103 protein-coding genes, 1 tRNA gene and 4 pseudogenes (2 of these 108 only partly in view) are annotated in these 114,674 nt (G+C 71.8%); 60 read left to right on the forward strand and 48 right to left on the reverse strand.

Annotation, left to right across the window (positions count from 1 at the left end; genetic code table 11):
* The 5 genes from ACN28C_RS10405 to ACN28C_RS10425 all read left to right on the forward strand — a co-directional run.
* On the forward strand, positions 1-507 hold the 3' portion of the coding sequence (locus ACN28C_RS10405) for a hypothetical protein (protein ID WP_422773289.1). 81 nt of this gene lie to the left of the window's left edge; the window shows 507 of its 588 coding nt (coding positions 82-588); its start codon lies off the left edge, out of view; it ends in the stop codon at positions 505-507.
* Entirely contained in the window at positions 504-1,517 is a 1,014-nt protein-coding gene (locus ACN28C_RS10410) for an AAA family ATPase (RefSeq protein WP_422773290.1), read from the forward strand. Before ACN28C_RS10405 ends, ACN28C_RS10410 begins: the two co-directional genes overlap by 4 nt.
* Positions 1,514-3,001, forward strand: a complete 1,488-nt coding sequence (locus ACN28C_RS10415) for a DUF58 domain-containing protein (RefSeq protein ID WP_422773291.1) — start codon at positions 1,514-1,516, stop codon at positions 2,999-3,001. Before ACN28C_RS10410 ends, ACN28C_RS10415 begins: the two co-directional genes overlap by 4 nt.
* Before the next feature lie 28 nt (positions 3,002-3,029).
* Positions 3,030-3,581 (forward strand): hypothetical protein, encoded by a 552-nt coding sequence (locus ACN28C_RS10420; RefSeq protein WP_422773292.1) that lies wholly within the window; start codon positions 3,030-3,032, stop codon positions 3,579-3,581.
* Positions 3,582-3,714: 133 nt separating this feature from the next.
* Entirely contained in the window at positions 3,715-5,061 is a 1,347-nt protein-coding gene (locus ACN28C_RS10425; protein ID WP_422773293.1) for an NAD(P)/FAD-dependent oxidoreductase, read from the forward strand.
* A 52-nt stretch (positions 5,062-5,113) separates the two neighbouring features.
* Here ACN28C_RS10425 and ACN28C_RS10430 read toward each other — a convergent pair whose 3' ends face one another.
* On the reverse strand, positions 5,114-6,955 hold the full coding sequence (locus ACN28C_RS10430; protein ID WP_422773294.1) for a hypothetical protein: 1,842 nt from the start codon (positions 6,953-6,955) through the stop codon (positions 5,114-5,116).
* Between the two features lie 98 nt (positions 6,956-7,053).
* Here ACN28C_RS10430 and ACN28C_RS10435 point away from each other — a divergent pair.
* From ACN28C_RS10435 to ACN28C_RS10445, 3 genes are all read left to right on the forward strand, one after another.
* Positions 7,054-7,134, forward strand: a tRNA-Leu gene (locus ACN28C_RS10435).
* A gap of 109 nt (positions 7,135-7,243) precedes the next feature.
* On the forward strand, positions 7,244-8,065 hold the full coding sequence (locus ACN28C_RS10440; RefSeq protein ID WP_422773295.1) for a Bax inhibitor-1/YccA family protein: 822 nt from the start codon (positions 7,244-7,246) through the stop codon (positions 8,063-8,065).
* 207 nt (positions 8,066-8,272) lie between these two features.
* Entirely contained in the window at positions 8,273-8,614 is a 342-nt protein-coding gene (locus ACN28C_RS10445; protein WP_422773296.1) for a hypothetical protein, read from the forward strand.
* Between the two features lie 89 nt (positions 8,615-8,703).
* Here the strand turns inward: ACN28C_RS10445 and ACN28C_RS10450 are convergent, their stop codons facing one another.
* The 3 genes from ACN28C_RS10450 to ACN28C_RS10460 all read right to left on the reverse strand — a co-directional run bounded on the left by ACN28C_RS10450 (position 8,704) and on the right by ACN28C_RS10460 (position 12,012).
* Positions 8,704-9,966 (reverse strand): acetyl-CoA C-acetyltransferase, encoded by a 1,263-nt coding sequence (locus ACN28C_RS10450; protein WP_422773297.1) that lies wholly within the window; start codon positions 9,964-9,966, stop codon positions 8,704-8,706.
* A gap of 100 nt (positions 9,967-10,066) precedes the next feature.
* The gene (locus ACN28C_RS10455; RefSeq protein WP_422773298.1) at positions 10,067-10,900 is read right to left on the reverse strand and encodes an SGNH/GDSL hydrolase family protein; all 834 of its coding nucleotides are present in this window, start codon (positions 10,898-10,900) and stop codon (positions 10,067-10,069) included.
* The gene (locus tag ACN28C_RS10460) at positions 10,897-12,012 is read right to left on the reverse strand and encodes an SGNH/GDSL hydrolase family protein (protein WP_422773299.1); all 1,116 of its coding nucleotides are present in this window, start codon (positions 12,010-12,012) and stop codon (positions 10,897-10,899) included. The genes ACN28C_RS10455 and ACN28C_RS10460 overlap by 4 nt, the downstream gene beginning before the upstream one ends.
* A gap of 136 nt (positions 12,013-12,148) precedes the next feature.
* On the opposite strand from ACN28C_RS10460, the gene ACN28C_RS10465 reads away from it, so the two are divergent.
* Entirely contained in the window at positions 12,149-12,532 is a 384-nt protein-coding gene (locus tag ACN28C_RS10465) for a YkvA family protein (RefSeq protein WP_422773300.1), read from the forward strand.
* A gap of 213 nt (positions 12,533-12,745) precedes the next feature.
* Positions 12,746-14,122 carry a cystathionine beta-synthase gene (locus tag ACN28C_RS10470; protein ID WP_422773301.1) on the forward strand — a complete coding sequence of 459 codons (1,377 nt, stop codon included), beginning with the start codon at positions 12,746-12,748 and terminating at the stop codon, positions 14,120-14,122.
* A gap of 60 nt (positions 14,123-14,182) precedes the next feature.
* Here ACN28C_RS10470 and ACN28C_RS10475 read toward each other — a convergent pair whose 3' ends face one another.
* From ACN28C_RS10475 to ACN28C_RS10495, 5 genes are all read right to left on the reverse strand, one after another.
* Complete coding sequence (locus ACN28C_RS10475) at positions 14,183-15,166, reverse strand: S1C family serine protease (protein WP_422773302.1); 984 nt, start codon at positions 15,164-15,166, stop codon at positions 14,183-14,185.
* Positions 15,167-15,278: 112 nt separating this feature from the next.
* Positions 15,279-15,806 carry a GNAT family N-acetyltransferase gene (locus ACN28C_RS10480; RefSeq protein ID WP_422773303.1) on the reverse strand — a complete coding sequence of 176 codons (528 nt, stop codon included), beginning with the start codon at positions 15,804-15,806 and terminating at the stop codon, positions 15,279-15,281.
* A gap of 36 nt (positions 15,807-15,842) precedes the next feature.
* Positions 15,843-16,820, reverse strand: coding sequence for a ribonuclease Z (locus tag ACN28C_RS10485; RefSeq protein ID WP_422773304.1), 978 nt, complete (start codon positions 16,818-16,820; stop codon positions 15,843-15,845).
* 379 nt (positions 16,821-17,199) lie between these two features.
* Positions 17,200-17,862, reverse strand: a complete 663-nt coding sequence (gene msrA / locus ACN28C_RS10490; protein WP_422773305.1) for a peptide-methionine (S)-S-oxide reductase MsrA — start codon at positions 17,860-17,862, stop codon at positions 17,200-17,202.
* 67 nt (positions 17,863-17,929) lie between these two features.
* The gene (locus ACN28C_RS10495; protein WP_422773306.1) at positions 17,930-18,343 is read right to left on the reverse strand and encodes an HIT family protein; all 414 of its coding nucleotides are present in this window, start codon (positions 18,341-18,343) and stop codon (positions 17,930-17,932) included.
* 23 nt (positions 18,344-18,366) lie between these two features.
* Here ACN28C_RS10495 and ACN28C_RS10500 point away from each other — a divergent pair, with 23 nt between their 5' ends.
* Both ACN28C_RS10500 and ACN28C_RS10505 read left to right on the forward strand, forming a co-directional pair.
* Positions 18,367-19,509, forward strand: coding sequence for a cystathionine gamma-synthase (locus tag ACN28C_RS10500; RefSeq protein ID WP_422773307.1), 1,143 nt, complete (start codon positions 18,367-18,369; stop codon positions 19,507-19,509).
* A gap of 56 nt (positions 19,510-19,565) precedes the next feature.
* A complete protein-coding gene (locus ACN28C_RS10505; RefSeq protein ID WP_422773308.1) occupies positions 19,566-20,966 on the forward strand; it encodes an amidase in 1,401 nt (466 codons plus the stop codon).
* Positions 20,967-21,238: 272 nt separating this feature from the next.
* On the opposite strand, the gene ACN28C_RS10510 is transcribed toward ACN28C_RS10505, so the two are convergent.
* Complete coding sequence (locus ACN28C_RS10510; protein ID WP_422773309.1) at positions 21,239-22,381, reverse strand: hypothetical protein; 1,143 nt, start codon at positions 22,379-22,381, stop codon at positions 21,239-21,241.
* A 214-nt stretch (positions 22,382-22,595) separates the two neighbouring features.
* On the opposite strand from ACN28C_RS10510, the gene ilvA reads away from it, so the two are divergent.
* Positions 22,596-23,816, forward strand: coding sequence for a threonine ammonia-lyase (gene ilvA, locus ACN28C_RS10515; RefSeq protein WP_422773310.1), 1,221 nt, complete (start codon positions 22,596-22,598; stop codon positions 23,814-23,816).
* Positions 23,817-23,900: 84 nt separating this feature from the next.
* On the opposite strand, the gene greA is transcribed toward ilvA, so the two are convergent.
* Both greA and ACN28C_RS10525 read right to left on the reverse strand, forming a co-directional pair.
* On the reverse strand, positions 23,901-24,398 hold the full coding sequence (greA, locus tag ACN28C_RS10520; RefSeq protein WP_422773311.1) for a transcription elongation factor GreA: 498 nt from the start codon (positions 24,396-24,398) through the stop codon (positions 23,901-23,903).
* Between the two features lie 116 nt (positions 24,399-24,514).
* Positions 24,515-24,949 (reverse strand): DUF4307 domain-containing protein, encoded by a 435-nt coding sequence (locus ACN28C_RS10525; protein WP_422773312.1) that lies wholly within the window; start codon positions 24,947-24,949, stop codon positions 24,515-24,517.
* 164 nt (positions 24,950-25,113) lie between these two features.
* On the opposite strand from ACN28C_RS10525, the gene mca reads away from it, so the two are divergent.
* The 7 genes and pseudogenes from mca (at position 25,114) to purE (ending at position 34,766) form a co-directional block, all read left to right on the forward strand.
* Positions 25,114-25,995 carry a mycothiol conjugate amidase Mca gene (mca, locus tag ACN28C_RS10530; protein WP_422773313.1) on the forward strand — a complete coding sequence of 294 codons (882 nt, stop codon included), beginning with the start codon at positions 25,114-25,116 and terminating at the stop codon, positions 25,993-25,995.
* 55 nt (positions 25,996-26,050) lie between these two features.
* Positions 26,051-26,353 (forward strand): hypothetical protein, encoded by a 303-nt coding sequence (locus ACN28C_RS10535; RefSeq protein ID WP_421495118.1) that lies wholly within the window; start codon positions 26,051-26,053, stop codon positions 26,351-26,353.
* 980 nt (positions 26,354-27,333) lie between these two features.
* Positions 27,334-29,361: pseudogene (locus ACN28C_RS10540) on the forward strand (EAL domain-containing protein); the annotation flags it as partial.
* A gap of 108 nt (positions 29,362-29,469) precedes the next feature.
* Positions 29,470-30,876: a hypothetical protein gene (locus ACN28C_RS10545; RefSeq protein WP_422773314.1), complete on the forward strand. Its 1,407-nt coding sequence runs from the start codon at positions 29,470-29,472 to the stop codon at positions 30,874-30,876.
* Positions 30,877-31,028: 152 nt separating this feature from the next.
* The gene (locus ACN28C_RS10550) at positions 31,029-33,029 is read left to right on the forward strand and encodes a thioredoxin domain-containing protein (RefSeq protein WP_422773315.1); all 2,001 of its coding nucleotides are present in this window, start codon (positions 31,029-31,031) and stop codon (positions 33,027-33,029) included.
* A 13-nt stretch (positions 33,030-33,042) separates the two neighbouring features.
* Positions 33,043-34,254: a 5-(carboxyamino)imidazole ribonucleotide synthase gene (locus ACN28C_RS10555; RefSeq protein WP_422773316.1), complete on the forward strand. Its 1,212-nt coding sequence runs from the start codon at positions 33,043-33,045 to the stop codon at positions 34,252-34,254.
* A gap of 29 nt (positions 34,255-34,283) precedes the next feature.
* Positions 34,284-34,766: a 5-(carboxyamino)imidazole ribonucleotide mutase gene (purE, locus tag ACN28C_RS10560; RefSeq protein WP_422774611.1), complete on the forward strand. Its 483-nt coding sequence runs from the start codon at positions 34,284-34,286 to the stop codon at positions 34,764-34,766.
* Positions 34,767-34,843: 77 nt separating this feature from the next.
* On the opposite strand, the gene ACN28C_RS10565 is transcribed toward purE, so the two are convergent.
* On the reverse strand, positions 34,844-39,985 hold the full coding sequence (locus tag ACN28C_RS10565; protein WP_422773317.1) for an SCO7613 C-terminal domain-containing membrane protein: 5,142 nt from the start codon (positions 39,983-39,985) through the stop codon (positions 34,844-34,846).
* Between the two features lie 228 nt (positions 39,986-40,213).
* Positions 40,214-41,641 (reverse strand): UDP-glucose dehydrogenase family protein, encoded by a 1,428-nt coding sequence (locus tag ACN28C_RS10570; protein ID WP_422773318.1) that lies wholly within the window; start codon positions 41,639-41,641, stop codon positions 40,214-40,216.
* A gap of 432 nt (positions 41,642-42,073) precedes the next feature.
* On the opposite strand from ACN28C_RS10570, the gene ACN28C_RS10575 reads away from it, so the two are divergent.
* The 3 genes from ACN28C_RS10575 to ACN28C_RS10585 all read left to right on the forward strand — a co-directional run bounded on the left by ACN28C_RS10575 (position 42,074) and on the right by ACN28C_RS10585 (position 46,934).
* A complete protein-coding gene (locus ACN28C_RS10575; RefSeq protein ID WP_422773319.1) occupies positions 42,074-44,938 on the forward strand; it encodes a M14 family zinc carboxypeptidase in 2,865 nt (954 codons plus the stop codon).
* A 175-nt stretch (positions 44,939-45,113) separates the two neighbouring features.
* The gene (locus ACN28C_RS10580; RefSeq protein ID WP_422773320.1) at positions 45,114-45,590 is read left to right on the forward strand and encodes a peptidase inhibitor family I36 protein; all 477 of its coding nucleotides are present in this window, start codon (positions 45,114-45,116) and stop codon (positions 45,588-45,590) included.
* 174 nt (positions 45,591-45,764) lie between these two features.
* Positions 45,765-46,934 (forward strand): acyl-CoA dehydrogenase family protein, encoded by a 1,170-nt coding sequence (locus tag ACN28C_RS10585; RefSeq protein ID WP_422773321.1) that lies wholly within the window; start codon positions 45,765-45,767, stop codon positions 46,932-46,934.
* Positions 46,935-46,963: 29 nt separating this feature from the next.
* Here the strand turns inward: ACN28C_RS10585 and ACN28C_RS10590 are convergent, their stop codons facing one another.
* From ACN28C_RS10590 to ACN28C_RS10615, 6 genes are all read right to left on the reverse strand, one after another.
* Entirely contained in the window at positions 46,964-47,479 is a 516-nt protein-coding gene (locus ACN28C_RS10590; RefSeq protein WP_422773322.1) for a hypothetical protein, read from the reverse strand.
* Positions 47,476-48,105, reverse strand: a complete 630-nt coding sequence (locus ACN28C_RS10595) for a hypothetical protein (protein ID WP_422773323.1) — start codon at positions 48,103-48,105, stop codon at positions 47,476-47,478. Before ACN28C_RS10595 ends, ACN28C_RS10590 begins: the two co-directional genes overlap by 4 nt.
* Positions 48,105-48,911, reverse strand: a complete 807-nt coding sequence (locus ACN28C_RS10600) for a hypothetical protein (protein WP_422773324.1) — start codon at positions 48,909-48,911, stop codon at positions 48,105-48,107. Before ACN28C_RS10600 ends, ACN28C_RS10595 begins: the two co-directional genes overlap by 1 nt.
* Positions 48,912-48,970: 59 nt before the next feature.
* Entirely contained in the window at positions 48,971-50,422 is a 1,452-nt protein-coding gene (locus ACN28C_RS10605; protein ID WP_422773325.1) for a putative T7SS-secreted protein, read from the reverse strand.
* Positions 50,423-50,527: 105 nt separating this feature from the next.
* Positions 50,528-51,385: a hypothetical protein gene (locus tag ACN28C_RS10610; RefSeq protein ID WP_422773326.1), complete on the reverse strand. Its 858-nt coding sequence runs from the start codon at positions 51,383-51,385 to the stop codon at positions 50,528-50,530.
* A 153-nt stretch (positions 51,386-51,538) separates the two neighbouring features.
* Positions 51,539-52,201: a hypothetical protein gene (locus tag ACN28C_RS10615; RefSeq protein WP_422773327.1), complete on the reverse strand. Its 663-nt coding sequence runs from the start codon at positions 52,199-52,201 to the stop codon at positions 51,539-51,541.
* A gap of 147 nt (positions 52,202-52,348) precedes the next feature.
* Here ACN28C_RS10615 and ACN28C_RS10620 point away from each other — a divergent pair, with 147 nt between their 5' ends.
* A complete protein-coding gene (locus tag ACN28C_RS10620; protein WP_422773328.1) occupies positions 52,349-52,870 on the forward strand; it encodes an acyl-CoA thioesterase in 522 nt (173 codons plus the stop codon).
* Positions 52,871-53,028: 158 nt separating this feature from the next.
* Entirely contained in the window at positions 53,029-55,110 is a 2,082-nt protein-coding gene (locus tag ACN28C_RS10625) for an acetoacetate--CoA ligase (protein WP_422773329.1), read from the forward strand.
* A gap of 25 nt (positions 55,111-55,135) precedes the next feature.
* On the opposite strand, the gene ACN28C_RS10630 is transcribed toward ACN28C_RS10625, so the two are convergent.
* On the reverse strand, positions 55,136-55,843 hold the full coding sequence (locus ACN28C_RS10630; protein ID WP_422773330.1) for a TIGR03089 family protein: 708 nt from the start codon (positions 55,841-55,843) through the stop codon (positions 55,136-55,138).
* Between the two features lie 235 nt (positions 55,844-56,078).
* On the opposite strand from ACN28C_RS10630, the gene ACN28C_RS10635 reads away from it, so the two are divergent.
* Both ACN28C_RS10635 and ACN28C_RS10640 read left to right on the forward strand, forming a co-directional pair.
* Positions 56,079-57,227 carry a glycosyltransferase family 4 protein gene (locus tag ACN28C_RS10635; protein ID WP_422773331.1) on the forward strand — a complete coding sequence of 383 codons (1,149 nt, stop codon included), beginning with the start codon at positions 56,079-56,081 and terminating at the stop codon, positions 57,225-57,227.
* A 74-nt stretch (positions 57,228-57,301) separates the two neighbouring features.
* Positions 57,302-58,408 carry a mannose-1-phosphate guanylyltransferase gene (locus ACN28C_RS10640; protein WP_422773332.1) on the forward strand — a complete coding sequence of 369 codons (1,107 nt, stop codon included), beginning with the start codon at positions 57,302-57,304 and terminating at the stop codon, positions 58,406-58,408.
* Here the strand turns inward: ACN28C_RS10640 and ACN28C_RS10645 are convergent.
* Complete coding sequence (locus ACN28C_RS10645; RefSeq protein WP_422773333.1) at positions 58,399-58,974, reverse strand: NUDIX hydrolase; 576 nt, start codon at positions 58,972-58,974, stop codon at positions 58,399-58,401. The genes ACN28C_RS10640 and ACN28C_RS10645 overlap by 10 nt on opposite strands.
* 214 nt (positions 58,975-59,188) lie before the next feature.
* On the opposite strand from ACN28C_RS10645, the gene ACN28C_RS10650 reads away from it, so the two are divergent.
* A complete protein-coding gene (locus ACN28C_RS10650; RefSeq protein WP_422773334.1) occupies positions 59,189-60,247 on the forward strand; it encodes a hypothetical protein in 1,059 nt (352 codons plus the stop codon).
* 383 nt (positions 60,248-60,630) lie between these two features.
* Positions 60,631-61,650, forward strand: a complete 1,020-nt coding sequence (locus tag ACN28C_RS10655; protein ID WP_422773335.1) for an ArsR/SmtB family transcription factor — start codon at positions 60,631-60,633, stop codon at positions 61,648-61,650.
* A gap of 121 nt (positions 61,651-61,771) precedes the next feature.
* Here the strand turns inward: ACN28C_RS10655 and ACN28C_RS10660 are convergent, their stop codons facing one another.
* Positions 61,772-62,959, reverse strand: a complete 1,188-nt coding sequence (locus tag ACN28C_RS10660; RefSeq protein WP_422773336.1) for a coenzyme F420-0:L-glutamate ligase — start codon at positions 62,957-62,959, stop codon at positions 61,772-61,774.
* The gene (cofD, locus tag ACN28C_RS10665; RefSeq protein ID WP_422773337.1) at positions 62,956-63,918 is read right to left on the reverse strand and encodes a 2-phospho-L-lactate transferase; all 963 of its coding nucleotides are present in this window, start codon (positions 63,916-63,918) and stop codon (positions 62,956-62,958) included. Before cofD ends, ACN28C_RS10660 begins: the two co-directional genes overlap by 4 nt.
* A 99-nt stretch (positions 63,919-64,017) precedes the next feature.
* On the opposite strand from cofD, the gene ACN28C_RS10670 reads away from it, so the two are divergent.
* The 3 genes from ACN28C_RS10670 (at position 64,018) to ACN28C_RS10680 (ending at position 68,384) form a co-directional block, all read left to right on the forward strand.
* Positions 64,018-65,154 carry a hypothetical protein gene (locus ACN28C_RS10670; protein WP_422773338.1) on the forward strand — a complete coding sequence of 379 codons (1,137 nt, stop codon included), beginning with the start codon at positions 64,018-64,020 and terminating at the stop codon, positions 65,152-65,154.
* A gap of 106 nt (positions 65,155-65,260) precedes the next feature.
* Positions 65,261-67,801 (forward strand): bifunctional FO biosynthesis protein CofGH, encoded by a 2,541-nt coding sequence (locus ACN28C_RS10675; RefSeq protein ID WP_422773339.1) that lies wholly within the window; start codon positions 65,261-65,263, stop codon positions 67,799-67,801.
* Between the two features lie 325 nt (positions 67,802-68,126).
* Entirely contained in the window at positions 68,127-68,384 is a 258-nt protein-coding gene (locus ACN28C_RS10680) for a WhiB family transcriptional regulator (protein WP_421495091.1), read from the forward strand.
* Positions 68,385-68,473: 89 nt separating this feature from the next.
* Here ACN28C_RS10680 and ACN28C_RS10685 read toward each other — a convergent pair whose 3' ends face one another.
* The gene (locus ACN28C_RS10685) at positions 68,474-68,923 is read right to left on the reverse strand and encodes a metallopeptidase family protein (RefSeq protein ID WP_421495090.1); all 450 of its coding nucleotides are present in this window, start codon (positions 68,921-68,923) and stop codon (positions 68,474-68,476) included.
* A 183-nt stretch (positions 68,924-69,106) separates the two neighbouring features.
* On the opposite strand from ACN28C_RS10685, the gene ACN28C_RS10690 reads away from it, so the two are divergent.
* Complete coding sequence (locus ACN28C_RS10690) at positions 69,107-69,475, forward strand: DUF3499 domain-containing protein (protein WP_422773340.1); 369 nt, start codon at positions 69,107-69,109, stop codon at positions 69,473-69,475.
* Positions 69,476-69,577: 102 nt separating this feature from the next.
* Positions 69,578-70,255 (forward strand): phosphotransferase, encoded by a 678-nt coding sequence (locus ACN28C_RS10695; RefSeq protein ID WP_422773341.1) that lies wholly within the window; start codon positions 69,578-69,580, stop codon positions 70,253-70,255.
* A 320-nt stretch (positions 70,256-70,575) separates the two neighbouring features.
* Here the strand turns inward: ACN28C_RS10695 and ACN28C_RS10700 are convergent, their stop codons facing one another.
* A complete protein-coding gene (locus tag ACN28C_RS10700) occupies positions 70,576-71,526 on the reverse strand; it encodes an oxidoreductase (protein WP_422773342.1) in 951 nt (316 codons plus the stop codon).
* 142 nt (positions 71,527-71,668) lie between these two features.
* On the opposite strand from ACN28C_RS10700, the gene ACN28C_RS10705 reads away from it, so the two are divergent.
* Entirely contained in the window at positions 71,669-72,334 is a 666-nt protein-coding gene (locus ACN28C_RS10705; protein WP_422773343.1) for a hypothetical protein, read from the forward strand.
* A 10-nt stretch (positions 72,335-72,344) separates the two neighbouring features.
* Here ACN28C_RS10705 and ACN28C_RS10710 read toward each other — a convergent pair whose 3' ends face one another.
* The 5 genes from ACN28C_RS10710 to ACN28C_RS10730 form a co-directional block, all read right to left on the reverse strand.
* Positions 72,345-73,235 (reverse strand): oxidoreductase, encoded by an 891-nt coding sequence (locus ACN28C_RS10710; protein ID WP_422773344.1) that lies wholly within the window; start codon positions 73,233-73,235, stop codon positions 72,345-72,347.
* A 331-nt stretch (positions 73,236-73,566) separates the two neighbouring features.
* Positions 73,567-74,283, reverse strand: a complete 717-nt coding sequence (locus ACN28C_RS10715) for a nitrilase-related carbon-nitrogen hydrolase (RefSeq protein ID WP_422773345.1) — start codon at positions 74,281-74,283, stop codon at positions 73,567-73,569.
* The gene (locus ACN28C_RS10720) at positions 74,276-76,567 is read right to left on the reverse strand and encodes an MMPL family transporter (RefSeq protein WP_422773346.1); all 2,292 of its coding nucleotides are present in this window, start codon (positions 76,565-76,567) and stop codon (positions 74,276-74,278) included. The genes ACN28C_RS10715 and ACN28C_RS10720 overlap by 8 nt, the downstream gene beginning before the upstream one ends.
* A 190-nt stretch (positions 76,568-76,757) precedes the next feature.
* The gene (locus ACN28C_RS10725; RefSeq protein WP_422773347.1) at positions 76,758-77,450 is read right to left on the reverse strand and encodes a permease prefix domain 1-containing protein; all 693 of its coding nucleotides are present in this window, start codon (positions 77,448-77,450) and stop codon (positions 76,758-76,760) included.
* A 292-nt stretch (positions 77,451-77,742) separates the two neighbouring features.
* On the reverse strand, positions 77,743-78,831 hold the full coding sequence (locus ACN28C_RS10730; protein WP_422773348.1) for a LacI family DNA-binding transcriptional regulator: 1,089 nt from the start codon (positions 78,829-78,831) through the stop codon (positions 77,743-77,745).
* A gap of 250 nt (positions 78,832-79,081) precedes the next feature.
* Between ACN28C_RS10730 and ACN28C_RS10735 the strand changes: the two genes are divergently transcribed.
* The 4 genes from ACN28C_RS10735 to ACN28C_RS10750 all read left to right on the forward strand — a co-directional run bounded on the left by ACN28C_RS10735 (position 79,082) and on the right by ACN28C_RS10750 (position 84,422).
* Positions 79,082-79,999: a carbohydrate ABC transporter permease gene (locus ACN28C_RS10735; RefSeq protein WP_422773349.1), complete on the forward strand. Its 918-nt coding sequence runs from the start codon at positions 79,082-79,084 to the stop codon at positions 79,997-79,999.
* Between the two features lie 2 nt (positions 80,000-80,001).
* Complete coding sequence (locus tag ACN28C_RS10740) at positions 80,002-80,922, forward strand: carbohydrate ABC transporter permease (protein ID WP_422773350.1); 921 nt, start codon at positions 80,002-80,004, stop codon at positions 80,920-80,922.
* Positions 80,923-80,970: 48 nt separating this feature from the next.
* Positions 80,971-82,314 carry an ABC transporter substrate-binding protein gene (locus ACN28C_RS10745; protein WP_422773351.1) on the forward strand — a complete coding sequence of 448 codons (1,344 nt, stop codon included), beginning with the start codon at positions 80,971-80,973 and terminating at the stop codon, positions 82,312-82,314.
* An 89-nt stretch (positions 82,315-82,403) separates the two neighbouring features.
* Positions 82,404-84,422, forward strand: coding sequence for a beta-galactosidase (locus ACN28C_RS10750; protein ID WP_422773352.1), 2,019 nt, complete (start codon positions 82,404-82,406; stop codon positions 84,420-84,422).
* Between the two features lie 12 nt (positions 84,423-84,434).
* Here the strand turns inward: ACN28C_RS10750 and ACN28C_RS10755 are convergent, their stop codons facing one another.
* From ACN28C_RS10755 to ACN28C_RS10765, 3 genes are read right to left on the reverse strand one after another with little or no spacing between them, the layout of a single operon-like run.
* Positions 84,435-84,812 (reverse strand): DoxX family protein, encoded by a 378-nt coding sequence (locus ACN28C_RS10755; RefSeq protein ID WP_422773353.1) that lies wholly within the window; start codon positions 84,810-84,812, stop codon positions 84,435-84,437.
* A gap of 36 nt (positions 84,813-84,848) precedes the next feature.
* The gene (locus ACN28C_RS10760; RefSeq protein ID WP_422773354.1) at positions 84,849-85,565 is read right to left on the reverse strand and encodes an NADPH-dependent F420 reductase; all 717 of its coding nucleotides are present in this window, start codon (positions 85,563-85,565) and stop codon (positions 84,849-84,851) included.
* A 4-nt stretch (positions 85,566-85,569) separates the two neighbouring features.
* The gene (locus ACN28C_RS10765) at positions 85,570-86,601 is read right to left on the reverse strand and encodes an LLM class flavin-dependent oxidoreductase (RefSeq protein ID WP_422773355.1); all 1,032 of its coding nucleotides are present in this window, start codon (positions 86,599-86,601) and stop codon (positions 85,570-85,572) included.
* Positions 86,602-86,678: 77 nt separating this feature from the next.
* Here ACN28C_RS10765 and ACN28C_RS10770 point away from each other — a divergent pair, with 77 nt between their 5' ends.
* The 3 genes from ACN28C_RS10770 (at position 86,679) to ACN28C_RS10780 (ending at position 87,894) form a co-directional block, all read left to right on the forward strand.
* A complete protein-coding gene (locus tag ACN28C_RS10770) occupies positions 86,679-87,179 on the forward strand; it encodes a MarR family winged helix-turn-helix transcriptional regulator (RefSeq protein WP_422773356.1) in 501 nt (166 codons plus the stop codon).
* A gap of 25 nt (positions 87,180-87,204) precedes the next feature.
* The gene (locus tag ACN28C_RS10775) at positions 87,205-87,297 is read left to right on the forward strand and encodes a hypothetical protein (protein WP_422774612.1); all 93 of its coding nucleotides are present in this window, start codon (positions 87,205-87,207) and stop codon (positions 87,295-87,297) included.
* Between the two features lie 66 nt (positions 87,298-87,363).
* On the forward strand, positions 87,364-87,894 hold the full coding sequence (locus ACN28C_RS10780; RefSeq protein WP_422773357.1) for a DUF4396 domain-containing protein: 531 nt from the start codon (positions 87,364-87,366) through the stop codon (positions 87,892-87,894).
* Between the two features lie 48 nt (positions 87,895-87,942).
* Here the strand turns inward: ACN28C_RS10780 and ACN28C_RS10785 are convergent, their stop codons facing one another.
* From ACN28C_RS10785 to ACN28C_RS10800, 4 genes are all read right to left on the reverse strand, one after another.
* A complete protein-coding gene (locus tag ACN28C_RS10785; protein WP_422773358.1) occupies positions 87,943-88,578 on the reverse strand; it encodes a GyrI-like domain-containing protein in 636 nt (211 codons plus the stop codon).
* A gap of 115 nt (positions 88,579-88,693) precedes the next feature.
* Positions 88,694-88,954 carry a DUF3817 domain-containing protein gene (locus tag ACN28C_RS10790; protein ID WP_422773359.1) on the reverse strand — a complete coding sequence of 87 codons (261 nt, stop codon included), beginning with the start codon at positions 88,952-88,954 and terminating at the stop codon, positions 88,694-88,696.
* 2 nt (positions 88,955-88,956) lie between these two features.
* Positions 88,957-89,421 (reverse strand): hypothetical protein, encoded by a 465-nt coding sequence (locus tag ACN28C_RS10795; protein ID WP_422773360.1) that lies wholly within the window; start codon positions 89,419-89,421, stop codon positions 88,957-88,959.
* Between the two features lie 711 nt (positions 89,422-90,132).
* On the reverse strand, positions 90,133-91,152 hold the full coding sequence (locus ACN28C_RS10800; RefSeq protein ID WP_422773361.1) for an alcohol dehydrogenase catalytic domain-containing protein: 1,020 nt from the start codon (positions 91,150-91,152) through the stop codon (positions 90,133-90,135).
* 161 nt (positions 91,153-91,313) lie between these two features.
* On the opposite strand from ACN28C_RS10800, the gene ACN28C_RS10805 reads away from it, so the two are divergent.
* The 14 genes and pseudogenes from ACN28C_RS10805 (at position 91,314) to ACN28C_RS10870 (ending at position 103,276) form a co-directional block, all read left to right on the forward strand.
* A complete protein-coding gene (locus tag ACN28C_RS10805) occupies positions 91,314-92,201 on the forward strand; it encodes a helix-turn-helix transcriptional regulator (protein WP_422773362.1) in 888 nt (295 codons plus the stop codon).
* A 174-nt stretch (positions 92,202-92,375) separates the two neighbouring features.
* The gene (locus ACN28C_RS10810; protein WP_422773363.1) at positions 92,376-92,915 is read left to right on the forward strand and encodes an EXPERA domain-containing protein; all 540 of its coding nucleotides are present in this window, start codon (positions 92,376-92,378) and stop codon (positions 92,913-92,915) included.
* Positions 92,912-93,346, forward strand: coding sequence for a hypothetical protein (locus ACN28C_RS10815; RefSeq protein ID WP_422773364.1), 435 nt, complete (start codon positions 92,912-92,914; stop codon positions 93,344-93,346). The genes ACN28C_RS10810 and ACN28C_RS10815 overlap by 4 nt, the downstream gene beginning before the upstream one ends.
* Positions 93,303-94,679, forward strand: a complete 1,377-nt coding sequence (locus ACN28C_RS10820; RefSeq protein ID WP_422773365.1) for a cytochrome P450 — start codon at positions 93,303-93,305, stop codon at positions 94,677-94,679. Before ACN28C_RS10815 ends, ACN28C_RS10820 begins: the two co-directional genes overlap by 44 nt.
* A gap of 111 nt (positions 94,680-94,790) precedes the next feature.
* Positions 94,791-94,952 carry a hypothetical protein gene (locus ACN28C_RS10825; RefSeq protein WP_422773366.1) on the forward strand — a complete coding sequence of 54 codons (162 nt, stop codon included), beginning with the start codon at positions 94,791-94,793 and terminating at the stop codon, positions 94,950-94,952.
* The gene (locus tag ACN28C_RS10830; RefSeq protein WP_422773367.1) at positions 94,936-95,454 is read left to right on the forward strand and encodes a DUF6879 family protein; all 519 of its coding nucleotides are present in this window, start codon (positions 94,936-94,938) and stop codon (positions 95,452-95,454) included. Before ACN28C_RS10825 ends, ACN28C_RS10830 begins: the two co-directional genes overlap by 17 nt.
* Positions 95,435-96,290, forward strand: a pseudogene (locus ACN28C_RS10835) (helix-turn-helix domain-containing protein). The gene ACN28C_RS10830 and the pseudogene ACN28C_RS10835 overlap by 20 nt, the downstream one beginning before the upstream one ends.
* Before the next feature lie 168 nt (positions 96,291-96,458).
* A pseudogene (locus tag ACN28C_RS10840) lies at positions 96,459-96,660 on the forward strand (DUF397 domain-containing protein).
* A 720-nt stretch (positions 96,661-97,380) separates the two neighbouring features.
* Positions 97,381-98,493, forward strand: coding sequence for a radical SAM protein (locus ACN28C_RS10845; RefSeq protein WP_422773368.1), 1,113 nt, complete (start codon positions 97,381-97,383; stop codon positions 98,491-98,493).
* Between the two features lie 19 nt (positions 98,494-98,512).
* Positions 98,513-99,385: a glycosyltransferase gene (locus tag ACN28C_RS10850; protein WP_422773369.1), complete on the forward strand. Its 873-nt coding sequence runs from the start codon at positions 98,513-98,515 to the stop codon at positions 99,383-99,385.
* 42 nt (positions 99,386-99,427) lie between these two features.
* On the forward strand, positions 99,428-100,606 hold the full coding sequence (locus tag ACN28C_RS10855; protein WP_422773370.1) for a radical SAM protein: 1,179 nt from the start codon (positions 99,428-99,430) through the stop codon (positions 100,604-100,606).
* Positions 100,603-101,931 (forward strand): glycosyltransferase, encoded by a 1,329-nt coding sequence (locus ACN28C_RS10860; protein ID WP_422773371.1) that lies wholly within the window; start codon positions 100,603-100,605, stop codon positions 101,929-101,931. The genes ACN28C_RS10855 and ACN28C_RS10860 overlap by 4 nt, the downstream gene beginning before the upstream one ends.
* A gap of 104 nt (positions 101,932-102,035) precedes the next feature.
* Positions 102,036-102,551, forward strand: coding sequence for a hypothetical protein (locus ACN28C_RS10865; protein ID WP_422773372.1), 516 nt, complete (start codon positions 102,036-102,038; stop codon positions 102,549-102,551).
* Positions 102,552-102,565: 14 nt separating this feature from the next.
* Positions 102,566-103,276 (forward strand): hypothetical protein, encoded by a 711-nt coding sequence (locus tag ACN28C_RS10870; RefSeq protein ID WP_422773373.1) that lies wholly within the window; start codon positions 102,566-102,568, stop codon positions 103,274-103,276.
* 9 nt (positions 103,277-103,285) lie between these two features.
* Here the strand turns inward: ACN28C_RS10870 and ACN28C_RS10875 are convergent, their stop codons facing one another.
* From ACN28C_RS10875 to ACN28C_RS10920, 10 genes are all read right to left on the reverse strand, one after another.
* Entirely contained in the window at positions 103,286-104,209 is a 924-nt protein-coding gene (locus ACN28C_RS10875; RefSeq protein WP_422773374.1) for an NAD-dependent epimerase/dehydratase family protein, read from the reverse strand.
* Positions 104,206-104,526, reverse strand: coding sequence for a helix-turn-helix domain-containing protein (locus ACN28C_RS10880; protein WP_422773375.1), 321 nt, complete (start codon positions 104,524-104,526; stop codon positions 104,206-104,208). Before ACN28C_RS10880 ends, ACN28C_RS10875 begins: the two co-directional genes overlap by 4 nt.
* Positions 104,527-104,535: 9 nt before the next feature.
* Positions 104,536-104,895 (reverse strand): hypothetical protein, encoded by a 360-nt coding sequence (locus ACN28C_RS10885; RefSeq protein ID WP_422773376.1) that lies wholly within the window; start codon positions 104,893-104,895, stop codon positions 104,536-104,538.
* A 9-nt stretch (positions 104,896-104,904) separates the two neighbouring features.
* Complete coding sequence (locus tag ACN28C_RS10890; protein ID WP_422773377.1) at positions 104,905-105,540, reverse strand: GNAT family N-acetyltransferase; 636 nt, start codon at positions 105,538-105,540, stop codon at positions 104,905-104,907.
* Between the two features lie 569 nt (positions 105,541-106,109).
* Positions 106,110-106,298: a hypothetical protein gene (locus tag ACN28C_RS10895; protein WP_422773378.1), complete on the reverse strand. Its 189-nt coding sequence runs from the start codon at positions 106,296-106,298 to the stop codon at positions 106,110-106,112.
* Complete coding sequence (locus ACN28C_RS10900) at positions 106,291-106,824, reverse strand: NUDIX hydrolase (RefSeq protein ID WP_422773379.1); 534 nt, start codon at positions 106,822-106,824, stop codon at positions 106,291-106,293. The genes ACN28C_RS10895 and ACN28C_RS10900 overlap by 8 nt, the downstream gene beginning before the upstream one ends.
* Positions 106,825-107,038: 214 nt before the next feature.
* Positions 107,039-107,713: a GNAT family N-acetyltransferase gene (locus tag ACN28C_RS10905; RefSeq protein WP_422773380.1), complete on the reverse strand. Its 675-nt coding sequence runs from the start codon at positions 107,711-107,713 to the stop codon at positions 107,039-107,041.
* Between the two features lie 4 nt (positions 107,714-107,717).
* Entirely contained in the window at positions 107,718-109,211 is a 1,494-nt protein-coding gene (locus tag ACN28C_RS10910; protein ID WP_422774613.1) for an APC family permease, read from the reverse strand.
* A 77-nt stretch (positions 109,212-109,288) separates the two neighbouring features.
* Entirely contained in the window at positions 109,289-109,915 is a 627-nt protein-coding gene (locus ACN28C_RS10915) for a GOLPH3/VPS74 family protein (RefSeq protein ID WP_422773381.1), read from the reverse strand.
* Between the two features lie 93 nt (positions 109,916-110,008).
* On the reverse strand, positions 110,009-110,476 hold the full coding sequence (locus ACN28C_RS10920) for a hypothetical protein (protein WP_422773382.1): 468 nt from the start codon (positions 110,474-110,476) through the stop codon (positions 110,009-110,011).
* Between the two features lie 401 nt (positions 110,477-110,877).
* Between ACN28C_RS10920 and ACN28C_RS10925 the strand changes: the two are divergent.
* The 4 genes and pseudogenes from ACN28C_RS10925 to ACN28C_RS10940 form a co-directional block, all read left to right on the forward strand.
* Positions 110,878-111,752 (forward strand): annotated as a pseudogene (locus tag ACN28C_RS10925) (helix-turn-helix domain-containing protein).
* On the forward strand, positions 111,749-111,955 hold the full coding sequence (locus ACN28C_RS10930) for a DUF397 domain-containing protein (protein ID WP_422773383.1): 207 nt from the start codon (positions 111,749-111,751) through the stop codon (positions 111,953-111,955). The pseudogene ACN28C_RS10925 and the gene ACN28C_RS10930 overlap by 4 nt, the downstream one beginning before the upstream one ends.
* Before the next feature lie 593 nt (positions 111,956-112,548).
* The gene (locus ACN28C_RS10935; RefSeq protein ID WP_422773384.1) at positions 112,549-113,952 is read left to right on the forward strand and encodes a hypothetical protein; all 1,404 of its coding nucleotides are present in this window, start codon (positions 112,549-112,551) and stop codon (positions 113,950-113,952) included.
* Positions 113,949-114,674, forward strand: partial view of an aminoglycoside phosphotransferase family protein gene (locus tag ACN28C_RS10940; protein ID WP_422773385.1) — the 5' portion only. 183 nt of this gene lie beyond the right edge of the window; only the first 726 of its 909 coding nucleotides appear in the window; its start codon is at positions 113,949-113,951; the stop codon falls past the right edge of the window. Before ACN28C_RS10935 ends, ACN28C_RS10940 begins: the two co-directional genes overlap by 4 nt.

Consider the following 114,674-nt stretch of genomic DNA (forward strand, 5'->3'; position numbering starts at 1 on the left):
GCCGGGGTGGCGAGCTGGCTGCGGCTCGGGTTTGCCGCCGCCGGGCTCACCACGGCCGTCGTCCTCGGGCTGCGGATGGCCGGGGTCGGCGTGTCGCCGGCCGCCGTCTTCGCCGGCTTCCTCGCCCTGCTCCTGCTGCGCCGGCTCGGCCGGAGCCTCGTACCGCCGCCACCGGCGACGATCCGGCCGCTGCGCCGGGGCGAGGAGGACGGCACCTACAACTGGAACGTCGGGGACGCCCTGGGCAGCTCGGTCCACCGGTGGGAGGCGAAGCTGACCTGGTCGCAGGGGGAGCCGGAGCGGTTCGCCCGGTCGGTGCTGCCGGTGCTCGCCGAACTCGTCGACGAGCTGTTGCGGCAGCGGCACGGGGTCACCCGGGCCAGCGACCCGGGCCGGGCCCGCGCCCTGCTCGGCGACGCCCTCTGGAGCTTCCTCGACAAGCCGCCCAAGCGCACTCCGGCGCCGCGCGACCTCGCGGCGATCGTCGCCCAATTGGAGAAGCTATGACAGACGCGGAGCAGGTCAGCACGTTCGACGTGGGCCGGCTGGCGCAGGCCGTGCTGGACCAGGTCGGCACCGTGGTGGTGGGCAAGCGGGCGCCGCTGGAGCTCGTGCTGGCCGGAGTGCTGGCCGGCGGGCACGTGCTGCTGGAGGACCTGCCGGGGCTCGGCAAGACGCTGACCGCGCGCTCCTTCGCCCAGGCGCTCGGGCTCGACTTCCGGCGGTTGCAGTTCACCCCCGACCTGCTCCCGGCCGACGTCACCGGTTCGTTCCTCTACGACCAGCGCACCGCCGACTTCAGCTTCCGGGCCGGGCCGGTCTTCACCAACCTGTTGCTCGCCGACGAGATCAACCGTACGCCGCCGAAGACCCAGGCGGCGCTGCTGGAGGCGATGCAGGAGAAGCAGGTGTCGGTGGAGGGGGTCACCTACCGGCTCGACCCGCCGTTCCACGTGATCGCCACCGCCAACCCGATCGAGTACGAGGGCACCTACCCGCTGCCGGAGGCGCAGCTCGACCGGTTCCTGCTCCGGGTCTCGTTCGGCTATCCGGGCCACGAGGAGGAGTGGGACGTGCTGCGCCGCCGGATGGCCCGCCGCCAGGAGGAGGCGGAGCTGAAACCGGTGGTGAACGCCTCGACGCTGCGGGCCATGCAGGCGGCCCTGGAAAACGTGGTGGTGGAGGACTCGATCGGTCGCTACATCGTCGCGCTCACCGCCGCCACCCGGGAGCACGCCTCGGTGCTGGTCGGCGCCTCGCCGCGTGGCTCGCTGGCGCTGCTGCTGCTGGCCCGGGCGATCGCCGCGTTCGCCGGCCGGGACTACGTGATCCCCGAGGACGTCAAGGCGGTGGCGGTGCCGGTGCTGGCGCACCGGATCACGCTCCGCCCGGAGATGTGGCTGCGCCGGGTCGACCCCTCCTTCGTGGTCAACGAGGTGCTGGAGAGCACGCCCGCCCCGGCCAGCGGCGCGCTGCCCAGTTACGCCGCCCGACCGGCCGGGGCACACTCGCCGTGAGTTCCGGGCCGACCCTGCGTCCCGCCGTACCCGGGCAACGCACCGCCGCACCGGCCGAGCCGCACCCCTGGGACACCCCGCCGCCGGACTGGGTCTCCACCCGGGCGCTCGGCCGGGCGGTGCTGCTCACCGGCCTCCTCCTGGTGGCCGGCGCACTGCTCGGCCGGGTCGACCTCGTCGTGCTGGCCGCCCCCTTCGCGCTCGGCACCGCGTACGCGCTGCGGCGCCGCCCGACCCAGCCACCGGAGATCGGCATCGGCGCCGACGACACCAACCTGGTCGAGGGCGGTGCCCTGCTCGGCGGGATCAGCGTGGGCAACCGAAACGAGGTCGGCTACGACCTGGTGCTGGTCCGGACCGTGGTCTCGTCCTGGCTGCGGATCGACGAGGTCCACTTCGCGCCCGGCGGCGCCGGCTCGGCGGAGAACCCGCCGGAGGACGCACAGCCGGCCCCCGGAGACGCCGACCGGGCCGGGGCGCGCCGCCGGGACGCCACCGACCGCCCGTACGGCTTCACGGTACCGGCCGGCACCATCGCCGACCTGGAGCTGCGCGGCGAGACGCTGCGCTGGGGACGGCACTCGATCGGGCCGGCGGCGGTTCGGGCGATCGCCTGCGACGGGCTGGTGGCCAGCCAGACGGTGCTCAGCGAGGCCCGGTTGGTGCCGGTCTATCCGGTCACCGAGCCGTTCGACGCGGACGAGGCGATGCCCCGGGCCGCCGGCCTGGTCGGCGGGCACCGGTCGCGGCGACCGGGCGAGGGCGGCGAGCTGGCCGGGGTACGCATCTTCGGTCCCGGCGACCGGCTGCGCCGGATCGACTGGCGGGTCTCGCTGCGGGCCCGGCAACTGCACGTCGCGGCGATGCTCTCCGACCGGGACGCCGAGGTGGTGCTCCTGCTCGACGTGCTCGCCGAGGCGGGCCGGTCGGGCGGGATCCGGGGCAGTGCCTCGGTGCTGGACACCTGTGTCCGGGCCGCCGCCGCGATCGCCGAGCACTACCTGCACCGGGGCGACCGGGTCTCGCTGCTCGAGTACGGCCCGTCGGCCCGCCGGCTCCGGCCGGCCACCGGGCGCCGGCAGTACCTGACCCTGCTGGAGTGGCTGCTCGACGTCCGGGTCGAGCAGTCCCCGCACGAACCGTACGACCAGGTCTTCGGCCCGCAGCTGCTCTCCTCCAACGCGCTCGTGGTGGTGCTCACCCCACTGGTGGACGCCAGGTCGGCGGCGATGCTCGCCCGGCTGGCCCGCTCCGGCCGGTTCGTGGTGGCGGTGGACACCCTGCCCGGGTCGGCGGCGTCACCGAGCCGGGGGCAGTGGACCGAGGTGGCGCACCGGCTCTGGCGGCTGGACCGGGAGACCACCATCGGCCAGCTTCGCGAGCACGGGGTGCCGGTGGTGACCTGGGCCGGGGCCGGCAGCCTCGACCTGGTGCTCCGGGACGTCGCCCGGCTCGCCTCCGCACCCCGCCCGGCGCTGCGATGAGGGCCGGCAGGTCGAACGGAGGACCGCGATGGTGAGCCGGATCAGGGAACTCTACGTCGCGATCGGCCGAATCACCCTGGTGCCGCTGCTGGTCCGGGCCGGCGTCTTCGGATGTGCGCTGCTCGCGCTGCTGCTGGCGTACCCGTCCGGGCCGGCCGACCTGCGCCTCCTCGGCCTGCTGGTGGTCGCGGCGCTGGCGCCCGCGATCGCGCCCCGGCGGAACTGGCCCACCCTCGTGCTGCTGGCGGCGGTGGCCGCCTGGGTGGTGGCCACCGGCTGGTACGACCAGCGGGTGGAGCTGTGGCGGCTGCTCGCCCTGGCCACCTTCCTCTACCTGACCCACAGCCTGGCGGCGCTCGCCGCCCTGCTCTCGTACGACGTGGTGGTCGCGCCCGAGGTGCTGGCCCGGTGGGTGGGCCGGGCGCTCGGGGTCGCGCTGGCTTCGGCGGTGCTCGCGGTGCCGCTGCTCGCGCTCGACGGCCGGTGGGGCGACCGGGACTTCGTCGCCGCGCTGCTCGGCGGGCTCGTCCTGGCGGTCGGCGCCGCCGCCCTGCTCGGCTGGCTGTTCCGGCGCCGGTAGCGGTCGCCCGGCCGGCCGGGCGTGGTGGCGGCAAGATCAGCGCAAACCACGTAACGCGGGTCACCGGGCGTCCTCAGTCACAGAAGGGGGCATCTGGCCGGCATCCGGAGCCGGGTGGGGGAAGGATGGAGGCGTGAATCCGCAGCGGATCCTTGTGGTGGGTGCCGGTCACGTCGGGCTGTACGCGGCCCTGCGCCTGTCGAAGAAGCTCCGGTCGTGGGAGGCGGAGGTCGTCGTCGTCGACCCGCAGCCGCACATGACGTACCAGCCGTTCCTGCCCGAGGCGGCGGCCGGGAACATCTCGCCCCGGCACTCCGTGGTGCCGCTCCGCCGCGAGCTGCGCCGCTGCACCATCGTGGCCGGCACGGTCACCCGGGTCGAGCACGACCGGAAGACCGCCGTCGTGCAGCCGATCATCGGCCCGGCCCGGGAGATCCAGTATGACCACATCGTGGTGGCGCCCGGATCCGTCTCCCGGACCCTGCCGATCCCCGGGCTGGCCGAGCAGGGCATCGGGTTCAAGACCATCGGTGAGGCGATCTACCTGCGCAACCACGTGCTGGACCGGTTGGACGTGGCCGCCGCCACCACCGACCCGGACACCCGGCGCTGCGCGCTCACCTTCGTCTTCGTCGGCGGCGGCTACGCCGGCATCGAGGCGCTGGCCGAGATGGAGGACATGGCCCGGGACGCCCTGAAGTACTACCCGGAGCTGAAGCCCGACGACATGCGCTGGGTGCTGGTGGAGGCGACCCTGCGGGTGCTGCCCGAGGTCGACCGGGACATGGGCGCCTACACGGTCGCCCAGTTGCTGAAGCGGAAGATGGACATCCGGCTGGAGACCCGACTGGAGTCCTGTGTGGACGGCCTCGTCCGGCTCTCCGACGGGGACAGCTTCCGGGCCGACACGATCGTCTGGACGGCCGGGGTGAAGCCGTCGCCGATGCTGGCCAACACCGACCTGCCCCGGGACGAGCGGGGGCGGATCACCTGCCTGCCGACCCTCCAGGTGGTCGACGGCGACCGGCTCGTCGAGGGGGCGTGGAGCGCCGGCGACTGCGCGGCGGTGCCGGACCTGACCGGCCCGCCCGGGGCGTACTGCTCGCCCAGCGCGCAGCACGCGGTCCGGCAGGCGGTCCGGATGGCCGACAACATCCGGGCGGTGATCCGGGGGCGGCTGCCGGTGGACTACAAGCACAAGCACGCCGGCAGCGTGGCCAGCCTCGGCCTGCACAAGGGCGTCGCACAGGTCTACGGGATCAAGCTCAAGGGGCTGCCGGCCTGGTTCATGCACCGGACCTACCACATGAGCCGGATCCCGTCGTTCAACCGCAAGGTGCGGGTGATCGTGGACTGGACCCTCGCCTTCGTGCTCCGCCGGGAGGTGGTCGCGCTCGGCCAGTTGCACGACCCCCGGGAGGAGTTCGTCGAGGCGAGCACGGCGGCGGGGAGCCGGCCGGGCGACCGCCGCCCGGGCTGACCCGGGCCCGCGCCGCTGGATCTGTGCCGCTGAACCCGCCAGATCTGTGCCGCTAGACCCGCCAGATCCAGGCGTCGGCGACCCGGGTGCCGGGGCCGAGCAGTGCCTCAAGAGTGGCCCGCAGGCTCGCCACCTGCGCGGCGTCGTCGGCCAGTACGACGCAGGAGGCGCCCCAGAACTCGATGTCCCGACGGGCCTGGTCGCGCTGCTCCTGGTTGATCACCGGCACCCCGCCGTTCTTCGACACCTCGGTCAACAGTTGCGAGGTCGGCTGCTTGTAGGTGCCCATCGACGCCTCGCCGTTTGCCGCGTACGGACCGATGAAGAAGCCCTCGGGCAGCGCGAAGGCGGCGTCGGCGGCGACCGCCCAGCGCATCGGCCAGGGCTCCTTCGGGGTGGGCAGCGGCACCGGCACGAGCACGCCGCCCGGCTCGACACAGTCCCGCCAGTGCCCGGCGGTGATGAACTGCGGCACCGGCGGCCGGACGGTGGTCGGCAACTGGGCCGGGAAGACCGGCAGCAGCGCGACGACCGCCGCCGCCGGCACCATGATCCGTACCGACCGTTCCGGTGCGGCCAGGCCGTGGTCGACGGCGAGCACCAGTATCGTCGCGATCAGCGGGAGCAGCGCCAGGGCGAAGCGCATCGGCAGCGCGCCGTCCACCACGGGAACTCCCAGCAGGAGCGAGTACGGTCCGGTGACGCCGGTCTGCTCCCGGTCCACCACGACCGTCGGCCCCAGCGACAGCGCCGCCATCACCAGCCCGGACGCGAGGCAGCCGACGACGACCGGCCGCCGGATCAGCCAGCCGGCGGCGAGCACGGCGGCCAGCAGGAGCGGCCAGCCGAGGAAGGTGTTGTACTCGGCCGGCCCGGTGGTGAGCCGCGCCGCTTCCGGCGAGCCGGCGACCGACATGGGGGAGATCGCCGGCCAGCTCGCCAGGTCGGCGTAGAAGTAGTGCGGGCTGAACATGCCGTTGGGCACGCTCTGCGGCCCAGCGAACTGGAACCAGAGCGGATACGCCAGCACCGGGACGGCGAGCGCGACCGCCAGCAGCATGCCGGCGAGGAACCCGGGCAGCACCCGCAGGGCCAGCCGCCAGTGCACGGCGGCGTACGCCAGCACGAAGACGATCATGGCGACGGCGGTGAGGTAGAGCACCTCCTCGCCGACGAAGACCTGCACCGACACCCCGGCGGCGAGCCAGGCCGCCGAGGTCACGACGCGCCGCCGGTCGACACCCGGGCGGTCGGGCCGGGCCTGCGGGTCGGCCGCCCGCGCCATCCGGACGACCAGCCAGATCAGCACCGGAACCAGCCACTGGGCGGTCATGTGCAGGTGGCTGTTGGACTGGGAGATCATGCCCGGACCGAATCCGCAGAGCCCTCCGCCGAGCGCTGCGGCGAGCCGGCGGGCGCCGAGCAGCCGGTTGAAGAGCAGATACCACGCGATCGCGGTGCCGGCGAGGTTGCCGGCGACGAGCAGTGCGAAGGTGACCGGCGCCCCGAAGGTCAGGGTGATCGGCGCGAGGAGGAAACCGAGCGCGATGACCGTGGTGTTGGCCATCAGGTTCACCCCGTCGGGGGCGTTGAGCCGGTCGCTGAGCAGCGAGAAATCGCCGTGCAGGATCCGGGAGTCGACGGCCAGGAACCACTCGTAGAGGGCCTGGTCCTCCGGATTGAGCGCCAGGACCCGGGCACCGGGCGCCGGCCACATCCCTGCGGTGAGCCAGCCGGCCAGGAGGAGGAAGAGTAGACACACCACCAGGTCGGACCGGTGCCGGTGGAGCACGCCGAGCCAGCGCCCCCGCCCGGGGCCGGCCGGACCGGAGACGCTGTCTGTGCTGGCCGGGCCGGGGCCGGCGTCCTGCGCCGCGCGGGCAGTGCTGGTCACGACAGTGACCCTAGTGCCGATCCGAGAACGGGGTGCGCCGGGTGGGTCTTCACCCGCTACCGTGGCAGGCACCGGAACCGACCGAGTTCGGCCCACCTGCCCGGGTGGTGGAAAGGCAGACACGGCCGCCTTAAAAGCGGCTGCCGCAAGGCGTGCGGGTTCGACCCCCGCCCCGGGCACAACCTGCTCGGGTGGCCGCGTGACGTGGATCTCCACAACCTTGCCGGGGACCGTTACCCTGGATAGGGCACGGCATGGTGTACCCACCTTTCCAGGAGGCTTGACACAGTGAAGACGTCCAATCCGGTGCTGGCCCGACTCGGCCAGGCGGCCGAGCGGGAGCGGGCTGCGGGATACGCCCCGGCCGGCGCATACGGGCAGCCCGGTTACGGGCAGCCTTACCCGACGGACGCCGGTTACCCGGCCGCGCCGCCCACCGTAACGCCGATGTCCATCGACGACGTCGTCGTCAAGACGGTCACCCTGCTCGGCATCACCGGGCTCTCCGCCGCGCTCGCCTGGGTGCTGGTGCCCGACGCGCTGGTCGGCGTGGCCTGGATCGGTGCCGCCGTCGTCGGCCTGGTGCTCGGCCTGGTGATCTCGTTCATGCGGATCGCCAATCCGGCGCTGGTCGTCACCTACGCTGTCGTCGAGGGCGTCTTCGTCGGCATGGTCAGCAAGTACTTCGAGGTGATCGCCGGCTACCAGGGCATCGTCCTCCAGGCGGTGATCGCCACCTTCGGCGTCTTCTTCCTGATGGCCATGCTCTACAAGGCCAAGGTGATCCGGGCGACACCGAAGTTCGTCCGGGGCGTCATCGCGGCCATGATCGGCATCTTCGCCGTCATCTTGATCAACTTCGTGCTGGCTCTCTTCGGCATCGACACCGGCCTGCGCAGCGGCGGCCCACTCGCCATCGGCTTCAGCCTGATCTGCATCGTGATCGCCTCGCTCAGCTTCATCCTCAGCTTCCACGAGGTGGAGGAGGGCGTGCGGATGGGGCTGCCCCAGCGCTACTCCTGGACCGCCGCCTTCGGCATCCTGGTCAGCCTGATCTGGCTCTACATCGAGATTCTGCGGCTGCTGAGCTATTTCCAGGGCGACGACTGAGCCAGCCTGCTCGTCCCACGGGTGACCGAGCCAGCCTGCTCGTCCCGTGGCCGGCGGGATCATCGCCGGTCGATCCGCGACGCCCGTTTCCGGTCCAGCCGGGGGCGGGCGTCCGCCGTTTCGCGGGATCGGTGGACCGGTCGTCGTACGGCTTCGTGACCGGCCGCTCAGCTACCTCCGGCGCCGCCCGACCGTAGACTCGCAGCGATGAACGCCGCCGAACCCGTGCGCCCGGCCGAGCCGCTGAGCCGCCAGCTCGACCTGCTCGTGCGCCAGGTCGGCCACTGGACGCCACCGCGCTGGGCGGCGCCTGGTCGGTCCGGCGGCCCGGCCCGGGGCGACCGGGTGCACCGGCTCGTCCAGTTCCTCGCCGACCTGGGCGCGGACGCCGCCGGCGAGCCGCGGCGGAGCGTACCCCGGCTGGAGAACGACCTGGCCCTGCCCGACCAGCTCCGCGTGGTGGTGGCGGACCTGGTCGCCGTGGACCCGCCGGAGCCGGTGCTGGCCGGCGCCGCCGCCGAGGTGGCGGCCACCCGCCAGGCGCTCTGAGCCGCCGCCCGGGGCAGCGGCTCAGCTCCGCCGCGGGTTCGGCCCGCTCCGAGCGCCGGACGGGGCAGCGCCCCCGAACGGCCGGACGGTCAGCTCAGCCGCTCCAGCACCATCGCCATGCCCTGGCCACCACCCACGCACATGGTCTCCAGACCGATCGTCCGGTCGTGCCAATCCAGCGCGTTGAGCAACGTGCCGGTGATCCGGGCACCGGTCATCCCGAACGGGTGACCCACCGCGATCGCCCCGCCCATCACGTTGAGCTTCTCCAGCGGGACCTCCAACTGCCGGTACGAGGGGATCACCTGAGCCGCGAACGCCTCGTTGATCTCGACGAGGTCGATGTCGTTGATCGTCATCCCGGCGCGCCGCAGCGCCTGCCGGGAGGCCTCGACCGGGCCGAGTCCCATGATCTCCGGGGAGAGCGCGGTCACCCCGGTGGAGACGATCCGGGCCAGCGGAGTGATCTCCAGCTCGCGGGCCCGCTCCGCGCTCATGACGATCACCGCGGCCGCCCCGTCGTTGAGCGGGCAGCAGTTGCCGGCGGTGATCCGGCCGTCGGGGCGGAAGACCGGCTTCAGCCCGGCGACACCGTCCAGGGTCACTCCCGGGCGCGGCCCGTCGTCGGAGTCGACCCACTCGCCGGAGGGCAGGGTGATCGGGGTGATCTCCCGAGCCCAGAAGCCGTCCGCGATGGCCTTCTCCGCGAGGTTCTGGCTGCGTACGCCGAACTCGTCCATCTCGGCCCGGCTGACGTCGTAGACCTGGGCGAGGTTCTCGGCGGTCTGGCCCATCGCCAGGTAGACGTCCGGCAAGCCGCCGTCGAGCCGGGGATCGGTCCAGACCGGGGCGCCGGCCCCGGTCCGTGCCGCCGAGCGGGCCCGGGAGGCGTCGAACCTCGGGTTCTGCCAGCCGCCACCGACGCGTTCCTGCGCCTCCGGCGGCAGGGTGTCGGAGTTGCCCCGGGCGTACCGGGAGACGCACTCCACGCCGGCCGAGACGAAGACGTCACCCTCGCCGGCCCGGATCGCGTGGAACGCCATCCTGGTGGTCTGCAGGGACGAGGCACAGTATCGGGTGAGGGTCGCCCCCGGCACGGTGTCCAGGCCGAGCAGGGTGGTCACCACCCGGGCCATGTTGAAGCCCTGCTCGCCGCCGGGCAACCCGCAGCCGAGATAGAGGTCGTCGATCTGGGCAGGGTCGAGCTGCGGCACCTTGTCGAGCGCAGCCTGGACGATGGTCGCGGTCAGGTCGTCGGCGCGCAGTTCGCGCAGGGAGCCCTTGTGGGCCCGGCCGATGGGGGAGCGGGCGGTCGCGACGATAACGGCTTCGCGGGGGGACGCGGTCGACATGAACCAACGTTAGCCCGCGTCGACGCCACTCTCACCGCCGGGCCGTGCCGGACGATGTCGGCCAGCGCGTCCGCGCCGGGCCGCGTCCGTGCGCCGGGATCTACCGCTGCCGGGTGCCGGCGGCGGCCCTGGCCACGGCGGGCAGCAGGGCGTGCGCCCAGACCCGGTAGCCGTCGGCCGAGGGGTGGTAGCCGTCCGAGCAGAACGTCCCCGCGTCCGCCCGGAACACCGCGCCCGTCTCGGCGGCGAGATCCACGACCGTACCGCCGGCCTCCAGCACGGCGACGGCCTGCGCCCGGGCCGCCTGCCGGCCGAGCCACCCGGTGACCTGCCTCAGCGGCGGCGCGATCGCCCGGACCGCGCCGAGGTCGGGGCAGGTCCCGACCACCACCCGGACTCCGGCGCCGTGCAGCCGGCGCACCGCGGCGCCGAGGTACGCCGCCGCCTCACCTGGCCGGCGCAGTCCCAGCACGTCGTTCGCGCCGACCAGGATCACCGCGACGTCCGGCCGCCCACCGAGCAGCGCCCGGGCCACCTGGGTCGCCAGGTCGGTGGAGCGGGAGCCGGAGACGCCGACACTGGAGAGCCACACCTGGCGCTCGCCGCCGGCGGCCGGCCCGACACCCTCGGCGAGCAGCCGGGCGAGCTGCCCGCCGACCGTGTCGTCGGCGCGTTCCACACCGACGCCGAGCGCGGCCGAATCGCCGAGCAGCACCAGCCGGAGCGGAGGCGCCCCGGCCCGGCCGACAGTGGAACGCAGCGCCAGGCCCAGTTCCGGCTGGGCGTACTGCCGGTTGCGGGCCGCCACGGCCTCGCCGGCCAGTAACGCGATCCCGCCGACGGCCCCGGCGATCAGCGTGACCGCGGCCCCCCGGGCGATCCGGGTGGCCACCCCGTACGTCGCCGCGCCGCTCGTCATGTCGAGTCCCGTCATGCCCGTTCCTCTACCGTGGAGGTCGTCGCCTCGTCCAGCGATGCCGGTGTATCCGGCGGGCTCCCAGTCTCCCCCGACCGGGGGTGCCCGAACCAGGCCCTGCGGCGGCGAAGCTGTGCCCACCGCCCGCCGGGACCGTGCTCGCTGCCGCCGACCCGGACACCCCGGACCTCCGTACCGGCGTGCCGGGCCGCCTCCTGGGCCGCCGCCGGCAGCGACCGTAGCTCCTGGTCGGCGCCGAGCGACGGGCGGCGCTCGGCACCGGCGCCGAGCGCCGCCAGCACCGTCGGCAGCATGGCGGCTGCCGCGATCGCGTACCCCTCGGCGGAGGGGTGGAAGTGGTCCCAGGCGAACATCCGGGTCGGTTCGGCGGCGAACCGGGGACCGAGCAGGTCACCCAGGGAGACGGTCAGACCACCGGCCTCGACCACCGCGACGGTCTGCGCGGCGGCCAGTTGCCGGCTCCAACGCCGGGCCAGCCAGCGCAGCGGTGGCTTGATCGGCTGGATCGCGCCGAGATCGGGGCAGGTCCCGACCACCACCTGGGCACCGGCGGCGCGCAGCTCGCGTACCGCCTCGACGAGATAGCGGACCGCCACCGCCTGCGGCGTACGGTTCGTGACGTCGTTGCCGCCGACCAGGATCACCGCAACGTCCGGCTCGCGCTCCAGCGCCGCGTCGACCTGGGGGCGGAGCCCCGCGGAGAGGCAGCCGACCACGGCGAACCGGTACAGCCGCACCGGCCGGCGCAACCGGCGGGACGTGCCGATGGCGAGCAGCGCCCCCGGGGTCTCCCGGGGCCGGTGCACCCCGTAACCGGCGGCGGACGAGTCGCCGAGCACCACCATGGTGATCGGCTCGCCCGGGAACTTGGCACCGTAGACGCCGTCGCCGCGCGGCGGCGGGGCCTCGGCCAGCGGGATGACCCGGCGGGCCTGCCGGGCCTGCCCGAGCAGCAGCCCGTAGCCGGCGGCGGTGCTGAGCGCGGTCAGGCCCATTCCGAGGGCCGTCACCTTCGCCACCCGCCGGGCGACCGGCCACGGCGACCGTTCCCACGACGTCAGGTTCCGCTGCCGCGACTGCCGCCGCCGCCTCGATCCGGCCGGACTCATCAGGGCCCCCCACCTGTCACGCCGCACCCCCGCGACCTTCGAGATTAGCCCGGTCGCCCAGCTACACGCTGTCAGCGTCCCGCCTCACCCGGCGACCGCTTCTCCCGACGGGCGCGCTGTTGCGAACGGATGCATCATGAAACGAAAGGAGGGCGCGGACATGGCCACCAACACACTTCGACGAACTGCCGCCTTCAGAGCGCTGTTCCGGGCACTGACCGCCGGCTCCCGGGGCGGGCCGCCACTGGGCAGGCGGATCGCCGCGCTGCCCCGCATGGTCGCGGCCACCGTCCGGGGCGAGTACGACGGCGGCCTGCGGCTCGCCCTGATGACCGCCGCGACCGCGTACGTGCTGAGCCCCGTCGACCTGGTGCCGGAACTCGCCCTGATGATATTCGGTCTGGCGGACGACGCGGTGATGGTCACCTGGCTGGCCGGTGCCGTGCTTGACGAGACCGAGCGCTTCCTCGACTGGGAGGCCCGGCGTGCCTCCGTCGTCCCCGGCAAGGTGGTGCACTGACCCGTCTCCTCCGCCGACCCGTGCCCGCCGCCGGCAGGGATCGCCGGTCCGTGTCTGCCGCCGCGGCCGGGATCCCCGGCCGCGGGCCGGGGCGCGGACACGTAGGCTGGCGGCAGAAGAGACGATCCTTCGCCCCGACCGCACGCCACCAGCACCGACCCTGTGCCCGGCCAGTGCCGTCCGGCCGGCGAGCACCGAGGAGGGCACAACGTCGTGCGCTACTACGACAACGTCATCGAGCTGATCGGCGACACGCCGCTCGTCCGGCTCCGGCAGGTCACCGCCGGCATCCCGGCGACCGTCCTCGCCAAGGTGGAGTATTTCAACCCCGGCGGCTCGGTCAAGGACCGCATCGCGCTGCGGATGGTGGAGGACGCGGAGCGGGCCGGCCTGTTGGGGCCCGGCGGCACCATCGTCGAGCCGACCAGCGGCAACACCGGCGTCGGGCTGGCCCTCGTCGCCCAGACCCGCGGCTACCGGTGCGTCTTCGTCTGCCCCGACAAGGTCAGCGAGGACAAGCAGAACGTGCTGCGCGCGTACGGGGCCGAGGTGGTGGTCTGCCCCACGGCGGTGGCACCGGAGGACCCGCGCTCGTACTACAGCGTGTCGGACCGGCTGACCCGGGAGATCCCCGGCGCCTGGAAGCCCAACCAGTACGCCAACCCGGCGAACCCGCGCTCGCACTACGAGACCACCGGCCCCGAGCTGTGGGAGCAGACCGGTGGCCGGATCACGCACTTCGTGGCCGGGGTCGGCACCGGCGGCACCGTCTCCGGCACCGGTCGCTACCTCCGGGAGGTCTCCGGCGGGGCGGTGCGGATCATCGGCGCCGACCCGGAGGGCTCGGTCTACTCCGGCGGCACCGGCCGGCCGTACCTGGTCGAGGGGGTGGGCGAGGACTTCTGGCCGGAGACGTACGACCGGGGCATCTGCGACGAGATCGTGAAGATCTCCGACAAGACCTCCTTCGAGCTGACCCGCCGGCTCGCCCGCGAGGAGGGGCTGCTGGTCGGCGGCTCCTGCGGGATGGCGGTGGCGGCCGCCCTGGAGGTGGCCCGGCGGGCCGGCCCGGACGACGTCGTGGTGGTGTTGCTGCCGGACGGCGGTCGTGGCTACCTGTCGAAGATCTTCGACGACGAGTGGATGGCCCGGTACGGCTTCATGGGCACCAGCGCCACCGAGGCGACCGTGGCCGACGCGCTGGCGAGCAAGCCGAACGGCATTCCCGAGCTGGTCCACGTGCACCCGACCGAGACCGTCCGGGACGCCGTCGACTACATGCGGGAGTACGCCGTCTCCCAGCTCCCGGTCCTCAAGGCCGAGCCGCCGGTGGTGACCGGCGAGGTGGCCGGCTCGATCGCCGAGCGGGACCTGCTGGACGCGCTCTTCACCGGTCAGGCCAAGCTGCACGACACCATCGAACGGCACATGGGGCCGCCGCTGCCGATGATCGGCGGCGGGCAGCCGGTGAGCGAGGCCGTCGACCTGCTGGAGAAGTCCGACGCCGCCCTGGTGCTGGTGGACGGCAAGCCGAAGGGCGTACTCACCCGGCAGGACCTGCTGGCCCACCTCGGCGGCCACTCCCGCTGAGCCGAGGTGTTAGGAGGGGGCCCTTCTTATACAGAAAACGATAAGAAGGGCCCCCTCCTTTCACCTGGTGAGTTCGGCGGGTACGGCGATCACGTCGACGAAGGCGCCCCGGCGCAGCAGTGTGACCGGGAGGCGGCTGCCGATGGCGGGGCCGAGCATGAGGCGTTGCAGGCTCTGGCCGTTCGCCACCGGCCGGCCGCCGGCCGAGATGATCACGTCACCGAGGTAGATCCCGGCCTTTCCGGCGGGGCTCTCCGGGACCACCTCGACGACGCGGAGCCCGCGCTGCTGGCCGGTGCGTTCGGCCACGGCCGGCGGCAGCGGCACGGGCACCCCGGCGACGCCGAGCCAGGCCCGGCGTACCCGACCGGAGGTGACCAGGTCACCGATGATCTGCCGGGTGGTGGAGTTGATCGGCACCGCCAGGCCGAGGCCGTACCCGGCGACGGCGGTGTTGATCCCGACCACCCGGCCGGCGGCGTCGGCGAGCGCCCCGCCGGAGTTGCCCGGGTTGAGCGCGGCGTCGGTCTGGATGACGTCCTCGATCAGCCGGACCACCCGGCCGTCCCGGGCCGGCAGCGACCGGCCAAGCCCGGAGACCACTCCGGCGGTGACCGAGCCGGCCAGCCCCATCGGGTTGCCGACGGCGACCACGAGCTGCCCGATCCGGAGCGGGTCGGCGTCGCCGAGTTCGGCGGGTGGGGCGGTGGTCGCCCGGACCCGGAGCACGGCCAGGTCGGAGAGGGGATCGGTGCCGACCACGTCGAACCGGGCCTCGGCACCGTCGGCGAAGGTGGCGATCCCGCCGGTCGCCTCCTGCACCACGTGCGCGCTGGTGAGCAGGAACCCGTCGTCGGTGAAGGTCACCGCCGAGCCGGCCCCGGCGCCGCGCGGCCCACGTACGGCGAGCGCCGCCACGCTGGGCAGGACCCGCGCCGCCACCCCGGTCACCACCCGGGAGTACGCGTCCAGCGCGGCCCCTTCGATCCGCTCCGGAGCCTCCGGGCGCTCCGGGCGCTCCGGTTCGAGTTGTTCGGTGCTCATGTGCCGGTCAACGACGGTCCGGCCCCGGCCCATCCCCGGCGCCGCTGCGCCCAGAGCGAAATCCAGACTCCGCGCGCTGCCCGCCGTCAGGGGACCCGCGCGCTGCCCGCCGTCAGGGGAGGTCCCGGGCGTAGCGGAGTTGCCGGGTCATCGCCGGGCCGATGTCGCCGTCCCGCTCCGCCCCGTCGGGTGCCCAGCCGCCCCTGACATAGAAGTCCCGGGCGTGCGTGTTGTCGACGAGCACCCAGAGCACCGCCCGGCGCCAGCCCTGGGCACGCAGTCTGGCCAGCGCGTCGACCATCAGCGCCCGACCGGTTCCGCGTCCCTGCTCGGCCGGGTCGAGGTGGATCGCGTACAGCTCACCGACATCGGTGCCGGCCGAGTCCGGTTCGGTCGGGTCGTGCGGCCCGAGATAGGTGAAGCCGGCCAGCCGGCCGTCCCGTTCCGCCACCGTCATCAGGTGGGTGTCCCGCTCGTACGACCAGCGCTCCGACCAGTACCGCCCCATCATCTCGCCGGAGACGGTGGCCAGCGCCTCCGCCGGGACGATGTCCCGGTACGCCGCGGCGCGGGACCGGTGGTGCAGGTCGCCCACCGCCATCAGGTCGGCGGCGACGGCCGGGCGCAGGATGATCGTCATCAGTTGATCGTAGAGAGGCGGTGGGCGGGGCCGCCGTCAGACCGATCCGCGCGGCGGGGCCGCCGGCACACCGACCCGGCGGGCGGGCACCGGCACCCGGAGCAGGTCCTCGGCCACCACCAACTCGCCGTCGAAGTGTTTCCGGGCCTCGGCCGCGAAGCGTTCGGCGGCCGACGGCACACCGGCCCGGGACGCCGGGTGGTAGCGCTGGGAGAAGTGGGTGAGCACGAGCCGGCGTACCCCGGACTCGGCCGCCACCCGTGCCGCCTGGGCCGCGGTCAGGTGGCCGACCTCGGCGGCGAGCGCGGCGTCCTCGGTCAGGAAGGTCGACTCGATCACCAGCAGGTCGGCCCGGTCGGCCAGCTCGAAGACCGCGTCGCAGAGGCCGGTGTCCATCACGAAGCCGAACCGCTGCCCGGGACGCGGTGCACTCACCTCCGCCAGCGTCACCCGCCGCCCGGCAACGTCGATCCGACCCTCCCGGACCAGCGCGCCGATCGCCGGCCCCCGGATCCCGTACGCCGCCAGCCGGTCCGGCAGCATCCGGCGCTCATCCGGCTCGACCAGCTGATAGCCGTACGTCTCGACCGGGTGCCGGAGCCGGCGGGCGAGCAACCGGCCGGCGGGGGTCGCGAAGGTCTGGCCGTCCCGCAGCACCGGCAGCTCGCGCAGTTCGGCCGTTTCGTAGAAGGAGCTGGCGTGTCGTAGTCGGGCGAAGTAGTGGGCCTCGCCGCCGGGATAGTGCGCCTCGACCGGGTGGCCCACCCGGTCGAGCGAGAGCCGCTGGACCACGCCGGGCAGGCCGAGGCAGTGGTCGCCGTGGAAGTGCGTGACGCAGATCCTGGTCAGGTCGCCGGCCGGGATGCCGGCGAGCATCATCTGCCGCTGCGTGCCCTCGCCGGGATCGAAGAGGATCACCTCGCGGTCCCAGCGCAGGACGTAGCCGTTGTGGTTGCGGTGCCGGGTCGGCACCTGGCTGGCCGTGCCCAACACCGCCAGCTCGCGTCCTGACACGGCGGCCTTTCCGGCGGTACGTCGGCGGCGGGCGTGCCGGCCGACGGAGGAAATGATCGACCCCCGGGGTCCGCGTGACGGTCGTCACACGGAGGCCGACTGGACTATGGCCGGCTCCCCCGGGGGTCGGGTGGCTGTCGTGGATTCGCCGCACCGCTGCCACACGGTCTCGACGACTTTGCAACTGCCCGCCTGCGGCGGACACCGAAACTGTCAAGGACAGCGGCTAGCGGAAAGCCACCTCACGAGTCCTGTTGCTATACAAAGCTCGGACCACCTCCCTTCCCGTGTACGGCCACGCTATCCATCCCCGGTCGGCGCCGGCAACGGTTTTTGACCACACGTCTTCCAGCTCGGGAAGGCGCCCGACGAGCCCGCGTCACGCTCCGGTCCGGGCGACGCCGACCGGGCAGGTCATCCCGTTCGGGCCGTGGTTGCAGTAGCCGTTCGGGTTCTTGGTCGGCGCCAGGTACTGCTGGTGGTAGTCCTCGGCGTAGTAGTAGTCGCCCAACCTGCCGATCTCGGTGGTGATCTCGCCATGCCCGGCGGCCGCCACGATCGGGGCGAAGGCGTCCCGGGAGGCGGTCGCGGCCGCGAGCTGCTCGTCGGTGGTCGTGTAGATCGTCGACCGGTACTGGGTGCCGACGTCGTTACCCTGCCGCATCCCCTGGGTCGGGTCGTGGTTCTCCCAGAAGACCTTGAGCAGGTCCTCGTAGCCGATCTTCGATGGGTCGTAGACCACCTGGACCACCTCGGCGTGTGCCGTGCCGCCCGAGCAGACCTCCTCGTAGGTCGGGTTCCGGGTGTAACCGCCCGCATAGCCCACGGAGGTGGAAATCACCCCAGGAAGGGTCCAGAACAGCCGCTCGGCTCCCCAGAAACAACCCATGCCGAAGACCGCGACCCGGGCACCGGCGGGCCACGGCCCCCGCAGCGGGGTGCCGAGCACCTCGTGCCGGTCGGAGACCGGCATCGCGATCGGCCGGCCGGGCAGGGCCTGGTCGGGAGTTGGTAGGTCGGCCTTGATGCGCCGTAGGAACACGGTGCGACTCCTTTCGTACCTCTGCCGGGTGCAACGCGGTACGCACCAGGATCCTTACCCGCGATCCTTACCCGCCCAGCGCGGCGGCGATCCGGTCGGCGTAGGAACGGGCCTCCTCGTCAGAGGCGTACGTCGTCCGGGGCCAGAAGAAGCCGCGCAGCCCGTCACCCTTCGTCCGCGGTACGACATGGGTGTGCAGGTGTGGCACCGACTGCGACACCCGGTTGTTCATCGCCACGAACGTCCCACCCGCGCCGAGCCCGGTCTCGACGGCGCGCGCCAGCCGCTGCACCAGCCGGAAATAGGGCGGCAGAACCGCCTCCGGCAGCTCGTCCAGCGTCTCGACGTGGTCGCGCGGCACCACCAGCAGGTGGCCCCTGAAGACCGGGCGGACGTCGAGGAAGGCCACCCCGTCGGAGGAGTCGACCACCCGGAACGCCGCCGCGCCCGCCACGATCCCGCAGAACACGCATCCCGCCACCAGTGCAGGCTAGCCTTCTGCAAATGAGTCACGGCTTCGAGACGATCGCCATCCACGCCGGCCAGGAGCCGGAACCCCGCACCGGAGCGGTGGTGCCGCCGATATACCAGACCAGCACGTACGCCCAGGACGCCGTCGGTGCCCCCCGGCTCGGCTACGAGTACAGCCGCTCCGCCAATCCGACCCGGGACGCGTTGCAGGACTGCCTGGCCGCCCTGGAGGGTGGGCCGGTCGGGCTGGCCTTCGCCAGCGGCCTGGCGGCCGAGGACACCCTGCTGCGGACCGTCTGCAAGCCGGGTGACCACGTGGTGATCCCCGACGACGCGTACGGCGGCACGTTCCGGCTCTTCGCCCGGGTGGCGCAGCGCTGGGGACTGCACTGGACCGCGGCCCGGATCTCCGACATCGACGCGGTGCGCGCGGCCGTCCGTCCGGGCGAGACCAGGATCATCTGGGTGGAGACGCCCACCAACCCGCTGCTCGGGATCGCCGACATCGCCGGGCTGGCGTCCCTGGCCGGCGACGTCGGCGCGCTGCTGGTGGTCGACAACACCTTCGCCTCGCCCTACCTTCAGCAGCCGATCGCGCTCGGCGCGGACGTGGTGGTGCACTCGACAACCAAGTACGTCGGTGGACACTCCGACGTGGTCGGTGGCGCCCTGGTCGCGGCGAGCGCCGCGCTCGGCGACGAACTCCGCTACCACCAGAACGCGATGGGGGCGGTGAACGGACCCTTCGACGCCTGGCTGACCCTGCGCGGGGTGAAGACCCTCGGCGTACGGATGGACCGGCACTGCGACAACGCCGAGCGGATCGCCGACTATCTCGACGGGCACCGGGCGGTGGCCCAGGTGCTCTATCCGGGTCTGACCGACCATCCCGGACACGAGATCGCGGCGAAGCAGATGCGCCGGTTCGGCGGGATGATCTCCTTCCGGGCGGCCGGCGGCGAGGAGCACGCCGTACAGATCTGTGACCGGGCGAAACTCTTCGTGCTCGCCGAGTCGCTGGGCGGAGTGGAGTCGCTGATCGAACATCCCGGCCGGATGACACACGCAAGCGCCGCCGGCTCGCCGCTTGAAGTTCCCGCCGATCTCGTGCGACTGTCTGTCGGCATCGAGACCGCCGACGACCTACTCGCAGACCTGGAGCAGGCGCTCGGCTGACCGCCGTCCGGCCGCCGTCCGCCGCCCGGACGGCGCCGCGGACAAGTCGATGGGGAGTGGCCGTGCAGGACATCATGCCGAGCTGGGTGGGCGCGACCGCGAAACAGATCGCCCGGGCGGTACGTCGGGGTGACACCTCCGCCACCCAGGTGGTGGCGGATCACCTCGACCACATCGACCGGTCCAACCGCGAGCTCGCCGCGTTCCGGGTGGTGCGCGGGGGCGAGGCGATCGTGGAGGCGGAGAAGGTCGACGAGCAGGACGACCTGGCGAACCTGCCGCTGGCCGGGGTGCCGGTCGCGGTGAAGGAGAACACCGCCGTGGCCGGGTTGCCGACCTGGAACGGGTCGGAGGCAGCCCGGACCCCGGTCGCGGAGGACGACCACGAGGTGGTCCGGCGACTGCGCGGCGCCGGGGCGGTGATTGTCGGGGTGACCCGGATGCCCGAGCTCGGGATCTTCGGGTTCACCGACGACGAGACGGCGGCGACCCGCAACCCGTGGGCGCCCGACCGTACTCCGGGCGGGTCGTCCGGCGGCTCGGCGGCGGCCGTGGCCTCCGGGATGGTGCCGATCGCGCACGGCAACGACGCGCTCGGCTCGATTCGGATCCCGGCCGCCTGCTGCGGGCTGGTCGGGCTCAAGCCCGGTCGGGGCGTCGTGCCGTGCCAACTCGGCGCCAACGACTGGTACGGCCTCGGCGAGCAGGGCATCCTCGCCACCACCGTGGCGGACGCCGCGGTCGGCTTCGCGGTGCTCGCCGGGCGCCGGCCGGAGAAGCTGGTTCCGCCGGAGCGGCTGCGGGTCGCGGTGTCGCTCCGCTCGCCGGTCGCGGGTGTACGCCCGGACCTGGCCAACCGGGACGCCGTCGCCGCCGCCGCCAAGCTGCTGGCCGTGGCCGGCCACGACACCGTCTCGGCCGATCCGGTCTATCCGACCTCGCTCGGGCTGCGCGGCATCGCCACCTGGTTGGCGGCGGCGGCGAACGAGGTCGAGGCGGCCGGGCTGCAACCCAGCACCCTGCAACGGCGCAGCCGCCGGCACGCCGCCCTCGGCGCCTGGGCGCTGCGCCGTGGCCTGGTACGCGAGCAGGACCGCACGCAGTGGCGGGAACGGAGCATCGCCTTCTTCACGGACCGTTCGGTCGACCTGCTCCTCACCCCGGCGTTGGCCGCCGCACCGCCGAGCGCCACCGGCTGGGCCGCCCGCTCCTGGCGGGCCAACCTGCTGACCTGCATCCGGTACGCCCCGTACGCCGGACCGTGGAACATGGCCGGGCTGCCGTCGCTGGTCGTGCCGGTCGGGTTGCGTCCGGACGGGTTGCCGGTCGGGGTGCAACTGACCGGTCCGCCCGGTTCGGAGCTGCTGCTGCTCGGCGTGGCCGGGCAGTTCGAGCTGGCCGGTCCCTGGCGGCGGCACGCGCCGGACTGGCCCCGCCTGCCCGCTCCGGCCGGCTGACCGACCGGCCCGTCGAGGGAGAGCCCCGCCGAGGGAGGGCCCGTCGAGGGAGTGGCCCCGTTGAGGGAGTGGCCCCGTTGAGGGAGTGGCCCGTCGAGGGGTGGCCCGTCAGGAGAGCGTGATCCCTGACCGCCGGGCGGGCCGGGACCGCGGCACCGGGATCGGGCGCCGCGAGGGCCTGGCCGCGCCGCGTCGCCGGGCCGTCAGCCAGGGCGCCGTCGGCTCGGGCGGCAGCACGGGTCCGGTCGGCGATAGGGTCCGGCCGGCGATCGTCACCGTGGCCACTGCCCCGGCGCGGGCACGCCGTGCAGCACCGCCCGCTCACGGCCGCGCCCGACCGTCGGGTCGAGATCCTCCGCGACCTCGATCTCGGCCAGTGGAAGCACGGCCGGGCCGGTGCCGGCGTAGACGTAGACCCGGTCGATGCCCCGGTGCACGTCGACCGTGCTGGCCGGCTGCGGCAGCCGGAAGAACCGGCGGCCGGCGTACATCCGGGCACCGGTCCGCCAGCCCAGCCCGAGCCCGGTCAGCCCGAGGACCGCGGCCAACGCCAGCCAGGGCGTCAGGTCGTACGGCTCGCTGACGAGTTGCCGCAGGCCCGCGTCGTCCACGGCGACGTCGATGGTCGAGCCGACCGGATAGCCGGCGGAGCTGTGGACGGAGACGACGAACCGCGGCCGGCCGTCGCCGAGATCGAGCTCGACATCGCTCCACGACGGGTGCGAGCGGACGGTCGCGGTGGCGATCGTCGCCCGGCGCTGCTGCTCGTCGACCTCGGCCTGCCGCAGGACGCTCCACCCGGTGAGGGCCAGCCCGGCGGTGAGCAGAGTCGTCGCGGCGACCGCCGGGACCAGGGCCGGTCCGGGCAGCCGGGCCGGTGGCGGTGGCACGCTCCGGCCCTCCCGGCCGTGCCACAGCCGCAGCTCCGACCGGTACGCCCCCACCCCGGCCAGCCGGGCGAGCAGCAGGCAGCCGACCGCGTACGCGACCAGCAGCACGTGGAACCACGGAGGCAGGTGCTCGGTCTGGGTCAGTTCGTATCCGAGGGTCGTGGCCACCATGGCGGCGGTCACCGCCGCGGCGAACTCCAGCCTGACCAGGGCGAGCAGCGGTATGCCGCCGGCCATCCCGAAGATCAGGTTTCCGACCGGATCGGGGCCGCACGGTGCCGCGGCCGTGCAGGGGGTGGCCGGTGCGACGATCAGGAGAAGGAGGCAGAGGGCCAGTCCGGCGAAGAACGCGAGCCACCTGGCGTACCGGATCAGCCATCCCGGAGGGCCGCCGTGCTCACCCGTCAGATGGAGCCGCTCACCCGCCAGATGGAGCCGGACGACGTCCCGCCACGGCAGCGGGGGAGGCAGTGGTCGACCCGCCTCCGACCCGGCCTCGGGGACAGGTTCGCCGCCAGCGGACATCTGTCACTCCGTCTCGTGCTCTTCTGCTCAGCCTCGCTCGGCCCGTGCCCGACAGGCGTCCGGCGAGCGGCACGACCGAGGGTAGAGCCCACCGGCCGGCGCGTCCCGACCGCCTCGGGGGCGCGGCTCGTGAGGTGAGCCGCGTGGGGTGAGCTCGGGCACGCCCGTACCGCCGGAGCGAGCGCTTCCGCAACGGGATGCGAGGATTTCGGGCATGACGGAGCTGGTCGGACTCGCCGAGGTCACCACCGCCCGCAAGCTGCTCGCCGAGGTCGTCCGGGCCACACCGCTGGAACCGTCCCGGCCGCTCTCCGCCGCACTGGGCGGACCGGTCTGGCTCAAGTGCGAACACCTGCAACGGGCCGGGTCGTACAAGGTCCGGGGCGCGTACGTGCGGATCGCCCGGCTCTCGGCGGCGGAGCGCGACCGGGGAGTGGTGGCCGCCAGCGCCGGCAACCACGCCCAGGGGGTGGCCCTGGCCGCCGGGCTGCTCGGCGCCGCCGCCACGGTCTTCATGCCGGTGGGAGCGCCGCTGCCGAAGGTGGCGGCCACCAAGGGGTACGGCGCCCGGGTGGAGTTGGTCGGCAACACCGTCGACGAGTCACTGGTGGCGGCGGAGGACTTCGCGAACCGTACCGGTGCGGTCTTCATCCACCCGTTCGACCACCCGGACGTGATCGCCGGGCAGGGCACGGTGGCGCTGGAGATCCTGGAGCAGTGCCCGGACGTGCAGACGATCATCGCCGGGGTGGGTGGCGGGGGCCTGATCTCCGGGATCGCGGTCGCCGCCAAGGCACAGCGGCCGGACGTTCGGGTGATCGGGGTGCAGGCCGCCGGTGCCGCCGCGTTCCCCGCCTCGCTGCGGGCCGGTGAGCCGGTACGCCTGCCGGCCTACGCCACGATCGCCGACGGTATCGCGGTCGGCTGCCCCGGCGAGATCACCTTCGCCCACGTCAGCAAGCTGGTGGACGAGATCGTGACGGTGCCGGACGAGGACATCTCCCGGGCCCTGCTGATGCTGCTTGAGCGGGGCAAGCAGGTGGTGGAGCCGGCCGGGGCGGCGGCGGTGGCCGCGCTGATGTCCGAAGCGGTCGCCGTGCGGCCGCCGGTGGTGGCGGTGCTCTCCGGTGGCAACATCGACCCACTGCTGATGTTGCGGGTGATCGAGCACGGGCTCGCCTCGGCGGGGCGGTTCCTCCGGATCACCGTCCGCTGTGCCGACCGGCCCGGCCAGCTCGCCTCGCTGCTGGGCCTGATCGCCGAGCACCGGGGCAACGTGGTCGACGTGGTGCACCAGCGGCAGAACCCGCACCTGCGGCTCGGCGAGGTCGAGGTGGCACTCTCGGTGGAAACCCGGGGTGCCGAGCACTCCGACCGGCTGATCGGTGCGCTGCGCGGCAGTGGTTACCAGGTGGACGTCGCCCAGCCGGGCTGACCCGGCCGGGCTCCGACGTCGATGGCGCGTCCGGGCTCCGGATGGCGGCGTGATGGCGTGTCCGTCTCCGGCCGGCGGCTTCGGTCAGCCGCCGTACGCCTCGAACCGGACCACCGTGACCTTGATCTCCGCGCCGCTCGGCGCCGTGTAGGTGACGGTCTGGCCGGGGCGGGCGCCGAGGATGGACTTGCCGAGGGCCGACTCCGGGCTGTACACGGTCAGGTCGGTGGTGGACGCGATCTCCCGGGAGCCGAGCAGGAAGGTCTCCGTGTCGTCGGTGTCGTCGTCGAAGTGGATCGTGACGACGCAGCCCGGCGCCACCACGTCGGCGGTGGGCGCCTCGCCCACCTGGGCGGTACGCAGCAGTTCCTGCAACTGACGGATGCGCGCCTCCTGCTTGCCCTGTTCCTCCCGGGCGGCGTGGTAACCGCCGTTCTCCCTGAGGTCACCCTCTTCGCGCCGAGCGTTGATCTCTGCGGCGATCGCCGGCCTCCCGGCGATCAGCTCGTCGAGCTCCGCCTGCAGCCGGTCGTGGGCCTCCTGCGACAGCCACGTGGCTGCCTCGCGGTCGGTCGTGGACACAGACGATCTCCTCGGGTAGTCGTGGACAGGGACGAATTACCAAGTTACCAGTGCGCTACACACCGGACGCCACGTCATTTGTCGCAGGACGGGGGTGGGAAGGGCGCCGCAGGGGGTCAGTCGACCGGGCGGCAGCGGAGCACCTCGCCCAGCAGGGGCCGTCCCGTGGTGACCAGCCGGTGTCGGACCGTGAGGTGTCGCTGCCCCGGCTCGGCGGTGACGCGCACCTGCTCGCGGCCGACCTCGGCGCCGTCTCGGGAGCGGGCCCGGACTACGCAGACCGCCGACCCGCCGGCCGGCACGGTCACCCGGAAGTCGACCACCACCTGACTGTCGGTGATCTCGGTGTAGGTGATCACCTGAGCGTCGTAGTTCGGATCGCCGTACTGCCGGTAGAGCCGGTACGAGACGGCACCGAGTGCCGCGACCAGGGCAACCGCCAGCAGCGCCGACACCCACGGCCGGCGGCGCCGGGGCGCCCGGCGGCGGCCGTACCGGCCGGGTGGGAACACCGGGGCTGTCGGTACGGGTGTGGCGGGCGTCTCGGGCACCGGCGGGTATCTCCTGGGACTGTTGTCGGTGGCATCGGCAAGAATGGGTAGGCCCATCTTCTCAGCCGGCGACCGGGCCGACCCCCCTCGGGGTCGGCGGAGGCGGGCGGTTCAGCGAACGGGGCGCCGGGTCCGGCCCGGGCACATACGAGGGAGCAGCTGAGTTGGCAGAGCAGCTACGTCTGATGGCCGTGCATGCCCATCCCGACGACGAGTCGAGCAAGGGCGCGGCGACCATGGCGAAATACGTCGCCGAAGGCGTGCAGGTCCTCGTCGTCACCTGCACCGGAGGTGAGCGGGGCAGCGTCCTCAACCCCAAGCTGGACCGGCCGGACGTCTGGGCCAACATCGCCGAGATCCGCCGGGCCGAGATGGATGCCGCCCGGGCGATCCTCGGCATAGAGCAGGCGTGGCTCGGTTTCGTCGACTCGGGGCTGCCGGAGGGTGACCCGTTGCCTCCGCTGCCCGAGGGGTGTTTCGCGCTCCAGGACGTCGAGGTCGCGGCGGCGCCGCTGGTCCGGCTGATGCGCGAGTTCCGACCGCACGTGGTGACCACCTACGACGAGGACGGCGGATATCCGCATCCCGACCACATCATGTGCCACAAGGTGAGCGTGGCGGCCTTCGACGCCGCCGGCGACCCCGGGCGCTATCCGGAGCTGGGTGCCCCGTGGCAGCCGTTGAAGCTCTACTACGACATCGGCTTCTCCAAGGCCAAGATCATGGCGCTGCACGAGGCGATGCTGGCCAGCGGCAGGGAGTCGCCGTACGCGGAGTGGCTGGAACGCTGGGAGGACCGGCCGGACAAGGGGCCGAGGATCACCACCCGGGTGGAGTGCGCCAACTACTTCCCGGTCCGCGACGACGCGTTGCGCGCCCACGCCACCCAGGTCGACCCCGACGGCTTCTGGTTCCACGTGCCGATGGAGTTGCAGCGCCAGGCCTGGCCGACGGAGGACTTCGAACTGGTCCGCTCGATGGTCGAGAGCCCGATGCCGGAGTCCGACCTCTTCGCCGGGGTGCGGGAGACCGCCCATGCCCGCTGAGCGGGGCTAGGCGTACCGTAGGGTGAGAGCCCGCCACATCGGAGGATTTCCACCCATGCTGACCGCTGCACAGGTGCTCGCGGAGAACAACTTCGGTGACACCCGGACCGGTGGTCTGGCCGGGCCCATGGGTCTCTTCCTGATCACGGTGCTGGCTGTTGCCACGGTGCTGTTGATCCGTAATATGAACGCCCGGCTGCGCCGGCTGCCGGACCGCTTTCCCGAGCAGCCGGAGGAGGAGGCGTCGGCGGGCGACACGCCCGCCGATGCACCATCTTCCGGCGAGGATTCTGGTGGAAGCGCTCCCACTCCTCCCACCAGCAGCGGGACGGTCAGTCCGGGACATGATTCACGCTAAACCGGCCAGGCGCCCCCTGTTGCGCTCAATCGGATTGGCTTAGCCTTCCGCCGGGGACCAAAAGTCCCGCAGCGTGCGCGGGAGGGGGCGCCGATGAGAACCAGACCCGACGCCCAGCGCCGGAGGCGGCACGGCCACGTCGCGCAACGACGCTCGGCGAACGGCGGCGATCCGTGACTGGCGACGGCCGGTTCGGGCGCTTCCTCGTCCGCGTCGGCATCGCCTCCGCACCCCGCCGGGTGCGCGTACTCACCCTCGTCCTGCTACCCGTCGCGCTGCTGCTCGCCGTGGCCGGCCTGCTCGTTCCCGTCGAAGCGTCCGGCGGCTCGCTGCCGGCAGCAGGGCGGCTCGGCATCGCCGCCGCCGCGATGGCGGTCGCGCAACTCTTCCGGCTGCGGCTCCGGGTCGGCACGGGCCGGGTCAGTGTCACCTGGGGCGAGGCGTCGTTCATCATCGGCCTCTCCCTGGTGCCGCCCGGTTGGCTGCCGGCCGCCGCGCTGCTCGGCGCGCTGCTCGGCTGGACGCTGCTGACCGTCTTCGTGGACCGGCGCTCCGCGCTGGACGTCGTACACACCACCGCCTCCCTGGCCACTGCCGTCGCGCTGGGCGTCGCGGCCGCGCTGGCCGTCGCGGCGGCGTTCGGCAGCGCGGTCCCGGAGGTGTTGCGTGCGCCGCTCGCCACCGACCTGACACCGCCACTGATCGCCGCCCTCGCGGTCGGCGCACTGACCTACCTGCTGGCCAGTGCCTGGCTCGTCGGGCTGACACTCTCGCTGCGGCACGGCGAACGGATCTGGCCCGCGCTGCTCGGCGCGCTACAGGGCAAGTTGCTGATGTTCGTCGGCAACGTCTTCGTCGGCCTGGCCGTGGTGGCCGTGCTCGCATACGACCCGCGCTGGCTGCTCTTCCTGCCGCCGGTGCTGTGGCTGCTCCAGCAGACGTACAGCCACCGGATCCGTGCCGACGACGAGCGCCGGGCCTGGCGTGCCCTGGCCGAGGCCACCGGTGCGCTCAACCAGCTCGACGAGCACAACGTCGCCACGGCCGGGGTGACCGGCCCGCTGACCCTCTTCGGCGCGGACTGGGTCGAGGTGGACGTCCGGCGCGGCGACGGCCGGTGGCGGCGCTACCGTGGCGAGCCGGGTCAGCCGGTGGTGCACCGCGACCTCGCCACGACCGAGCGGACCGACTCCGGGCCGGACGGCCCGTGGGGTCGCCCCGGCGTCGGTCGACTTCCGCTCACCAGCCGGCTCGGCCTGGAACTGGTCGGCAGCGACATCGGCGTCGACCTGGCGGCGGGGCGGGGTGTCACTCCGGCCGGCAGCCGTCCCGGCCCCGGTGCGGCCGCGCCGGCGAGCGGGCGTACCGAGCAGGAACTCGTCCGGCCGCTGGTGGTCGGCACCTCCCCGGTCGGCGAGCTGCGGGTCCGCTTTCCCCGCTCTGCCCCGCCCGGCCAACGGGAGCAGGACGCACTCTCGGCCTTCGGCGACGCCCTGGCGGCCGCGTTGCACGACGCCGCGACACACCGCCAGCTCCGACTGGTGACGGCGCAGTCGTCGTACGAGGCGGTGCACGACGCGCTGACCAACCTGATCAACCGGGCGGCGCTGCTGAGCAAGGGCGACCTGGCGCTGCACCAGCTCGGCCACGACCATCCGGTGGCCCTGCTGCTGCTCGACATCAACCATTTCAAAGAGGTCAACGACACGCTCGGCCACGCGGCCGGCGACGAGCTACTCCAGGTGACGGCGGACCGGCTGGAGGCGTTGGTCAACCCCGGCGAGCTGCTGGGCCGGCTGGGTGGCGACGAGTTTGCGCTGCTGATCCCGTTCCCGGCGGTGCCGACCCCCGCGCCGGTGGTGCTGACACCGGCTCCGGTGGTGCTGGCCCCGGCTCCGGTGGTGCTGACCCCGTCGCCGGTCGGTCCGGCCGAGCCGCCGGGCAGCGACCGCTCTCCGCTGCCGAACGTGCTGCGCCGGGCCCGCGAGATCGTCGAGCTGCTCGCCGATCCGATCGAGGTGGCCGGGGTGCGGATGTCGGTCGAGGTGTCGGTTGGAGTGGTGGTGGCCGGCGCCGGCACGGCCGACATGACCGAGCTGCTGCGCCGGGCGGACATCGCGATGTACCAGGCGAAGCAGGGTGGCGGCAGCGTCGCGTCGTACGACAGCGCGCGGGACGCCGCGAGCACCGACAAGCTCGCCCTCGTCGCCGAGCTGCGGGAGGCCCTGGACACCGACGACCAGCTCGAACTGGCGCTGCAGCCGGCGGTGGACCTGACCACCGGTGAGCCGACCGGGGTGGAGGCGTTGATCCGCTGGCGGCATCCCCGGCGGGGCCGGCTCACCCCGGCGGACTTCGTCCGGACCATCGAGGGCAGCGAGCTGCTCGGCGCCTTCACCCGGTATGTGGTGGACAAGGCGCTCGGGGTGGCGGCCGACTGGGCCCGGCACGGTCTCGACGTACCGATCTCGATCAACCTCTCCGCCCGCAGCCTGCTCGACCCGCGGCTGCCGGCCGAGGTCGCCGAGTCGCTGCGCCGGCATCAGGTACCGGCGCACCGGCTGGTGCTGGAGATCACCGAGACGGTGGTGATGAGCGAGCTGGAGGTGATCGACGAGGTGCTCTCCACGCTGCGCGCGATGGGCGTGCAACTGGCCGTCGACGACTTCGGCACCGGCTTCTCCTCGCTGACCTTCCTGACCCGGATCTCCGTGGACGAACTCAAGGTCGACCGCTCGTTCGTGATGAAGATGGCCGAGTCGCCGGAGGCGGCGGCGATCGTCCGGACCACTGTGGACCTCGGCCGCGAGCTGGGGCTGCGGGTGGTGGCCGAGGGAGTGGAGACCGCGGACCAGCGGGCCGCCCTCGCCGAGCTGGGCTGCACCGCCGCCCAGGGCTACCACTTCTTCCGCCCGATGCCGTCGGACAAGATCGTCGCGGTGCTGCGCTCGCTGCTCGACTCCGCCCAGGCCCGGATCCTCCCCCTCCGCGCCGACGGCGCCTCCTGACCCCCCACCGTTGGACCACCACCGGCGCGATCCCGGGCGGGCGGCGGGTGCGGGCGGTTGAGTAGCGTGGCTCATGGGAGAGCGGCGGATGTGGGGGACACTGAGCCGATGGGGAGAGCAGCGGGGGTAGTGGCGGTGCTCGCGGCGGCGGCGATGCTCGGCTGTGCCGGGCCGGGCGCACCGGGCGGGCCGACGGAGATCCCGGACGACGTGCTGCTGCGCGATTCCGACCTGGCCGGCGCCGCGGTCTCCGACGGTGGTCCGGACCCGGGCCATCCGCTGCCACCCTGGCCATGCCCGCCGCCCGTGGCAGCCCAGCCCCGATCCGCCCCGGTCTCGAACGCGATGGCCCCGACGGGTCCGTCCGGTACGGCGGTCGCCTCTCCGCCCGGCAGGGCCGTCGTCCCGGTTTCCCCGCCCGTCTCTCCGGGCGCGACGGTCGCTCCCGGGCCCGAGCGGCCCCGGCCGGTGGCCGAGCGCACGGTCAACGCGACCATGGGCGATCACCGCGTCTACGAGTACGTGGCGCGGTATCCGGCCGGAGTCGCCGGCACGGTGCGGGAGGCGCTCCGGGGCGAGCTGTCCCGGTGTGGCCGCCCGGCCGGGGGCGACGGCTGGAAGGTCCTCGCCGAGGACGCTGCCGGACTGCTGATCCTGCGTTCCTACTCCAACGGTGACGCGACCGCCGCGTACTACGTAGGGGTGGCCCGGGACTACCTGGTGGCGGTGCTGGTCATCGGCACCCGGACGGCGAGCGGCGACCCGACCACCGCCTCCGGGCTCGGCAGCACGGCGCTGGCCCGGGCCGGCGGTGCCCGGGGCACGCCGGCGCCGCCGACCACCGCCGCCGGGCCGGCCGAATGGTCGACGCTCCAGGCGGAGGTGACCGGGGTACGACGCGGCCCTGACCCGCGCACCCTGCTGGTCGACGTGGCGTTGCTCGCCGGGCACCCGGAATGCGCCCGCGATCCCCGGATCACCTACTACACCGAGGAGAACAACCTGATCCACGCCAACGTGGTCCAGGACTCGGCCCGCAGCGGGATGGTCGGTGGCTGCCCGACGACGGCGCCTGGGGTGGCCCGGCTGACCGCGCCGAAACCGCTAGGCGATCGGATCGTGGTGCTCAACGGCCAGCCGTGGGCGCCGGACGGCGACGGCTACCGCCGCTGCGCCCCGGATCTCGGCTGCACACCACCGGCCGACCACTGCGATACGACCTGGGTGCTGGCGGCGATGAAGGGGATGGACGTGCCCCGGAACAGCTCCCGGCACGTGGAGGAGTGCGACGGCCGCTGGCTGGTGATGACGGTCAACCTGAACAGTACGCAGTGCGGTGCGGGCGGTCGCCCCGGCTGCTCGGCACCGCCGTCCGTGTACCGGTACTTCCTGCGCTTCGAGCCGGCCGGCTGGCGGACCGTCGCGCGCAGCGCCGGACCGGGCTGCACCGACGTGCTGAGGGCGGCACCGGATTTCCCGCCGGCACTCTGTCGCACACTCCCCGCAACGCGCTAGCACTCCCCGCCATCCCCGTCAGTGCTCCCCGCCATCCCCGTCAGCACTCCCCGCCATCCTCGTCAGCGCTCGCCGCCGACTGACGGCTGCTTCCTGGACCACCACCGGCGCGATCCCGGGCGGGCGGTCCGTCGAGCGGTTATGGTCGTCGGGTGAATCGACTGGCCGACGCGACCAGCCCGTACCTGCTCCAGCACAAGGACAATCCGGTCGACTGGTGGCCCTGGACGGCCGAGGCGTTCGCCGATGCGCGCCGCCGGGACGTACCGGTGCTGATCTCGGTCGGCTACGCCGCCTGCCACTGGTGCCACGTGATGGCGCACGAGTCCTTCGAGGACGAGGCGGTCGGCGCACTGATGAACCAGAACTTCGTGTCGATCAAGGTGGACCGGGAGGAGCGGCCGGACGTCGACGCGGTCTACATGACCGCCACCCAGGCGATGACGGGGCAGGGCGGCTGGCCGATGACGGTCTTCGCCACCCCCGACGGCACCCCGTTCTTCTGCGGCACCTACTTCCCGAAGGCCAACTTCCTCCGGTTGCTCCAGTCGGTGACCGAGGCCTGGACCGGGCAGCGGGAGGCGGTGCTGCGCCAGGGCGCCGCCGTGGTCGAGGCGCTGGCCGGCGCCCAGGCCGTCGGCGGGCCGAGCGCCCCGCTCACCGCCGAACTGCTCGACGCCGCCGCCGACCAGCTCGCCCGGGAGTACGACGAGACCAACGGCGGCTTCGGCGGCGCACCCAAGTTCCCGCCGCAGATGAACCTGCTCTTCCTGCTCCGCCACCACCAGCGCACCGGCGCGGCCCGGGATCTGGAGATCGTCCGGCACACCTGCGAGGCGATGGCCCGGGGCGGCATCTACGACCAGCTCGCCGGCGGTTTCGCCCGCTATTCGGTGGACGGGCACTGGACGGTGCCGCACTTCGAGAAGATGCTCTACGACAACGCGCTGCTGCTGCGGGTCTACACGCAGCTCTGGCGGCTCACCGGCGACGGGCTGGCCGGCCGGGTCGCCGCCGAGACCGTCGCGTTCCTCCTCGACGACCTCGGCACCCCGGCCGGTGGCCTCGCCTCGGCGCTGGACGCCGACACCGACGGCGTGGAGGGCGCCACCTACGCCTGGACCCCGGCCCAGCTCGTCGAGGCGCTCGGCGACGAGGACGGCCGCTGGGCCGCCGACCTCTTCGCCGTCACCGCCACCGGCAGTTTCGAGCACGGCACCAGCGTGCTGCGGCTGGCCCGGGACATCGACGACGCCGACCCGGAGATCCGGGAACGCTGGCAGCGGGTCCGCGCCCGCCTCCGAGAGGTACGCGACCAGCGGCCCCAGCCGGCCCGGGACGACAAGGTCGTGGCGGCCTGGAACGGCCTGGCCGTCACCGCCCTGGTCGAGTACGCCACCCTCACCGCCGATCCGGTCTCCGGGGCGGCGGCCGTGCGGATCGCCGAGGTGCTGGCCGAGCGGCACCTCGTCGACGGGCGGCTGCGCCGGGTCTCCCGGGACGGCCGGGTCGGCGAGCCGGCGGGAGTGCTGGAGGACTACGGCTGCGTCGCCGAGGCGTTCTGTGCCGTGCACCAGTTCACCGGCGAGGGGCGCTGGCTGGAGCTGGCCGGGCAGCTGCTCGACGTCGCGCTGCAGCGGTTCGGCACCGGGCAGGGCGGGTTCTACGACACCGCCGACGACGCCGAGCAGCTGGTCAGCCGGCCGGCGGACCCGACCGACAACGCCACCCCGTCCGGACTATCGGCGGTGGCGGCGGCGCTGGTGGCGTACTCGGCGCTGGGCGGGCAGGTGCGCTACCGGGAGGCGGCTGGAACCGCCCTCGGCACGGTGGCGCCGATCGTCTCCCGGCACGCCCGGTTCACAGGTTATGCCGCCACTGTCGGCGAGGCGCTGCTCTCCGGCCCGTACGAGATCGCGGTGGTCACCGCCGAGCCGGCCGGTGACCCGCTGCTGGCGCTCGCCCGCCGGCACGCCCCGCCCGGCGCGGTGGTGGTGGCCGGGGAGCCGGACCGCCCCGGCGTACCGTTGCTGGCCGATCGCCCGATGCGCGAGGGCGCCACGACCGCGTACGTCTGCCGGGGTTTCGTCTGTGACCGCCCGGTCACCACCGCCGACGCCCTGCTCGCGCAGCTCGGCGCGGGCGGGGGTTAGGCTTGCGCCCGCTATGGATTCCCGCACGGGTCTGCCCGTTGTCGGCATGGTGGGCGGCGGCCAACTGGCCCGGATGACCCACCAGGCCGCGATCGCCCTCGGCCAGTCGCTCCGCGTGCTGGCCCTCGACCCCTCCGACGGGGCGGCGCTGGTCGCCGCCGACGTCCGGTACGGCAGGCACACCGACCTCGCCGCGCTGCGCGACTTCGCCGAGGGTTGCGACGTGGTCACCTTCGACCACGAGCACGTGCCGAACGAGCACGCGCGGGCCCTGGCCGAGGCCGGTGTCCCGGTCTACCCGCCCGCCGACGCGCTGCGATACGCCCAGGACAAGCGGGCGATGCGGGAGCGGCTGACCGAGCTGGGCGCCCCGGTACCGCGCTGGCGGCCGGTCACCGGAGCCGACGACCTGGTCGAGTTCGGCACGGAGCTGGGCTGGCCGGTGATCCTCAAGGCGGCCCGGGGCGGCTACGACGGGCGGGGCGTCTGGGTGGTTTCCGGCCCGGCCGAGGCCGCCGAGCTGGTCGGCCGGCTGCGCGCCGCCGGCACCGACCTGATCGCCGAGGAGCGGGTCGGGCTGCGCCGGGAACTGGCGGTGCAGGTCGCCCGCTCGCCGTTCGGCCAGGTGGCGGCGTACCCGGTGGTGGAGACCGTGCAGCGGGACGGCATCTGCGTCGAGGTGCTGGCTCCGGCGCCCCGGCTGCCGGAGGAGCTGGCGCTGCGGGCCCAACAGCTCGCCATCGATCTGGCGACCGCGCTCGGTGTGGTCGGCCTGCTCGCGGTGGAACTCTTCGAGGTGCCCGGCGCCGCCGGCCGGACGGACGACGGGTCACCGGCGACCGGCGGCGGCGAGCCGGCGTTGGTCGTCAACGAGCTGGCGATGCGGCCGCACAACTCCGGGCACTGGACGATCGAGGGGGCCCGGACCTCCCAGTTCGAGCAGCACCTGCGGGCGGTGCTCGACTATCCGATGGGGGACACCGCGCTGACCGCGCCGGTGGTGGTGATGGCGAACGTGCTCGGCGGCCCGGAGGGTGGGATGTCGACCGACGAGCGGCTGCACCACCTCTTCGCCGAGGATCCCGGCGCCAAGGTGCACCTCTACGGCAAGCAGGTCCGCCCCGGTCGCAAGATCGGGCACGTCACCGTGCTCGGCGACGACTTGGAGAAGGTACGCGCCCGCGCGGCACGGGCGGCCTGGTGGCTACGGGAGAGGCACGAGTGACGGAGTCGGTTCCACCGGTCGGCCTGATCATGGGCAGCGACTCGGACTGGCCCGTCATGGGCGCGGCGGCCGAGGCGCTGGCCGAGTTCGGTGTCGGTTACGAGGTCGGCGTCGTCTCGGCGCACCGCACCCCGGTCAAGATGATCGAGTACGCCCGGTCCGCCGCGGGGCGGGGCATCCGGGTGATCATCGCCGGTGCGGGCGGCGCGGCGGCCCTGCCCGGCATGGTCGCCTCGGCCACTCCGCTGCCGGTGGTCGGAGTTCCGGTGCCGCTGGCACACCTCGACGGGCTCGACTCGCTGCTCTCCATCGTGCAGATGCCGGCCGGAATCCCGGTGGCGACCGTCTCGATCGGCAACGGCCGCAACGCCGGCCTGCTCGCCGTACGCATCCTGGGCGCCGCCGACGAGGCGCTGCGGGAGCGGATGTCGGCGTACCAGGCCGAGCTGGAGCAGGTGGTCGCCCGCAAGGAGGCCAACCTGCTCGCCTCCCTCGGGCTACCGGCCGGCTGAGGAAGCCGCACCCCTGATGCGTTAGGAAGGGCCCCCGCATCTACAGAAAACGATAAGCGGGGGCCCTTCCTTACACCTCAGCGCATGCCGCGAACGGCGCGGAAGCGTTCCTGGGTGCGGCGGCGGTTCTCGTTGCTGGCGCCGAAGGCGAGCAAGAGCAGGCCGACCGGGATCAGCACCAGCCACGGTCCGTAGCTGAACAGGGCGCGCAGCGCGGTGAGCGCGGTGACCACCGCTCCGACGATCACCGGGGCCTGCTGGCGCCGGTTGGCGCCGTAGATGAGGGTTGCCACCCCGCCGAGCAGCAGTAGTACCTGGCGCGGCGCGCTGTCGTTGCCGAAGAGCACGATCACCAGGGTCGGCAGGAAGGCCGCCACCAGCGCCGGGCCGTACGCCGCCCAGCTGCTCAGGTCGGTGCGGTGCCGCAGCTCCAGGAGGCCGACCAGCAGGGCCAGGGCCGCGAACGGCAGTGTGTACGCCTCCGGCAGGACGACGTCGGCAAGCGCCATCAGCAGCCACCAGGCGACGATCTCGCACCCCACCGCCGACCAGAAGAGCGTGCGCCGCTCGACGGTGCTGCGGTACGGCCGCAGGGCGGCCATCCCGAGCACGGCGCCCCAGGCGGCGAGCAGGGCGGCGATGTGCCGGGGCGAGTCGTAGGCGAGCGCGGCGGCGATGAGCGCGGCGGCGTAGCCGGTCCACTCCACGGTGGCCGCCTCGCGCATCGCCTCCGGGCGACGCAGCCGGGGCAGCATCGCCGCGACCAGCAGCAGCACCGCGCCGACGGCCAGCACCCCGAACGCGGACCAGGCCGGGGCGAGCCCGAGGACCAGGCCGGCGGTGAAGACGAAGGTCTGCGCCATGATCGCGGCGAAGAGCCAGCCGAGGATGCGGGCATTCTGGCTCCGGCCGCCCAGCGCGGCGACCGCGCCGACGCCGACCGCCGCGCCGAGGGTGAAGAGGGTCAGCTCGCGGGTGGCCAGCGCGCCGGCCAGCCCGGCGCCACCGGCGGCCAGCCCGATGCCGAAGACCAGGATCCGGGTCAGCCGCAGCGAGCGGGCCACCTCGGCGTCCGGCGGCGGCGGGGTCAGGGCGAGCCCGAGCATCGCGATGGTGAAGACCGCGAGCGCGGCCAGGGTGACGTTCGGCCAGCGCAGGTCCAGCGAGATCGGTGTGATCAGCAGCGTGATCGCGGCTCCGGGCAGCACCACCGGCACCGCCCGGGCCGGCCGGCCCTCGCTGAACCCGGTCGCGGCGAGTCCGGCCGCGATGGTCAGCAGCAGCGCCGCCAGCACGTTGCCGGCGTCGACGGCGCCGGGCTCCGGATCGGTGAGCCCGGCCGGCGGCCCCTGCCAGACCTGGCCGAGCGTCTGGTACGGCTCGACCAGCGCCGCGACCAGGGCAGGGGCGAGTGCCGCCACGGCCAGCGCGGTCGGCAGCGCGGCGGCGAGCATCGCCCCGACGGCCGGGCTGACCGACCAGCGCCCCCGGCCCGGCTCGGGGAGCCGGCGGAACGCACCGCCGAGCATCACCGACCAGCGCCGGATCGGCTCGCGCAGCGGGGCCGGGGCCGGGGTGGCGGCCCGGACCAGTTCGGCGAGCACCCCGAGCAGGACGGCGGCGGCCGCGTAGACGCCCCAGGGCAGGCCGGTGAGGAGCGCCGCGACCGGGGCGGCGGTCGCGCCGCCGACGACGCCGATGGTGGCGTACGGGAGGTACTGCGGGACCTGCCGGCGGACGAGCCCGACCACCGCCACGCCGAGGCTGGCCCCGGCCAGGGTGGCCAGCACCACGACCTCGGCCGGCCAGCCCAGCGCCGCGGCGAGCGCGGCGAGCGAGCCGGCGGACGCGAAGAGCGCCCCGCCGGCGGCGAGCCCGCCGATCTGTGCCGTCTGTGGCGCCAGCGACAGGGAGTCGGCCTCCTCGGCCGGGCCGGAGAGGGTGCCGACGACCCGGGCCAGGACGGCGACGACGACGCCGATCAGCGCGACGACACCGAGCGCGGCAGCGGTCGTCCAGGGGCGGACCAGGCTCGCCCCGACGGCGTGCAGCGCCACCACGGCGGCGACGGTGGCCCGGGCCAGTCCGGCCCGGGGGTCGGCGGCGACGACGGAGGTCACCCCGTACACGGTGGCGACCGCACCGCCGACCACGATCGGTGACCACCACGGCAGCCCGAACGCGGCCGGGGTGCCGACGGCGGCGAGGCCGGCGCAGACGGCGGCGACATCGTAGGACCAGGGTCGGGGCAGGGCGATCGCGGCGGCCCCGGCGAGCAGCACCAGGGCGACCGGTGCCTGCCAACCGGTGCCGGTCGCGCTGACGTGCCACTGCGTGAGGTCGGCCTCCCAGAGCCGGCCGGGCGTGGCCAGCACCTCCAGCCCGCCGACCAGCGCCGTCCAGGCGGCGATCAGCCCGACGACGCCTCCGGTCAGCGCGATGCCGAGGACCGGGCCGCGCCGCCAGTGCTCCGGCATGGCCCGGATCCCGGCCGCCACGACCAGGATCACGAAGGCGGCGGCGGCCAACTCGGCGCCGTCGCCGAGAACGCCGGCGATCCGGGCGAGGGTGCCGACCAGGGCGGCGGTCACCGCGGCGGCCGCGATGTCGGAGCCGTCGAGCAGCCGGTCCGCCCGCCGGCCGGCGTCGATCGACGGTGCCAGTACCAGCAGCACCGCACTCACCAGCAGCAGCGCGCCGACCAGGGTGTCCGGCAGGGTGGCGCCGGGCGCACCGAAGGCCGCCGCCGTGACCGCGAGCGCGCCGAGTCCGGTGCCGACGGCCAGGGGGAGGCTGATCTGCCGCTGGGCGACCTGGGTGACCGCCGCGTAGCAGAGCACGGCGCAGACGGCGAGGAAGCTGGCGGCGAGGACCGGCTCGGTCGCCTCCCGTACCGACATCGCGGTCGGGGTCGGGTCGACCGGCACCGCCGACGCGACGAAGGCGGCCACCGCGCCGGGGAAGGCGAACGCGGCGCCACCGGCCGCCCAGTCGGCGACCAGCCCGGACCAGCGGCCCAGTGGCAGCGAGCGGGCGGTGGGTGCCAGCGCCACCGCCGCCCCGGCGACGGCGAGGGTGAAGAGGACGGCGGCGGTCAGGCCCGGCCGGGCCACCGAGGCCGCCGCACCGGCGAGCCCGACCACGGCAGCGGCGGTGGCGTGGGTGAGCGCGACCCGCCGGGTCTCGGCGGTCAGCCCGACCAGACCGATGCCGATGGCGACCAGCACCGGTGGCCAGGGTGCCGCCGCCCAGCCGAGCCCGAACGAGGCGGGCATGGCCAGCGCGGTGAGTGCCGCACCGACCACCGCGAACTCGCGGCGTACCTCGGGTGGTGAGGAGAGCACCGCGGCGACGGTCAGCAGCAGGGCGGTGACGGCGAGCTGCCAGGAGGTGTCACCGACCCCGGCGGCAAGTGCGCCGGGGTATGCGGCGAGGTCGGCCTCCCAGACCGGCAGCGCGGCCCGGATCGGGGCCAGGGCGGCCCGGAGCACGCCGCCGGCCACCACGATGCCGATCACGATCAGCGCGGCGGCGGAGGCCAGTTGCGGCCCGCGCCGGGCAGCCTCGGGCACCGCCCGTACGCCGATTCCGGTGAGCGCGATGACGGCGGCGATCACCACCAGGGCCCGCCCCGGCAGCGCCACCGCGGCGACCCGGCCGAAGGCGCCGATCACGGCCAGCGTCATGATCCCGGCGCCGATGTCCGGCAGGGGCGGCCGGCGCAGCGTCAGCGCACCGGCCAGGCCCACCCCGGCGGCGAGCAGCAGCGCCATGCCCGCCCGGGCCGCGTCGGGCACGGTGTCGGCGTCCACCAGCGCCACCACCGCACAGACCACGGCGGCGGCGAAGGCCACGCCGTGCAGGGTCCAGGTCAGCTCCCGCAGCCAGGGGATGCTGGCGGTCGGCCGGACCCCCGGGGTGCGGACCCGCCGCGCCGGCCCGCCCGGTGCCGGCTCCCCCTCGACGACCGCGTCCGCCTCCTCCGGGAACGTCTCCGGCCGGCCCGGGCCGGTCCCGCCGGTCCGGGTGCCGGGCGCGCCCCGGTCCGGTCGGTCCGGCCGGTCCGGATCGTCGGGAGAGCCGTCCGGACGGCCTCCGGAGCCGCCCCCGGGAGGATCTCCGGACCCGCCGTCGGGGCGGGACGGCCGGGCCTCCAGCGGCACCTCGGGACCGAACCGGAAACGGGCCGGCCAGCCGGTCAGCTGCCCGTCGTCACCGAAGAGCCGGGCGAGATAGAGATTGCCGACGGCCACCGCGGCGAGCACCACGGACCAACCGACCGGCCCGGTGGTCCAGCCGTACGCCAGCAGCGGCAGGATCGGCTGGACGGCGAGTACCGCCGCGTAGCGGGGGGCGTTCAGCCCGGTCGCCCCGGCGTAACCGGCCGCCACGACGGCGGTGATCGCGAAGGTGAGTCCTCCGAAGAGCGACCCGGGCAGGTCGCTGTCGGCGAACCGGTCGACGGTCCAGAGCGCGTACCCGGTCAGCGGCACCAGCAGTAGCCCGACCGCCGCGACGGTCTCGGCGGTGGCGCTCAGCCCACGCCCGGCGACCCGGGGCGGTACGGCCAGCATCAGCGCGGTGGCCAGGACCAGGATCGCCACCCGGCTGAAGTCGTCGAGCGAGCTGAGCGCCACCGCGACGAAGACCACGGCCGCGATGCCGAGCAGCAGCGCACCGAGCCCGAGCAGGATGTTCTGTACCTCGCGGGTGGAGGCCTCCGGCCGCGCCTTGCCGTCGTCCCAGGCCGGTTCGGCGCCGGGCGACGGTGGCGGGGGTGGGGGCGGCGGGACGGTCGACACCCGCTCGGTGCCGCCGCCCTTCGACTGCCGGGGTACCCGGGGTGCCGGCCCGGCCGGCCCGCCGGCACCACCGGGCCCGCCCGCACCACCGGGCCCGCCCGGGGCGGTTGGTGCGGCCGTCGGCGGGCGTCGGTCGGCCCGGCGCCGGAGCACCCGGCGCGGCTTGTTGCTCTGCTTGCGGCGCTGGTCCGCCGCGTGCCCCAGGATGTCCCGCTGGAAGAGCGCCGCCTGCATCTGCGAGGCGATCGTCTTCTGCTCCTTGGCGAGCGCCGCCTCGCGGATCTTCATCTCGGCGATCGAACGTTCGATCCGGGCCAGGTCGTCGGCGTACTGGAGCTGCTCGGCGCCGCAGTACGGGCAGTGTGGCGCCGGCTCGATCTCCCGGCCGCACGAGGAGCACTGGTACGTCGTACTCACGGCATCCCCTCCAGCCGGCGCATGGCCGCGTCACGGGCTTCCACCGAAGCATGCCCATGGAGGGCAACCGTTGAACAGCCCCCGATCGCGTGCGTGACCGGGCTGAGGAGATCCTAAAAGGCCGGCCGTGCACCCGGTCGGGTCCACGGCCGGCAAGTCGGCGTCGAATTCACGATTGTCGCCGTCACGCCCCTGCGGTATCGGTCGGGTGCGGCGGCGCTGCCGGAGCTACGGCCGGCCCATGCCCCGGTATTCCCAGCCGGCCTGGGTCCAGAGTGCGGAGTCGAGGCAGTTGCGACCGTCCACGATCCGCCGTCCGGCGGCGAGTTCACCGAGGGCGACCGGGTCGGCGTTGCGGAAGTCGGCCCACTCGGTCAGCACGCAGACCAGGTCGGCGCCGCGGACGGCCTCGTTCATGCTGATCGCGTACGTCAGCTCGGGCCGCTCCCGGCGGGCGTTCTCCATCCCCTCCGGGTCGTAGACGTGCACCTCGGCGCCGGCCTTGTGCAGGGCGGCGGCGACGGCGAGCGACGGGGCGTCCCGGACGTCGTCGGAGTTCGGTTTGAAGGTGGCGCCGAGGACCGCGACCCGGGTGCCGGAGAGGTCCGGGCCGGCCGGCCCGTAGCGGCGGCCGAGCAGCTCGGCGGCGAGCTGGAGTACGCGGCTGCGGCGGCGCAGGTTGATCAGGTCGACCTCGTGCAGGAAGCGCAGCGCCTCGCCGGCACCGAGCTCCTGGGCCCGGGCCTGGAACGCCCGGATGTCCTTGGGTAGGCAGCCGCCGCCGAAGCCGACGCCGGCCTGGAGGAAGCGGTTGCCGATCCGGGGGTCGTAGCCGATCGCCCGGGCGAGCTGGGTGACGTCGCCGCCGGCCACCTCGCAGACCTCGGCCATCGCGTTGATGAACGAGATCTTGGTGGCGAGGAAGGCGTTCGCGGCCACCTTGACCAGTTCGGCGGTGGCGAAGTCGGTCACCACCAGCGGAACCTCCCGGTCCTCGGTGGCGGCCAGGTCGAAGACGCCCTTGTGCGCGGCGTAGAGCATGCCGTTGGCCCACTCGCTCTTGACGCCGACCACGATCCGGTTGGGCCGGAGCACGTCCTCGACCGCGAAGCCCTCCTGGAGGAACTCCGGGCTCCAGGCGACCTCGACCCCGAGGTCGGCCTCGGCGTGCTTGCCGACGAGCTGCTCGATCCACTCGGCGGTGCCGACCGGGACGGTGGACTTGCCGACGATCAGGGCCTTGCGGGTCAGGTGCTGGGAGAGGCCGGTGACGGCCGCCTCGACGTACGACAGGTCGGCGCCCATCCCGTCGGCCCGCTGCGGGGTGCCGACGCAGATGAAGTGCACGTCGCCGAAGGCGGCGGTCTCGGCGATGTCGGTCGAGAACCGCAGCCGCCCGGCGGCCAGGTTGCGCTTGAGCAGCTCGTCCAGGCCGGGCTCGTGGAACGGCACCTCGCCACCGGCCAGCTTGGTGATCTTCTCGGCGTCGACGTCGAAGCCGATCACCTCGTAGCCGAGTTCGGCGAAGCAGATGGCGTACGTCGCGCCCAGGTAGCCCGTGCCGAGGAAGGTGAGACGCGGGCGGGAGGCGCCGGAGGGCGGAGTCACCGCCGGGATCGTCGGCATGGGCTGGCTGCTCGGGTACGGGATCGTCACGCCTGTGTTCTCCGCTCGCAGTGGCGGCGCTTCATTGCGTCGCGGTGGTGGGGAGGCCGGCGCCGGAGGAGAGCGCCGCTGCCGGACATTGTGTGGTCTTGTCGGTGGTGTCGAGGCTGCGGGGTCGGCGGGTCGGCCGCGCGTGCCGGTACGACAAGCGCTGAGCCTACGCGGACGGCGCTTCCCGGCGCATCTTCGGTCGGCATCTTCACAGCCCTCGCCGACCGGGTACGCCGCCCGCCTGCCCGAGCCGCCCCTTCCCGCCGCTATTCCCCCGATTTCTGGTGATAGGCGTGTTTGGTAGCTGGTGGGAAGACGCCGTACCTAGAAGATCTTGACCGCCGGAAATGGCCGCTCATAGGCTCCGAGCCACTCCCAGGTCGATCTTCCGAGACGTCCCGGCCATCCCCGAGAAGGGAATCCGAACTTCACATGACGATTCCGAAGTTCCCCCTGACGTTTCCGTCGAATCCCCCGGGATCGATGTTCCGGCGACTCGGCGGGGCCGCGGTCGCCCTGCTGCTCGCCCCGCTGCCGCTGCTGCCCGGCACCCCGGCCGGCGCTCACCCCGACGGCCACCCCGGCGGCCACCCGCCGGCGCCGCCCGTGTGCAGCCCCGATCCGGCCGCCCGGCTCGCCGGGGTGCCGAGCCCCGAGCGCCACCTCGGCTTCCCGCTCGGCCTCGGCCAGGAACGGGTGGTCACCGACGACGAGATCCGCTCCTACCTCGGCGCCGTCGACGCCGCCTCGGACCGGGTGGTCACCGGCAACGTCGGCGACAGCGTGCTCGGCCAGTCGATGCCGTACGCGATCGTCTCCGACCCCGACCACCTCCGGCGCGGCGCCCTGGAACGGATCGCGCGCGACGTCCGCGACCTGCGCGACCCGCGCGGGCTGTCGAGCCGGAGGGCGGCGGAGATCGCCAGGAGCGGCCCGGCGATCGTCTGGGTCACCGGCAACGTGCACGGCGGCGAGAAGTCGGGCGCCGACGCCGCGCTGAAGACCCTCTACGAGCTCGCCGCCGGTCTCTCCTGCGAGGTACGCGAGCGCAACGACAACCTTGTCACGATCATCATGCCGACGCAGAACCCGGACGGCCGGGACGCCTCACGCCGGCAGAACGAGTACGGCTTCGACCTGAACCGGGACTGGTTCGCCCGGACCCAGCCGGAGACCGACGCCAAGCTGGAGCTGCTGCGCCGTTACCCGCCGCAGGTCTTCGTCGACGCACACGAGATGGGTGGCCGGCAGTACTTCTTCCCGCCGAACGCCGACCCGATCCACCACGAGATCGCCGACGAGCCGGTCGACTGGATCAACCGGATCGGCGCGGCGAACGCCGCCGGTTTCGGCTACAACGGCGCCTGCACCGACGCGGTGACCACCGAGTGCTACTTCAACTACGACGTCTACGACCTCTTCTTCATGGGGTACGGCGACACGGTGCCCGCCACCGGCTTCGGTGCCGCCGGGATGACCTACGAGAAGGGCAGCGCCTCGGCGGTTCAGGACCGGGTGCAGCAGCAGTTCCACACCCAGTGGGCCACCGTCGGCTGGGCCTCGGAGCACAGGCGGGAGATCCTCTCCGGCTACTACCGGATCTGGTCCGACGCGCTCGCCGAGGGGCGGGTTGGGGCGCTGCAGCCCAACGAGGTGGTGCAGCCGACCAACGAGGTCCGGTTCCCGGTGCCGGACGTGACGGTCCGCTCCTACTTCCTGCTGCCCGGCCGGCAGCTCGGCGACGTCCGCCAGCTCGTCGAGCGGCTGCGCCGGATGGACGTCGAGGTCTACCGGCTGACGAAGCCGGTGCGGATACCGAACGCCCGGGTCTTCGGCGGCCGGTCGGCCCGGAACCACACGGTGCCGGCGGGCGCGTACTGGATCCCGATGGAGCAGCCGCAGAAGCACTGGATCCAGGCGACCATGGGCGAGGACCCGTACGTCCCGTTCCCGTACTTCTACGACGTCTCCTCCTGGAGCAACCCGCTGCTGATGGGCGTGGAGACGGTCTACACCGGTGACCGGCTCTCGCCGAGGGCGGAACGGGTCCGCGACATCGACGGCGGGCGGAGCGGCCACGCACCCCGGTTCGGCTCGTACGCCTATCCGCTGGACTCGGCGGCGGCGGCCGAGCTGACCTTCGCGCTGCTCGGCGCGGGCGTCGAGGTGCGCCGCGACCAGCGCAGCGGCGTCGTCACCCTGCCGGCGGCCGCCCTCACCGGCTCCCGCGACCGGCTCGCCGAATCGCTCGGGGTGACCCTGACCCCGAGCTGGCGCGGCGTCACCGGCACCCGGCTGGCCCTGCCCGACGTCGGACTGTTCGCCGGCACCGGCGTCTCCACCACCTCCGGCTCGCACGGCGAGGCCCGCTACGTCCTCGGCAAGCGCTGGGGCCTCGACCTCACCCCGGTCGGCACGGCGGACATCAACGACAACACCGCCGCCTTCACCGACCGGGACGTGCTGCTGGTGCCGGACGGCAGCAACCCGACCGGCGGCCTGAGCGCGAGCGGCCAGGCCAACCTGCGGGCCTGGGTGGCGGCCGGCGGCACCTATCTCGGGCTGCGCAACCAGGGCACCCGGATGGCCCGCGCGGCCGGGCTCACCTCCACGGTCGAGCTGCCGAAGCCGGCCGACTACACGGTGATCGGCTCGCACCTGCGGGTCGACGTCGACCGGAGCAGCCCGGTCGGGCTCGGCCGGCCGGCCGAGGACTTCGAGTTCAACAACAACGACTCGATCCTCGCCCCGTCCAGCACGGGCACGAACGTGCTGACGTACCCGGCCGACGGGCGGTTCTGGCACAACGGCTACACGGTGCGGGCCGACGCGCTCAGGGGCACGGTCGCGCTGGTCGACGAGCCGACCGGGGCGGGCCGGGCGGTGCTCTTCGCGTTCAACCCGCTGTTCCGGGCGTACAACGAGAGCGGGCTGCACCTGGTCGCCAACGCGCTGCTGGCACCACGGCCGAGCGCGGCTCCGGCGTCGCCGGGTGCCCGGTCGACGGCTCCGCCGGTACCGCCGGCCCGGGCCTCGGCCGCCGCCGCGCCGGCACCGGAGAACCTGGGCGGAGAGTGGCGCCCGATCACCATCGCGGTCGCCGCCGCCGACGCGGAGCGCACCCGCGGCATCGTCGCCCGGCACGCGGCTGAGCCGCGCGTGGCCACCGCGAACGGCGCGACCTATTTCACCATCCCCAACCCGGACGGTCTCGCCGCGGACGAGCACCCGTTCCTTCGTACGCTCATCCGCGACCTCCGCGCCGCAGAAATCCCACTCCGCTCCGTCGTGGCCTGATCCCCGTCCCGCACGCTCGCACTACAGGAGGTCCGTAGCCCGGCAGCCGCCCGTTCGGGGCCCGGGTCGGCCGCGTTGCGCAATACCGAAATGGATTGACGGCCGTTTCTTCTCCTCCGTGCTGGCCCTCATCTAGGTTGGCGCCCGAATAACCCCTGAGGAGAGAGATGCGGCTATGAAGAGGATGCGTTCGCTGTTGGCCGGTGTCGCTGCTGTTACCCTGCTGGTGATGCTCTGCCCGGGAGCGGCCCGGGCGAACCCGTCCGGCGGGAGTGCCGATTCGGGCGTGGCGCCGGCACCGGTGGCGCCGGGGGTGGTGGACGTCAGGGAGATCGCGCCGGGCGTCTTCACCGGGCAGACCGTGGCGGCGTGGGGATGCAACTCCGGCGCCGTCTGTTTCTACACCCAGCGGGACGGCAACGGTTCTGTCTGCTGGTCGACGGGGAACGCACCCTCGTCGAGCTGTGGTTACCGGGCGTCGTACTTCAACAACGGCGTGCCCTGTGCCGGATGCGACCACGTCTACGTCTACGAGGCCGCCAACTACAGGGGCATCCTGCTGGCGTGCCTGCACTACGGCTGGGCCGAGGGGCGCGGCAACTTCCCGTACTCGGTCCCGGTCGGCTCCTACCGCTGGGGCGGCGAGTGCTGACCAGGTAGCAGCTCGCCTCGGGCGGGGCCCGGTGACGGGCGGCCGGGCGCCACCCGGGCACGGTGGTCGCCCGGTGGTGGTCCGGGGGAGGGGTGCCGGAAGTTGGTTACTGGCGGGTATCGTCGGGCTGCCGGGGGTGCCCGCCACCGGAGAACGAGTGCCGGGGAGGCTGCGGTGACCAGTGAGCCGTCGTTCGACGCATACCTGCTGCCCGAGGAGCACGAGGCGGTCCGCGAGGCCGTCCGGGAGGTCTGCGACGCCAAGGTCGCCCCGAACGCGGCCGAGGCCGACGAGACGGGCGAGTTCCCCAAGGCGTCGTACGACGCACTCAGGGCCGCCGACTTCCACGCCCCGCACATCCCCGAGGAGTACGGCGGCGCCGGGGCCGACGCGCTGGCCACCGCGATCGTCATCGAGGAGGTGGCCCGGGCCTGCGCCGCCTCCTCCCTGATCCCGGCCGTCAACAAGCTCGGCACCCTGCCGCTGCTGCTCGCCGCCTCCGAGGAGCTGAAGCGGCGCTACCTGCCGCCGGTGGCCCGGGGCGAGGCGATGTTCTCGTACTGCCTCTCCGAGCCGGAGGCGGGCAGCGACGCCGCGTCGATGACCACCCGAGCCGTGCGGGACGGCGACCACTACGTGCTCGACGGCGTCAAGCGGTGGATCACCAACGCCGGGGTGTCGGAGTACTACACCGTCTTCGCGGTCACCGATCCGGCGGCGCGGTCGCGCGGCATCTCCGCCTTCGTGGTGGAGAAGTCGGATCCCGGGGTCAGCTTCGGGGCACCGGAGAAGAAGCTCGGCATCAAGGGCTCGCCGACCCGCGAGGTCTACCTGGACAGCGTGCGGATCCCGGCGGACCGCATGATCGGCGAGGCGGGCACCGGCTTCGGCACCGCGATGCGCACCCTCGACCACACCCGGGTCACCATCGCCGCCCAGGCGGTCGGGATCGCGCAGGGGGCGCTGGACTACGCGAAGGCGTACGTGCGGGAGCGGAAGCAGTTCGGCAGGGCGGTCGCCGAGTTCCAGGGCATCCAGTTCATGCTCGCCGAGATGGGCATGAAGCTGGAGGCGGCCCGGCAGTTGACGTACGCGGCGGCCGGGAGGTCGGAACGGGGCGACGCCGACCTGACCTACTTCGGCGCGGCGGCGAAGTGCTTCGCCTCGGACGCCGCCATGGAGATCACCACCGACGCGGTGCAGCTCCTCGGCGGGTACGGCTACACCCGGGACTACCCGGTCGAGCGGATGATGCGGGACGCCAAGATCACCCAGATCTACGAGGGCACCAACCAGGTGCAGCGGATCGTGATGGCCCGACAGCTGCTCAGGACCGACGGATAGCCGCCACCGTCAGGAGGTCTGCCAGACCGTCAGGAGGTCTGCCAGAGCAGCCTGGCCCGGGACCAGTCCGCCGACCGGAAGACGTACGCCACACCGCCGTCGCCGAACGTGATCATCCCGCGCTCGTCCGGGAAGCTGGCGAGCTGGGCGACGAAGATCGGCGCGGCGGCCGGGGTCTGGTCGTACTGCACCCACACCGGGTGGGTTCCCGGAGTCCAGCCGGCCGGTACGAGCACCTCGGTGCCGAGTGCCACCGGCCCGTCCGGGTCGGCCGTGACGCTCACCCACTCCGGCACGGCACCGTCCGGCTCCACGAGGGCCGCGTTGGCGCCACCCTCGGCAGGCCAGGACTCGGCGTCCTCGGCGTACGACATGAAGACCAGCACCAGCCGCTCCTGTACGGCGAACTGGCCCACGAACTCCAGCGGCTCACCCCGGTGCGCCGGCCAGCGCGGCGCTCCGGACCAGCAGGGCCGGCCGCCCAGCCGGGTGATCGGAGCCACCGCCTCGGCCGGGGTGGCCGGCCGCCAGCCGCGGTCGCTCACTCCGCCACCGAGAGGTTGACCTGGGCGCCGTCCGGCAGGCCCTTGAGCTGCACCGCGATCGGGCCCCGGATCCGCATCGCGGTGGCGGCGTCCCTGGCGATCAGGTTGTCCAGCTCGTAGCCGCCGCCGAGCACGAAGAACTGCCGGGGGATCAGCCGCTCGTCCGGGCCGAGCGCGCCGTGTTCGTCCTGCCAGGCCCGGGCCAGGTTCGCGGTGGCATTGACCGGTGGATCGTCCAGCAGCCAGGCCGCCCAGGACTCCAGCGACGGGCCGATCACCCGCACCTGCGCGGTCTCCGGATCGAGGCTGACCACGTGCTCGTGCATGATCGCGAACTGGGTCCCGAGCACGTCCTGCCCGAAGCAGAAGGTCTCGCCGGTCAGTCCCTCGTAGGTGTGTTTCCAGGTGCTCTCGTCGTTCCAGGTGACCAGCTCGGGGCCGACGCCCGGCCCACCGGCGTGGAACACCTGCACCCCGGCGTCGAAGGCGAAGAAGCCGTTGAGCCGGCTGAGCATCCGGCCCAGTTCGGCGAAGGGGCCGGTGGCGGGTCCGAAGTCCACCTCCGCGTTCGCGCCGAGCGGGCCCCTGGCCCGGCCGAGCAGCGTCTCCAGCGCGGTCTGGGTCATCAGGCTTCCCCCTCGCTCGCTTCGGGGCCCAGCGGCCCGGAGAGATAACGATCCCAGACGGCCGGCGTCACCGCCCGGCGCAGTGTCGGTTCGACGGCCAGGTCGGTCGGCAGGCAGTCCCAGCTCGCGTACGGCCGCCAGAGCGGGGCGGCCGAGAGCAGCAGCCGCTCCGCCTCGGCCGGATCGCCGTCGTGCACCGCCCAGCCGGCCAGCCAGACCCGGCCGGGATAGCTCGGCGGATCGTCACCGCCAGCGCCGCGCAGCCGCCGGGCGGCGTCGATGTCGTTGGCCGACTCCAGGGCCGACCAGAGTGCCCGCCGCTGGTTGGGGCGGAGTGTGGCGTACGGCTGTTTCCGCAGTGCCTCGCCGACCGGCCCGAGCGCGCCCGGTGCGCCGCCCCAGTCGTGGTGGTTGGGGAGCAGCGCCGCCGGGCCGGTGCCGTCGAGCCGCCCGGCGAGCCAGTCCAGCCGACGGGCCAGGACGCTGCCGGCCGGCGGCAGCCCGGCGAGCCGGCGCAGCCGGGGCCCGGCCGGTATTCCGGCGTGCAGGTCGGCCGCGAGCAGTGCGGTGTCGAACGGGAAGTCCTGCTTGGCCAGCGCGGTGTCGGCCTCGGCCGTGATCACCGACTCGGCCAGCTCGGCGGCGTCGCCGGGCCGCTCGGTCCAGAGCAGCAACTCGATCGCCGACGCGGCCGCCTGCCACCGGTCGTCACCGGCGGCGGGATCACCGGCCAGCGCCAGCAGCTCGGGCAGGACCTCGCGGCCCCGGCTCTGCCGGGCCCGGCTGGCCAGCGCGGTGGCGTCCACGGTCGATGACTCCTAGATCGCTACGGCGTTCGTCGCTACGGCATTCGTCTCTTCGGGATTCACCTGACGGTTATCTTGATCATCGCACCGTCGGGCAGGCCTCTCAGCCGGTTGCCCATGCTAGCCCCCGCGCCGGTGTTGTCGCTGCTGTCGATGTATTTCACGCTCGCGCCCTCGCCGCCCTCGGCGAACATGGCCGGCGGGTACTCGTCGCGGTCCAGGCCGTCCCGGCCGCGCGGCTCGACCCCGCGCAGCGAGTCGGCCCGGTTGGCGTCGGCGCCGGCCCGGTCGATGGTCAGGATCGACGGCTTCGGGTCACCCTGGACCACCCGGTCGCCCCGCCAGATCTGGCCGGACTGCGCGTCCAGGATGTGCTGGGCGGACTCCGGGTGCCGGGAGCTGTTGATCGGGATCTCCTTGACGTACTCGGCCCGGCCCTCGCGGAACGCGGTCAGCCGCTCCTGGAGGTTGAACCGGGGCGCCGGGGTCGCCCGCATCATCAGGGCGCCGTCGGCGGTGATCCCGGCGATGTCGTCGGCGACCGGCACCCGGGCCGCCGCGCGGAGGCCGCTGCCCAGCCGGCCGGCCTCGTAGGCGAGCCGGTTGCCGCCGGCCCGCAGCGCCCCGCCGAGGGGCTTGACCAGTTTGCCCACTCCGGGCAGGAGATTCAGCCCGACGTCGATCAAGATGGTCTGCAGCGAGCCCTCGCCGGTGGCGGCGTAGATCGACAGATCGATCGCGGAGGCGGCCAGCGCGGTGCCGAGCGCGATCGGCGCCATGATCGGGGTGAGCACCGGGATGAAGGAGAGCAGGCCGGCGACGAGGGAGACGACCTTCAGCGCGCCGGAGAGCTGCTGGAGCAGCTCCTTGTTGTCCCGGACGAAGTTGGTGAACTGGCCGCCGAGGTCCCACCACTTTGGATTTTCCGTGAACCGCATCCCCTTGGCGTCGTTGACGACGGCGACACAGTCCCGTACGGCGGTGGTCAACTGCCCCCGCAGGTTGCCCGCCTCGGCGACGCAGGCGTCCCAGTCACGCTGGGCCTGCCCGAGTGCGGCTCCGGCGGCGCCGCTGTCCGAGCGGTAGGTGTCCGGGGTGGTCTCCTCCGGCGGGCGGTTCGCCATCTCCCGTTCGTGCCGGGCGTCGGCGGCCTCGGCCCGGTCCGCCCGCCCCCGGGCGGCCTGCAACGCCTGCCAGAGCCCAGGAGCGCGCTGGGCCACCGGGCGCATCTGCCCCTGGAGGGTGTCGAGCCGGTCGGCGAAGGTGGTGAGCCCGGTGGAGACCCTGTCGAAAGCGTCGCCGGTGATCCGCAGATGCCGGGGCATGTCGGCGTTGAGCCCGTCGCGGAACTGGTCACCCTCCGGCCCGACGAACTGGCTGGTGTCCAGGCCGGTGATCTGGCCGGCCGCCCCGGTCGCCGCGCCGGCGAACTGGTGCCACCGGCCGGCGGAGGCACGGATCGCGGCCGGGTCGCCGTCCATCCTGAACAGGTGCGCCGGAAACTCGGCCATGCGACGCCTCCCCACCTAACGACCAATACCTATTTCAGCACTCCTCGGCAACAGGTGGGATTCCTCGCCGGAACTGTGGCGCTGTGGCGGTGTCGGCGCACGGGGTCAGCGGTCGCCGAGCCGGCGGGTGACTCCGTCCATGTCGTCGTCCGGGCCGGTGATCTGGGTCGTCTCGTCCGCACTCGACGGCTCGGCCGGTCGCGACGCCGGTGTCGGGGGTGGACCGTGGTGCGTCGCCCCGGCCGGTGCGTGGTACGGCGGTGCCGGGGGCGGCGGTGCCGGGGGTCCGTAGTGCGGTGGCACCGCCGGGCCGAAGTTCGGCGGTGCGGACTGGGGGAAGCTCGGTGCGGCCGAGGGACCGTAGTTCGGCGGGTGCCCGGCGGGCCCGGGCATGCCCGGCGCAGGCTGCCCAGGCACCGGGCCACCGGGCGGGAACTGCCCGGGCACCGGGCCACCGGGCGGGAACTGACCACCGGGCGGGAACTGAGGACCGTGTGGCGCGTAGGTGCCCGGGTATGGCCGGTATCCGGGCTGACCGGGGGCGCCCGGCGGGCCGGCCGGGGCCGGACGGGCGGAACGCCACCGGTGCGGTACGGCGACGGTGGCGAAGAGCAGGACGCCGAGCAGCACGGAGAGCGCCCCGGACGGCGCGGTGAGCGCGAACCGGACCCCGAAGAGCGAGTCCGGCATGACGTCGATGAGTGAGCCGAAGTCGACAAGCGACCAGAGTGCCATGATCATGAAAAGGGCCCCGGCGACCGCCGGACCGACCGGGGACCAGCGGGGGAGCAGCAGTGCGGCGAGCAGTCCGCCGACGACCAGCAGGACGGCGAACCCAAGGAGTTTGTCACCGAGCTCGTCGACCTGGATGCCACCGTTGAACCTGATCCACCCGATGCCGGTCAACACCCAGATCGTCGGGGCGCTGACCAGGCCGAAAAACAGCGATCCAAGGTGTCGCACGGCGGCGTCCCCTCTCCGGGTGTCTTCCGGCACCGTACCGGTACCGGGCAACGCCGTGCCCCCGGCGGCGTGCTGGTCCGGGGCGGATCGACTGAACGACCCGCCCCGGCACGGTCGGGCTCCGTCGTGGTGCCGGCTCGTCGTACGGGTCGGTCAGCCTGTGGTGCTGTCCGCCGCGTCGTCGCGCTTGGGGCCGGTCCGGGGCGGTGCCGCCCACGGAGATCCGGCCTCGCGGCGTGGCAGCGGCGTTGTCGGCGTGGTGTCCGGCTCGGGGTAACCGAGCGTCGGGGGCCTGACGTCGCTCTCCGGCGGGTTGGTCAGCGCGGACCAGTCGGTCCGGGGCGCCTCCTCCACATCGGATGCCGACGGGGCGGAGCCGGCGGTCGCCGGGCAGGGCCAGCGGCGCCACCGCTGGGTGCTGAAGGTCGCCATCAGCAGCAGCGCGCCGATCACGAACGTCGTGCCGTTGTCCAGAACCTGGACCAGCGGCAGCGGGTCGCCGAAGAGGCTCCAGTTCGCCGGCACCGCGTCGCGTACGGCGAACGGGTCGATGAAGAACCCGACGTACGGGGCGGCCAGCAGTAGGCCGGCGACGAGCGGACCGGCCGGGGAGAGGCGCAGCGTGCCGAGCAGGCCGAGCAGGATGCCCGCGACCGCGAGATAGACGGCCCCCTGGATCAGGTTGGCCGTGTTGTACGTGCCGAGTTCCTCCCACCGGGTGACCGTGCGGGCCGACCCGTCCTGACCGAGCGCGATCAGGATCCAGGCAAGTGGCGCCGCCACCACTCCGGCGAGGAAGCTCCAGAGATGTCGCATCCGCGCACCGTACCGCCTGGAACGGCGTGGAGCAGCCTGCCCCGGCGCGTCTAAATCGATCTTGCTGACTGTCACCGTGGGGTGACCGGGGTGAGCTGGGTAACCGGCGAGGGTGACACGACCCGCTCCCACCGTACCGTTGCCGGCATGACCGAGCAGTTCCTGCCACCGCCGCCGGGGAAGCCGACCGCGTACTCCCGGGTCACGCTGAGCCGGATCATGACGGCGGTCGATGTCAACCTCTACGGCACGGTGCACGGTGGCGTGCTGATGAAGTTCGTCGACGACGTGGCGGGAGCCTCGGCGGCGCGCCACTCCGGCGGTACGGCGGTGACGGCCGCGATCGACGAGATCGTCTTCGCCGAGCCGGTCCGGGTCGGCGACCTGGTGCACGCGCACGCCCAGGTCAACTGGACCGGGCAGACGTCGATGGAGGTCGGGGTCCGGGTGGTCGCCGAGCGCTGGGACAGCGCCGAGGACGCCCCGATCCTGGTGGCCACCGCGTACCTGGTCTTCGTCGGGGTGGACGTGGCCGGCAACCCCCGCCCGGTCCGCCCGGTGCTGCCGGAGACCCCCGAGGACGAGCGACGGTTCCGTGAGGCGGAGATCCGCCGGGAGCACCGGCTGGCCAAGCGCAAGGCCATCCAGGCGCACCGGGGCGCCGCCTGACGCACCCACCCCTCCGAAGGGCGGTTAGGAAGGGGCCCTGCTACGACAGAAAACGATATGCGGGGGCCCTTCCTTGTGTGGGGTGGGCACACGTCGGGTGGGGTGGCGGGGGCGGACAATGGCGGGTCGGGTGTTGGGCGCAGGGGAGGAGCGGGCGGATGGTCGACGGCGAGGTGCTCTGGACGCCACCGGCCGACGTACGGGAGCGGAGCCGGATCGGGGACTACCTGGGTTGGCTGCGCCGGCACCGGGGTCTCGACCTCGACGACTACGAGGCGCTGTGGCGCTGGTCGGTCACTGATCTCGACGGCTTCTGGCGCTCGATCTGGGACTACTTCGAGGTCCGGGCGTACGCCGAGCCGACCGTGGCGCTCGCCGATCCGGCGATGCCGGGGGCCCGCTGGTTTCCCGGTGCCACCCTCAACTACGCGGAGCACGTGCTCCGGATGCCCGGGATCGCCGACGACGAGCCGGTGGTGATCGCGCACAGCCAGACCCGCGCCCCGGTCACCCTGACCGCCGCCGACCTGCGCGAGCAGGTACGCCGGGTCCGGGCCGGGCTCGTCCGGCTCGGTGTCGGTGCCGGTGACCGGGTGGCGGCGTACGCCCCGAACATCCCCGAGACCCTCGTGCTGATGCTCGCCACCGCCAGCCTCGGTGCGGTCTTCTCGTCCTGCGCGCCGGAGTTCGGCACCCGCAGCGTGCTGGACCGCTGGCGGCAGATCGCCCCGACCGTGCTGGTGGCGGTGGATGGCTACCGCTACGGGGAGAAGCCCGTCGACCGCCGGACCGAGCTGGCGACGATCCGGGCCGAGCTGCCGTCGGTGGCGCACACGGTGGTGATCCCCTACCTGGCGCGGGGCGACGCGTCGGAGCCCGACGGCGGGCCGGTCTCCGGCGGTGCGCCGGGGTCCGCCGCCGGGCCGGGGCGGGTGGCGGGGACGTCGAACTGGGCGGAACTGGCGGCCGAGACCGGGGAGCCGCTGAGCTTCGCGGCGGTGCCGTTCGACCATCCGCTCTACGTGCTCTATTCCTCGGGCACCACCGGGCTGCCGAAGCCGATCGTGCACGGGCACGGCGGGATCCTGCTCGAACACCTGAAGATGCTGGCGCTGCACCACGACCTCGGGCCGGGCGACCGGTTCTTCTGGTTCACCACCACCGGCTGGATGATGTGGAACTTCCTCGTCTCCGGCCCGGCGGTGGGCGCGGCGATCGTGCTCTTCGACGGCAACCCGGCGGTCCGGGTCGAGCCGGGCCGGCCGGCCGAGCCGGACCTCGGCACCCTGTGGCGGCTGGCCGCCGAGACCGGCACCACCTACTTCGGCACCTCGGCGCCGTTCCTGCTGGCCTGCCGCAAGGCCGGGCTGCGCCCGGCGGAGCTGGTCGACCTCTCCGCCGTGCGCGGGGTCGGTTCGACCGGTGCGCCGCTGCCGGCCGAGGGCTTCCGCTGGGTGTACGACGAGATCGGCGCCGACCTGCGGCTCGACTCGATCTCCGGCGGGACGGACGTCTGCACCGGGTTCGTCGGCGGCGTGCCGCTGCTGCCGGTCCGGGCCGGCGAGATCAGCTGCCGTTGTCTGGGCGCCCGGGTCGAGGCGCGGTCGGCCGGCGGCGATCCGGTGCTCGGCCAGCTCGGCGAGTTGGTGATCACCGCGCCGATGCCGAGCATGCCGGTCGGGTTCTGGAACGACCCGGACGGGAGCCGCTACCGGGAGGCGTACTTCGACGTCTATCCGGGAGTGTGGCGGCACGGCGACTGGATCACGGTCAGCGAGCGGGGGAGCTGTGTGATCACGGGTCGGTCGGACGCCACCCTGAACCGGGGCGGGGTGCGGCTCGGCACCGCCGAGTTCTACTCGGTGGTGGAGGGGCTGCCCGAGGTGACCGACTCGCTGGTGGTGCACCTGGAGGACGACGAGGGCGGTGCGGGGGAGTTGCTGCTCTTCGTCGTCCTGGCCGAGGGGCTGGAGCTGGGGCCGGAGTTGACCGCGCGGATCAACCGGGAGCTGCGTACCGGCCTCTCGCCCCGGCACGTGCCGGACGGGATCCACCAGGTCGGCGCGGTGCCGAGGACGCTCTCGGCGAAGAAGCTGGAGGTGCCGGTGAAGAAGATCCTCACCGGGGTGGCGGTGGATTCGGCCGCCGCCACCGGCGCCCTGGCCAATCCGGAGTCGCTGGCCGCCTTCGAGCGGCTGGCCCGGCAACGGACCGGGGCGGCGCCGGCCGGCTCGGCGTGACGTGGGCGGGCCGGTGTGACGTAGGTTACCTCAACCGGACCGTGACCTTTTCCGCCAGCGCCCGGTCGGCGAGCCGGGCCGGGTCGAGGTTGCCGCAGAGCACCGTGCTGGCGCCGACGGCCAGCGGGGCCAACAGCCAGTCCACCGGGTCGGGGTGCCGGGCCGCGTCGACCAGCACCCGGTCACCGGCCCCGATTCCCAGCTCGGCGGCGCGCGTGCTCGCCAGGTCGACCAGCACCGGGTCCTGTGGCCCGGCCGCGGGGTACGGCGCGAAGTGGTCGCCGTGCCCGCGTACCTCGACCACGTAGTCGGTCCAGCCGGCCGGCAGGTCCCGCAGCGGGGCGGCGAGCGGGGCGAGCGCGAGGGCGTACCGCTCACCGGCCGGCCAGGCGTCCGCCTCGGCGACCCGGTCGGCGGCGGCGAAGAGTACCTCGACCGGGTGCCCGGCCCGCTCGCCGGGGCGGGCACCGTCGACCGCCAGCCCGGCCGACCAGCAGCCGAGCAGCACGGCGGCGGTCTGCCAGTGCGGCGGGAGCAGCACCCCGGCCGGGTCGCCCGGTGCCACGCCGGCCGAGTCGACCAGCAGGTTGGCGGTCTTGGCCACCCAGTTCGCCAGGGTCGCACCGGAGAGTTCCGTGCGGTCGCCGGTCGCGTCGTCGTACCAGGTCAGCAGCGGTCGGGTCGGGTCGGTGGCGATCGCGGCGGCGACGAGCGCGGCAATGTTCTCGGTCATCGCCCGCGACGATACCGATCGGGTGAGCGCCGGTCCGGAGAGCGCCGCTCCGGACGGCCGGCGAGGTCGGTCTCCGGCCGGGCCGGCGCCGACGGTGACGGTGCGTGGCGGCCGTGTCAGAGTCACCGGAAAGACAGTTGCCCGACGGGTCGCAGTCGACGCGTCCGGGACCGTGCGGCGTAGGCTTGGAGCAAGTGTTGTTCCCCACATCACATCCAAGTCGAGGAGTTGCCCAGTGACCGCCGGTCGCCCGCCCCGCGTGCTCATTGACGCCACCAGCGTCCCCGCCGATCGCGGCGGCGTGGGCAGATACGTCGACGGCCTGCTCGGCGCCCTGGGCAAGCTGATCGGGCCGGGCCTGGAGCTGGCCGTGGTCGGACTCCGCACCGACGTCGAGCGATACTCGCGGATGCTGCCGGCCGCCGAGGTGATCGCCGCACCGGCGGCGGTGGCGCACCGGCCGGCCCGGCTCGCGTGGGAGCAGACCGGGCTGCCGCTGCTGGCCCAGCAGGTCGGCGCGCACGTGCTGCACTCGCCCTTTTACACCTGCCCGCTGAGGGCGGGCTGTCCGGTGACGGTCACCGTGCACGACGCGACCTTCTTCACCGAGCCGGAGCACTACGACAAATCAAAGCGGACCTTCTTCCGCAGCGCGATCAAGACCTCGCTGCGCCGGGCCGACCGGGTGATCGTGCCGAGCAAGGCCACCCGGGACGAGCTGATCCGGCTGCTGGACGCCGACCCGACCCGGATCGACGTCGCCTACCACGGGGTGGACCAGGCGGCGTTCCACGCACCGAGCGACGAGGAGAAGGCCCGGGTACGCGCCCGGCTCGGCCTCGGCGGGCACAGCTACGTGGCGTTCCTCGGCTCCAAGGAGCCCCGCAAGAACGTGCCGAACCTGATCCGGGGCTGGGTGCTGGCGGTCAAGGACCGGCCGGAGCCGCCGGCCCTGGTGATCGCCGGTGGTCAGGGGCACGACGACGACATCGACCACGCGGTGACCGACGTCCCGGGCCACCTACGGCTGCTCCGCCCCGGTTACCTGCGCTACGCCGACCTGCCGGGCTTTCTCGGTGGTGCGCTGGTCGCCGCCTATCCCTCCTACGGCGAGGGCTTCGGGCTGCCGATCCTGGAGGCGATGGCCTGCGCCGCCCCGGTGCTCACCACGCCGCGGCTCTCGCTGCCGGAGGTGGGCGGCGACGCGGTCGCGTACACCAGCGAGGATCCGCAGCAGATCGCGACCGATCTTGCCGCGCTCCTCGACGACGAGGCGCGCCGGCTCGCCCTGGCGAAGGCCGGCTTCGACCGGGCCAAGGAGTTCACCTGGGAGTCCAGCGCGGAGGTGCACCTGGCGGCCTGGGGCCGGGCCCGGGCCGCGTAACGAGTCGGGTGGAAATCGGGTGCTATCAGCCGGTGTGCGCGTGCCGCACCTGACGTCTCGGGCATGATGTGGCGATGTTCTACGCCGTGATTCCGGCCGGCGGCAGTGGCACGCGTCTGTGGCCACTCTCGCGCGCCGGCCGCCCCAAGTTTCTCCTCCCGCTGACCGGCTCGGACGAGTCGCTGCTCCAGGCGACCGTACGCCGGGTGCGCCCACTCTCCGGCCCGGACACCACGTTCGTGGTCACCGGCGCCGCGCACGCGGTGGCGGTGGCCCGGCAGTTGCCGGACGTACCCGAGGAGAACGTCCTCGTCGAGCCCTCCCGCCGGGACTCCTGCGCCGCCATCGGGCTGGCGGCGGCGATCATCGCCCGACGCGATCCCGACGCGGTGATGGGTGCCTTCTCCGCCGACCACGTGGTCGGCGACCAGACGCGCTTCCTCGAGGTGCTCCGCGCGGCGATCTCGACGGCACAGGACGGCCTGATGGTCGCGGTCGGCATCACCCCGACCCACCCGGAGACCGGCTACGGCTACCTGGAGTCGGGCGAGCCGATCGGCGACGGCCCGGCCCGGCAGGTCGTCCGCTTCAAGGAGAAGCCCGAGTACGATCTCGCGGTCAAGTACGTGGAGTCCGGCCGCTTCTACTGGAACGCCTCGATGTTCGTCTGGCGGGTCGACATCTTCCTCGGCGAGCTGGCCCGGCAGCAACCGGAGCTGCACGCCGGACTGATTGAGATCGCCGAGGCATGGCACACCCCCGAGCAGGCCGCGGTGCTGGACCGGATGTGGCCGAAGCTGACCAAGATCTCGGTCGACTTCGCGGTGATGGAGGGTGCGGCGGAGCGCGGCCTGGTCGCCACCGTGCCGGCGGACTTCCGCTGGAACGACGTCGGCGACTTCCACACCCTCGGCGAGGCGCTGTCCGGCGACGACGCCAGCAACGTGGTGCTCCGGGAGGGGCCCGACGGCACGCAACCGGCCGGCCGGGTCGTGCTCCGGGACACCGAACGCTCGGTGGTGGTGAGCCAGTCGGGCCGGCTGCTGGTGACCCTCGGTGTCCAGGACACCGTGGTGGTCGACATGCCGGACGCACTCTTCGTCTGTGCCCGGTCCCGCGCGCAGGAGGTCAAGGAGATCGTCGCCGCGCTGGAGGCCGAGGAGGCCCACCCCTACCTGTGAGGTGCCGGGTGCGGGAAGTTTCGCTCGAAGACGGCGATGGCCGGTGCCACCAGGTGGGCGGTGGCACCGGCCAGCGGTTCGGGCAGCGCGTCCGGCGGAAACCAGCCGAGCTCGACCGACTCCGGGCTGACCCGCTCCACAGCACCGGGCGGGGCGACGGCGGCGAACCGCAGGTCGTGGTGGAACGAGCCGCCCCCGCAGGAGACCGGGTGGACGTCCAGGTCGATCGGGGTCGGGTCGAGCCGCAGGCCGGGGATCCCGGACTCCTCGGTCGCCTCCCGCAGCGCCGTGCCGGCCAGGGTCGCGTCGCCGGGCTCGCAGTGCCCGCCGAGCTGGACCCAGCGGCGGAACCGGCCGTGCAGGCAGAGCAGCACCCGGCTTCCGGTCGCGTCCAGCACCAGGGCGCTGGCCGTGACGTGCCCGGCCCGGTGCTCCCGGGTCAGCGCAGCCGGGCCCGCCTCGTGCAGCAGCCGCAGCGTCCCGGCCAGGTTGGCGGTCGCCTCGGGCGTCGGCGGCCGCCAGGCGGTGAGCAGGGCCAACGCGTCGGCGTAGAGGGCATCGGGCACGGCCCCACCCTAGTGCTGTGACACCAACCTGCACGGTGATGGACGGCACCAGGGGTCATCGTGGCGGTTGGCCAGGCGGGGCAGGCCGGGTCCCGCACCCGAGGAGGCGTGACCAAGGGCCGCACGAACTTGTCCGTGACGCAGGTCGCACGACGCCCGACACCGTGCACGCTCGTGGCCAGGGAGCTGGTGCGGAGTTCGTAGCATGATCGGTATGACGTGCCCTACGCGTACGGTCGAACTCGCCGTGGCCGGCAACGAGGCGAGCGACCTGCTGCCCGTCCACGCCCGCGAGGTGCTCGCCGCGCACGGTGCGCGGCGGGCGTTCTGGACGGTGCTCGACGAGGGGTCGGTCGAGCACTGCCTGGCCCTGCTGGTGGAGCGGCACGACGGCGAGTGGCAGACGCACCACATGTGGATGGACGCCGGGACCGAGAACGGCCGGACCGAGGACGGCGAGGCGCTGGCCCGGCACGACGGGTGGATCTACGTCTTCGGTTCGCACTTCGGCTCCAAGCGCGGGCCGCTGCGCCCCCGGCGGGCCTTCGTGGCCCGGTTCCGCGAGGCGGAGGCGGCCGGTCCGCTGCTCCGGCTGCACGTGGTCCGCAACCAGTTCCGGCTGCACCGGGCGGTGAACGACGCCCTGGTGGCGGCCGGGATCGCCGTGCTGCCGCCGGGTGAGCGGGTGCGGCACCGCTTCATCGCCGCGACCCGGGACCGGGGCATCGCTCGAGCCAAGAGCTGGGCCGGCCGACTGGGCGCGGAGGACCTGCCGGTGAACGTCGAGGCGGCGGCCTTCACCCCGGCCGGTACGGTGCTGCTCGGGCTGCGGTTCCCGGTCACCGACCGGGGCGAGCCGATCCTGGTGGAGCTGGCCGACGTGGCCGGGATGTTCGACCGGCGGAGCTGGCCGCACGCCGTCGGGGCGTACGCGTTGACCGGGGTGACCCGGCCCGGCGAGCTGACCGGCTTCCGGGCGCTGTCGGCCCGGGACGACGGCGGGTACGACGCGGTGGTCGGCTCGATCGACGCGCTCGGCAAGCGGTCGGTGCTGCTCGACGACCATCCGGCCGGTGGCGACGTGACCAGCCGGCACGTCCGGTTCCGCTGGCCCCCCGCTCCGGCCGGGGCCAGCGTCGCCGGCGATCTGGTGGCGGACCTCGCGCCGCTGCACAACGTGGAGGGGCTGACCGAACTGGACGGCGCCCGCTACTACGTGACCGACGAGGACCACCGGGTCGCGTTGTTGATCATGTCAGAGCTGCCCGGCTGAGCACGGCAACGGGCACGCCCACTCCGCGCCGAGACACGCCCTCCGCATGCGGCGCCGATCCCGATCCGCAGCAGGGCGCTCGGAGTGTGGAGAGGGTGTAGAGAAGGGAGGCGACAACCCGGACGGCGCGCTTCGCGGACGGCTGTCCGCGAACCCTCGTGGCGATCGTCCGGGTCGCCGCGTTCCTCCCCTACCCCCCAGCACGCCGCAGAACCAGCGGGCGGTTAGGCACCGCGTGACTCCGTATCGGCACAGTGAGCATGCCCGCCCGCGTCGCCGGGCGTCGAGGTATTTCGACTGACACTGAAAGACGCTGATAGATAGCGCCCGGTAGAGTGCGACTGGTTGCCGGCCAACCCCATCCGGCCCCGGGAGTGCATGCCATGCTGCGGATCTTCTTCTCCGGTGAGGACGTCGCCCGGACCCGTGTCGCTCCTGCCGCCGACCAGATCTGGGAGCTGGTCCTCAGCCTGCACCTGTTGCAGGGACGCAGCCGGGACCCGGTGATGGCGGGCTGGCGACGTGGCGTCTCCGGCGGGCTGCGCCGGGACACCGTACCGGGCCAGTTGCGACTGCTGCTCGCCCTCAACCCGCCCCGGGGCTACTTTCCCGACTTCCTGACCCCCTACCACAGCATGTACGGCCTGGCGGCAGGGCTCGACGCCGTCCGCTCCACCCCGATCGGCGCGCTGGAGCGCGACCTCAACGTGCTGGCCGCGGAGAGTCCGCTGCCACTGCCCAGCTCGGCGAGCACCCTGGCGCGGGGTGACGTCGAGGTACTGGAGCACCTCACCGACTCGATGCGGGTCTACCAGGCGACCGCGATCGAGCCGTACTGGGACCGGATCCAGGCCGCGGTGGAGGCGGACCGGGCGCGCCGGGCCCGAGCCCTGCTCGACGGCGGGACCGAAGGGCTGCTGGCCAGCCTCCGCCCGGCGATGCGCTGGGAGGCGGGGCTGCTGGAGGTGCCGGGCTATCCGGTGAAGCGGGAGTTGCATCTCGACGGGCGCGGGCTGCTGCTGGTGCCGTCGTTCTTCTGTGCCCGCATCCCGGTGACCCTGGTCGATCCCGAGCTGCCGCCGGTCCTGGTCTATCCGGTCGATCGGCTGGGTGGCCTGACCCCGGCGCCCGGCGAGGGCGCAGGCCCGGCCCGGGGGACCGGCCGGCCGGAGAACCAGGCCGCGCTCGCCGCGCTGATCGGCCGGACCCGGGCCCGGGTACTCGAGGTGGTGGGCGACGGCTGCTCCACCGGAGAGGTGGCCCGGAGGCTGAACATCTCGCCGGCCGCCGCGAGTCAGCACACCACGGTGCTGCGTAACGCCGGGCTGCTGGTCAGCCACCGTGACCGCAACACCGTGCTGCACATCCTGACCCCGCTCGGCCGGGCCATGCTGACCGGCTGACCGCCGGCCCCGCTGCTGCCCCTCTCCGAAGCTGGCTCCGTGGCCCCCGCCCGGTTCCGTCCGGCGGCAGATTAGCGTCTTCGCCGAGGACGTCCGCGGACCGACGGCGGGCGTCGGCGGCTCAGCCGGCGACGGTCGGCGGGGGCAGCGGAGCGCTGACCAACAGGGTCACCCCGACGCCGGCCTCGCCGCCGCCGGCAGCCGGTAGCGCCGGCAGGAGAGCCGAGCCGATCCCCTCGGCGGCCAGGGCGGCCCGCAGCCGGTGCAGGTCGGCACCGAACCGGATCAGGGCGTCGGGGTCGGGCCCGGTCGGCCCGGGTGGCGCGCAGTCGAGCAGCGCGGTGGCCGGTAGCTTCTCGGCCGGCACCGTCGCGCCGAGCCGGGCGCGTACCCGCTGCTCGTCGGTGACCAGGGTGCAGACCGTGCCGGGCGCGACCACCCCGGCCACCGTCCGCAGTGCCCGGTCCACCGCCGCACGGTCGAGTCCGCCGTCCGCGCCGTCCAGCACCGCCGGCACCACCGGAGCGGGTGTGCCCGGCGTCGACTCGCCGAGGGTGGCGGCGGCGCGCAGCCCGTCCGCCCGCGCCTCGGCGGTGCCGAGGGCGAACAGGTCGTGCTCGGCGTCGCGGACCAGCACCGCCGCGCCGGGCCCGTCGTCGGGGTCGGCCGTGCCGAGATAGCCGCGGACCACCGCGACCGGCACCTGGTCGCACTTGCCCTTGACCAGCTCGCCCGCGCCGGCCAGCTCGTCGACGACGGCCATCTGGGTGATGTGCAGCTTGTTGCCGTACGGGTCGACCTCGCCCCGGTGATCGCGGACCGCCGGCATCCCGGCGACCCCGAGCGCGACGTCGGTGAGGCCGTTGCGCCAGGGCCGGCCCATGGTGTCCGAGACGATGACCGCGATGTCGGCGCCGTGCCGCTCCCGGATCCCGGCCCGCAGCGCCCGCGCGGAGGCGTCCGGATCCTTCGGCAGCAGGACCAGCCGGGAACGGTCCACATTGGAGGCATCGATCCCGGCGGAGGCCATCACGAAGCCGTGGTGCGTCTGGACGATCCGGGTCCCGCCGCGCCGGGCCACCGGACGGGCGGTCTCGCCGGCCAGCACCTCCGCCCGGGCCGCCTCCCGCTCCGGCCCGTCGACCGGCACGTCGACCAGCCGCCCCTCGGCCTTCGAGACGACCTTGCTGGTCACCACCAGCACGTCACCGTCCCGTAGCCACGGCGCGGCGGTTGCGATCATCGCCGACAGGTCGTCACCTTCGGTGACGTCGCCGATGCCGAGCACCGGAAGCACCTCAAGTCTCATCCCAGCTCCACCGCGGTCCGCACCATCGCCGTGGTCGCCGCCTCGTCGGTCATCCAGAGCGGAGCAGCCCGCACGGTCACCCCCTCTACCTCGGTCCCGGCGTCTGCGGTGTCCACCAGCCAGGCGTCCAGGATGCCACCGGTCGACCGGGCGCCGTAGAGCCCGCCCACCCCGGCAGCGGTGCATGGCACGCCGAGCACCGCCAGGCAACGGTCGGCCATCCCGCGTACCGGGGCGCCGCCGATGATCGGCGAGACTCCGATCACGGGTGCCCGGCCGCCGACCAGCGCGTCCCGCAGGTCGGCGACGGCGAGCACGGGGGCGATGCTCACCACCGGGTTGCTCGGGGCGAGCAGCACCACGTCGGCGGCGGCCAGCGCGTCGAGCACCCCGGCAGCCGGCTTGGCCGCCTCCGCGCCGACGAAGACGAAGCGGGAGGTGGGCAGGTCGCCGCGGTGGCGTACCCACCACTCCTGGAAGTGGATCGCCCGCTGGGCGTCCGGGCCGCCGGCGTCGGATGCGCCCACCACGACGTGGGTCTCCAGGCGGTCGTCGGTGGCGGGAAGCAGGCGTACCCCGGGCTGCCAGCGGGCGCAGAGTGCCTCGGTGACCGCCGAGAGGGGATAGCCGGCGTTCAGCATGGTGGTCCGGACCAGGTGGGTCGCCACGTCCCGGTCGCCGAGGCCGAACCAGGTGGGCTCCGCGCCGTACGCGGCCAGCTCCTCCTTGACGGTCCAGGTCTCGCCGGCGCGGCCCCAACCCCGCTCCCGGTCCGCCCCGCCGCCGAGGGTGTACATGACACTGTCCAGGTCCGGGGAGATCCTCAGGCCGTGCATGACGACGTCGTCGCCGACGTTCACCACCGCGGTCACGTCGGCGCCGACCTGACGGGCGTACGCACGGACGCCGATCAGGAAGCGGGCGCCGCCGATGCCCCCCGTCAAAACTGCGATGCGCATGGCCTCCATCCTGGCCCATCCGCGTCGAACGGGCGGCGGTCGGGCCGGCCGACTAGGCTCAGGCGTCGCAGGAGTCCGTCACCGCCCTCAGGGGGAGCCTTGACCAGCCAGCCCGGGCCCGCGCCGAGCGAGGCGCCGCAGGCCAGTTCGACAACCAAGCCGCTGCGCGAGCTGATCGCGCTGGTGCTCGTCGGAGCGAACGCCCTCTTCCTGTTCAGCGGGCTGATCGAGCTCTTCTTCGGCGGCTGGGAGGGCTCCGACTTCGGTGGCCGCTCGCTCAGCCTCTTCTACGCCTTCGCCGGGTTGGAGCAGATCGCCCTGCCGGTGCTCGCGGTGCTGCTCGCCACGCACCTCCAGCCGGTGGTCGGGCACGCCCGGCTGATCACGCTCATCGCGCTCGTCGAGTACGGTGTCTCGCTGCTGCTCGGCGTGATCACCCTGCTCGCCGGGATCTTCGGACTGCTCGCGGAGACGCAGTTCCGGCAGGCGTTCACCAGGACCCTCGTCTTCGGCGGGATGTTCCTGATGCTGCTGGTCGCGGCCTTCGTGGTCTTCCGGGTGTGGCGGCTGCTCTTCCAGGTGCCGAAGCCGAAACCCCAGCCCGGTGTCTACGGCCAGCCCGGCGTCTACGGCCATCCCCAGTCCTACGGCCAGCAGCCTGCGTACGGCCAGCCGCCGTACGGCCAGCCGCCGTACGGCCAGCCGCCGTACGGCCAGCCGCCGTACGGCCAGCCGCCGTACGGCCAGCCGCCGTACGGCCAGCCGCCGTACGGCCAGCCGGTCGCTCCACACCAGGGGTATCCGCCCGCCGCCCCGCACGTCTACGGCCAGCATGGCCAGCCCACGGTCTACGGTCAGCCGACCGGCTACGGTCAACCCGGGTACGCCGCGCCCTCCGCCGCTCCGTCGTCCGCCCCGCCGGCCTCGGCTGCTCCCGCGGCTCCCTCCTCGGCGCCGCCGTCGTCCGCTCCACCGGCTCCCTCCTCGGCCCCGCCAGCGCCTCGTGCCGAGTCGTCCGCACCGCAGGTTGAGACCGGGCCAACGGACGCTCCCGCGGACGCCCCGGCCGGCGAGCCGGAGACGGAGGAGACCGGGCGCACCCAGGTGATCTCGCAGCGGAGCGGGTCCGACGTCCCCGACCGTACGCAGCGGATCAACCCGGCCAGCCAGCAGCCGTCGGCCGGCGTCCAGCCGCCGCCGGCGGATCGCGACGACGACCCGACCCAACCACGCTGATCCGACCAGGGCCCGGCCGCCGGCTGTGACCGTTGCCACCTCCGCCCGGCTACGGCAGCAGGCTGGCGGGCACGGTGTCGGTGGAGATACGGCCTAGGCTGCACGAGTGGCTGATGGGAGTGACCAACCGACCGTCGCGAGTCTGCGTCGGGCGCTGCGCCGGGCGGCGGAGGGCCGGACCCTCGACCCGGACGAGGCGACGACACTGCTTTCCGCGCGCGGCGAGTTCCTGGACGAGTTGCTGGCGACCGCCGGCCGGATCCGTGACGCCGGGCTGGCCGATGCCGGGCGCCCCGGCGTGGTCACCTTCTCCAAGAAGGTCTTCGTCCCGCTCACCCGGCTGTGCCAGGACCGCTGCCACTACTGCACCTTCGCCACGGTGCCGCACCGGCTCCCCGCCGCCTATCTGGAGCGGGACGAGGTGCTGGCGATCGCGGCGGCCGGGGCGGCGCAGGGCTGCAAGGAGGCGCTCTTCACCCTCGGCGACCGGCCCGAGGCGCGCTGGCCGCAGGCCCGGCAGTGGCTGAGCGAGCGGGGCTACGACTCGACCCTGGACTACCTCCGGGCGTGCGCGATCGCGGTGCTGGAGGAGACCGGCCTGCTGCCGCATTTCAACCCCGGCGTGCTCTCCTGGGCCGAGCTGCAGCGGCTCAAGCCGGTGGCGCCGAGCATGGGGATGATGCTGGAGACCACCGCCACCCGGCTCTGGGCCGAGCCGGGTGGGCCGCACTACGGCTCACCGGACAAGGAACCGGCCGTCCGGCTGCGGGTGCTGGCCGACGCCGGGCGGGTGGCGGTGCCGTTCACCACCGGCATCCTGATCGGGATCGGCGAGACGCCCGCCGAGCGGATCGACTCGATCTTCGCCATCCGGCGCAGTGCCCGGGAGTACGGCCACATCCAGGAAGTCATCGTGCAGAACTTCCGGGCCAAGCCGGACACCGCGATGCGCGGGATGCCCGACGCCGAGCTGCACGACCTCGCGGCGACCGTGGCGGTGACCCGGATCCTGCTCGGGCCGGGCGCGCGGGTCCAGGCGCCGCCCAACCTGATCGAGGGGGAGTACGACCTCCTGCTGCGGGCCGGCATCGACGACTGGGGAGGCGTCTCGCCGGTGACCCCGGATCACGTCAACCCGGAGCGACCCTGGCCGCACCTGGACGAGCTGGCGGCGCGTACCGCCGCCGCCGGGTTCACCCTGCGGGAGCGGCTGACCGTCTATCCCGAGTACGTCCGGCGCGCCGATCCGTGGCTGGATCCGCGGCTCGCCGCCCACGTCGGGGCGCTCGCCGACCCGGGCACCGGGCTGGCGGTCGAGTCGGCCCGGCCGACCGGCCGGCCCTGGCAGGAGCCGGACGACGCCTTTGTGCCGGGCGGCCGGACCGACCTGCATGCCACGATCGACAGCACCGGCCGGACCGGTGACCGGCGCGGCGACTTCGACTCCGTCTACGGCGACTGGTCCGCCGTCGGCGCCCGGGTGCCGGCCGACGTGTCCGGGGCGCTGCGCGCGGCAGCACCCGCGCCGCCCCGGCAAGACGATCCGGAGCTGCGGGCCGGGCTGCGGCTGGCCGCCGACGATCCGGCGGCACTGCTGGAGCCCCGGCACGAGGCGGCGGCGCTCGCCCTCCTCACCGCCGACGGCGCGGCCCTGGACGAGCTGTGTCGGATTGCCGACGACGTGCGCCGGGCCGCCGTGGGCGACGACGTGACGTACGTGGTCAACCGCAACATCAACTTCTCCAACGTCTGCTACGTGGGCTGCCGGTTCTGCGCCTTCGCCCAGCGGGAGCGGGACGCGGACGCGTACCGCCTCTCGGTGGAGCAGGTTGCCGACCGGGCGGAGGAGGCATGGGCGGCCGGCGCCACCGAGGTCTGCATGCAGGGTGGCATCGATCCCAAGCTGCCGGTCGGCGCCTACGCCGAGCTGGTGCGGGCGATCAAGGCCCGGGTGCCCGGCATGCACGTGCACGCCTTCTCGCCGATGGAGATCGTCACCGGTGCGGCCAAGGCCGGCGTGCCGGTCCGGGACTGGCTCACCGAGCTGCGCGACGCCGGGCTGGACACCATCCCGGGCACCGCCGCCGAGATCCTCGACGACGAGGTGCGCTGGGTGCTCACCAAGGGCAAACTGCCGGCCGCCACCTGGGTCGAGGTGGTCGGCACCGCGCACGAGCTGGGCATCCGGTCCAGCTCCACAATGATGTACGGCCACGTCGACCACCCCCGGCAGTGGCTGGGTCACTTCCGGGTGCTGGCCGGGTTGCAGGACCGCACCGGCGGGTTCACCGAGTTCGTCGCGCTGCCGTTCGTGCACACCAACGCGCCGATCTATCTTGCCGGCATCGCCCGGCCTGGTCCCACCTGGCGGGAAAATCGCGTCGTGCACGCCATGGCCCGGCTGCTGCTGCACGGGCGGATCGACAACATCCAGTGCTCCTGGGTCAAGCTCGGCGACTCCGGTGCGGCGGAGTTGCTCCGGAGCGGCTGCAACGATCTCGGCGGCACGCTGATGGAGGAGACGATCTCCCGGATGGCTGGCTCGGACCACGGCTCCGCCCGTACCATCGGCCAGCTCGAAGGGATCGCGGCGGCCGCCGGCCGGCCGGCGCGGCGTCGGACGACGGTCTACGGATACGCCGGTTGATCCGCGCGGCGGCGCACGGCGCTCGTGGCGCGCCGGGCGCGCCACGCCGGATATCCGACGCAACTCGCCGAGCGGGCGTTACCCGCACCCGGTCTGAATCGATAGGGCAGGTTGCGAGACCCGATGACTCCACAGTCGTCCGGGCACGCGGCAAGGGTGGCTCCACTTAGCAGGTTCGGCTTGACGACGCACGTATGACACACGTGTAATTTCAGTGGGGTCGTTCGTACGGAGCGCATCAAATCGCTACCGGACGGACAAACACGCCTTCCGCGTGGGGGGTTGCGCCGGCCGCCGCGCCGGTGCGCGATAAGGAGGCAACTGGATGGACGGCCGACTCGAGGTGGCCGACCTGCTCGGAAACGCTCCGGAATGGCAAGAGCAGGCGCTCTGCTCGCAGACCGATCCGGAGGCGTTTTTTCCCGAGAAGGGCGGCTCGACCCGCGAGGCGAAGCGGATCTGCTCCCGGTGTGAGGTCAAGGCCGAGTGTCTGGAATACGCGCTCGGGCACGACGAACGGTTCGGAATCTGGGGCGGGTTGTCCGAACGCGAACGGCGCAAGTTGAAGCGTCGCGTCGCCTGAGCGGCCGCGCCCGGGTGGTGGGGGCCGCCCGGGTCAGGCCAGCCTCAGGGGCAGGCCAGCCGGTGGGGTGGGCGGCGCCTGTCCGTGGCTCAGTCCAGCTCGTCCGGATCGACGCCGAGCAGGTTCGCGACCTGCTCGATGATCACATCGTGCACCAGGTCGGCCAGGTCGTCCCGGTCTATCGCCCGGAACTCCAGGGGGCGGCGGTAGAGCACGATCCGGGGTGGTACGTCCTGCCGGCCCGGGCGTCCGGGCAGCAGCCGGGCCAACGGGACCTCGCCGTCCTCCAGGACGTCCGAGTCGTAGACGTTGAGGTCCGGCGGCACGTCCTCGACCGCGAACTCGACCCCGGCGAGCTCCTTGGCGAAGCGCCGCTCCAGCGTCTCGACGGTGTCCAGGACCAGGTCGTCGAAGATCTCCGATTTGGTCCGGGCCAGCGGGACGGTGGCCGGAACGAGCCGGCCGCGCAACCCGCGCCCGTGCCGGTCCCGGCGTGACCGGTGCCCGGAACCCGGCCGGCGGTTCTCCGGACTGGTCATCTGTACCCCGCTTCGCTCGTCGTGGACGACCGCCCACGACGACAGGGTAGACCTGCCGCGATCAAGATCGGCTCGGGGACTCGGCCATGTCGGAGTCGGGTGTCCGGAATGTGATCACGCCGTACCGGCGTGTCGCAAGCCCAAGCGTGGTGGCGGAGCCGGTAATGGAGATACCGTGCCGCCGTGAGGTCACCACGGCGTTGCTCCCGCAACGGCTGCCCCCGACAGGCCGTAGCCACGCTGACCTATGTCTACAACGAGTCGACAGCCGTGGTGGGCCCCCTGGCGGCCTTTGCCGAGCCGCACACCTACGACCTCTGCGAGCCGCACGCCCGGAGCCTGACCGCTCCCCGGGGCTGGGACGTCGTCCGGCACGAGGGCGAGTTCGAGCCGCCGCCGCCGACCACCGACGATCTGGTGGCGCTCGCCGAGGCCGTCCGCGAGGCGGCCCGCCCCGCCCCGCCCCGCCCGGACGAGACCGAGTTCGATCCGCACACCGGGCAGCAGACCGGCCGGCGCGGCCACCTCCGGGTCATCCCACCCAGCCACTGAGCTGCGCCCTACCGTCTTCCGCCCTGCTCGCTCGCGTCAGCGCCTCGTCTCTGGCCGCCGCCACCGCCCGGCGGGGTGGCGGGCATTGGATATCGTCAACGCATGGTTGACCTGGTGCTGGTCGGCACTGGCCGGGACGCGGACGTCTTCGTCCTCGACGCGGGGCGGGTGCTGCGCCGTTACCGCGACGGTGGCGACGTCAGGCGCGAGGCCGAGATCATGCGGTATGCGGCGGAGCACGGTTTTCCGGTGCCGCGGGTCGACCGGGCCGACGGCACCGACCTGGTGATGGAGCGGATCGACGGCCCGACGCTGCGGGAGGCGATGGTCGGCGGTGGCCTGGAGCTGGCGGCCGGCGCGGAGATCCTGGCCGACCTGCATCGGCGACTCCGCGAACTGCCGCCCCGGCCGGGTGCGGAACCCGGCAGCAAGATCGTGCACCTGGACCTGCATCCAGAGAACGTCCTGCTCGGCCCCGACGGTCCCGTCGTGATCGACTGGCTCAACGGCCGGGACGACGAGCCGGATCTGGACGTCGCCATGACCGCGCTGATCATGGCCGAGGTGGTGGTCGGCGACATGTTCGGACTCGGTGCGCCCGCCGCCACCCTGCTGGCTGCGTTCCTCGACCGTACGCCGGGCGATCCGGTACGCATGCTGGAGTCGGCCGTGGCGATCCGTCGGGCCAGCGCCACCCTGAGCGCCGAGGAAAAAGCTCGACTCGGCGCGGCGGCGGCCCTGGTCCGGAATGGCTACCTCGGACTCCGCCGAGCCCGCTGACGGCCCGGAGGCCGGGGTGGAAGACGCCCGCGAGCCCGCTACCGGCGGCGGAGAGTCGGTTCGGAGCCCGGCTGCGGGTGCTGAGGCCGGCCCGGTTTCATGCGGGACAGAGGTTGGTCGGCCGGGCTCGGGCCGGCTCGCGCCAGCCGGGTGGCGCGGGTTCGTCACCGACGTAGCCCGGCGTCCGTAGCGCCGGCAGCAAAGCCGCCAGCGCCCCGTGCCCCGTGGCTTGTCCTCCAGGGGCACGGGACGCTGTGCCGTCATCGGTCGGCCGTGGATTCCGCCCGGGGCCGGTGCCCGGACCGGCCCCGGGCAGCCGGTCAGCCGGTCGGGCCGGCGGTGCCGTTCGCAGTTTCCGCGGCGGCCCAAGCCGCGAGGTCTGCGGTGCCGGTGGGCTCGCCCGGCTCGGCGAGGTCGGCGAGGTCCCGCTCGGTGAGGCGCAGCGAGGCCGCCGCCACGTTCTCCGCCAGGTGCGCCGGCGACCCGGTGCCGGGGATGGCGAGCATGACCGGCGAGAGGGCCAACAGCCAGGCAAGGGCGACCTGGGCCGGGGTCGCGCCGTGCCGGTCCGCGACATCCTGGTACCGACCCGGGTCGATCGGCCGGTTCCCGCCACCGAGCGGGAAGTACGGCACGTAGCCGGTGCCGGCGGAGGTGCAGCTGGCCAGCAGCTCGGCGTCATCCCGGTACTGGAGGTGGAAGTGGTTCTGCACCGCCGCGACCGGTGCGATGGCTGCCGCCTCGGCCAGCTGCGCCGCGTCGACGTGGCTGACCCCGAGATGCCGGATCAACCCCTCCTCGCGGAGCGCCGCCAGTGCCTCGAAGCGCGGGGCGATCGACGTACCGCCGGCCGGGCCCAGGCCGCCCACCCGGAGGTAGACGAGATCGAGCCGGTCGAGGCCGAGCCGGCGCAGATCCTCCTCGACCAGGCCGCGGAGCTGGTCGGGGGTCGCCTCCCCGGAGGGCATGCCGGAGGCGTCCCGCAGTGGGCCGACCTTGGTCGCGATCACCAGGCCGTCCGGGTACGGCGCGAGGGCTTCCCGGATCAGCTCGTGCGCGTGTACCGTGCCGCGCCCGTAGAAGCCGGCCGTGTCGATGTGGTCGACCCCGAGCTCGACCGCCCGGCGCAGCACGGTGATGCCGGTCCGCGGATCCCTGGGCGGTCCGGTCAGACTGTTCACGGCCAGTCGCATCGCCCCGAAGCCGAGCCGGTTGATGCGCAGGTCGCCGCCGAGCAGGAAGGTGCCGGCGACGTCGGTTGTGTTCGTCATGCCATAGAGCGTCGGCCGGGCGGCCGCCCGGCAGCCACGGTTGGCAGGAAGTTGCCATCCGGCCGCCATGGGACCGGCGGGTTCGCCGGAGCGGAGGCGAGGGAGGTGGCGCCGCCCGGCCGGACCGGGTCAGACTGGGTGGGTGACGGACGGCCGGTTGATCACCGTACGCGGCGAAGACGAACTGGTCCGACAGGCCGGGCACCTTTTCGCCGGTACCCGGACCGAGTTCGCCTGCGCCGCGACCGACCTGGGGACCTGGTCCCGAGCCACCGCCCGGATGGGGCTGGTCGCCGACGTCCGGCCGCGCCTCCGGGCCGGTCTCACCATACGGAAGCTCTACACCCCCGCCGCGCTCGTCGACGACGCGCAACGCGATCAGCTGGCTGCTGCCGCCGCCTCGGGAGTCGGGGTACGGATCTGCGCAGCGCCGCTGCCGCACGAGACGATCATCATCGACCGGAGGGTCATGATCCTGGCCGGGGCGACGAGTGGCGCGGACCGGGAGTTCACCGTGGTCACCGTCCCGGCGCTGATCGCCGGGGTACGCGCGTTGTTCCAGGCCACCTGGGAATCCGCCGACGACCTCGACGGCTGGCTGCGGGCGGAGCCGCCGCAGCTCGACCCGGCCGGCCGCTCGGTACTGCGGGTGCTCGCCTCCGGCCTCACCGACGAGGCGGCGGCGCGGCGGCTCGGCATGTCGCTGCGGACGTACCGGCGGCGGGTGGCCGAGCTGCTGCAGCAGCTCAACGCCGACTCCCGCTTCCAGGCCGGCCTGCGGGCCGGAAGCCTCGGCCTGGGCCGCTGACCCGTGCCCGTCAGCTCGGGCTGCGCGGCGCGAGCAGGGCTGCGACCGGCGTCTTCGCGAAGTCGGTGGTGCTGTCGTAGTCGGTGCTCCGGCTGACGTCCGCCCAGGCGGTGGCCTCCCGGGAACGGGACTGTGCCGACTCCTCGGCCAGCCGGAGGGCGTCGGAGCCGAGCAGCAGCCGCAGCGGGGGCACGGCGAGCCCGACGATGTCGGCGATCACCCGGGCGGCCCGTTCGGGGTCGCCGGCCTGCTGGCCGTCCATCTCCCGCCGCAGGCCGTGCATGCGCCCGACGGTCTGCTGGTAGTCCTCGCCGACCTCGGCCATCTGCATCGACGCGCCTCCCCAGTCGGTGCGGAAGGCGCCGGGCTCGATGATGGTGACCCGGATGCCGAAGGGCTTGACCTCGTTGTGCAGCACCTCGGAGAAACCCTCCACGCCGAATTTCGCGGTCTGGTACGCGCCCAGCCCGGGACTTCCGCCGACCCGGCCGCCGACCGAGGAGAACTGGAGGAAGTGCCCGGATCGGCGGGCCCGCAGCACCGGCAGGGCCGCCCGGGTGACGTTGACGACCCCGAAGAGGTTGGTCTCGATCTGCGCCCGGAAGTCCTCCTCCGGGGTCTCCTCGATCGGCGCGCTGTTGGCGTAGCCGGCGTTGTTGGCGACCACGTCCAGGCCGCCGAAGGTCTGCACCGCCGCCTGGACCGCCGACCGTGCGCCGGCCGGGTCGGTGACGTCGAGCGCGAACGGCCGCACCTGGTCGCCGTAGCGGTCGACGAGGTCGGCGAGCTGGTCAGGCTGCCGGGCGGTGGCGAGCAGGTTGTCGCCCCGGTCCAGCACCTCACGGCTGAGCGCCCGGCCCAGGCCGCGGGAACTTCCGGTGATCAGCCACGTCTTCGCCATGCTGTCGGTTCCCTTCGGGGCGAGCGGTGTCCAGGGCCGAGCGGTGTCCTGGTCGGAGTGGCGTCCGGGTCACGGTGCGGGCCGGGACAGACCTGTCGTGCTCGACTCTGCTATGTGCCGAGCCTGCCGGCGGCGGAAAGCGGAGCGCCGCCACCCGTCCGGCTGATCGGCCGGTGCGTCGGCCGACATTCCGGGCGGGACGCCGGCCCGGGTGGTGGGTGAGCGGACGGGCCGGCGCCTGCGCCATCTGCGTACCGGGCTCGGTGAGCAACTCGGTGCCGGGACACCGCCGGCCGAGCGCACGTATCGGGCTCCTACCGCGCGCAGCGGATCACGACGGTGGGTTGGTCAGGGTCGCCCGGACCAGCGCACCCGGTTCCGGACCCGCCTCGGCCACCACGATCCCGTCCGGGTTCCAGATCCTCGACCGCCCGGCGGTGTCGGCGAACCCGCCGCCGGTCGGGCCGGCGAAACTTGCGGTCGCCACCCAGACCCGGTGTGCGGCGGCGGTCCGGCGGGCGCGTTCCTCCTGGACGTGCCACTCCGACGCGGAGTCGACCGCCCCCGCGACGTAGGCGTCGATGCCGAGGGCAGCGGTGTCGGCGGCGTGCCGGGGCACCCCGGTGTCCTTGCAGACCGCGAGCCCCAGCCGCCAGCCGGCCACCTCGACGACCGCCGGTGCGGGGCCGGGAGCGAAGTGCTCCGGCTCGGCTCCGCCCAGCCACATCTTCCGATACGCCACCCGGGCGCCGGTGCCGTCGACGGCCAGGATCCCGATGTGCCGCCGCCCGCCGCCGCCCGGCACGGGGGCGCCGGCCAGGGCCAGCGCACCCGTCTCGGCACATGCCGCCACGATCGGGGCGAGGCGGGAGTCGTCGGCGTCGACCGGGGCGGCGTCCAACTCGTACCCGGTGAGGGAGAGCTCGGGAAAGACCACCACCCGGGCGCCGGCGGCCCGGACCGCCCCGGCGTGGCTGCGCGCGTTCGCCGCGACGTCCTGGGCCAGGCAGTGGGGCTGGGCGACGGCGAGGATCAATGGCTCACGCACCCGGCCGATGGTAGTCCGGCACTGCCGGCCCGAGACGGTCACCGGGCACTGCCGGCCCGAGCCGGTCACCGGGCACTGCCGGTGCGGGGCGCTCCAGGGCGACCCGGGGGAGCCAGCGCCCCAGCCGGGACGGCAGCCACCAGGCGCGGGCGCCGAAGAGTTGCATGGCGGCGGGCAGGAGCAGACAGCGGATGACGAAGCCGTCGACGAAGATGGCGACCGCCAGGCCGAGCCCGAACTGCTGGAGCATCCTGCCCGGGTCGAAGAGGAAGGCGCTGAAGACCACGATCATGATGGCGGCGGCGGCCGTCACCACCCGTCCGGTGGTGGCCAGCCCTTCGCGGATCGCGCCCGCCGCGTCGTGATGCCGTGCCCAGTGCTCGTGCATCCGGGAGACGAGGAAGACCTCGTAGTCCATCGAGAGGCCGAAGACGATCGCGAAGATCAGTACGGGTACGAACGCCTCGACCGGTCCGGGCTGGACACCCAGGTTGCCGTCCTGGAAGACCCAGCTGGTCACGCCGAGCGCGGCGGCGACGCTGAGCAGGTTGAGCAGCGCCGCCTTGACCGGGATGAGCAGGGACCGGAAGACGACCACCAGCAGCAGCGCGGAGAGGCCGACCACGACGACCACGAAGAGCGGCAGCCGGTCCGCTACCGCGTCGGCGAAGTCGACGGCCGCCGCCGTACTGCCGCCGACCAGGACCGGCACGCCGGTGCTCCGCTCGACCGGCGGCAGCACCTCGGTGCGGAGCCGGTCGACCAGTTCCATCGTCGCCGCGTCCTGCGGGGCCGAGGTGGGGAACAGCAGCAGGGTGTGCACCTGCCCGTCGGGTGCCGGAAACGGCGGGGTGACCGAGGCGACACCGTCGGCACCGGCCAGTGCGGCCCCCACCTCGGTCGCGGCCGGGTGGCCGCCCTCGACGACCACCACGAGCGGGCCGTTGCGCCCCGGGCCGAAGCCGGTCGAGATCAGGTCGTACGCCTGCCGGCTGGTGCTGCCCGGCGCGTCGCTGCCGGCGTCGGCGAAGCCCAGCCGCATGTCGAGGGCGGGCGTCGCCAGCAGGAGCAGCAGCGCGGTGGGGAGCAGCAGGGCCAGCCAGGGCCGGCGCTGCACCGTTGCCGACCAGCGGCGCCAGAGCGTGCCCTCGGCGCGCTTCGCCCGCTCCGCCCGGCGGCGGATGCCCCGCTCGACGTGGTCGCCGACGATCGCCAGCAGCGCGGGGAGCAGGGTGAGCGAGGCGAGCATCGTGACCAGGACGGTCAACGCCACCGCCACGGCCACGCCCTGGAGCGAGCCGAGACCGAGTACGACGAGGCCGAGCAGCGCGATCACCACCGTGCAGGCGGCGAAGAAGACGGTACGGCCGGCGCTGTCCAGGGCGGTGCGGGTGGCGGTGCCCCGGTCGGCGCCGTGCAGCAGCTCCGACCGGAAGCGCGAGAAGACCAGTAGTGCGTAGTCGATGCCGACGCCGAGCCCGACCAGCGCCATCAGCGGGGCGGTGTAGTCGGCGACGGTGGCGACGTGCGAGGCGAGTACGACCAGACCGAGCGTGCTGCCCACCGCGAAGATCGCGATTCCGATCGGCAGGGCGGCGGCGAGCAGGGAGCCGAAGAGGATCACCAGGATGACCAACGCCGCCAGCAGGCCCGCGCCCTCCGCCGCGCCGCCCTCGGACTCCTCGGCGACCCGGACCGGGTCACCGGCAAGTTCCACCCGCAACCCGTCGCCGGCCACCGACCGGGCGGTGTCGATGACGGCCCGTACGTCCTCGGCCGGCACCTCCTCGCTCGGCCCGGTGAGGGTGACGCCGGCGTAGCCGATGGTGCCGTCCGCGGAGACCGCCCGGGGATCCTCGTACGGGCTGGTCAGCTCGGCCACCGAGGTCGTCCCGCGTACCTGGGCGAGCATCGGCTCGACACGCTGCCGGACCTCGGCGTTGCCGATGCCGTCCGGGTGGTGCAGGACGATCTGCACGCTGCCCGCCGTCTGCGTCGAGCCGTGCGCCCGGAGCGCGTCGCTGGCGGCCTGGGACTCGGTCCCGGGCAGTGAGTGGTCGTTGTGGTAGTCCGGGCCGACCGTCTGGGCGGCCAGGGTGAGGCCGGCGAGCACGACGACCCAGATCAGCAGGGCGATCCACCGCCGTCGGTAGGACCAGCCGGCCATCCGGGCAAAGACGCCGGCCCGGGGCGGCCCAACCTCGCCGAGCTGGTGCGTCCCGGCCCCGCCGGCCGGGGGCAGTGTGGTGGCACCTCGTGGTGTGGGGCCTGACTCGGTGGGCATCGGATCTCTCCTCGTGCTCTCGGGACCGGCCTCGGACCGGCTCCGCCGACTGGTGTGCCAAGGAGTTAAAAGACTACATGTAGGCTTGCTACTTATATGCGGAGGAGTCCGTGTGGCGCTCGCATCGCACCGGGAGCGGCAACGTGCCTGAGTGGGGTGGGATCAGCCGGTCCGGCGCGCAGGCGCGCCGTCAGCGTGAGGTCGTTGCCGCCCGCGCCGTCGCGAGGCAGCGTGCGCCGTCTCGGGCGACCAGGAGCATCGGGAGGATCAGGAAGACCAGCGCCAGTGGGATCCGGGCGTGGGCCAGCAGACCCGTCCCCGGGCCGACGAGCGCCAGCAGCAGGCCGATCGCGCTGAAGGCGACCGCCACGGCGCAGGCGAACAGCCCGGTGAGCCGGGTGCGCCAGGGCGTGCTGCCGAGCCGTGTGCCGCCGAGCCGTGTGCTGCCGCGCCGGCGTGTCCCGGTGCCGAAGGTCCAGACGACGACCAGTGTGACCACGATGGTCAGCGCTCCCAGCCAGCTCACCAGCGTGTCGAGGAAACTGGCCAGGCCGGGCAGCGGATCCGGTTCGCCCCCGATCCATTCGACCAGGTGCCAGATCGGAGGCTGGGCGATGAGGGTGGCGAAGACCAGCAGCGCCGTGCGCCGCCCCTGCGCCAGCGCGAGTTCGGCCTGGTAGTCGGGCGCGATCCGGGCGACGTCGCCGAAGTCGTCGACCGCGTGCCGTGCGGCGGCCTCGGGGGTCAGGCCGGTTTCCGTGTACGCCTCGGCGGCGTCGACCAGACTGTCCCGGGCCTCCCGGAGCAGGCTCGCCTTGGCCCGCCGTGGCCCTCTCAGGGCCCGGTCGAGGTCGGCGAGGTAGCCCTCTATCGCAGCAGTCACAGCCCACAATCCGTCGCGTACCGGCGTCCCAGTATGCCGGTCGGACCGCCCGAAGCGAAGCCTGCCCGACCCGGAGATCCCCCTGGGTGGCGGGCACCTACGGGTGTCGCCGGCACCCTTGCCGGGCGGCGCTCAGGCGGGTACGACGTAGGGAAACGAGCCGGAGCGGGCCTCCGCGGTGAGGCCGGAGGTCATCCCGGTGCATGCGGTGCGGGGTCATGACGACGGTACGTCCCGAAGCCGCCCATTTCGGGAGTTCCGGCCATAACCCCCGGAAGGTACCCCCGGAAGGTCAGGCCGGGGCGACGGCGGTACTCGACCGGACGACGAGCCGGGTGGGCACGAGGTCGGTGCCCGGGTCGGCGGGCTCGTCGCGGATCTGCCGCAGCAGTGCCTGCACGCAGCGGCGCCCCACCTCGGCGAAGTCCTGGTGCACGGTGGTGAGCGGGGGAAGGTAGGCGGAGGCGTCCGGGATGTCGTCGAAGCCGACCACGCTCACCTCGCCCGGCACCTGCCGGCCGCGCTCGTGCAGGGCCCGGAGCACGCCGAGCGCCATCTGGTCGTTGGCGGCGAAGACGGCGGTGCAGTCCGGCTCGCCGGCCAGCCGCAGCCCGGCCCGGTAGCCGGACTCGGCGGACCAGTCGCCGCGCTCGAGCGGCGGCACGGGGCGGCCGTCCGCCTCGAGAACGGCGCGCCACGCCCTGGCGCGCCGCTCGCTGGCGAACGACTCGGCCGGGCCGGCGACGTGCCACACCGTACGGTGCCCGAGGTCGAGCAGGTGGCGTACGGCCTGCCGGGCGCCGTCGGCCTGGTCGGTGTCGACCACCGGATGCCGGTCACCCGCGTCGGAGTCCACCACCACCGCGTGCACGCCGGGCGGCAGCGCCACGGTGCCGGTGTCGAGCAGGTGGATCTCGATGATGACGATCACACCGTCGACGGCGAGCTCGCCCATCCGGGTGAAGGCGCCGAGCACGTTGTCCTGGGTGGGTGCGCCGAGCGGGATCAGCGTGATCGCGTACCCCTCCATCGCGGCGTGCGTCGCGATCGCCTCGACGGTCCGGCTGTTGCCGGTGGAGGAGAGGTTGAACAGGATCACGCCGATGGTGTTGAACTGCCCGTAGCGCAGGGCCCGGGCGGCGCTGTTGGGTCGGTAGCCGAGCTGCCGCATCGCGGCCAGCACCTGCTGCCGGGTCGTCTCGACCACGGCCGGATGGCCGTTGGAGACCCGGGAGACGGTCTGCGACGACACGCCCGCCAGTCGGGCGACGTCCGCCATGGAGACCCGCTGCTTGCGGCGGCCGCCCGGGATCCCCGAGCCGCCGCGCTGGGCGCCACCGACCTGCACCGGTGGCCGATGTCCCCGGGTCTCCGCCTCCATCGTCGCTCCTGCCATGCGCCCGGACCGAAAGAAGCCCACGCCGAAAACCCACGCCCGCGTCAGCCCACTCCCCGCGTCCAAGCGGTTACTTGACGGCCGTGGAGCGGAGTGCCACTATACCGCAACGCGAGTTTACGTAAACATTGCTCTCCGGGCCCCAGTCGGTACCCCCTGTCACCAGGCACGAATCCCGTGGCAATGTTTACGTAACCGTCATCGCCCGGGGTCCGGGCGGGGAAGGAGCACACCGGTGGCTTCGGCAGGGCAGACGTACCGCCCGGCGGGCCGGAGAGCGCGGTCCGGCAGCCGGCGGTCCTGGGTCGGCTGGCAGTTCGTCGGCCCGTTCATGGCGGTCTTCGCGCTGGTCTTCCTCGCGCCGATCGCGTACTCGCTCTACCTGAGCGTGTTCCGGACCCAGTTGATCGGCGGCACCACCTTCGTCGGCCTGGAGAACTACGCCAACGCGCTGAGCGACCCGCAGTTCTGGTCCGCGTTCGGCCGGGTGGCGCTCTTCCTCGCCGTACAGGTGCCGATCATGCTGTTCCTGGCGCTGCTGATCGCCCTCGCCATCGACAGCGGCCGGCTCTACGGCTCGGCGTTCTTCCGGATCTCGGTCTTCCTGCCCTACGCGGTGCCCGCGGTCGTCGCCACCCTGATGTGGGGCTTCATGTACGGCACCCGGTTCGGCCTGGTCGGCAACCTCAACGAGGCGTTCGGCATCTCGCTGCCCGACCCGCTCTCGCCCGACCTGATCCTCGCCTCGATCGGCAACATCGTGACCTGGGAGTTCGTCGGCTACAACATGCTGATCCTCTACTCGGCCCTGCGGGTGGTGAACCCGTCCCTCTACGAGGCCGCGGCGATCGACGGGGCCGGGCAACTGCGGATCATCACCGCGATCAAGCTGCCGGCGCTGCGCGGCCCACTGCTGATCGCCACGATCTTCTCGATCATCGGCAGCTTCCAGCTCTTCAACGAGCCGACCATCCTGAAGACCCTGGCGCCGAACTCGATCACCACCTACTTCACGCCGAACCTCTACGCGTACTCGCTCTCCTTCGCCGGACAGCAGTTCAACTACGCCGCGACGGTGGCGATCGTGATGGGCGTGATCACCATGGTCGTCGCCTACCTGGTCCAGCTCCGCGCCACCCGGAAGGCGGTCTGAGCATGGCGACTGTGACCACCCCGACCGTGCCGCGCGGGGCAACCCGGCGCCGGCCGCCGACCGTACGCCGGCAGGCTCCGCGCCGCCGCCGGAGCGTCACGCTGACCGTGCTGGCCAGCCTGATGCTGATCTACGCGCTGCTGCCGCTCGCCTGGCTGCTGATCAACGCGACAAAGACCCAGCAGGGCCTCTTCGACTCCTTCGGGCTGGCCCCGGCCGGCGACTTCGCGCTCTTCGACAACATCGTCGACACCTTCCGCTACGACGGCGGCATCTTCACCCGGTGGCTACTCAACACCCTGCTCTACGTGACCCTGGGGGCCGGCGGCGCCACCCTGCTGGCCGCGCTCGCCGGCTACGGGCTGGCGAAGTTCGACTTCCCCGGCCGGAAGGGCGTCTTCGCGGTGGTGATCGGCGCCGTCGCCGTGCCCGGCACCGCGCTGGCGGTACCGACCTTCCTGATGTTCTCCCGGCTCGGGCTCACCAACACCCCGTGGGCGATCATCATCCCCTCGCTGATCTCGCCGTTCGGGCTGTATCTGATGTGGACCTTCGCCAACGACGCGGTGCCGAACGAGATGCTCGAGTCGGCGCGGATCGACGGCGCCGGCGAGTTCCGCACCTTCTTCTCGGTCAGCGCGCCGCTGCTGGCACCGGGGACGGTCACCGTGCTGCTCTTCAACGTCGTGGCCACCTGGAACAACTACTTCCTGCCCCTGATCATGCTCAAGGACCCGGACTGGTATCCGCTCACCATCGGGCTCGACGCCTGGAACCGGCAGGCCGGCACCGCGGGCGGTGAGGCGGTCTTCAACCTCGTGATCACAGGTTCCCTGCTCACCATCGTCCCGCTGATCGCCGCGTTCCTGCTGCTCCAGCGTTACTGGCAGTCGGGCCTGGCCACCGGAAGCGTCAAGGAATAGCCCACCCCGCACATCCGCGACAGAAGAATTCCACGAAGGGAACCCCTGATGATGCGCATACGACGCCGAACGATACTGGCGAGCGCGGTCCTCTCCGCCTCGCTGCTGGTCACCGCCTGCGGCTCCGGCGGCGACGACGGCGGTTCCGCCGGGCCGGCGGCCGGCGCCTCCGAGGCCGAGATCCAGGCGGCGCTGGAGGCCGGTGGCACCATCACCGTCTGGGCCTGGGAGCCGACCCTCAAGCAGGTGGCCGCCGACTTCCAGGCCAAGTATCCGAAGGTCACGGTCGACCTGGTCAACGCCGGCACCGGCAACGACCAGTACACCGCGTTGCAGAACGCCGTCAAGGCGGGCTCCGGGGTGCCGGACGTCGCCCAGGTCGAGTACTACGCGCTGCCGCAGTTCGTGCTCTCCAAGGCGCTGACCAGCCTCGACGGATACGGCACCGACGCGCTCGACGGCACCTTCACGCCCGGCCCGTGGAACGCCGTGCGCTCCGGGGACGCCGTCTACGGACTGCCGATGGACTCCGGCCCGATGGCGCTCTTCTACAACAAGGAGGTCTTCGACAAGCACGGCCTCACGGTCCCGACCACCTGGGACGAGTACGTCGCCGAGGCCGAGAAGCTGCACAAGGCCGACCCGAAGGCGTACATCACCAGCGACACCGGCGACGCCGGCTTCACCACCAGCATGATCTGGCAGGCCGGCGGCCGCCCCTACAGCGTCGACGGCACCACGGTCGGGGTCGACTTCGCCGACCCCGGCACGCAGAAGTTCACCGCCACCTGGCAGAAGCTCATCGACGGCAAGCTGCTCTCGCCCGTCACCGGATGGAGCGACGCCTGGTACAAGGGGCTCGGCGACGGCACCATCGCGACGCTGGTGATCGGCGCCTGGATGCCGGCGAACCTGGAATCAGGCGTCACGGCCGCGAACGGCAAGTGGCGGGTCGCGCCCATGCCGCAGTGGGAGGCCGGCGGCAAGGTCACCGCCGAGAACGGCGGCAGCTCGCTGGCGATCCCGGAACAGGGCGACAACAAGACCCTCGCGTACGCCTTCCTCAAGTACGCCACCGTGGACGAGGGCGCGCAGACCCGCGCCGACGGCGGCGCCTTCCCGGCCACCACCGCCCAGCTCAGCTCGCCGCAGTTCCTGGAGAAGGAGTTCCCGTACTTCGGTGGCCAGAAGGTCAACCAGGTGCTGGCCGAGTCCGCCCAGCAGGTCGCGCCCGGCTGGTCGTACCTGCCGTTCCAGGTCTACGCCAACAGCATCTTCGGCGACACCGTCGGCAAGGCGTACCTCGGCCAGGCCACCCTCGCCGAAGGGCTCAAGGCCTGGCAGGACGCCTCGGTCAAGTACGGCCAGGAACAGGGCTTCACCGTCAAGTAGCAGGGCTCGTCGCGCACCGGCCGGCCGCCCGAGCGGTGGCCGGCCGGTCGTGTCCGCCCAAGCAGCACCGTCACCCTGGGGAGTTCGTCGTGGGAGAAGACCGCAGGCACCGCTGGCTCCGTTGGCCCTCGGACCCGGGCCGGGCACGGCTGGCGTACGGCGCCGACTACAACCCGGAGCAGTGGCCCCGCGAGGTGTGGCCGGAGGACGCCCGTGCGATGCGGACCGCCGGGGTGAACATCGTCTCGCTGGCGATCTTTTCCTGGGCCCGGCTCCAGCCCGCCGAGCAGGAGTGGGACTTCGGCTGGCTCGACGAGGTCGTCGAGCTGATGGCCGCCAACGACATCGCGGTCGACCTGGCCACCGCCACCGCCTCACCGCCACCCTGGCTCAGCACGAAGCACCCGGAGATCCTGCCGGTCGACCGCGACGGGCGTACCCTCTGGCCCGGCGGTCGGCAGCACTGGCGGCCGACCTCGCCGATCTTCCGCGAGCACGCCCTGCGGCTGACCCGCCGGCTCGCCGAGCGCTACGGCACGCATCCCGCGCTCGCCGCCTGGCACGTCTCCAACGAACTCGGCTGCCACAACGTCTACGACTACTCCGACGACGCGGCGGCGGCGTTCCGGGCCTGGCTGCGCGACCGCTACGGCACCCTGGCGGCGCTGAACCGGGCCTGGTCGACCTCGTTCTGGTCGCAGCACTACAGCGACTGGGCGCAGATCCTGCCGCCCCGCCGGGCCGCCTCCTATCCCAATCCCGGCCAGCAACTGGACTTCAAGCGCTTCTCCTCCGACGCGCTGAAGCAGCACCTGCGGGCCGAACGCGACCTGCTGCGCGCCCTGACCCCGGAGATCCCGGTCACCACCAACTTCATGGTGATGGGCGAGACCAGCGGCATGAACTACGCCGACTGGGCCGCCGAGGTCGACTTCGTCGCCAACGACCACTACCGCACCCCCGGGCCGCAGTCCTACGACGAACTCTCCTTCTCGGCCAACCTCGTCGGCAACCTGGCGCAGGGCCGGCCCTGGTTTCTGATGGAACACTCCACCAGCGCCGTCAACTGGCAGCCGGTCAACGTCGCCAAGCGCCCCGGCGAGCTGGCCCGGGACTCGCTCGCGCACGTGGCACACGGTGCCGACGCGGTCTGCTTCTTCCAGTGGCGGCAGTCGGCGGGCGGCGCCGAGAAGTACCACTCCGGGATGATTCCGCACGCGGGCGAGGAGAGCGAGGTCTTCCGGGCCGTGACCGAACTCGGCGCCACGCTGCGGACGCTGGCCCCGGTCGCCGGCACCCGGCGCGGGCGGGCGAGGGCGGCGATCCTCTTCGACTGGGAGTCCTGGTGGACCGCGGAACTCGACTCCCACCCCACCGACCGGCTCCGCTACCGGCAGGAGGCGCTGGACTGGTACACCGCCTTCCTCGACCTCGGGATCCGCGCCGACGTCGTGCCGGTCGCGGCGCCGCTGGAGGAGTACGACCTGCTGGTCGCGCCGATCCTGCACGTCGTGCCGGCGTCGCTGGCCGACCGGCTCCACGGCTTCGTCGCGGGCGGCGGCCACCTGGTCACCACCTACTTCTCCGGGATCGTCGACGAGCACGACCGGGTGTGGCTCGGCGGCTATCCGGGAGCGCTGCGTGAGCTGCTCGGTATCCGGATCGAGGAGTTCGCCCCGCTGCGCGACGGGGAGAGCGTCGAGCTGGACAACGGCGGCACCGGCACGCTCTGGACGGACCGGATCGAGCGCACCGATCCCGACACGGAGGTGCTGGCCTGGTACAAGACCGGCGACCAGGCCGGACGGGCGGCGATCACCCGCCGGGTGGTCGGCAGCGGCTCGGCCGCGTACGTCTCCACCCGGCTCGGCCCGGCGGGCCTGACGGCCGTGCTGGCCGACCTGGCACACCGGGCCGCTGTCCGGAGTGAGCTGCCGGAGCACCTGCGGGGCCACGTCGACCTCGCGGTACGCGGCCGCTACCGGTTCCTGGTCAACCGGACCGGGGCTTCCCTCGACGCCGCCACGCTCGCCACCCTCCCCGCGACCGCCGGTGCGGTCCTGCTGGAGCGGGACGGGGTGCTGGTCGTCGAGGGTGAGCCGGACTGACCCCGGGCAGGGTCAGAAGGCGTACGGGCCGAACCGGCCCCAGGCGACGAAGGCGGCAAGCACGAGCAACACCAGGTTCATCACGACCGACTGGGTCTCCCCGCGCCGGCCGTGCGTCACGGTGGCACCGACCATGATCACGACGAGCCCGGTGGCGGCGAGCGGCACGAGGATCGGGGCGATGTCCAGCAGGGCCGGCAGGGTCAGCCCGATGGCGGCGAGGATCTCCAGGGCGCCGATCGTCTTGATGAGGTTGGGCGGGAACGGCTCGGCCCAGCCCATCCGGGGGTCGGTGACGAGCTTCTCCTTCGGCTGGAGCAGCTTCATCGCGCCGGCACCGAGGAAGGCGGCGGCGAGCCCGATGGCGACGATCCAGAGGGCGATGTTCATGGTCGGGGAACTCCTTCGAGGGGTGGGGGAGGGTCGTCAGGGTCGTGCGCGGGCCTGGCCGACGGCGCGACCACGCTCGGTGTCGGGGAAGCGGTCGAGCATCGCCTGCACGCCGGCCGCGTCGGTGTTCGCGCCGAAGAGCTCGGTGCCGGGTTCCATCCGTACGCCCTCGGCCAGGTCGCCGGCGACGACCGGGTCGAAGCCGAGCGTGTCGACCAGGGCGGCGACCGTGCCGAGGGCGTCCGGGTCGTCCCCGGCGATCGCGATCGCCCGGCGTCCGGGCGTGCCGGCGGGCCGGGCCTCGGACTCGAGGTCGTGGTAGCCCATGTGGTTGAACGCCTTGACCACCCGCGACCCGGACAGGAAGCTCTGCACGGTCTCGCTGGAGGAGGTGCGCGGGTCGGTGAGGTCGTCGCGGATCCCGTCCACCTCCCACCAGTAGTTCATCGCGTCGATCACCAGCTTGCCGCGCAGCGCCTCGGCCGGCACGCTGCGATGCTTGCCCAGCGGGAGCGCCAGGATGACGACGTCGGCCCGCTCGGCGGCCTCGGTCGCGGTCACCGTACTCGCGCCGGGGGCGAGGATCTCGACGATGAGTGCGATCTTCGACGGGTCGCCGGAGCCGGCGACCAGGACCCGGTGACCGGCGGCGACGGCGAGCCGGGCCAGCACGGTGCCGAGCTTGCCGGCACCGAGGATGCCGATGGTGGTGCTGCCCGTGCTGCCGGTGGTGCCCGTGCTGCGTGTCTCCATCGCCTCAGCCTGCCAGGATGTCGCGGACCATCGGCGCCACCTTGGCGCCGAAGAGCTCGACGGCGCGCATCCGGGCGGCGGCGGGCTGGGCTCCGGTGGAGTAGATCAGGTCGAACCGGCCGACGCCGAGCGCCCTGACGGCTCGGGCGATCTTCCGGGCGACGGTCTCCGGCGAGCCGATGTAGAGCGACCCCTCCGCCACCTCGGCCTCGAACTCCGCCCGGCGCAGCGGCGGCCAGCCGCGCTGCGCGCCGATCCGGTCCCGGATCACCTTGTACGGCGCGTAGTACAGCCGCACGGCCTCCTCGTCGGTGTCGGCGACGAAACCGGGCGAGTGCATGCCGACCGGGTGTGCCACCGTGCCGAGCTGGTCGGCGGCCCGCCGGTAGAGGTCGAGATAGGGCGCGAACCGCTGCGGGTGCCCGCCGATGATGGCGAGCATCAGCGGCAGCCCGTGCCGTGCGGTGCGGACCACCGACTGTGGCGAGCCGCCGACCCCGACCCAGGTGGGGAGCCGGCCGGACTCGGTCTTGGGGAAGACGTCGGCGTCGTGCAGGGCTGCCCGGGTGGTGCCGCGCCAGGTGACCGGCTTCTCGTCGAGCAGCTTCACGAAGAGGTCGAGCTTCTCCTCGAAGAGCACGTCGTAGTCGCTCAGGTCGTAGCCGAAGAGCGGGAACGACTCGGTGAAGGAGCCGCGTCCGAGGATGACCTCGGCCCGGCCGTGCGACAGTGCGTCGACGGTGGCGAACCGCTGGAAGACCCGGACCGGGTCGTCCGAGCTGAGCACGGTCACCCCGGAGGCGAGCCTGATCCGCGAGGTGCGCCCGGCGATGCCGGCCAGGACGGTCTCCGGGGTGGAGATCGAGTACTCCGGCCGATGGTGCTCGCCGAGCGCGATCACGTCGACGCCGAGTTCGTCGGCGAGCACCGCCTCGTCGACGACCTGCCGGATCGCGGCGGCGTACGACAGCGGTGCGCCGGCCCGGTCCACCGGCACGTCGCCGAAGGTGTCGAGGCCGAGCTGGAACTCACTCATGGTGCTGCCCTCCGGGTGATTGACGCGTCAATCATGGCGCCATATGCTTGACGCGTCAAGTAGTGGAGGTGTGGGCGTTGGGAAGGGCGCGGAAGCTTCCCACCCGGGACGAACTACGCGTGTGGCGCGAGTTCGTCGAGACGACCGAGGCGCTGCGCAGCGTGCTCGCCGGCAGACTGCACCAGGACACCGGGCTCTCCCGGAGCGACTACGCCGTGCTGCTCGTCCTGAGCGAGGCGAGCGGGCACCGGCTCCGCTCCTCCGAGCTGGCGGCGCGGATCGGCTGGGAACGCAGCCGCCTCTCCCATCACCTCAACCGGATGGAGCGGCGGCACCTGATCCGACGCGAGGAGTGCGCCGTCGACAGCCGGGGCGCCGAGGTCGTGCTGGAGTCGGCCGGCGCCGAGGCGTTCCGCGCCGCCACGGTCCCGCACCTGCGCGCCGTACGCGAGCTGTTCGTCGATGCCCTCACCGCCGACCAGCTCGCCGCCGCCGCCGAGATCGCCACCGCCCTGCGGGCCCACCTGGCGCGGCCGGCCCCGTCGCCGCCGGGGCAAGCCGGAACTCCTGAGGAATGACCTGGCGGGGTGGGCGTCCCGGCACATCAACGAAGAACACCGGCTTGTCTGCCGCGTCCTCGATGCTCACGGCCAGTTGGAGATCCCCTCCTGTCGACACCACTATGGAGACCGCTAGGGATTCCGCCGACGATACGACGGCGCGAGGTGATCCCGCCGCCCACCGCGCATCCAGGAGGCCGTTGTGCATCCCGACCAGCACACCGTCGAGCCGTCCACCCGCGACTCCGGCCATCGACACGACACCGGTTCGGCCCCCGGGGCCGCCCGCCAGACCTCGTGGCGGATGGCGGCGCAGGCGACGCTGCACTGTTTGACCGGCTGCGCCATCGGTGAGGTGCTGGGCATGGTCATCGGCACCGCGCTGGGTTGGCCCGTCTGGCCCACCGTGGCCCTGGCGGTCGGGCTGGCGTTCGTCTTCGGCTACGCCCTGACGATGCGCGGGGTGCTGCGGGCCGGAGTGGATCTCCGTACCGCGCTGAAGGTCGCCCTGGCCGCCGACACCGTGTCGATCGCGGTGATGGAGATCCTGGACAACGCCGTGATGCTCGCGGTGCCCGGCGCCATGCACGCCGGCCTCACCGGTTGGCTGTTCTGGGCGTCGCTGGCGTTCGCCCTGGCCGCGGCCTTCGTGCTGACCACCCCGGTCAACCGGTGGCTGATCTCACGCGGCAGGGGTCACGCCGTGGTCCACCGGTACCACCACGCGCACTGACCGCCATGCTTGCGATCGTGGGCGTCGAGAACTACACGCGTAGGGGTGCTACCCGGCGGGTGCCGCCTCGACGGTCACCGGCTGTCGGAGGATGGTGCGCTGCCTGGCGGGAGCGACCCTGCGGAAATCGCTGAGATAGATCTCGTGATGGGTGCCGGCCATCCGAAACCCGTGCTCGGGGATGACCTCGTGATGCAGTTGCGCGAGCACGCCCGCCTCGTCGTCGAAGGAGCCGACGTGCAGCGTCTGCACGCACCGCCCCTCGGACAGCGTCTCCAGACGGACGTCGACCAGACGCGCCGGCTGGCTCCTGGCCCCGGCCTGCTCGACAGCGGTGACGAACATGGCGCGGTCGATCCAGTCCGGGACCATGAGCATCAGCGTCCAGTCCCACCGCGACTTGTCCCGCGCCGAGGTGAAGGAGGCCATCTCCTCGGCCCACCACAGGCCCTCCAGCGGCGGGACGACATAGTCGCGCCCGAGGTCGCGCTTGCTGGCGAACTTCAGTTTGTACGCCACCGGGTAGAGCGCCTCGACCGCCCTGCCGAAGGCGGGCGAGGTGTTGGGGTCACCGTGGCCGTCGATCATGAGATATCGCATGTCGGGCACGTCCACGACCCGGAACCGGCCCCGCTGTGCCTGGTAGGCGTCGAGGGTCTTCTTGAAGTCAATCTTGGTCGTCATCGGGCACCTGGGGTCGGGCGGCGAGCACTGCCTCTCCGCCTCGGAAGCTCGGTGAGTACGGGATCACCTTACGCGCGGCCGGTGCACGGGGGAGCCTGGGCCAGGGTCGAAGCGATCACCAGCCCTTTTCCGGACGGGCGAGTTGCCGCAGGACGAGCAGGCCGCCGATGCCCGGGACCACGGCCGTGGCCCGGGTGCGGCGGACCCGGCTCAACCGGACGGTGAGGACGATGACGAACAGGTAGGCGCAGCCGTGGATCGGTCCGATCGCCGAGGAGACCTGCGGCCAGTGCACCGTGGCGAGGTTCGTCAGCAGGATGGCCAGGGTCGCGAGTTCCGCCCCTGCCGCAAGGCGCAGTGCCAGTAACGGATCCACGCCTACACCCCGGTGGTGGAGCCGGGTCGGACGATCATCAGTACGGTGACCACGGCCCACAGGATGTTGAACATCCCGGTGTACATGGCCAGCCGTGCCGGCCCCCGCGTATCGACGTCCGGGCCCGCCGCCACGGGGCCGAGGATGCGGGCCTGGCGCGGCAGGACGAGCAGCACGAGTACGCCCGCGGCGGCCGTGGTCAACGCGATCGAGGTGATCAGCCACGCGTCGCCGAGCACGCCGAGACTGCTGGCGGTGGCGAGCCCGAACACGGGCACCACGATCCCGACGGCGGCGTAGACGCGGCAGATCCGGTGCAGGGAGTGCAGCACGGCCAGGTCCCGGTCGGTGCCGGACTCGGCCAGGGCGCGGCGCGCCATCCGGGGAAACATGCTGGCGGCGACGGTCACCGGCCCGATCGCCACGATGGCGGCGAGCACGTGGACCGAGAGCAGAAACTTGGTCATCGGCGCTCTCAGCAGCTCACGGTGTGTGCGGGTCGGGCGGTGCGCCGCCCGGCGGTGCCTCGGCGTTCGCGGCCGGACAACCGCTGTGTGCCGGGGGTGACACGTGGGCTCAGCTGCGCGAGCAATCGGATCAGTCCTTCTTCGTCGGCGGTGAGGCCGACACTATTCAGCCGGTACGAGGCCGGGAAGCGGCTGGATTGCCGCACTCCAACGGTTTCTCGCCAACGTGCTCCGACCCCGGTCTGCTCCAACCCCGGTCGACCGCATTGCCGACCGGATCGGGTTCGCTGTGCGGGTCGGGACCTTCCCGGCCGGGCCCCTACGGCCAACCGACAGCCAGCGTCGTCGTCCACCGGGACGAACGGTGTGGCCGCGACCGTCGCCGGGGTCAGCATCACGAACTCGTCCGGGATACGCCACATCATCGGGAAGCGGTGCGCGTTCAGCAGCGCCTCCACGGTGGCGGTCCGGGAGGTGCGGGAGGCGGCGGGCTTCGGTCTCCGGCGAGATGCCGCGTTCGCCGCGCTCCTGGCCGACCGACGCGATGAAATGGAGGTCGTCATCGGCGAACGGGTGGTCGTTCTCGGCGAGTTCGGCGGTACGGCGGTACGGCGGCGCAGGGTCCACACTGGAATGTGCGGCAGTCGGTGGCGGCGATGCCGTCGACGAGCCGCCAAACGGATCGTCGACGAGCCACCAAACGGATGAGGGTCAGAAGGTGACGAGAACCTTGAGAGCTTCGCGGTTGTCCATGGCGCGGTAAGCGGCGGGCACCTCGTCGAGCGGGGCCGTGCGGTCGAAGACCCTGCCGGGGTCGACGGTGCCGTCGAGGATGCCGGGCAACAGATCGTCGATGTAGGCGCGTACGGGAGCCGGGCCGCCGTTGAGGGTGATATTGCGGCCGAAGAGGCTGCCGAAGCCGACCGGTGCCTCCTCGTACTGCGGAACGCCGACCCGGCTGATGACGCCGCCGGCTCGGACGATGCCGACGGCCTGGTCGTAGGCGGGTCGGTGCCCGACGGCTTCCAGGACCTTCGGCGCTCCGCCGTCGGTGAGGTCGCACACGAGTGCGATGCCCTCCTCGCCACGTTCGGCGACGACGTCGGTCGCGCCGAACTCGCGGCCGAGGTCCGTACGCATCTTGTGGCGGCCCATCAGGATGATGCGTTCGGCACCCAACCGCGTGGCCGACAGCACGGCGAGCAGCCCGACCGCGCCGTCACCGACGACAGCCACGGTGTCGCCGGCGCCGACGTTGGCGCGCTTGGCGGCGTGGTAGCCGGTGCCGTAGACGTCGGCCAGCGTCAGCAGCGAGGGCAGCAGCTCGGAGTCGGCGCCGACGGGCAGCGTGACGAGGGTGCCGTCGGCGAGCGGGACGCGGACCAGCTCGGCCTGCGCGGCGCTGAAGAACCCGCCGTGTACGCAGGCGGTCTGCACACCGGCGCGGCAGAACTCGCAGGTGTTGTCCTGGTACGAGAAGGAGGCCACGACCAGGTCGCCGACCCGCACGATGGTGACGTCGGCGCCGGTCTGCTCGACGACGCCGAGGAACTCGTGGCCCATCTGCTGGCCCTGCTCGCGGGCGGGCAGGTTGCGGTAGGGGTGCAGGTCGCTGCCGCAGACACAGGCCCGCACGACGCGCACGACCGCGTCGGTCGGCTGCTGGATGGTGGGGTCGGCGATGGTTTCGACGCGGACGTCACCGGCGCCGTACATCAGGGTGGCACGCATGCTGAGTGTCTCCAGACTCGGGGAAGGGGCGCGCTGACCAGCCGGATCGGCCGAGCTTACGCCATCCATGGAAGCCGCTGCCGGGCCCCGGTGGGAGGGGTTGCCGAAACAGGTAATGACAGACCCCCTCTGCCCGGGGACCGGGGCGTAGCGTGGCGGTCGTGGACCTCCAGGACGACGTACGCGAGTTCCTGGGCTCACGGCGCGCCCGGATCACCCCCGAGCAGGCCGGGCTGCCCTCCTTCGGCGGCATCCGCCGCGTCGCCGGGCTACGCCGCGCCGAGGTCGCGATGCTCGCCGGGGTCAGCCCCGACTACTACACCCGCCTGGAACGCGGCAACCTGTCGGGCGCCTCCGACGGCGTCCTGGACGCCATCGCCCGTGCCCTGCAGCTCGACGAGGCCGAACGCTCTCATCTGTACGACCTGGCCCGCGCCGCCAATACCAGCCCGCGAGCTCGCCGCCGGCCGGCCAGGCAACGGATCCGACCCGGGGTGCAGAGCCTGCTCGACGCGATGACCGACGCCGCCGCCTTCGTGCGCAACGGTCGCCTGGACATCCTCGCGGCGAACCAGCTCGGCCGGGCGCTCTACGCCCCGGCTTTCGACACCCCGGATCGGCCGGTCAACCTTGCCCGTTTCTGCTTCCTCGACCCGCGCGCCCAGGACTTCTACGCCAACTGGGACGAGGCGGCCGACACCACCGTCGCGGTGCTGCGCACCGAAGCCGGACGCGATCCGTACGACAGGGCCCTGACCAACCTGGTCGGAGAGCTCGCCACCCGCAGCGACGACTTCCGCACGCGCTGGGCAATGCACAACGTGCGCCTGCACCAGACCGGTGCCAAACGCTTCCAGCACCCGGTCATCGGCCGCCTCGACCTTGCCTTCGAAGCCATGCCGCTCTCCGCCGACCCCGGGTTGACCCTCACCGCCTACAGCGCCCCACTGGGCACCCCGGCGCACGACACCCTCCGCCTGCTCGCCAGCTGGGCGGCGACCACTGTGGACGCCGCCACCACCACCGGACAAGTGGAGTCGCCGGGCTGATGGAAACGCCGAGCGGCTGCCGTACTAGGATCATGGAAGTCTGTTGATCCATTCCGTTGCCGCGATCCGCCACAGGACATGGATCGGCACGTAGGCGGGTGCGGGTACGTCGGTGTGGTCGCGGGCCGTCGCGGCACGGGTCACCGATGAGCAAAGTGATCGAGAAGGGTGGCCGTGGCCGATCAGACCACAGCGGTGCCGTTGCGCATGCGACCCATCGACCAGCTCTTCGTCGCATTCTTCGTGGTCAACGCGGTTGTCGTCACCTACACCGTCGATGTGGAGCAGGTGGTCATCGACAACCCGGCGCAGTTCGCCTATCCGCTCTGGCCACCGCCGCCCGTGGTCGACCTCGTCCACTGGTACGGACGTTCCTTCGACCCGCTGCTCATGGCGCGGCCGGCGTTCTGGCGCATGACCATCTGGATCGACATCCTGCTCTTCGGCCCCTTCTACCTGGCCGCCATTTACGCCTTTGTTCGGTCGCGCGCCTGGATCCGAACGCCGGCGCTCGTCTGGTCCGGCATGATGGCCGCCAACGTATCGATCATCTTGATGGAGGAGCGGTACGGTGTCACCGCCAGCCCGCACTTCGGTGTCGTGGCCGGGGCCTACCTGCCGTGGCTGCTGGCGGCGGTCGCGATAATCCTGCGGATGCGGCGAGCCGACGTGTTTCCCCGGCGGCGCGTGGCGCAGGAGGAAGAGCCCCGATGATCGATGTCGACGTGTTGCGCGAGACGCTGCCCGGATCGTGGCGGGTGCTGGCCACGACGTTCCCGATGTGGTTGTCCGGACGGAGGAAGGAGCCGGTCTTCACATATGCGCTGCTGCGCGGCTCGCCGCTCGTCCTGAGTGATGAGGTCAGCTATCGGACCAGATCGGGTGCCACCCGGCGGATCGTCGGGGTGGACCGCCTCGACGCCGCGTCGGGCGTGTTCACGTGGCGTGGCAGGGGTGCGCTCGGCGTTCTGTCGAGCAGGTGGCGGATAACGCATCTGAGTGACGACCGGGAGCTGATCGTGCTCGCCTTCGAGCGTTCCCTGGTCACCCCGGCAGGCATGGATGTGATCGGCCGCGGGACGGGGCGCAGGCCGGACGCCCGTGACCGGGTGCCGGCGGGCGAGGCGTTGCAGTGGCTCCCCTGACGCGGAGGTAGATGATCTTATGAGGGACGATCAATCGCCGCCGCCGCCCGTCGTGCCCGGGCTACCGCTGCTCGGCAACGCGCTGCGGATGATGGGGGACGTCCAGGGGTTCCTCGTGGACACGCATCGCAGGATGGGTCCGGTGTTCCGGGTCCGCGCGTTGAATCAGGCATTCGTCATCATGGCCGGGGAACGCGCCAACCAGTTCCTGCTCAAGCAAGGCGATGAGGTTCTCACCAGCGAGGAGGCCTTCGGCGGGCTCAACCGGGAGTTCAACATGCGCGTACACGTGCTGCGTGACCGTCCGCACCGCCACCTGCGCAAGCAACTCGCCGCCGGCCTGTCCCGGGACCTGCTGGCCGCACGCTGGGACGACGTCATCGCCATCACCGAGCGGACCTTCCAGAGGTGGGAGGGCGTAGCCGCCCTGCCGGTGGTTGACCGGTTTCAGCGGCTGGCCGCGGAGCAGCTGTCGATCGCGTTCACCGGTGCCAGCTCGGCGGCCCGGTTCGAGCAGTTGCGATGGGCGTTCGAACTGGTACTCGACGTCACGATCGCCGGAAAGTGGCCGCCGTCGGTGCTGCGGTGGCCGGTCTATCGTCGGGCCCGCGCCGAGATCCTCGCCTTCGCCCGGGACTCGTTGGAGCAGCGCGCGAAACAACCCGTCGGCGGACCGGCCGACCTGCTGGACAAGGCGCTCGCCGCAGTGGACGAGAACGGCCGGCCGTACCCGCCGGAGGTGCGCGCGGGCATGGCGTTGCAGGGCTACTTCGCTGGTATCAACACGGTCGCCTACCTCTACAGTTTCATGCTCTACGCGCTGCTGCGGCACCCCGATGTGCTGGCGCGCGTGACCGCCGAGACGGACGGCGCCGGACCGTTCACCTTCGACCGGCTGCGCGACATGCCGGCGCTGCGCGGGCTGGTGCTCGAGACACTGCGCATGTATCCACCGGCGCCGGGCTCCGCCCGTACGGCGACGAAAGCCTTTGATTTTGAGGGTTACCGGATCGAGAAGGGGCGCCGGGTGCTCGTGGCGACGTCGGTGCCGCACCACCTACCGGAGCACTTTCCCTCGCCCGAGCGCTTCGACATCGACCGCGACTTCGCGGCGGCGCGCAAGGCATCGGTGTACGCGCCGTTCTCGGTGGGCAGCCACACCTGCCTTGGCGCCGGCATGACCGAGGTGCTCGCGGTCGTGACGATGGCGACGCTGGTCCGCAGCCTTACCGCCACGCTACCGCGCCCCGATCAACCTCTGAAGATCACCGCGACGCCGGGCCCCAATCCCGGCAAACGCTTCAAGGTCGCGGTGAACGTCCGGAGGGCTTAGTGGTCCAGGTTGTAAATCCGTCGGGAGGCGCGGCGACTCCTGAAACATCATGGATAGCAGCGGGTGCCGAGGCAGGTCGCAGCAGTTGAGTGAATGAGGAAGGTCGCGTCGGTGTACCGCACCGACCGGGAGAGCTGGGTGGTGCAGGGTTGGGTGGTGTCGGATCCGGCGGTGTTGGCGCAGATGAGCATCCCGGAGGGTGAGTCCTGCGTGGAGATCCCGGACCGGATGCTCCGGGTCTTCAGGCAGGGGGATCGTGACCTCGATCAGTGAGGACGAGTTCGAGCGGCTGCTGGTGAGCTTCGAGGGCGATGCCATCCACTTGGAGACGCGCGACGCCTACGGCACTGCGGTGGAGTTGCCGCACATGGCCAAGTGGACTGCGGGTGAACCGGATGACCTGGCGTGGTTGGACGGCTGGTGCGAGAGCCTGCGCGAGCACGTCAAGGCAGGCCGGTCAGTGCGCCGGGCGCGTATCGTCTCTGAGCCGCTGAGCGACTATCAGCGCTGGTCGTACAGCATCGCGGCGCCCATGGTTGACGCTGGCGAGGACATCCGGTGGGTGCCGCGTCGGCTGGTGTCGTCGCTGGGGTTGCCGGGCAACGATTACTACCTGCTCGACGACCGGTTGGCGGTTTTCCTGATCTACGCGGGCAACGGCCTGGCCGTGGATAGGGTGGCGTCCACCGACCCGGCTGACCTGCGGTTGTACCGGTCGGCGTTCGAGGCTGTTTGGCAGTTGGCTGTCCCGCACCGTGACTACCAACCCGTCTAGCGCTGCCCGGCAGGGCCAGGAGGCGCTCGGCGTCCGTCTCCGTGAGCTGAGTAAGGAAGCAGGGCTCACGGGGCGGGCGCTGGCGGCCTTGACCGGCCAGCACTTCATGCGGGTCAGCAAGATCGAGCATTGGCGTGCAGCCGCCGACCGACAACGACATCCGGGCCTGGTGCCGGGTGTGCAACGCCGAAGACCAGATTCCGGATCTGATCGCCACGCTGCGGGCGGTGGAGTCGGCGTACCTGGAGTTCCGGCGGCAGAGCCGGGCGGGCATGAAGCGTATGCTCGGCGCGCACACCGTTGCCCTGTACGAGCAGACGTCGGTGTTCCGGATCTACGAGCAGAACGCCATCCCCGGGCTGTTCCAGACCGCCGACTACACGGCGGCGATGCTGTCGTTCTGGATCGACTTCCTGGAGACACCGAACGACCTGGACGAGGCCGTGGCGGTGCGGATGGAGCGTCAGCGGGTGCTCTACCAGCGGGGCAAGCGATTCGTGGTGGTGCTGGAGGAACAGGCGCTGCGCACCTGGTTCGGGGACGCCGCCACCCAAGCCGGGCAGCTGGACCGGCTGCTCGCGGTGATGTCCCTGCCAAACGTCTCGGTGGGCATCATCCCCCTGATGACCGAACGCCCGGCGGTCGCGTCCACTGGCTTCTGGATCTTTGACAACCTGCTGGTCGCGCTGGAGACGCCGACTGCGAGCCTCGAGGTCACCCGGCCACACGAGATCGAGCTGTACGCCCGGATGTTCGATTGGCTACAGGTGTCGGCTGTGTACGGGCCGGAGGCGCGGGCGCTGATCGGGCGCACAATCGATCAACTCGGCCAGTAGCGTCGCAACACTTCGCAACATCATGGACGCCGTTGACGGCCCGCTCATACCGGCTGACGGGGTACGTGCTCGATGGCAAGGGCCGGGCCAAGGAGCGTCGGGAGATATTTGTGCAGCGGAAGGGGCTGCGGTTGCTACCAGGTAGATCCTGCCCGACTACACCAGGAGATGACCATGCACGCCGAGAAGTTCACCAACTGGCGCAAGTCCAGCCGCTCCGGCGGCGGCGACAACTGCGTCGAGGTCGCCTTCGCACCCGACGGCACTGTGGGCATGCGGGACTCGAAGGACCGGACCGGTGCTGGAGTTCACGCCAAACGAGTGGGCGACGTTCACCGGCGGGGTGCGCGACGGCGAGTTCGACGCGTAGCCCTGACCGCAGACGGTCGCAGCCCGGGGCATCGAGCCTGGGGTCATAGCGACATACTTCTATGTCAATGCGAACTTCGCCTCAACCTGTGGTCGTCGACCAGTCACGTTGCGACTTCGCCGTTCTGTAGTGTGCCCCCGGCTAGAGACGAACCTGCACGGCTTGACCGTGCCGTTGCTTGGGTTGAGCTGGGGCAATGTGCAGGTTGACCTTGCATTCGAGCTGCCGATGCGGTTGCAGGCTGGCGGTTCCGAACGGGGTTTCGTGTGCTGACGGCCGACCCCGTTGCTGGTGCTCACACCATGCCTCACCGCTCGGCTAGGGCGCCCGCACTGCAGCCCTCACCGGCGAATCATCGAGGTTAGTGCACGACCCGAACTGCGCATACAGTAGCACCGCGTCAACCAGCCAGGGCGCCGGCCGACTCCTCGGCTGCGCCGAGACACAACCCGCGAAGGGCATCTGGCGCTACTTGAAGTGGCGGCGGAAGATGCCCGGTCCGCCGCGAGCTGAACCCGGAGATTGACGTCCGCTGAGACGGGGCAGCGGTTCGGCAGGCTGACCAGGCAAGGGGCTCAGCGGCTTTTCGTACAACTACCGACCAGCCATTGAACCTGGCCAACGTCCGAGGCGACGATGGGTGTTGGGACGACTCCGGCGCGTGAGACCGCTGGCCGTCCTGCCTCGTGGTCGGATCTCGCGAAGGTCAGGTGCAAGCCGATGAATGCGCAGGTCGAACCGCCCGCTCTCGCTCAGTTCGTCCTCAAGCCGACGGTCTACTGCTATCACCGCTGCCCGTACTGCGATCTTCGGCAGGACTACTACCAGGGCATGGTCGCGGAAAAGAAGCAAGCGCTGCGGCTGCTGCCCAACAACGGGTCGACCCGCATCCCGAATCCGGGACACATGCCGCTGGACCTGGCGCTGCGCAGCATCGATGAGGCGGCGGGGCTGGGCATGAAGGAGTTCCAACTGTCCGGCGGCGACCCGCTGCTGTATCCCCATCTGGTCGAGGTCATCCAGGCGGCGAAGCGGCACCCGGGGGTGTTCGTGTTCATGAACTCGGTAGGCACCGGTGTGACGGTCGAGAAGGCACGGGAGATCATTGACGCCGGACTCGGGGCGTGGAACTTTTCGGTGGACACCCTGGACCCGGCGAAGTACGCCAAGCTTCGAGGGGTCCGCAACGCCCTACCGACGATCATGAAGGCGATCGACACGGTTCGGCGGGCGGGGGCCGACTTCCCGGAGTTCCGGATGAACTACATGACCGTGATCACCCGCGACAACTTCCGGGACATCCCGGAGCTAGTGGCGCACTGTGTGGACACGGGCATCGCCTCGATCTACCTGATGAATGTCTACGGCGACACCACGGGGACGTCGCTGCTCACCGAACCGGAGATCCGCGAGTTCCGGAACGAGACGGTACCGGCGATCCTGGCGATTTTGCAGGAGAGGAAGACCGCCGAGATCGTCCAGGCGAACGCAGTGCAGGTGTTGGCCACGTTCTTCTCCCGGGAGAACCCCGACTCCAACTACGCGCAGGGCATCTACTGGCCGGACATGGCCTCCGTGCGCAAAGCCTGCACAGTGCCGAACTACTACGCGCTGGCCGAGCCGGACGGTCGGGTGCTGCCGTGCTGCCTGGTGGAGATCTCACACGAGGGCGAGGTCGGCAACATCACGGACCGGCCGCTGAGCGACGTGTGGACCGGCCAGGAGTTCGAGCGGTTTCGCCGTGACCGAATCTCGTTCTGCCAGCAGTGTTCGGCGCCTCGGCACATGACCTTGGGGCTGGTTCCGTCGATGTGTAGGCAGTTCCGTGGCTGATTCCGCTCTGCTGGCCTCGGTGGTCGTCGCGGTCAGCGGGGATGGCCGGGTCCGACGGCTGCTCGACTCCCTCACCCATCAGACGATCCCGCCAGATGCGTACGAGGTCTGGATTGTGGAGAACGGCAGCGCTGTCCTGGCGGATGTAGACGGGTTGGGCGGGGTGGTGCGGTATCTGCATCTGCCCGTGGCGAACATGGCGGCGGCGCGCAACGTCGGGCTAGCCGCCGCCCGGGGTCGGTTTCTGCTCATGACCGATGCGGATTGTGTGGCCCGTCCTGACTGGATCGAGAAGATGACCACGGGGCTCGCTGACGGTCGGTTCGGGGCAGTCGGTGGCGCTATCGAGAAGTACGAGCCGCGGACGTGGACTCAGCGGCATGCGATCACCGTGGTCGACGGGCAGACCTCGTTGAACTATCTTCCCGCTCTACACCTGCCATACGTCGCTGGGGCGAACTCCGGCTTCGTCACCGAGTACCTGCGCCGGGCGGGTGGCTTCGATGAGGAACTGCGGTCGGGCAACGACGTGGACGCCTGCTACAAACTCGGTCTCGCCGGGCATCCGATCGGGCTGGTACCCGATGCGGTGATCTTGCATGAGGACCGGTCCGGGCTGGCCGCTCACTTCCGCCGGTTCCGGGGCTACGCCGTCTATCAGGTGTTGCTGTTCGCCAAGTACAGGCGGGTGTCGGGCAGACGGTTCGTGTTCGACACATACCCATGGCGGCGCGCTGGGCGGGCGCTGACGGCCGTTCCCCGGGCGCTGCGGGCGTTGGCCAGGGGCGATGGCGGGCCGGCGTCGCGGGCCGCCCTGCAACTCGTGGAAGCGGCCGGCGTGCTCGTCGGCGAGCTGCACGGCGCTATCCGGTTCCGCCAGCTCTACCTATGACACCTGACCAACGACACGGCTCACTCGGAGGAGGAGACGGCGATGACTACGACCCCCTTGCCGCCCGTCTGGTCAACACAGCGGCAACCGACCCGGCGCGGCGTCCTGTGGTTGGGTTTGCGCTGCGACGTGCGGTGCAAGTTCTGCTACGACGAACTCGTGTCCAGCCGGGAGAAGGCGTGGATGCCAGTCGGTGAGGCCACCGCCGCGCTGGACAAGTTCCACCACTTCTACGGCAACGAGTTCGTGGACTTCATGGGCGGCGAACCGACCCTGCACCCGCAGGCTTTGGACATCGTGGCGCATGCTGCTCGGATCGGGCTGCGTCCGACGGTCATCACCCACGGGATGCACCTGGCCGCCCTGGACCGCGCCCGCGCCTACGTTGAGGCGGGTATCCACGACTTCCTCGTGTCGATCCACGGTATCGGTGACACGGTGGCCGAGATCCACGGCCGGGGCCGGGACAACTTCGCCCGGCAGATGGCCGCGTTGGACAACCTGAACACCCTCGGTGTGCCGTTCCGGTTCAACGTGACCATGATTCGGGACAACCTCACCGAGCTGGAGGCCATCGCTGACCTCGCCGGGGAGAAGGGTGCCCGAGTGGTCAACTTCCTCACCTTCAACCCGTACTTCGAATGGACCGCGCAGCCGGAGATCGAGTTCCAGGCGCGACACTCGGACATCGCCCCCTACCTGGCCAGGGCGATCGACCGGTGCACCGCCCACGGCGTCGAGGCGAACGTACGGTACATGCCGCCGTGCCAGCTCCCCGGCCGCGAGGCGCACGTTTACACCGGCTACCAGCTCCCTTATGACCCGCACGAGTGGGACTACAACTCCTGGTACGACGCGGGCCATGAGGGACCGCCGTCGCCGCAGTGGTACGGCGAGGCGTCCCAGCGTCAGCAGCAGCGTCACCATTACGTGCACGTGCCCGCCTGTGACGGGTGCGCGTTTTCGCCAGTGTGCGACGGTTTCCAAGCCCAGTACGTCGCCCGGTGGGGCGGAGACGAGGCCGTTCCCTACGCCGGAACACCGATCACGGATCCGACCCACTTCATCCAAGAGCAGCGCAAGCTCAGCTACCAGCCGGCCAACCCGGCCCGCGACAGCACAGCGGAGCCGGCCGCAGCGGAGACACACGCTGGCACACACCTCCCGGTCGGCGATGACGGGCGCGCCGGAGTCAAGCGTGTTCGGGCCACGGCCCCATGACCGTGTCGGCACTCGCCGTTTCCGGGCTGCTCGGCGCTGTCCTGGTACGGCAACTGTTCGTCCTGTCCGGCGTTATCCATTCCTGCCGCTTCACCGCCGCCGGCATCCCTCCGGCCTCCGCACACTCGACCCCGGGGCCGATCTTCTTCGTCGTGGTTCCGGTGCTGCGTGAGGCAGGCATCATCGCCGATGCCGCCGCTCACCTGAACGCATTGGCGCGTGGACATGCCGCGCAGCTCATCGTGATCACCACCGCACGGGAGGCCGTCGAGGCGTTGCAGCACGACAGCGAGGACACGGTGAAGGTCGTCGAGCAACTCGCCGCTGAGCACAAGCTGATCCACCTTCACTGCGACGACCCGGACGGGCTGAAGGGTGACCAGCTCAACTTCGCCGCGGCCCAATGCGCGTCTCTGCTGCCGCCCGGGGTGTCGCCCTCGGAGGCGTTCCTTACGTGCTACGACGCGGACTCCCGCCCACCGAACGATTCCCTCGACCAGTTCACCCGAGCCATAGCGGCCTTACCCGAGGCCAGCGTCTTCCACCAGTCCTCCCGCTTCGAGGTCCGCACCCGGCCACCGGTGCGCGGTGTGCTGTCCTGGCTGGCGTGGGCCGTCGGTGAAGGCGGCGCCCTGCGCGCTAACCGGTTCGTCGCCGGATTCGAGATACCTCGGCTGCGTAACCGGTCCGCCGCAGCCGGCCCACTTAAACGGTGGCTGTGCTCGTACGTATACGCCCACGTCACCACCCACGGTCTGTGCATACGACTGTCCCTGCTGCTTGACCTGCCGTTCCCCGCGTGCTCGCCGTTGGAGGACATGCGCTACAGCTTCTATCTCGGGTCACGGAACGTGCCCATGGTCGCCGTGCCCAGCCTCGACCAGGCTGAGGTTCCGGACACGCCCGCACGGCAGGTGGAACAAGCCTCGCGGTGGTTCTTCGGCCCCGCCCGTGCCTGGCGGTACCTGCATGATCCATCAACCCAACCGGGGTGGCGGGCACGGTTGCAGACGGCCTCGGCCTGGGGGTCGGCGTTGGAATGGCTCGGCTGCGCCGTCGTGCCGCCGGCAACAGTGGGCCTGCTGCTCCTCGGGCCCGTCGCCCTGCGTATCGCGGCCGGCGTGCTCACCGCTGTCTACCTGCTCCAACTGGTGGCGATTGATCGCGTCTTCGGCGTGCCCGCCTCGGCGCGTCGGCGGCTGCTCCGGCTGCTGGCATGTCCGGTGGCGACCATCCTGTTCGGCGTTGGCGGCTTCGTCGGCGCTATCCGTCTGTTGAGAGGAGGGTCCGGCGTCGGCAAGACCGAACGCCGGCAGATCGCATGACTGATACCCGCCTGTGGGTAGCTGTGGAAGGACCGTGCTGCGCCGGGAAGACCACCCTGGCCCGTCGGCTGCTGTCGGAGCTGCGTGGCCCGGGAGCCACATATGTGGAGTGCTTCGCCGATCACGTCGGCGGTGGCCGGTTCCTGCCCCCGGCAGTGCCACAGTCCCTCGCCGAGGACGACGCTGGGCTGCGTCGGCTGTTGGCTATCGAGTCCGACCGCACCAGGTACGCCCGCTCGAACCCGACCGCGGTCGTCGTGCTCGACCGCAGCGTGCACACACTACTGGCGCACCGCTACGCCCTTGACCGGGTGACTGGCCTCGGCTGCTACGAACACGCCAGCCGAATGATGGCGGGAGCGGACATCCCAACCTGGCCGGATCTCGTACTATACCTAGACGTGCCACAGGACGTCGTTCTTGATCGCAATAAAGGAAAATTCGCCGACGACAGCATCTTCATCAACCCAACGTTCAACTCCGGTATCCGAGGCTACTATCGCCGGCTAGTAGATCAAGGAAGCCCGGTTGTTTGGATCGATGCCGCACAGAATGTTCAGCAAACTCTCGAACGCGCCACGTCATATGTCACGAGACTCTTGCAGGGCCAGCACGCCTAAAGGGAGGACAGTCGGTGAGGCAAGTGCCGTTGGGAGGCCGGGTCATCTTTGTGGACTGGCATGGAGTGCTGTCCCGTGACCCGTTCTGGATGTCTATCCGTGACAGCGCCACACATCCGCTCCGCGCCCAGCTAGAAGCGAACCTCGCCAACGTATTCTCGCGCGAGACTGGCACCGCGAATGAGTGGATGAAAGGGCTGCTGTCGTCGGAGCAGATCATCGAAGCCATGGATATCCGCTTGGATCGCCGGTTCCGCGACGATTTCCTCAGCAGGCGCCTCTACGTCGACTGCGCGCGGATGAGGGTTAACGTTGAACTGTTCGACGTGCTACGCACCATGAAGGCCATGGCCCTGGTCGTAATCGCCACCGACAACATGGACTGCTTCGTTGACACCTTCGACAAGGCCCGCAACCGCCGCACACGCCCGCCATCACCACAGTCGGAAACCCTCGCCGAATGGGCCTTCACCTGTGACGACATTATCTGCTCAAGCAACGTGGCAGCCCTGAAGAGTGAAGATCCGGTTGGCTTCTTCGGACCATGGCTCGCGCAGACCGGCCTAAACTTCACCGACGCTATCCTCGTTGATGACCGCGCCGACAACTGCGCGGCTTTCCGTGAGCGCGGCGGCGCCACTTTGCAATGGAAGATGGGGGCGCAGCCCGTCAGCGAAGCAGCCGACAGACTGCGGCGATGGTTAAACGTTATGACGCTCGCATAATCAACCAGGTCACCGGTGTTGCTGCGACTCGATCTGCCGAGCAACTCCGTCGCGCAACGGGGTCCAGTTCAACGGGCCACACATCCGTAACAGTTTTCTGTTATCGCCCCATGTATGTGCCGCGCCGATCGCCTCAACGCTCGTAGTCTGATCGGCCGAGATGCGCAAGGATCGGCCTGTCAACTCTCCCACGAGATCGACCAATTCCAGCACCGACCTGCTCGCACCAGTGCAGACATTGAGCACATCTGAACATTCAACGTGCAGAAGGTGCATCAGGCAGGTGACCACATCGTCAATGAACGTAAAGTCACGTCGCTGTGTCCCATCGCCATGCACTGTGAACACATCGCCGGTGAGGGCGCAGTCGATCAAACGGGACAACAGCAAGTCCTCGCGCTGACCCGGCCCGTACACCGAGAACAGCCGGGCTGTCACCAAGGTCTTGCCGCAGCCTGCGAGACGGACCTCGGCGACGCGCTCGGCGGCAAGCTTCGACCCCCCGTACGGCGATGCCGGCGCGACGGCGGACTCCTCCGACCACGGCAGCAACCGCCCCCCGTACACGCTGGAGGATGATGCCAACACCATCACGCGGGGCCGCTCTGCCATCGCGACATGCCGGCACAGCCGATCGGTGGCCTCAACGTTGTCTCGCAGGTAGGGGCCGGGGTCGTGCCAGGAAGCGCGGACGTTGCCCCGCCCCGCTAGGTGAACGACGGCGTCCACGTCGGCCAGCAACTCATCCAGATCCACGTTCAGCAGGTCGTCTCCAATGAGCCGCAGTCGGGCGCCTCCAACGTCCGCGACGTCGGGCCACCGCAGGCGGCCAGGCTGCCGATCGAGTGCGGTGACCGCATGCCCGTCCTGGATCAGCCGTTCGGTAGTCGCACGGCCTATGAATCCGCCGGCCCCGGTGACTAGGACTCTCACCGGTCCACCTCTCCAACGTCGCGCGGCTGGCGAGACGACCGGCGGCCGTCCTGGCGCAGCCGTTCACGTTCAACTTCCGGCCACAGCCGCGTGAGCGCACCTCCAGTCTTTAGGACCTGGTCACAGCGCTGGGCAAGATCCTCCGGCGGCCACCGCTGCGCTTTCTCCACCTTGGCTACCGCCTCCTGGCTATAGAGCACCACAAGGGCAAGGGCCCGCTGTGTCAGGCCCCGCCTTGTCCGCCAGCTACGCAGCTCGGCACCGAACCGGGCCTGCGCCGATGCCTCCGGCGTCAACCCTCGTGCTCTCCTACCCACCGCAAAGTCTCAACGGACTGCACGGCGGGAACCATCGGCTGCGAAGCGGGCCTCCCTGTCGTGTCGAAAATCCATCGACACAGGTGGATGAAATGGTAGCGGCGTTGCTGCAAAGTCGAGGACAGCGGGACCGATGGTGTCGGCGAGCCGCTTGAGCCTGTCGGAGGTACGCGCTTCCTTGGCTGGGGCGGTGGCCGGGATCCGTGTGGTCTGGACAGGGGAAACATCGAGCATTGGAGATGCGTCCTTGGTGCGGACGGCTGCGGTGAGGAGTAGTACCACGATGAGCGGCATCAGGGCGTAGCCGCTACCGGGGCGGCGGATACGGCGGAAGGCCGGTGGCGTGATGGCGTTGCCGAGTGGCGTCATGGGAACCCGTCACCCCGGGTTTCTGGGGAGTGCCTCGACAGCGCAGGGCTGGCGCCACATCGGCCAGAATGTTGGGCCGCCGTGCGGTAGACGGATCGGTGCCTGGCGCATGAGCCGGTAGCCGTGACGTGCGAACAGGTCCCGGTTGCCGGTGCTTGTTGCCACGAGATATGCGGGGATGCCTGCGGCGTCGAAGGTGGCGTGCCGGTGGCGTAGCAAGGCGGTGCCCAAGCCGGTGCATTGGCGGTCGGGTGCGACGGCAAGGTACCCGAGGCGGTGGTGTCGGATGCTGGGAGTGTGGGCGGCGAGTGCGGCTTCGGCTAGGCGGATGCGCTCGGCGGCCGGGGTGTGGGCGTGAGCGTGGCTGAGGAAGGCGACCAGATTGGGCGGCGTGCTGGTATCCGGATACCAAATGCCGACGGCGCTGTGGGCATCGACGGTGTAGACCGCGCCGCTGCGGTTGTCGAGGACGTAGTCGATCAGGCCGGCACACAGTTCGGCGTAGACGGCGCGCCGCGACTCCTCGTCTGGGATGAACCATTCGGCGTCCGGAGTATCGACTAGCGCGTTGACCAGGGTGCTGGTGAGGGCTGGTGCGTCGTGGAGGGTGGCGTGCCGCACGCTGACGTGCATGGTGGTACGCATGGGAGGTGCCGCTCCTTTCGGTTCGGTCCAGGGCACGGTGGCCGGGAGTTTGGTGAGGGCAGCGGGTTCGTCGGGCGGGTCGCAGTGGGGTGGCCCACGGATGAACTGCCGCCACCCGGAGCAACTGGGTGCTCGGTTGGGGGCATGGCGGTGACGGGACGTGATGCGGCCGGTTGGCTTGGGTGTTGACACCGAGGTCGGTCGTAGGGCCGTGAGGCGCTGAGGAACTCATCTGCGTTCATTTGGCGCCTTGTTGTGTAGTGGTCGGGTTGTCGCCGCGCTGGAGCCCGGCGAGTTGGATGAGTGCACGCTGGAGCCGTTCGACGGCGAGATTGATGACGACGCGGGCCGTAGCCATCCAATCCGGGCTCGCGGCCTCCCCGCAGCTTGCATGGGCGGCTTGGCGAACAGGTGGTCGGTGAGGAGCAGGGGCACCGTGCGGATGTAGCGGCAGGCAGCGGCAGCGGGATCGCTGTCCCACGGGGGACGACGGTCGACACCTGTCGCATCCATCGCAAGTGGTCGCCTGTCGGATCGGACCTGGCGCCACATCTTGGGAACTCGGTTGACTAGGATCGGCCGAGTTCGCTTTTCAGGTGGATCAGGACGGCCGAGATCAAGAGCAGGGCCAGGCCGACGGTGAGTAACCGCGAGAGACGCAACCGGAACAGCAACCACGTGATGCCCGATGTGCCACTCCTAACGAGCGCTGCGATCAGCAGCAGCAAGCCGATGGCCAGGGCGACCAGCTCATCCATGGTCGTGCCCCGTTGACCTGTGGCCGGAGGGCAGGGATAAGGCGCTCAACTGCGGGAGGATGATGGGCAGTGACCGTTTGACGAAGCTGGTGATTCGCATGTTCGGCTTCCCGGCCAGGTGCTGCGGACTGAAGTGCGCGATCCGCTCGACCTCATGTCTCTCGACCTGCACCGGTCCGTCATAGCAGCCGAGGAAGGCGCCAACCATCTCGCGGTCCGGCTCCGAGTAGAACTTGCCGACGTACTTGAGAGGCACCTCGATGCCGAGTTCCTCCTTCAGTTCCCGTCTTGCGCCCGCCTCGTACGTCTCGCCGCTGGCCAGGTGGCCTGCCGCCGCTCCCGACCAGTAGAGCGGGTACGTGTTCTTTTTGGCAGAGCGCTGTTGTAGAAGGAATTCGCCGTTACTGTTTACTAACATCACGAATGCGACGCGGCATATCAGCCTTCCTCCCGCAACCTCTTCCCTTGTGGCTCGGCCGACTATCTCGTCCCGCTCGTTGACAATGTCCCGCATTACCGCCTCCACGATGGTTGGACCTTGAAGCGAGACCGCGAGGTTACGAACGCGGCCCGGCCTCGGAGCACTTGGGGATCGTTCGTCTTGCGGGCGGTGCCGCCGTCGCTTGTGCGGGACGGCGCCACACCGGTGCCGGGGTAGGTGGTACTCGGACGGGTGTCCGCTGGTCCCGTCGGCGGTGGGTAGCTGTCGGGCTTCGGTTCATGCGGTGACGGCCTCGGCCTTACGCGGGGCCGCCCTCGCCATAGGTCCCGGACTCCGGTTGTGAGACGGCTGCCTCGGCAGGGGCCAGGGAACGGGTCGATGACGGTGTGGGGGCGTAGCGCATGGGCCAGATGGGCGGGCCGCCGCGTGGCAGGTAGAAGGGGCCGGTCGTGTGGTAGCCGTGCCGTAGGTACAGGTCGCGGTTGCGCTCGTTACTTGCTTCCAGATAGGCCGGCTGGGAACCGAGCCGGGCGTGGTGATGGCGCAGCAGGGCGCTGCCGATTCCGGCGGACTGCCGCTGCGGGGCTACGGCGAGGAACGCCAGGTAATGGTGCGGCCAGGTGGGATGGTGTTTGGCGAAGGTGTCTTCGAGCATGAAGAACCTGAACCGCCATGTTCCTGCCGCTTCGGCGAGGCGTTTGTGGTAGTTGACCGGTTCGGCTGTGTGCGCCGGGGGATACCAGAGTGCTGCGCCGGACAGGTCGGCGGTCGTGTAGACCAGCCCGTTGTGGAGGGCGTGTTCCGTCCAGATGGCGAAGTAGCCGAGGTAGACCTGCCGGCGAATGGCCTCGTTGGGGACGAGCCAGTCGGCGACCGGACCGGTCAGGAACGCATCGGTGAGGAGCTGCACGAGCTGTTCCGCGTCGGTCTCGGTAGCGCGGCGGATCTTTGCTTGCGGGGCCGTGGCGGTCATCGAGTTATTTCCTCCCGGCGTCAGCGCGGGTTGGTCCGGCGAGAGCGGCATCGACGCGGTGGGCCGTGGGCGTGACGCTGTTGGCGCCGAGGCCGATCGCCTCGTACACGTTCGGCTTCGTCACTCGTAGGAACACCGCCCAGCCGATGCCGGCCAGGGCGGCAACCGCGTAGGCGGCGGGGAACATCCACATCAACGAGCTGTTCGGGGTAACGCCGAGGAGGGTCGCGAACTCGGCGAGGGTTACCCAGAGCACGACGGCCAGCAGGATCGCGGCCATGCCGGGCGCGACCAGGCGCTTCCACGCGCTCTCATCGTGGGGATGGCGGGCGAAGTAGCCGACCACGGCGGCTGAGGTGCCCGTCATGAGGATCAGCACGCCCAGGCCGCCGGTGACCGTGACCCAGAAGAACAGGTGGACGATCGGGTCCGCGCCTGCGGCGGCGTAGCCGATGAGCACGGCGAGGGCGAGCCCTGTTTGGGCGATCGAGCCGGCGGCGGGTGCGCCGGTGCGGCGGCTGGTCCGTCCCATCCATTCGGGCAGGACGCCTTCGCGGCCGAGTGCGAACGAGTAGCGGGCGACCGTGTTGTGGAACGCCAGCAACGCGGCGAACAGACTGGTGATGAAGAGGATGTGCATGATGTCGACGACGGTGTGGCCGAGGTGGGGCAGGACCAGGTTGAAGATGAGTTCGGTGCCGTCCGCCGTGGCCGCGTCCACGATCCGGTCCGGGCCGGTGGCGACCGACATGGACCAGGACGACAGCCCGTAGAGGAGGCCGGTTGTCGCGACGGCGATGTAGGTAGCGCGGGCGATCGTCCGCTTCGGGTCGCGGGTCTCCTCGGAGAACACGACGGTTGCCTCGAAGCCGACGAACCCGGTGATGGCGGTGACGAGCGCGGCGCCGATCCCCGCGGCGAACAGGTGCGACGGGGACAGGGTGGCCAGGCTGAGGCCGTCGTCGGCGGGGTGGCTCAGCATCACGGCGTCCGCGATCACCGCGACGAGGATTTCGGCGCTCAGCATGACCGCGAGGACCCGGCCGTTGAGGTCGACCCGGAGCACGCCGAGGATGGCGACGATCGTCCAGGCGGCGAGAGCGTACGCCCACCACGAGATGCCCCAGCCCACCCGGGGGTTGATGAAGCTCGCCGTCACGGCGCCGAAGCCGCCATAGAGGCCGATCTGCATCGCGTTGTAGGCCACCAGAGCGACCAGCGCACCGGCGACACCGGCGGGTTTGCCGAGGCCGTGGGTGATGTAGGTGTAGAACGCACCGGCGTTGAGGATGTGTCGGGACATGGCCACGTAGCCAACGGCGAACAGGGCGAGGATCACCGCGACCGTCAGGTACGCGACGGGGATACCGGTGACGCCGGTGATGGCGAATCCGGTTGTGGCGCCACCCGCGACGACCGTGAGGGGCGCGGCGGCGGCCACGACGAAGAACACCACGGACGGGACGCCGAGGCGGTTGCGGGCCAGGGCGCTGGTCACGGGGCTGACACGGGCAGGTTGGGAACTGGTCACGGCAACTCCGGGGAAAGGGGGTTGTTGGAGGGGCGGGGGGATCTTCAGGTGCGATGAGCGAGCACGGCGTCGCCGATCGCGGCTTGGGTGTGCGCGAGCAGTTCTCTCATCGGGGGCCACAAGCCGGCCGCGATGTGACGGAGGTACTCGGGAGCGCGCGGAGGTGCGCCTTCCAGAACGAACTTGTCCAAGCCGGTCGCGAGCGTGAGCCCGGCCAGGCACGCCGAGTCGTAGTCGAACGGTTGCTGCTGCCGTAGCCGCATCGACAGCGACAACCACGGCCAAGCCGCCTTGTTCATGTCCGCGGGGACATAGATCGTTTGGGCCGGGCGGAATAGCCGCCGCGATGTCACCGGCTGGAGATGGCCGGCCCGCAACAGCCGCTCGGCCACCTGCCGGCGGGCGTCGTGTGAGAGGAACGTCAGCCAGTTCCGTACGGTGTGTCGCTCCGGCTCCATGACCAGGGTGTCGAGCACCGTGTGGGAAACAGCGTCGGTCGGTGGGGTGCGGTCCACGACGACCAGCACGCCATCGCGGACCTCAACCCGCTTGTCGGAGACCAGCTCTCCGAGCAACGCGGCGGCCAAGCCGATCTCGACCGCGCGGGCGTGCAGCCGCAGCCTTCCTGTTACGTCGTGATGGGCCAACCGGAAGAAGTCATCAGCGAGCACAACCCACGCCCTTTCACATGGCGGTCAAGCGAATACGCGACGTCTGTCCTGCCCACCGCCACGCCTTCCTGGCAGCGACAGCGAGCAGGGGTCTCAGACTCGCCAGACGAACGCCAAGTCCTCTGGCACAGCGCCGATCCCGACGGAAACCAACGTTCGTGCGAAGAGTTCGCCCCATGCTGGCTCGGGAACACCTTCAGCGGGTGTGAGGCTGCGCCGTTTGAGTGCCTCGTAGGTCAACCGCTCAGCGGTAGCCGCGTCGACCAGGTTCATCCGGCATCCGCACGCCGACCGGTAGCTGCGCCGACTGTCGGCGGATTCGAGCGGGCACAGCGGCAGGCCGCAGCCGTTGCAGACCAGCAACCCCCACAGGGGGTAGGGGTGTTCCGGCATATTCGTGCCCCGCGCCATCGCCGCGAGGATCTTCATGGCGTGCAGCCGCGACCGGCATGCCGATCGGTCACATCCACAGCCCTGTGGCGTCGCCGGATGCGCTCTATAAACGTCGGCAGCCAGGTTGAGCATGCGCGAGCCGTTCAGACTCGACACGAGAACGCTCATCACGTCCACCCCTCTCCGGCCGCTGCCCGAGTCTCGCCGCGTCGTTCGGGCACGGCCACAAACCCGGGTAGCGTGCGTTGCGCTTATGGCGTCCAAATCGCCTCCTCCGCACCTCGGAATGCCGGGTATCCGCCGCGAACCTGTCGCCGCGTGACCCACCCCAAGCCATAGACACATCGCTTGTGGTGCTTCCACGATCACGGTTCGTCGGCACCCTGGGAACACCGGTCTATGAGGAAAGTTGTGGGGAGACTTGCCGGTCGCCGATCGCCTGGCCTGGGCTTTGTGTGGGAGGCAAGATCGGAAACAGTGCTGTTTGGCGAAACCAGGGGTTACGATCTCGCCGCCGAGATCCACGCAGGACGGATCACGGGCTTTCGCGTCTCGTTCCGGAGGTGCCGGTGATCAGTCCCTACGTGCGTCGTCGCCGACTCGCCGCCGAACTCATTCAGCTACGTGAGGAGCACGACTACTCTGCCGAGCGGCTCTGCAAAGAGGCGAAGATCGCCAAGCAGAAGCTAAGCCGTATCGAGAACGCAAGAGTCCGACCGGACCAGGACGAGATTATGCGGGTCCTCGACCACTTCCGAGTGGACGAGCAGCGGTGGGAAAGGATCATGACCATCGCTCGCGAGTCCCAGGAAAACGGTTGGTGGGAGAAGTTCCGCGTCGAGATGGGGCCACGGCAGGCGCTCTATGCGGACCTGGAAGCGGGCGCGGAGCACATCGCGGAATATCACATCACGTTGCTGCCAGGCTTATTGCAGATCCCGGCGTACACCGAGGTTCGCGCGGTAGCCGATCGTGCCGCCTATCCCCGCAGGTTCACAGTTGAGCGAGCCTTGGAGGCGCGAACTGCCCGGCAACGGGTCCTTGACCGGCCCGGCGGACCCAAGTATGAAGTGATTATCGATGAACCGCTATCCGTCGGTACGCGGCGCCGCCGGAGATTGTCCGCGCGCAGCTCGATCATTTGATCAACGTCGGTCACGAGAAGAAGAAGATCGCTATTCAGGTGTTACGGCTGGACGCACGGATTGCTGACAACGCGGTACCCCGGTCGGCATTCTTCAGCTACCGCTACCCGGACCCGAACGATCCGGTGGTTGTCGCGGTCGACACCATCACCAGTGACCTCGTCCTCACCGACCCGGACGAGGTTGCCAACTATGCCGCCTTGTACGAGCGGTTGCGGTCCGCGGCGCTCAGCCCCGCCGACAGTCTCGACTTCCTCGCCAGCGTGGCCGAGGAGTTGCCCGACTACACCAGGAGATGACCATGCACGCCGAAAAGTTCACCAACTGGCGCAAGTCCAGCCGCTCCGGCGGCGGTGACAACTGCGTCGAGGTCGGCTTCGCAGCCGACGGCACCGTGGGCATGCGGGACTCGAAGGACCGGACCGGACCGGTGCTGACGTTCACGCCGGACGAGTGGACGGCGTTCACCGGCGGGGTCCGCGACGGCGAGTTCGACGCGTAGCCCTGAGCTGCTGCCTCGTCGGCGCGCCCGGTCCTCGGGCGCGCCGCAGACCGCCCCGGCTGACGCGAGTATCACGGCTTGTAAACGCTAGTTCACGCTGCCATGCTGGGCGGCGGGTGCCCACTACCCGCCCGCCCGCCAACCCCGCACGCCGTAGAGGGGAACAGGATGGCGCCCCTCGTCGCCGTGAGTTGCCGCCCAGCGGCCTGCTGCGCGCGGCTCGCCTTCGTCTGCTGCCGCCGACTGGGTCAGGGTTGCCGATGTCGCGACGAGAACTCGCTGACGCCATCAACGGCTATCTCGCTGGCCGTACGACGAGCGTCATCGACGCGAAGCATGGGCGAGTTCGATCGGTAGGGGAACGAGGAGGAGGGCCTCGCATCCCGTGAGGACCACGGGGACGGGTGTACTGCGAGGACGTCGATATGCTGCCAACAGCGCGGACACCATCGGACGGGGAGGACGCATGTCACCCTCAGCCGCCCAGCCGGAGGCACGTCATGCCCCAGTCTGACGGCGGTGCTCGGAAACCGAACACCTTCCTACGTGACGCCCGCCTCCGGCTCCAGTCTCCCTCCGGGTCCGGTCGGCCGATGTCTCGCCAGGAGCTGGCCGAAGCAGTCAACACCTACCTGTGGGAAAAGCACCGACAGCGGGCAGCCCTGGACCGCACCTACATCGGCAAGCTGGAACGTGGCCAGCATCGATGGCCACAACTGCTATACCGGAAAGCATTCCGCGCGGTCCTCGGAGCGACAACCGACAAAGAAGTGGGCTTCCACATCGCCCGTACCTCCCCGCCACCACCCAGGCAGCCCAAAGCAGAAGGTGGCGAGGTAACGGTGGCCGTCTCTCTACAAGAATCTTTTCCAGGCTCTCAAGAACTCCGGTTACCCGAGCTGCCTGACACTCTTTCGACCTTCATGGACGACAGCGCCGGGAGGAACACGTCGGACGGGAACGAGCCTACTCCGCTCCTCGTTACCCGGCGACAGTCACTGCTTATCTTTGCCATGGCGACCATAGCTGCGGGCGTCGGGCTGGGCGGACCAACAGCCGGCCCTCGTCGCCGGATCGGCGTCAACGATCTGTCCAGGGTGAACGCCGTCATCTCGCTCTACAGATCTATGGATTCCGAATTCGGCGGCGGAGTACTGGCCGACGACGTTGATCAGGTGGCTCAGGCAGCGTCTGGGCTGCTTGATCACACCGTTCCAGAAACGTTGCTACCTCAACTGTTCACAGTCCTAGCCAACGCGCGGTACCTCGCCGCGTGGACCGCCTTCGATGCTACCCGGCACGTCGATGCACAACGGCATTTCATGGCCGCCGAGCGGTACGCCATGGAGTCAGGTGATCGCCGACTACTCGCACATGTGCGGTACGGCCAAGCCAGGCAGCTCCAGCACCTTCGACAAAACCGCGACGCGCTCCACACCCTGCGCCTGGCTCACCATCAACTCGACGCGACACCAGGCATCCTGGCGGTCCTGTATGGCGCAGAAGCCGCCTCCCATGCAGCGCTCGACGACCCCAAGGAGGCAAGACGCGCGCTCAGCCGATCCAGCGAAGCCTTCGGCGCCGTCGAACCCACCAACGAGCCGGAATGGCTGGGCTTCCTGGACAAAGGCGAGCTACTGGCCCAGTACGGACGCGTGTATCGCGACATGGCTCGCAATGATAGAGACTACGGTGACGATGCCGTCCGATGGGTCACCGAGGCCATCACCTCGTTCGGGCCACAGAATGTGCGCAGCACCGTGCTCAACCAGGTCGGACTATGCAGCGCCCTTTTTCTTGCCGGAGCCCCCGACCTGGCCATCAAGGCCGGCAACACCGCCCAACAGTTAGCCACCACGGTGACCTCCCCGCGCGTCATTGACCGCATTGCCAACCTGCGACGCGACGCGACCAACCACCTCCGCCGCAGCGACGTAGCGGACTTCATTCATTCACTGCCAAAACTGTCTGACCAACCACGGAGCAGCAGCCCATGATCGCCGATGGCGGCAGATTCACTGAATCCGCAATGCGAGAGACGCTCGACCGCATCGCTGAACGCCTCCACGTTGACGCAACCGGTGCCCATCTGCTCCGACTGACCAACAACGCCGTATTTGCGTTGCCGTACGCCGACCTCGTGGTACGCATCACTCGCACCCACCGACTACACGCCCGGGTCCACAAAGTGGCCAAGCTCGGCGCCTGGTTCCCGACCGTTGACGCCCCCACCATCCGACTCGCCGAAGACATTGAACAGCCGGTCGCCGACGGCCATCTCCTCGCAACCATCTGGCAATACGTACGTCCGAGCCCACCAGCCATCGATGCCACCGACCTTGGCAACGTCCTCCGAACATTTCACCGCCTCGACCCGCCCCCATTCGATCTACCACGATGGGACCCAATCGGAGACGCCCGTGCCCGTATCTGGGATGCCGAAGCCCTAGACGACGCCGACCGCGAATACCTGCTTGCCTGGTGTGACCGACTAGCGCCGAGCCTAGACGCCTTCGCCGTCTCCACGAAGACCGGACTCCTACACGGCGATGCGCATGAAGGAAACCTTCTGCGTGACGGAAGCGGAAAGGTGCTCCTATGCGACTTCGACGCTACATGCATCGGTCCATTTCAAGTCGACCTGGTGCCGCCGCCGACAAACGAGGCACGGTTCGGCCCAACTGGCGGCCACGCCAAACTTGCCGACGCATACGGTTAT

Origin of the sequence: Plantactinospora sp. WMMC1484, assembly GCF_049315195.1 — a bacterium.
Lineage (GTDB): Bacteria > Actinomycetota > Actinomycetes > Mycobacteriales > Micromonosporaceae > Plantactinospora.

Bases quoted from the DNA above. Each gene is read 5' to 3' on its own strand.
- ACN28C_RS10410 (WP_422773290.1), top strand. From the start codon at position 504: ATGACAGACGCGGAGCAGGTCAGCACGTTCGACGTGGGCCGGCTGGCG.
- ACN28C_RS10420 (WP_422773292.1), top strand. From the start codon at position 3,030: ATGGTGAGCCGGATCAGGGAACTCTACGTCGCGATCGGCCGAATCACC.
- ACN28C_RS10445 (WP_422773296.1), top strand. From the start codon at position 8,273: ATGAACGCCGCCGAACCCGTGCGCCCGGCCGAGCCGCTGAGCCGCCAG.
- ACN28C_RS10450 (WP_422773297.1), bottom strand. From the start codon at position 9,966: ATGTCGACCGCGTCCCCCCGCGAAGCCGTTATCGTCGCGACCGCCCGC.
- ACN28C_RS10455 (WP_422773298.1), bottom strand. From the start codon at position 10,900: ATGACGGGACTCGACATGACGAGCGGCGCGGCGACGTACGGGGTGGCC.
- ACN28C_RS10460 (WP_422773299.1), bottom strand. From the start codon at position 12,012: ATGAGTCCGGCCGGATCGAGGCGGCGGCGGCAGTCGCGGCAGCGGAAC.
- ACN28C_RS10465 (WP_422773300.1), top strand. From the start codon at position 12,149: ATGAAACGAAAGGAGGGCGCGGACATGGCCACCAACACACTTCGACGA.
- ACN28C_RS10475 (WP_422773302.1), bottom strand. From the start codon at position 15,166: ATGAGCACCGAACAACTCGAACCGGAGCGCCCGGAGCGCCCGGAGGCT.
- ACN28C_RS10480 (WP_422773303.1), bottom strand. From the start codon at position 15,806: ATGACGATCATCCTGCGCCCGGCCGTCGCCGCCGACCTGATGGCGGTG.
- ACN28C_RS10500 (WP_422773307.1), top strand. From the start codon at position 18,367: ATGAGTCACGGCTTCGAGACGATCGCCATCCACGCCGGCCAGGAGCCG.
- ACN28C_RS10510 (WP_422773309.1), bottom strand. From the start codon at position 22,381: ATGTCCGCTGGCGGCGAACCTGTCCCCGAGGCCGGGTCGGAGGCGGGT.
- ilvA (WP_422773310.1), top strand. From the start codon at position 22,596: ATGACGGAGCTGGTCGGACTCGCCGAGGTCACCACCGCCCGCAAGCTG.
- ACN28C_RS10535 (WP_421495118.1), top strand. From the start codon at position 26,051: ATGCTGACCGCTGCACAGGTGCTCGCGGAGAACAACTTCGGTGACACC.
- ACN28C_RS10545 (WP_422773314.1), top strand. From the start codon at position 29,470: ATGGGGAGAGCAGCGGGGGTAGTGGCGGTGCTCGCGGCGGCGGCGATG.
- ACN28C_RS10555 (WP_422773316.1), top strand. From the start codon at position 33,043: ATGGATTCCCGCACGGGTCTGCCCGTTGTCGGCATGGTGGGCGGCGGC.
- purE (WP_422774611.1), top strand. From the start codon at position 34,284: ATGGGCAGCGACTCGGACTGGCCCGTCATGGGCGCGGCGGCCGAGGCG.
- ACN28C_RS10575 (WP_422773319.1), top strand. From the start codon at position 42,074: ATGACGATTCCGAAGTTCCCCCTGACGTTTCCGTCGAATCCCCCGGGA.
- ACN28C_RS10580 (WP_422773320.1), top strand. From the start codon at position 45,114: ATGAAGAGGATGCGTTCGCTGTTGGCCGGTGTCGCTGCTGTTACCCTG.
- ACN28C_RS10595 (WP_422773323.1), bottom strand. From the start codon at position 48,105: ATGACCCAGACCGCGCTGGAGACGCTGCTCGGCCGGGCCAGGGGCCCG.
- ACN28C_RS10605 (WP_422773325.1), bottom strand. From the start codon at position 50,422: ATGGCCGAGTTTCCGGCGCACCTGTTCAGGATGGACGGCGACCCGGCC.
- ACN28C_RS10615 (WP_422773327.1), bottom strand. From the start codon at position 52,201: ATGCGACATCTCTGGAGCTTCCTCGCCGGAGTGGTGGCGGCGCCACTT.
- ACN28C_RS10620 (WP_422773328.1), top strand. From the start codon at position 52,349: ATGACCGAGCAGTTCCTGCCACCGCCGCCGGGGAAGCCGACCGCGTAC.
- ACN28C_RS10625 (WP_422773329.1), top strand. From the start codon at position 53,029: ATGGTCGACGGCGAGGTGCTCTGGACGCCACCGGCCGACGTACGGGAG.
- ACN28C_RS10630 (WP_422773330.1), bottom strand. From the start codon at position 55,843: ATGACCGAGAACATTGCCGCGCTCGTCGCCGCCGCGATCGCCACCGAC.
- ACN28C_RS10640 (WP_422773332.1), top strand. From the start codon at position 57,302: ATGTTCTACGCCGTGATTCCGGCCGGCGGCAGTGGCACGCGTCTGTGG.
- ACN28C_RS10650 (WP_422773334.1), top strand. From the start codon at position 59,189: ATGACGTGCCCTACGCGTACGGTCGAACTCGCCGTGGCCGGCAACGAG.
- ACN28C_RS10655 (WP_422773335.1), top strand. From the start codon at position 60,631: ATGCTGCGGATCTTCTTCTCCGGTGAGGACGTCGCCCGGACCCGTGTC.
- ACN28C_RS10660 (WP_422773336.1), bottom strand. From the start codon at position 62,959: ATGAGACTTGAGGTGCTTCCGGTGCTCGGCATCGGCGACGTCACCGAA.
- cofD (WP_422773337.1), bottom strand. From the start codon at position 63,918: ATGCGCATCGCAGTTTTGACGGGGGGCATCGGCGGCGCCCGCTTCCTG.
- ACN28C_RS10680 (WP_421495091.1), top strand. From the start codon at position 68,127: ATGGACGGCCGACTCGAGGTGGCCGACCTGCTCGGAAACGCTCCGGAA.
- ACN28C_RS10685 (WP_421495090.1), bottom strand. From the start codon at position 68,923: ATGACCAGTCCGGAGAACCGCCGGCCGGGTTCCGGGCACCGGTCACGC.
- ACN28C_RS10695 (WP_422773341.1), top strand. From the start codon at position 69,578: ATGGTTGACCTGGTGCTGGTCGGCACTGGCCGGGACGCGGACGTCTTC.
- ACN28C_RS10700 (WP_422773342.1), bottom strand. From the start codon at position 71,526: ATGACGAACACAACCGACGTCGCCGGCACCTTCCTGCTCGGCGGCGAC.
- ACN28C_RS10710 (WP_422773344.1), bottom strand. From the start codon at position 73,235: ATGGCGAAGACGTGGCTGATCACCGGAAGTTCCCGCGGCCTGGGCCGG.
- ACN28C_RS10720 (WP_422773346.1), bottom strand. From the start codon at position 76,567: ATGCCCACCGAGTCAGGCCCCACACCACGAGGTGCCACCACACTGCCC.
- ACN28C_RS10730 (WP_422773348.1), bottom strand. From the start codon at position 78,831: ATGGAGGCGGAGACCCGGGGACATCGGCCACCGGTGCAGGTCGGTGGC.
- ACN28C_RS10740 (WP_422773350.1), top strand. From the start codon at position 80,002: ATGGCGACTGTGACCACCCCGACCGTGCCGCGCGGGGCAACCCGGCGC.
- ACN28C_RS10745 (WP_422773351.1), top strand. From the start codon at position 80,971: ATGATGCGCATACGACGCCGAACGATACTGGCGAGCGCGGTCCTCTCC.
- ACN28C_RS10755 (WP_422773353.1), bottom strand. From the start codon at position 84,812: ATGAACATCGCCCTCTGGATCGTCGCCATCGGGCTCGCCGCCGCCTTC.
- ACN28C_RS10760 (WP_422773354.1), bottom strand. From the start codon at position 85,565: ATGGAGACACGCAGCACGGGCACCACCGGCAGCACGGGCAGCACCACC.
- ACN28C_RS10765 (WP_422773355.1), bottom strand. From the start codon at position 86,601: ATGAGTGAGTTCCAGCTCGGCCTCGACACCTTCGGCGACGTGCCGGTG.
- ACN28C_RS10785 (WP_422773358.1), bottom strand. From the start codon at position 88,578: ATGACGACCAAGATTGACTTCAAGAAGACCCTCGACGCCTACCAGGCA.
- ACN28C_RS10795 (WP_422773360.1), bottom strand. From the start codon at position 89,421: ATGACCAAGTTTCTGCTCTCGGTCCACGTGCTCGCCGCCATCGTGGCG.
- ACN28C_RS10800 (WP_422773361.1), bottom strand. From the start codon at position 91,152: ATGCGTGCCACCCTGATGTACGGCGCCGGTGACGTCCGCGTCGAAACC.
- ACN28C_RS10815 (WP_422773364.1), top strand. From the start codon at position 92,912: ATGATCGATGTCGACGTGTTGCGCGAGACGCTGCCCGGATCGTGGCGG.
- ACN28C_RS10845 (WP_422773368.1), top strand. From the start codon at position 97,381: ATGAATGCGCAGGTCGAACCGCCCGCTCTCGCTCAGTTCGTCCTCAAG.
- ACN28C_RS10855 (WP_422773370.1), top strand. From the start codon at position 99,428: ATGACTACGACCCCCTTGCCGCCCGTCTGGTCAACACAGCGGCAACCG.
- ACN28C_RS10860 (WP_422773371.1), top strand. From the start codon at position 100,603: ATGACCGTGTCGGCACTCGCCGTTTCCGGGCTGCTCGGCGCTGTCCTG.
- ACN28C_RS10885 (WP_422773376.1), bottom strand. From the start codon at position 104,895: ATGACGCCACTCGGCAACGCCATCACGCCACCGGCCTTCCGCCGTATC.
- ACN28C_RS10890 (WP_422773377.1), bottom strand. From the start codon at position 105,540: ATGCGTACCACCATGCACGTCAGCGTGCGGCACGCCACCCTCCACGAC.
- ACN28C_RS10895 (WP_422773378.1), bottom strand. From the start codon at position 106,298: ATGGATGAGCTGGTCGCCCTGGCCATCGGCTTGCTGCTGCTGATCGCA.
- ACN28C_RS10905 (WP_422773380.1), bottom strand. From the start codon at position 107,713: ATGACCGCCACGGCCCCGCAAGCAAAGATCCGCCGCGCTACCGAGACC.
- ACN28C_RS10920 (WP_422773382.1), bottom strand. From the start codon at position 110,476: ATGAGCGTTCTCGTGTCGAGTCTGAACGGCTCGCGCATGCTCAACCTG.
- ACN28C_RS10930 (WP_422773383.1), top strand. From the start codon at position 111,749: ATGACCATGCACGCCGAAAAGTTCACCAACTGGCGCAAGTCCAGCCGC.
- ACN28C_RS10935 (WP_422773384.1), top strand. From the start codon at position 112,549: ATGTCTCGCCAGGAGCTGGCCGAAGCAGTCAACACCTACCTGTGGGAA.